This is a genomic window from Salmonella sp. SAL04214 (genome assembly GCF_046550615.1).
In the GTDB taxonomy this organism is placed as follows: Bacteria; Pseudomonadota; Gammaproteobacteria; order Enterobacterales; family Enterobacteriaceae; genus Salmonella; species Salmonella enterica.
Map to the genome: position 1 here is coordinate 115,344 of NZ_JBGDXT010000006.1, position 113,861 is coordinate 229,204.

Sequence of the window (113,861 nt, forward strand, 5' to 3'; positions counted from 1 at the left end):
CGGTGGTGATGGTGATCCTGGCGATTATCTGGGATCGCGCGGCGGGTCGGCAGGTGACCTCCAGCGCTCACTAAAATCGCTGACATATGTGTACACCACGGGGCTTAACGCCCCGTGGTTTTTTATTGTGTTGATAGGTCAGAAATTGATGGAAAGCAATAATAAGCTAAAGCGTGGGCTGAGCACCCGGCACATTCGCTTTATGGCATTAGGTTCGGCAATCGGCACCGGCCTGTTTTACGGCTCGGCGGACGCCATCAAAATGGCGGGGCCGAGCGTGCTGTTGGCCTATATTATTGGCGGGGTCGCGGCATATATCATTATGCGCGCATTGGGGGAAATGTCCGTTCACAACCCTGCCGCCAGCTCATTTTCGCGCTATGCGCAGGAAAACCTCGGCCCGCTTGCGGGCTACATTACCGGCTGGACCTACTGTTTTGAGATCCTGATCGTCGCCATTGCCGACGTGACCGCGTTCGGCATTTACATGGGAGTCTGGTTCCCCGCCGTGCCGCACTGGATTTGGGTACTTAGCGTGGTGCTGATCATTTGCGCCATCAACCTGATGAGCGTCAAGGTGTTCGGCGAGCTGGAGTTTTGGTTCTCCTTCTTCAAAGTCGCCACCATTATTATCATGATTGTCGCGGGTATCGGCATCATTGTGTGGGGAATTGGCAACGGCGGGCAGCCGACCGGCATTCATAACCTGTGGAGCAACGGCGGCTTCTTCAGCAATGGTTGGCTGGGAATGATCATGTCGCTGCAAATGGTGATGTTCGCTTACGGCGGGATTGAGATTATCGGTATCACCGCCGGGGAAGCGAAAGACCCGGAGAAATCCATTCCGCGCGCCATTAACTCAGTACCGATGCGTATCCTGGTATTTTATGTCGGCACGCTGTTCGTCATTATGTCTATCTATCCGTGGAATCAGGTCGGCACAAACGGCAGCCCATTTGTGCTGACGTTCCAGCATATGGGGATTACCTTTGCCGCCAGCATTCTGAACTTTGTGGTATTGACCGCCTCGCTTTCCGCTATCAACTCCGATGTGTTTGGCGTAGGCCGTATGCTGCATGGTATGGCGGAGCAGGGGAGCGCGCCGAAAGTCTTTGCTAAAACGTCACGCCGTGGTATTCCGTGGGTTACTGTGCTGGTGATGACGATTGCGCTGCTGTTTGCGGTTTACCTGAACTACATCATGCCGGAAAACGTCTTCCTGGTGATTGCTTCGCTGGCGACGTTTGCGACGGTATGGGTATGGATTATGATCCTGCTGTCGCAAATCGCCTTCCGTCGTCGTTTACCGCCGGAAGAGGTAAAAGCGCTGAAATTTAAGGTGCCGGGCGGTGTCGTCACGACGATAGCGGGTCTGATTTTCCTGGTCTTCATTATTGCGCTTATCGGCTACCATCCGGATACCCGCATCTCACTGTACGTGGGCTTCGCCTGGATAGTTCTGCTGTTGATTGGCTGGATGTTTAAACGCCGTCGCGACCGTCAATTGGCGCAGGCGTAGTCGTTTTTCTCTGCCTTATCCGGTCTGCAGGCAACGGTAGGCCGGATAAGCGGAGCCGCTTCTCCTCCTGGAGTCTCCTCCCCTAATAAACCCCTGGATGATGAGTTATCCTTTAAATCTCTATGGCAAGGTGGCCCCATTTTCAGTAGAGGGGATACGAGATGTTGAATGCCTGGCACTTACCGGTTGCCCCATTTGTGAAGCAACATAACGACAAATTAACCATTACGCTGTGGCTGAGCGGAGAAAATCCGCCGTCTCGCGTGACGTTGCGCTCAGAATTCGATAATGAAGAAATCTCACTGGCGATGCGCAAACAGCGCCGCCAGCCGCAGCCGGGCGTGACGGCGTGGCGAGCGACGCTCAATATCGCGTTAGGGCAGCCCCGTCGCCGTTACAGCTTTAAATTGCTTTGGCACGACCGCCAGCTTTGGTTTACGCCACAGGGATTTAGCCGTTTTCCGCCTGCGCGTCTGGAACAATTTGCGGTTGATGCGCCGGATAGCGGCCCGCAGTGGGTCGCCGATCAAATTTTTTATCAGATCTTCCCGGATCGTTTTGCCCGCAGCGCGAAGCGTGAAGCCGATCAGGATCGGGTGTACTACCATCATGCCGCGGGTCAGGAGATTGTGCTGCGCGACTGGGACGATCCTTTAACCCCCCAGGCGGGCGGTTCCACCTTTTACGGCGGCTGTCTGAATGGCATTTGTGAGAAGCTGCCGTATCTGAAAAAACTGGGCGTCACAGCGCTATATCTGAATCCGGTATTTACCGCGCCAAGCGTCCATAAGTACGACACGGAAGATTATCGCCATGTCGATCCGCAATTTGGCGGCGATCGGGCGCTGCTACGCCTGCGGCGTGAAACCCAGGCGCAGGGCATGAGGCTGGTGCTGGATGGCGTGTTTAATCATAGCGGCGACTCGCATGCGTGGTTTGACAGGCATAACCGCAGCACTGGCGGCGCGTGTCATCACCCGGACTCGCCGTGGCGCGACTGGTACTCCTTTTCACCACAAGGCGTGGCGCTGGACTGGCTGGGTTATCCGAGCCTGCCGAAACTCGATTATCAATCAGAAACGCTGGTCGATGAGATCTATCGCGGTGAGGACAGTATCGTTCGTCACTGGCTAAAGGCTCCGTGGAATATGGACGGCTGGCGGCTGGATGTCGTACATATGCTGGGCGAGGCGGGCGGGGCGCGCCACAATTTGCAGCACGTCGCCGGCATTACCCGGGCGGCAAAAGAGGCGCAGCCTGAAGCCTATATTGTGGGGGAACATTTCGGCGATGCGCGGCAGTGGCTACAGGCCGATGCGGAAGATGCCGCCATGAATTATCGCGGCTTCACCTTCCCGCTGTGGGGATTTCTCGCCAATACTGATATCGCTTACGAACCACAGCATATTGATGCCCGGACCTGTATCGCGTGGATGGATAACTACCGCGCCGGGCTGTCACATCAGCAACAACTACGCATGTTTAATCAACTCGACAGCCATGATACTGCGCGCTTTAAAACCTTGCTCGGTAAAGACGCGGCGCGCCTGCCGCTGGCGGTGGTCTGGCTGTTTACCTGGCCCGGCGTGCCATGTATTTATTACGGCGATGAAGTCGGCGTGGACGGCGCAAATGACCCCATGTGCCGCAAACCGTTCCCGTGGGATGAACGCAAGCAGGACGGCAACTTGCTGGCGCTGTACCAGCGTATGGCGAAACTGCGTCAGCGCAGTCTGGCGCTGCGTCGTGGCGGATGCCAGGCGCTGTATGCCGAAGGTGACGTAGTGGTATTCGTGCGAGTTTATCAGCAGCAGCGGGCGCTGGTGGCGATTAACCGGGGCGAGGCCTGTGAAGTGGCGCTGGAAGCGTTGCCGTTGCTGAACGTGGCCGGATGGCAATGTAAAACGGGAAGCGGTGACATCCGCGAGGGAAGACTTAGTTTACCCGCGATTTCCGCGACCGTATGGATGAATCGTTGAGGCGAGGTGGTTCGTAACACCGCACGCATAAAAAAGGCTCGCATTCGCGAGCCTTTTATCAATGCACTGACTTACAGGCTGGAAATGTTCTCAGCCAGGTATTTAGCCACGCCGTCCGGAGAGGCGTTCATGCCTTCTTTGCCTTTTTCCCACTGCGCCGGGCAGACATCGCCGTGCTCTTCGTGGAACTGCAGCGCGTCGACCATACGCAGCATTTCGTCGATGTTACGACCCAGCGGCAGATCGTTTACGACCTGGTGGCGAACAATACCGTTAGCGTCAATCAGGAAAGAGCCGCGCAGCGCAACGCCTTCGTCCGGATGTTCGATACCGTAAGCTTTCTGAATTTCACGCTTCACGTCGGCGACCATTGCGTATTTCACCGGGCCAATGCCGCCTTTATCGACAGGGGTGTTACGCCATGCGTTGTGGACGAACTCAGAGTCGAAAGAAACGCCGACTACTTCAACGCCGCGCTTCTGGAATTCTTCATAACGTTTATCGAAGGCGATCAGCTCAGACGGGCAAACAAAAGTGAAGTCCATCGGCCAGAAGAACAGAACGGTCGTTTTACCATTGGTGTGCTGTTTGAAGTTGAATTTATCAACAATCTCACCGCTACCCAGTACCGCCGCAGCGGTGAAATCCGGGGCCTGACGAGTAACCAGTACCATAATAATTCTCCTGCAATATTAAGGGTTTTAGAACGCAACGCGGGCAGTATAGGGAGGGCGAAGCGACAAAACAATGCGGTCTTGACAATCAATGAGACAGCTTTTGCCTATCGATCGGGTCATTATAAATCGTAATGATGACCCCTTTATGACAGCGAACGATCTTTCTGCCAATGGCGGATCTGACGCACGCCCTCGCTATCAGGCCGTCACAGCGCTTTGCGGGCGGCCTGTGCCATCATACGCGGATAAAAATGCCAGAAGCGCTCTTCTAACGCGTCGTAGTGCGCGTCCAGATCGTACCAGGAATCACGCAAGGCATCCAGCCGGGGACGGCGATTCGCCATGCCATTCAGCACGTTTTGAATGAAATCCATATCGCGATACCGCTCTAACCATTTTTCTGACCAAAGATAATCATTCAGGTTGACAAAGCGCGGCGGGGAGTCGGGCAGAATCGTCGCGACCTGCGCATGGGCGTAGCCGACGAACGCCTGAAGTGGAAAATCAGGGGAGATTTGCGTCCAGTGGCGCGATAAAAAATGATCCCACATGACGTCCAGCGTAATGGGCGCCACGCGCCGCGTTTCATGGCGGAACCATTCTCGCGCCTCACGAACTTCCGGCAGGTTGTCGGTCATGACGTCAATACGCCGATGCATATAAATACCCTCTACCACGTCAGGAGGATAATGCGTTGCCGGGTTACCGCGGACAAAATCGGCCAGCAGATTACCGGGAAGCGAGCTGTCGGCAAGGTGCGCCAGATGCAGGTGAGCAAGAAAATTCATTATTGATTCTCTGTCCAAAAAGCGGGTAACGGTTGCAGCGGGAACGCCCCGGCACTAGACTACCCGCCTCTTATTTTAGTCTGAGTCAGAGTCATGCGCGTTACCGATTTTTCCTTTGAACTACCCGAATCCCTGATTGCCCACTACCCACAGCCGGAACGCAGTCGCTGCCGTTTGCTGTCATTAGAGGGGCCGACGGGCGCGCTGACGCACGGTACTTTCACCGATCTGCTCGATAAGCTCAACCCTGGCGATTTGCTGGTCTTCAATAATACCCGCGTGATCCCGGCGCGGCTCTTTGGCCGTAAAGCCAGCGGCGGCAAGATAGAAGTGCTGGTCGAACGTATGCTCGATGATAAACGCATCCTGGCGCATATTCGCGCTTCTAAAGCGCCAAAACCGGGCACGGAACTGCTGCTGGGCGACGACGAAAGTATCCACGCGACCATGACCGCGCGTCACGGCGCTCTGTTTGAAGTTGAGTTTAATGACCCGCGTCCGGTGCTGGATATTCTCAACGCCATCGGCCATATGCCGTTGCCGCCGTACATCGACCGTCCGGACGAGGACGCCGACCGCGAACTGTACCAGACGGTCTACAGTGAAAAACCGGGCGCCGTCGCCGCGCCGACCGCAGGGCTGCACTTTGATGAGCCGCTGCTGGCGGCGCTTCGTGAGAAAGGTGTCGAAATGGCGTTTGTTACGCTACACGTAGGCGCGGGCACTTTCCAGCCGGTGCGTGTCGACACAATCGAAGATCACATCATGCACTCCGAATATGCTGAGGTGCCGCAAGAGGTAGTCGACGCGGTGCTGGCGGCGAAAGCGCGCGGCAACCGGGTTATCGCCGTCGGCACGACCTCGGTACGCTCGCTGGAAAGCGCGGCGCAGGCGGCAAAAAGCGATTTGATAGAGCCGTTCTTCGGCGATACGCAAATCTTTATTTATCCAGGTTATCAATACAAAGTGATTGATGCGCTGATCACCAACTTCCATCTGCCGGAATCGACGTTGATTATGCTGGTTTCCGCATTTGCCGGTTATCAACACACCATGAATGCCTATAAGACTGCGGTAGAACAAAAATATCGCTTTTTTAGCTACGGGGATGCGATGTTTATCACGTACAATCCGCAGGCTATTTCTGAGCGTCCGTAAGAAGGCTATCTCACTTGCCATTTTGACGCCGGGCAGTGCTCACCATCCTCACGTACTGCGTGTACGCTCCGGTGGCTGTGCGCTGGTCGACCCCAAACTGGCTGCGCCGATGACGCCTTCGGGAATTTATTAGCTATGGAATCATTCCGTAGCGAGTCGTTAAACGTCGGACTGTTTTTCTGACGCAGGAGTGATAATGAAATTTGAGTTAGATACCACCGATGGTCGCGCGCGTCGCGGTCGTCTGGTGTTTGATCGTGGCGTAGTGGAAACGCCTGCCTTTATGCCTGTGGGTACTTACGGTACGGTAAAAGGCATGACGCCGGAAGAAGTGGAAGCGACCGGCGCGCAGATTATTCTCGGCAACACTTTCCACCTGTGGCTGCGCCCGGGTCAGGAAATCATGAAGCTGCATGGCGATCTGCACGATTTCATGCAGTGGAAAGGGCCGATTCTCACCGATTCCGGCGGCTTCCAGGTCTTCAGCCTCGGCGATATTCGTAAGATTACCGAGCAAGGCGTGCACTTCCGTAACCCGATCAACGGCGATCCGATTTTCCTCGATCCGGAAAAGTCGATGGAGATCCAGTACGATCTCGGTTCCGATATCGTGATGATCTTTGATGAATGTACGCCGTACCCGGCAGACTGGGACTATGCTAAACGCTCGATGGAGATGTCGTTGCGTTGGGCGAAGCGTAGCCGCGACCGTTTTGATAGCCTTGGCAATAAGAATGCGCTTTTTGGCATCATTCAGGGCAGCGTTTACGAAGATTTACGCGATATCTCGGTGAAAGGTCTGGTAGAGATTGGCTTTGATGGCTACGCTGTCGGCGGTTTGGCTGTCGGAGAGCCGAAAGCAGATATGCACCGCATTCTGGAGCACGTTTGCCCGCAGATCCCGGCTGACAAACCGCGTTACCTGATGGGCGTGGGTAAACCGGAAGATCTGGTGGAAGGGGTGCGTCGCGGTATTGATATGTTTGACTGTGTCATGCCAACGCGAAATGCCCGCAATGGTCATCTGTTTGTGACCGACGGCGTGGTGAAGATTCGTAATGCAAAGCATAAAAGCGACACCAGCCCGCTTGACGCCGAGTGCGATTGCTACACCTGTCGCAATTATTCACGCGCTTACTTGCATCATCTCGACCGTTGCAACGAAATATTAGGTGCGCGTCTCAATACCATTCATAACTTGCGTTACTACCAGCGTTTGATGGCGGGTTTACGCAAGGCTATTGAAGAGGGTAAATTAGAGAGCTTCGTAACCGAGTTTTACCAACGTCAGGGGCGACCCGTTCCACCTTTGAACGTTGATTAATTTTAATAATGAGGGAATTTGAATGAGCTTTTTTATTTCTGATGCGGTAGCGGCAACAGGTGCTCCAGCGCAGGGCAGCCCGATGTCTCTGATTTTAATGCTGGTGGTGTTTGGTCTGATTTTCTATTTCATGATCCTGCGCCCGCAGCAGAAGCGCACCAAAGAGCACAAAAAGCTGATGGACTCCATTGCGAAAGGTGATGAAGTTCTGACGAATGGCGGTCTGGTCGGTCGAGTGACCAAAGTAGCGGAAGCCGGCTACATTGCCATCGCGCTGAATGACACCACGGAAGTGGTTATCAAACGTGACTTCGTAGCTGCCGTTCTGCCGAAAGGCACCATGAAGGCGCTGTAATATTTCGTTTTCCCAAAGGGAACTGCCGTGTTAAACCGTTATCCTTTGTGGAAGTACATCATGCTGGTCGTCGTGATTATCGTCGGCCTGCTTTACGCACTTCCCAACCTGTATGGTGAGGATCCGGCTGTTCAAATCACTGGCGTGCGCGGCGTCGCCGCCAGTGAGCAAACGCTGATCCAGGTCCAGAAAACGTTACAAGAAGAAAAAATTCCCGCTAAGTCTGTGGCACTGGAAGAGGGCGCTATTCTTGCGCGCTTCGACACCACCGATACCCAGCTACGCGCCCGTGAAGCGCTGATGAGCGTGCTGGGGGATAAATATGTCGTGGCGCTTAACCTTGCGCCGGCTACGCCGCGCTGGTTGGCGGCTATTCACGCCGATCCGATGAAGCTCGGTCTTGATCTGCGCGGCGGCGTTCACTTCCTGATGGAAGTGGATATGGATACCGCGTTAGGTAAACTCCAGGAACAAAATATCGATAGCCTGCGCAGCGATCTGCGTGAAAAAGGCATTCCTTATACCACCGTTCGTAAAGAAAATAATTATGGGCTGAGCATCACGTTCCGTGACAGCAAAGCGCGTGATGAGGCGATCGCCTATCTGACGCCGCGTCATCGTGACCTGGTGATTTCCAGCCAGAGCGGTAATCAACTTCGCGCGGTAATGACCGATGCGCGCCTGAGCGAAGCGCGTGAATACGCCGTTCAGCAGAACATTAATATTCTGCGTAACCGTGTTAACCAACTGGGCGTCGCGGAGCCTGTCGTACAACGCCAGGGCGCAGACCGTATTGTGGTTGAGCTGCCGGGTATCCAGGATACCGCTCGCGCGAAAGAAATTCTCGGTGCGACCGCGACGCTGGAATTCCGTCTGGTGAATACCAACGTTGACCAGGCCGCCGCCGCTGCCGGGCGCGTACCGGGCGATTCCGAAGTGAAACAGACCCGCGAAGGCCAGCCGGTGGTATTGTACAAACGCGTGATCCTCACGGGCGACCATATCACCGACTCGACGTCCAGCCAGGATGAATATAACCAACCGCAGGTTAACATCTCGCTGGATAGCGCAGGCGGCAATATCATGTCTAACTTCACTAAGGACAATATCGGCAAACCGATGGCGACCCTGTTTGTGGAGTATAAAGACAGCGGTAAGAAAGACGCTAACGGTCGCGCCGTACTGGTGAAACAGGAAGAGGTGATTAACATTGCCAACATCCAGTCTCGGCTGGGTAACAGCTTCCGTATTACCGGTATCAGCAACCCGAACGAAGCGCGTCAGCTCTCGTTGTTGCTGCGTGCGGGTGCCCTGATTGCGCCGATTCAGATCGTTGAAGAGCGCACCATTGGCCCGACTCTGGGTATGCAGAACATCAAGCAGGGCCTGGAAGCCTGTCTGGCCGGTCTGGTGGTCTCCATCCTGTTCATGATCTTCTTCTATAAGAAGTTTGGTCTGATTGCGACCAGCGCGTTAGTGGCTAACCTGGTGTTGATTGTCGGTATCATGTCGCTGTTGCCGGGGGCAACGCTCAGTATGCCGGGGATTGCGGGTATCGTGTTAACCCTTGCGGTGGCGGTCGACGCCAACGTTCTGATTAACGAACGTATCAAAGAAGAGTTGAGTAATGGCCGCACGGTACAGCAGGCGATAAACGAAGGCTATGCCGGCGCGTTCAGTTCCATCTTCGATGCGAACATCACGACGCTGATTAAAGTCATCATTCTGTATGCCGTTGGTACCGGGGCAATTAAAGGGTTCGCGATTACGACCGGTATCGGTGTGGCGACGTCGATGTTTACCGCGATTATCGGTACGCGTGCTATCGTAAACCTGCTATATGGCGGCAAGCGCGTCACTAAGCTGTCAATCTGAGGAGTGCGATGTGGCACAGGAATACACTGTTGAACAACTAAACCACGGCCGTAAAGTCTATGACTTTATGCGCTGGGACTTCTGGGCATTCGGCATCTCCGGGCTGTTGCTGATCGCGGCCATTGTCATTATGGGCGTACGCGGGTTTAACTGGGGGCTGGATTTCACCGGTGGCACGGTAATTGAAATCACGCTGGAAAAACCGGCTGAAATGGACGTGATGCGCGAAGCGCTGCAAAAAGCGGGCTATGAAGAGCCGCAGTTGCAGAACTTTGGCAGCAGTCACGACATTATGGTGCGTATGCCGCCAACCGAAGGTGAAACCGGCGGTCAGGTACTGGGTAGCAAAGTGGTGACGATCATTAATGAAGCCACCAACCAGAACGCGGCCGTGAAGCGTATTGAATTCGTGGGGCCAAGCGTGGGCGCCGATCTGGCGCAAACCGGCGCCATGGCGCTGCTGGTGGCGTTGATCTCTATCCTCGTTTATGTCGGTTTCCGCTTTGAGTGGCGACTGGCGGCAGGGGTGGTCATCGCGCTGGCGCACGACGTGATCATTACGCTGGGGATACTGTCGCTTTTCCATATCGAGATTGACCTGACCATTGTGGCATCGTTGATGTCGGTGATCGGTTACTCGCTGAACGACAGTATCGTGGTCTCCGACCGTATTCGTGAAAACTTCCGCAAAATCCGTCGCGGGACGCCTTACGAAATCTTTAACGTGTCGCTGACCCAGACGCTACACCGTACGTTGATTACCTCCGGTACGACGTTAGTGGTAATTCTGATGCTGTACCTCTTCGGCGGTCCGGTACTGGAAGGCTTCTCGCTGACGATGCTGATCGGTGTCTCTATTGGTACGGCATCTTCTATCTATGTCGCATCGGCGCTGGCGCTGAAACTCGGTATGAAGCGCGAGCATATGCTGCAGCAGAAAGTCGAAAAAGAAGGGGCGGATCAGCCGTCCATTCTGCCGTAAACACGTATTTAAGTGTTATCTGAATCCCGGTCATGCGATCGGGATTTTTTTTATGTACCATGACGATAAACATTACTGACAGTATGCTGTCAGGAGCCCTGTCATACACTCCTCATGAATTAACCCACACACGCAGGAGGATGTATGAAAAACATTATTAACTGGTTTGAAATTCCAGTTACTGATATGGCGCGTGCAATCGCCTTTTATGAGCAAGTGATGCAGATATCGTTACGTCGGGAAACCATGGATGGGGTGGATCTGGCCGTATTCCCTTATGCTGAACCCGGACCCGGCGGAGCGCTGATAAAGCAGGATGATGTCGCTCCAGTTGCGCAGGGAGTCGTTATTTATCTGCACACCGCCGATTTGTTAGCCTCGATTGAACGTGTCGTCCTTGCTGGTGGTAAGTGTGTTCTGGAACCCATGGTTCCCGGAGATGACATTGGAACCATCGCGTTATTTATTGACAGCGAAGGTAACCGAATAGGTTTACATCAACCTGCGTGATATTTGCTAAATGTAGAGAGTCAATATGACCAGACGCGCTGACCGTTTGTTTCAGATCGTGCAAATTTTGCGGGGTAGACGACTGACGACGGCAGCGCTGTTGGCACAGCGGCTTGCGGTTTCTGAACGGACGATTTATCGCGATATTCGCGATCTGTCGTTATCCGGTGTGCCTGTCGAAGGTGAAGCGGGGAGCGGATACCGTTTAATGGCGGGTTTTGATCTGCCGCCCTTGATGCTTACCCATCGTGAATCGGAAGCACTGATGGTGGCTATACGGTTATTGAAAACCTGGGGCGGTGATTCGCTATCGCGCGAGCTTGAATCCGCCCAGGAAAAAGTGTTGGCTATTTTACCGGAAGAGAGCCGTCGTAAAGCGGAGCAGACACGGATTTACGCTCCGGATTTGGGTACATCTCCACATTCGCGCAGCGCGTTTGATCTTATCCATCAGGCCGTTTCGGCGCAGCAGGTGTTGGCGCTACATTATCGTGATGAAGCGGGGCATCTATCTTCGCGGGATATACAACCGCTGGGATTGTTTTTCTGGGGAGAACACTGGCTACTGGTTGCCTGGTGTGAGAGACGGGAAGACTATCGGTGTTTTCGCCTCGATCGCTGTTTACAAATTACTCCGCTTAACCGGCGATTTCGTGAAACAATCGACCGTTCTTTGCGTGATTTTTTGCGTAAAGTTGAGCACGAAAAAATGCCGTAAGATGTGATAGCGATACTCCAACGCTTGTAAAACGGGTTGATTGGTCATCAGTTTGCCTGAAATAGCCTTCCTTACCTGGATATATAAGTTGCACAGAATCATTGCTAAAAGCCCGGCTTCGCGGGAAACTGCGCATAACTCTTTGTATTATTCAGGTACCTGTTAATTATGGCTATCATCCCCAAAAACTACGCGCGCCTGGAAAGCGGCTATCGTGAAAAAGCGCTGAAGCTGTTTCCGTGGGTGTGCGGACGCTGTTCCCGTGAGTTTGTGTATTCAAATCTGCGTGAGCTGACGGTGCATCATATCGATCATGACCACACCAATAACCCGGAAGACGGCAGCAACTGGGAGCTATTGTGCCTCTACTGCCACGATCACGAGCATTCCAAATATACCGAAGCCGATCAGTACGGTTCGACGGTCATTGCCGGGGAAGATGCGCAAAAAGATGTCGGCGAGGCGACTTATAACCCGTTTGCCGATCTGAAAGCGATGATGAACAAAAAGAAATAAGCAGGCTGCTGACAAAGTTGTTGGTGCTGTTGAATGTTAGGTTACGCTTCGCTCCACCCAACGGAATCCGCAATATAAATGAACTATTGGTTTTCGTAGATCGGATGCAATCCGACATTTTTTCAGCCCCGGAGTTTGTCGCCAGCCCCAAACGTCCTGTAACGCATACATTGTCACTGGAATCCCGATCGCAAGGTTGGGATTTTTTTGTTTTTAAGTCCTGCCGATACTGGCGAGCAGAGTAGAATCAGCGGTAAGCCGGGGCAACCCGGTGAGGCGCAATGTTGCGGGGGCTTGATCCCCGGTGGCCTTGTCGCTGGAAAGAGAAAACCCCCGCACATTGTTCGGTATTCACCGGCAACATTACGGGGGCTAACTTGACCCTAGACAAGTTGAGGATAGCCGCGAACCGTTGCCATTGCAACAAAGGCGGCAATATGACGCTCACAGAGTTGAGCATTACTATCTGGCACGATCTGGCGGCACCAACGCTGGTCGGGATTGCGACAGGTCTGTTTTTAGGCTGGTGGCATCGCCGGAAGTAATGTGAAGTGGGCGCGACTCGCCGCCGCATGGCAGCATGCGCCCGAAACGGGCCAGAGGGCGACCTCTGGCCTTTTTTGCAGGTTTAGAAGTTGTAACCCACGACCAGGTAGCCGCCCCAGCCGGTAGATTTCGCGCTGAAATCGCCGTCGCCCCAGTTCAGTTTTGCGCCATTCTGCCACTGTCCGCCGTTATGGAAGTAACGCGCAACGACCGAGTAGTGCCAGTGATCGTAGTTCAGCGCCAGGATATGGCTGGAAGCGATGGAGTTGCTGGTACGGTTCGGATCGTCGCCTAAATCAGATCCCCAGTCAAAGTTGGTAAAGCCGATATAGCTCAGTTTACCGCCCCACAGATCGGTGATGGGGACGAAGTATTTCACTTTGAAACGGTAGCCGTCCCATTCGTTTTCATTGGAAGCACCGTAGTTTTGCCACTGATATTTCGCATACACGTTCAGCGACAGGCCCATCGGCAGGCCGGTGTCGATATCGGTCCCCAGACCCATATACCACGTGCTCTGGCGGCTGGCTTTGTTATCGCCCATATCGTAGATGTAGTTGTTGGCGAAATACCACTCTTTAAACGGGCCGAAGCTCAGGTCTGCGCCGGTCAGCTTATCAATCGAGAAACGCGGCTCGATTTCCATGAACAGCGGAGAACCGTCGGACCAGATACCTTTATCGTTGCCGTTACCCCAATCAAAGGTTTTGGGAATATCGATATAGCCGTAGAAATCAAACCAGTCTTTTTTGGCAAATGCTTCATATTCCAGATAGACGTCGTTGTTCAATTTCGGCGAGAAACGGGTATGGTAGCTGCCTACCACGTTTACGCTCTGGTGCCACCAGTCGGACAAATACTGCGGCTGATCATTTTCTGCTGCGTTAGCAGTAAAAGATGAGGTGAGCGCCAGCGCTGCGCTGACTGCGAGTAAAGTTTTTTTCATATGTATGCCACTGTTTGAAATCCCTTACGGGAGTGAAAAGAACGCAATTTGCGTTTCTAAATATTTCGTGTTTCTGCGGAGCCTATTATAAAAATCATTGCTCACAAAAATATGTCTTGTTTCACATATCTATCATTTACGTAATCGATTGCGTTCACGTTTGCGCATTTTAGGCGCGGCGACAGTACTATCTTTCATGAATATTACCAATCCATGTCATAAATGACGGAAATGTCAGTAGAGCAACAAAAGTCGCGCGGGGGATGTTGCGGAACGCACAAAACGCTCCGCCAGAACGTTTATTGATTAACAGGCTGAATATCATGGATGCGAATGAAGCCTAACTGCGCCGGTGTGATCCCCTTCAACGGTAACGAAATATTGACATCACTGGGCGCCAGCAAGCTGGCAGGGGCATTTACCAGAAGGCTCTGTGCATTCACCTCCTGATAGTTCTCCGTAGTGCCCTGAAGTTGCCCGTACTCTACGGTAGCGCTGAATGCCGGCAGCGGATCGCGGGACTCGCCCTGAATGTGTAACGTTGCGTGAGCGCCGTCTGCGACAGGCGTAATTTCCAGCAATGTCATACGTAGCGTACCGATCTGGCTCTCCAGCCGGGCAGGCGTATTGGCGCCAGGCAACAAATAGACGCCGCGGGTTGACTCCGCATTCAGCTTATTTTGTTGGGTAATTTTTACCGTTTCCTGATTCAGTTGGGTCATCTCTTTATTCAGGGTGCTAATGCTTTGATGCATCTGGCGAACTTCGCTCTGCGGCGCGCAGGCGGTCAGGCTCAAGAGACTTCCCACCAGGAGAATTCTTAGGTAACGTCTTGTCATGTCGATCATTTCCTTCGTGGTCCGATAGCGTAATGGTAGTGCGCTATACGCACAAAGGCACCGATCCTTTATCTCAAAAGCGCTCCGCCTTTGTTGTCGAGCCAGTTCAGGGTAAAATAGTGTTTTCTAAATCATCTGGTCAGGACGCCGTATGCATTGCCCATTTTGTTTCGCCGTAGATACCAAAGTCATTGACTCTCGTCTTGTAGGCGAGGGCTCGTCCGTGCGCCGCCGTCGGCAGTGCCTGGTGTGTAATGAACGCTTTACGACCTTTGAAGTGGCTGAACTGGTCATGCCGCGCGTGATAAAAAGCAACGATGTGCGCGAACCCTTTAATGAGGATAAGCTGCGTAGCGGCATGTTGAGAGCGCTGGAAAAAAGACCCGTCAGCGCAGATGATGTTGAAATGGCATTGAACCATATTAAGTCACAATTACGTGCCACTGGGGAGCGTGAAGTTCCCAGCAAGATGATTGGCAACCTGGTCATGGAGCAGCTGAAAAAACTCGATAAAGTCGCGTATATTCGCTTTGCCTCCGTCTATCGCAGTTTCGAAGATATCAAAGACTTTGGCGAAGAAATCGCTCGCCTACAGGACTAAGCCATGCAGGATGAGTTTTACATGGCGCGAGCGCTAAAACTGGCGCAGCGTGGACGTTTCACCACTCACCCGAACCCTAATGTCGGCTGTGTCATTGTTAACAATGGCGACATCGTCGGCGAAGGTTATCACCATCGCGCCGGAGAGCCGCACGCCGAGGTCCATGCGCTGCGGATGGCGGGCGCAAAAGCCAAAGGCGCAACCGCCTATGTCACGCTTGAACCCTGTAGCCATCATGGGCGAACGCCGCCATGTTGTGATGCGCTGATTGCGGCCGGCGTCGCGCGCGTGGTCGCCGCGATGCAGGACCCGAACCCACAGGTCGCCGGGCGCGGGCTGTATCGCCTGCAACAGGCGGGTATTGCGGTCAGCCACGGGTTAATGATGAGTGAAGCGGAGGCGCTCAATAAAGGCTTCCTCAAGCGGATGCGTACCGGATTCCCTTATCTTCAGCTTAAACTGGGCGCCTCCGTGGATGGACGGACGGCGATGGCCAGCGGCGAAAGCCAGTGGATCACCTCGCCGCAGGCCCGGCGCGACGTTCAGCGCTTGCGTGCGCAAAGTCACGCTATCTTAACCAGTAGCGCGACGGTATTGGCTGACGATCCGGCCTTGACGGTGCGTTGGGCGGAGTTAGACGCCTCTACGCAGGCGTCTTACCCGCAGGAAAATCTGCGCCAGCCGGTGCGAATTGTTATCGACAGCCAAAACCGGGTAACGCCTGCGCATCGTATTGTGCAGCAGCCTGGCGAAACGTGGATTGCGCGTACCCAGGAAGATAGCCGCGCGTGGCCCGATTCGGTTCGTACTATCAGCGTGCCGGCGCACAACGGACATTTGGATCTGGTTGTGCTGATGATGCAGTTAGGCAGGCAGCAGATTAATAGCATATGGGTTGAAGCCGGACCGGGACTGGCGGGCGCGTTGCTGCAAGCCGGGCTGGTGGATGAACTGATTGTCTATGTCGCGCCTAAATTATTGGGAACCCAGGCGCGGGGATTATGCGAATTGCCGGGGCTTGAGAAGCTCGCCGACGCGCCGCAATTTACCTTCAGCGAAATACGTCATGTCGGCCCGGATGTTTGCCTGCATATGGTGAGCGCATGAGTTCTCCCGTCGAAAGGGGAGCAGCGCTCAAATTATTATGATAAAATCCGCCCCCCTGCGGGGCCAAATGAACCCTGGAAGAGAGAATATGAACATTATTAAAGCTAACGTTGCAGCCCCTGACGCTCGTGTCGCCATCACTATTGCGCGTTTCAATCAGTTTATCAACGACAGTCTGCTGGATGGCGCGGTTGATGCCCTGACGCGTATTGGTCAGGTAAAAGATGATAATATTACCGTAGTGTGGGTGCCTGGCGCCTATGAACTGCCGCTGGCGACCGAAGCGCTGGCGAAAAGCGGTAAATACGACGCCGTGGTTGCGCTGGGAACCGTGATTCGCGGGGGGACTGCGCACTTTGAATATGTGGCAGGCGGCGCCAGTAATGGCCTGGCAAGCGTTGCCCAGGACAGCGGCGTGCCGGTAGCCTTTGGTGTTCTGACCACCGAGAGTATTGAACAAGCCATCGAACGTGCTGGTACAAAAGCCGGTAATAAAGGCGCAGAAGCTGCGCTGACCGCGCTTGAAATGATTAATGTATTGAAAGCCATTAAGGCCTGATTTTTTGTAAGGGGAATTCCGTGAAACCTGCTGCTCGTCGCCGCGCCCGTGAGTGTGCCGTCCAGGCACTTTACTCCTGGCAGTTGTCCCAGAACGACATCGCTGATGTTGAATACCAGTTCCTGGCGGAACAGGACGTAAAAGACGTCGACGTTCTCTATTTCCGTGAACTGCTATCCGGGGTGGCGACTAACAGCGCGTACCTGGATGGTTTAATGAAACCGTATCTGTCCCGCCTGCTTGAAGAGCTGGGACAGGTTGAAAAAGCCGTGCTGCGTATTGCGTTGTTTGAGCTGTCAAAACGCAGCGATGTGCCTTATAAAGTGGCCATCAACGAAGCGATTGAACTGGCGAAAACCTTTGGCGCTGAAGACAGCCACAAATTCGTCAACGGCGTACTGGATAAAGCAGCTCCGGTGATTCGTCCCAACAAAAAGTGATTCACAGGCCGGAAAGATAGCGGGCGATGGATGATACCCGCCGTCTCCGGCCTTTTCTTTTTTTCTGCTGAGGCATAACGTATGGCATGTGGCGAGTTTTCCCTGATTGCCCGTTATTTTGACCGTGTAAGAAGCTCTCGTCTTGATGTTGAAACCGGTATTGGCGACGATTGCGCGCTCCTGAATATTCCTGAAAAGCAGACCCTGGCGATCAGTACCGATACGCTGGTGGCGGGCATCCATTTCTTACCCGATATCGATCCTGCCGATCTGGCGTATAAAGCGCTGGCGGTGAATTTAAGCGATCTGGCGGCGATGGGCGCCGATCCGGCATGGTTAACGCTGGCGCTCACGCTTCCTGACGTCGATGAGGCGTGGCTTGCCGCGTTCAGCGACAGCCTGTTTGAACAACTGGATTACTACGACATGCAGCTCATTGGCGGCGATACCACGCGCGGCCCGCTGTCGATGACGCTCGGTATTCATGGCCTTGTGCCAGCCGGTCGGGCGCTGAAACGTTCTGGCGCAAAACCGGGCGACTGGATTTATGTTACTGGCACGTTGGGCGATAGCGCTGCCGGGCTGGCGATTCTACGGGGTGATTTTCGCGTGGGAAGCTGGGGAGATGCCGACTATCTGGTCAAACGCCATCTGCGCCCGACGCCGCGTATTTTACAAGGGCAGGCGCTACGCGATCTCGCCAGTTCAGCGATCGATCTTTCCGACGGTTTGATCTCCGATCTTGGTCACATTCTTCAAGCCAGCAACTGCGGCGCGCGAATCGATTTGGAGGCGCTGCCTGACTCCGAAGAACTGTGGGGACATGCCAATGATCCCGAACAAAAGCTTCGCTGGATGTTATCCGGCGGCGAAGATTATGAACTGTGCTTTACCGTCCCGGAGCTGAACCGTGGCGCGCTGGATGTCGCGCTTGGTCATCTGGGCGTGCCGTTTACCTGTATCGGGCAAATGACGGCGGATATCGAAGGGATCTCCTTTGTGCGTGACGGAGAACCTGTCACTTTTGACTGGAAAGGATATGACCATTTTGCCACGCCATAAAGATGTTGCGAAAAGCCGCCTGAATTTGCGCAATCCGTGGCATCTGCTCGCTACCGGCTTTGGCAGTGGGCTGAGCCCCGTGGTGCCGGGCACGATGGGCTCGCTGGCGGCGATCCCCTTCTGGTATTTGATGACGTTTCTGCCGTGGCAGCTTTATTCGCTGGTCGTGATGTTTGGGATCTGCATTGGCGTTTATCTTTGCCATCAGACGGCGAAAGATATGGGCGTACACGACCACGGCAGTATTGTCTGGGATGAATTTATCGGTATGTGGATAACGCTAATGGCGTTGCCGACGACGGACTGGCAGTGGGTGGCTGCCGGGTTCGTTATTTTCCGCATTCTGGATATGTGGAAACCCTGGCCGATCCGTTGGTTTGATCGCAACGTGCACGGCGGCATGGGGATTATGATCGATGATATCGTCGCCGGGGTGATATCCGCCGGCATACTGTATTTTATCGGTCATCACTGGCCGCTCGGTATTATTTAAAGGGTTTGCCGGATGGCGGCGTAAACGCCTTATCCGGCCTATCCCCGAACAATATGTCGATTTCGCAGGCCCGATAAGCGCCGCGCCATCGGGCAATGGCGGATTATTTAAATCCCACCACCGGATGCTGTTTGTACGGTGTTTCGAGTTCGGCAATCTGCTCCGGTTTGAGCGTTAAATCAACGGCATTCAGCAACTCATCTAACTGCTCTTCACGCGAAGCGCCGATAATCGGCGCGGCGACGCCTCGTTTACTGAGTAGCCAGGCCAGCGCGACCTGCGCTCGCGTTGCGCCAAGCGCCTCGCTGACGCCAGCCAGCCGTTCCGCTATTTGCGCATCATTTTTATCGCTTTCAGCGTATAAATTTTTGCCCACGTCATCCGAGACCAGCCGGGCCGTGGTTTCTCCCCAGGGGCGAGTTAAGCGCCCGCGCGCCAGCGGACTCCACGGAATCACGGCGACGCCTTCCTGCCAGCACAGTGGTAGCATCTCACGCTCTTCCTCGCGGTAGATCAGGTTATAGTGATCCTGCATGGTGACAAACGGCACCCAGCCGTGTTGTTTTTGTAGCGCCAGTGCCTGGGCAAATTGTGAGGCGTGCATTGAGGAAGCGCCGATATAGCGGGCTTTACCCGCCTTCACCACGTCGTTTAGCGCTTCCAGAGTTTCTTCTATCGGCGTGGTGTAATCCCAGCGGTGGATTTGCAGGATATCGACATACTCCATTCCCAGACGGGTGAGGCTATCGTCAATAGAGCGCAGGATTTGCGCGCGGGACAATCCTTCCGGCAGATCGCCGACGCGATGGAAGACTTTCGTCGCTACCACCACCTCGTCGCGCCGGGCGAAATCACGCAGCGCGCGACCGACAATCTCTTCGCTGCTGCCGTCGGAGTAGCTGTTGGCGGTATCAAAAAAGTTAATGCCGCCCTCAAGGGCGCGCTTGATGATGGGACGGCTGCTCTCTTCGGGAAGCGTCCAGGCGTGATTGCCGCGACTCGGCTCGCCGAATGTCATACAGCCCAGACAAAGGCGGGACACCCGAAGATCTGTATTTCCTAACGTGTTGTATTGCATGACTCCGCTCCTGTTATACCCGTCACTCTTCAAGCATAGCAGGAGCAAAGAGGGGATTATGCCTGCCAGGCCTTGATTTTGGCTTCAATGCCTGCGGCGTCGAGCCCCAGTTCCGCGCGGGCTTCTTCCTGCGTTCCTTGCGGGATAAAGAAATCCGGAAGACCGATATTCAGCACAGGTACAGGTTTACGATGGGCCATTAGCACTTCGTTTACGCCGCTGCCAGCGCCGCCCATAATGGCGTTTTCTTCCAGCGTCACCAGCGCGTCATGCTGCGCGGCCATCTCCAGAATTAACGTGTCGTCCAGCGGCTTAACAAAGCGCATGTCGACCAGCGTGGCGTTCAGCGCTTCGGCGACTTTCGCCGCCTCAGGCATTAAGGTGCCAAAGTTCAGAATCGCCAGTTTTTCGCCATGACGCTTCACAAGGCCTTTACCAATAGGCAGTTTTTCCAGCGGGGTTAGCGCCACGCCCTGCGCATTACCGCGTGGATAACGTACTGCCGTCGGGCCGTCGTTATAGTGATACCCGGTAAATAACATCTGGCGACATTCGTTTTCGTCGCTTGGCGTCATGATCACCATATCCGGGATGCAGCGCAGATAGGAGAGATCGAACGCGCCCTGGTGTGTTTGTCCATCCGCGCCAACGATACCGGCGCGATCGATGGCGAACATGACCGGCAGTTTCTGGATAGCGACGTCATGGATGACCTGATCGTAGGCGCGTTGCAGGAAAGTAGAGTAGATCGCCACGACGGGCTTATAGCCGCCAATCGCCAGACCTGCGGCGAAGGTGACGGCATGCTGCTCGGCGATGGCGACGTCAAAATAGCGATCCGGGAATTTACGTGAAAATTCCACCATGCCGGAACCTTCGCGCATTGCTGGGGTGATCGCCATCAGCTTGCTGTCTTTGGCGGCGGTTTCACACAGCCAGTCACCGAAGATTTTTGAATAACCGGGCAGACCGCCGCTGCTTTTCGGCAAACATCCGCTGGAAGGATCAAATTTAGGCACCGCATGGAAAGTGATCGGATCTTTTTCCGCGGGCTCATAGCCGCGGCCTTTCTTGGTCATGATATGCAGGAACTGCGGGCCTTTCAGGTCGCGCATGTTCTTCAATGTGCTGATAAGCCCCATGACATCGTGACCATCGACCGGCCCGATGTAGTTAAAGCCCAGCTCTTCGAACAGTGTGCCCGGCACAACCATGCCTTTAATATGTTCTTCGGTACGCTTGAGCAGTTCTTTAATTGGCGGTACGCCGGAGAAGACCTTTTTTCCGCCTTCGCGCAGAGAAGAGTAAAGCTTACCGGAAAGTAGCTGCGCCAGATGGTTGTTGAGCGCGCCGACGTTTTCCGAAATCGACATTTCATTGTCGTTCAGAATGACCAGCATGTCGGGCCGGATATCGCCTGCGTGATTCATTGCTTCAAACGCCATACCGGCGGTGATGGCGCCGTCGCCAATCACACAGACGGTGCGGCGATCTTTGCCTTCTTTCTCCGCCGCCACGGCAATACCGATACCGGCGCTGATGGAGGTGGAGGAATGCCCAACGCTCAGCACATCGTATTCACTTTCTCCGCGCCACGGGAACGGATGCAGACCGCCTTTCTGGCGAATGGTGCCGATTTTGTCGCGACGACCGGTAAGGATTTTATGTGGATAAGCCTGGTGTCCAACATCCCAGATTAGCTGGTCAAACGGGGTGTTGTAGACATAATGCAGCGCCACGGTAAGTTCTACCGTGCCCAGCCCGGAAGCGAAGTGCCCGCTGGAACGGCTTACGCTGTCGAGTAAGTAGCGGCGTAGCTCGTCGCAGAGTTTCGGCAGACTCTCTTTCGGTAACAGTCGTAACTCCTGGGTGGAGTCGACCAATGCCAGGGTAGGGTATTTGGCTATATCAAAACTCATCGCAAGCTCATTGGATATGGGGTTTATTTATCACGCTGGATTATGTAGTTCGCTAGCGCTTCCAGTGCCGAGGTGTCCAGTGATTGCGCGGCCAGCTGATGTAACGACTGACGGGCGTCCTCTATCAGGTCCCGGGCTTTATTCCGGGCTTGCTCAAGACCCAGAAGTGCAGGGTAGGTACTTTTGCCAAGCTGCTGGTCTGCGCCCTGACGTTTACCTAACGTTGCAGTATCGCCCACCACATCCAGAATGTCATCCTGAACCTGGAAGGCAAGGCCGATACTCTCTGCATAGCGGTCAAGTATCGGCAGAGTATTCCGTCCTTTATCGCCCGCGCTCAACGCGCCAAGTCTAACGGCGGCGCGAATGAGCGCGCCGGTCTTATGGCGATGAATGCGTTCCAGCGCGTCCAGAGTGATCCGCTGGCCTTCTGCCGCCAGATCCAATGCCTGACCACCGCACATACCGGCGATGCCGCTGGCGTTCGCCAGTTCGGCGATCATCGCGATACGATCGCGATCGGCGACTTCCGGCATCGGCGCGTCGCTGATAATGGCAAACGCCAGCGTTTGCAACGCGTCTCCCGCCAGGATTGCGTTGGCTTCGCCAAATTTAATATGGCAAGTCGGCAGGCCGCGACGCAAATCGTCATCGTCCATTGCTGGCAGGTCGTCATGGATCAGCGAATAGGCATGAATGCATTCGACCGCCGCAGCTGGCGCATCCAGCGTTGCCGTACTGACGCCAAACATTTGACCGGTGGCGTAAACCAGAAATGGCCGCAGGCGTTTACCGCCTAATAATGCGCCATACTGCATGGCTTCGACCACGGGAGTGTTCTGAAAGGGCAGTGGCGCGATAAAACGGCTCAGCGCCTGATTCGCTTGCGTTACGCAAGCCTGTAGCTGCTGCGTAAAGTCCATTTACTCATTATCCGCGATAAAAGGCTCAGGTGAAGCCTCTTCATTATCAGACAGCAAAATTTGCACGCGCTGTTCCGCCTGCTGCAGTTTTGCCTGCCCCTGACGCGCCAGTTGTACGCCGCGCTCGAATTCATTCAGCGCGTCTTCCAGCGGCAAATCGCCGCTTTCCAGGCGGGTAACAATATGTTCCAGCTCGCTCAGCGCAGTTTCAAAGCTGGCGGGCGCCTCATTTTTCTTCGGCATGATGACTGTTTGACTCTCTGTAATGGCAGCACAAGTCTATGGTAACGGACTCACACTGATAAGCAAATAACGCGCAATGGTAAGGGGAAATGCGCAAGATGTCCGTGATAGTGATATACTTCCGCGCCTGGATGCAGCCGTAGGTATGGGCTGCTGTACTATTTCTCCACGACAAGCCTTAGATAGCTTGCTAAAGAACCATTGCCGCCATGAAGTTTATCATTAAATTGTTCCCGGAAATCACTATCAAAAGCCAATCTGTGCGTTTGCGCTTTATAAAAATTTTAACCGGGAACATCCGTAACGTTTTAAAGCACTACGATGAGACCCTCGCGGTTGTCCGTCACTGGGATAACATTGAAGTTCGCGCCAAAGATGAAAACCAGCGTCTGGCGATTCGCGACGCGCTGACCCGCATTCCGGGGATCCACCATATTCTTGAAGTCGAAGATGTGCCGTTCACCGATATGCACGACATTTTCGAGAAAGCGTTGGCGCAGTATCGCGAGCAGCTTGAAGGCAAAACCTTCTGCGTGCGCGTAAAACGTCGCGGTAAGCATGAGTTTAGCTCCATTGAGGTGGAGCGCTATGTTGGCGGCGGATTAAATCAGCATATTGAATCGGCGCGCGTGAAGCTCACTAACCCGGATGTGACGGTGCATCTGGAAGTGGAAGATGATCGCCTGCTGCTGATCAAAGGGCGTTATGAAGGTATTGGCGGTTTCCCGATTGGCACCCAGGAAGATGTGCTGTCGCTGATCTCCGGCGGTTTTGACTCCGGCGTCTCCAGCTATATGCTGATGCGTCGCGGCTGTCGCGTACACTACTGCTTCTTTAACCTTGGCGGCGCGGCGCATGAAATCGGCGTTCGCCAGGTGGCGCATTACCTGTGGAACCGCTTTGGCAGCTCCCATCGCGTGCGTTTTGTGGCGATTAACTTCGAACCGGTGGTCGGCGAGATTCTGGAGAAAGTTGACGACGGCCAGATGGGCGTGGTGCTCAAACGTATGATGGTACGCGCGGCGTCGAAAGTGGCGGAACGTTACGGCGTACAGGCGCTGGTGACCGGCGAAGCGCTGGGCCAGGTGTCCAGCCAGACGCTAACCAACTTGCGCTTGATCGATAACGTGTCTGACACGCTGATCCTGCGCCCGCTGATCTCTTACGATAAAGAGCACATTATCAACCTGGCGCGCCAGATTGGTACGGAAGATTTTGCCCGTACGATGCCGGAATACTGTGGCGTGATTTCAAAAAGTCCGACGGTGAAAGCCATTAAAGCGAAAATTGAAGCCGAAGAAGAAAATTTCGACTTCAGTATTCTCGATAAGGTGGTAGAAGAAGCGAACAACGTCGATATTCGTGAAATCGCCCAGCAGACCCAGCAGGAGGTGGTGGAAGTTGAAACCGTGAGCGGTTTTGGCGCCAACGATGTGATTCTGGATATCCGTTCTGTCGATGAGCAGGATGACAAGCCGCTGAAAGTGGAAGGTGTGGACGTGGTTTCACTGCCTTTCTACAAGCTGAGCACTAAATTTGGCGACCTCGATCAGAGCAAAACCTGGCTGCTATGGTGCGAACGCGGCGTAATGAGTCGCCTGCAGGCGCTCTATCTGCGCGAGCAGGGGTTTGCCAATGTGAAGGTGTATCGTCCGTAATTCCTTTGCCGGGTGGCGGTTATGTCCTACCCGGCCTACCGTTTTATTTCTGCCCCAACCGTTTTGCAATGCGCTCCAGCTTCATCATCAGCAGCAGCGTAATGGCCACCAGCACAATGGTCAGCGCCGCGCCGTCGGCGATATTTCCACGGTCGGTCAGGCTAAAGATAGCCACCGGCAGCGTCGTCCAGCCCGGCGGATAAATCATCATCGTCGCGCCCAACTCCCCCATGGAGAGCGATAAACTCAGCGCCAGCGCTGACATCATCCACGGCATCAATAACGGCAACGTCACGTGACGCAGACGATACCAGGGCGATGCCCCCAGACTCGACGCGACGTTTTCAATATCGGCGGAAATTCGCGCCAGTCCGGTCGACACGTTACTGAAGGTAAAGGCGGAAATCAGCACAAAGTGCGCTGTCAGCACAATCCATAGGGTGCCGTTCATTTGCAATGGCCCCTGGCTGAAAGCAACCAGAATGCCCAGGCCCACGGACACTGACGGAATCGCACTCGGCAGATAGAACACCATACTTAACCATTTCTGCGTTTTCACCCCATATTGACGCAGCGCCAGCGCCGCCCAAACGCCGCAAAGCAGCGCAAACAGGCTGGCGCAAAAGCCAATCGTGAGGCTGGCAAGTAGGGCATCCCATGCCGCACCGTGCAGAGCGTTAACAAAGTGGTTCAGCGTGAAGCCACTCGGCAGAATACCGTTCCACTGCTGGCTAAGGCTGGACATCAGAATCACCGCCAGCGGCAGGAAAAAGAACACGATAAACAGTACGCTAGCCACAACGCCCGCCGCTGCGCGTCCTTTAGGTGACCAAATTAGCATGGCTAGCTCCTTACGCCGGTACGCGATGCCGCCAGGCGATAGAGGGAGAACAGCCCCAGCGACAAGACAATGTTAATCAACGCAATCATGCAGGCGACCGTATAGTCGGACTCCAGAATCGCTTTGCTGTAAACCATCATCGGCAGGGTGTTAACCCCTTTCGCGCCAATAAACAGTACGATGCCAAACTCGTTAGTGGTCAACAGCAGGCACAGGCTGCCACCAGCCATCAGCGCCGGTAGCGCCGCCGGGAAAATCACCTGCCCAATCACCCGTAACGGGTGCGCCCCCAGAATGCTGGCTGCCTCTAGCTGGCTTTTATCAATTTGCCGCAGCGCGGCCATCAGTGGCCGCATCACCAGCGGAGTGAACACCGTGATCTCCGCCAGAATGACGCCCTGCATTGAGTAGAGAAAATCCACCGGCGGTAGCTCAAAGGCAAACAGGCTCATCAGCGTACCGTTGAGCAGACCCGCTGACCCATAAATAAAGGTGAACGCCAGCGTAATCAGGAAGGTCGGCAGCGCAATAAAAGTATCGACGACCCGACCAATCAACTCGCTTCCGGGGAAAGGAATAAACACCAGAATCAGCGACATCACGCTGCCCAGCAGCAGGCAACCGGCGGTGGCGAAAAAGGCGATTTGCAACGTGTTCAGCAACGCGCCGACAAAGCGTTTCGAGTCGACCACCTGGCGGAAGGTCTCGAGCCCGATCTCGCCATTGGCACCGCGTAGCGCCTGTTCAACGATGAGCGACAGAGGCCAGAAAAACAGCGTCGCCAGCACCAGCAACGGGAGCAGCAGCCACAGCAGCGGGCGTAGGTTAAGCGCCGGTTTTTCCAGAGGTAAAATGAGTGACATGGTTATACCTCAATCAGGACCGCATCATCCGGTTCGAACCACAGCGCCAGCTTGTCGCCCACGCGCGGCAGCGGATTGACATGCGTCAACACCATCCGCACCGTTTCGCCAGCAACGTCACACAGCAGATGGGTTAAATCGCCCTGCCAGTGCACCGATTGCAGTGTGGCGTTGAAGCGGTTGCTGTAGGCCGAACGCGGCGTTAGGCTGAGGTGCTGAGGACGAATGCACAGCAGTTTGTTGTAACCGTGGTGGCTGCCCCGGCTGAACGCGCGAATCACCGCACCGCCGCAGCTGACGTCCACCAGCCCCGGAGCCTCCGTTATCCCCAGCGCGATGGCGGAGAGAATATTGGCGCGGCCTAAGAATTCGGCGGCAAAACGATTGGGCGGATGCTGATATAGCGCGCGGGTTTCGCCGTGAGCAATCAGCGAACCATCCTTCATAATGCCGATTTTATCGGCCAGGGTGAGCGCTTCCGTTTGATCGTGGGTGACGTAGAGAATAGTGAGTTCCGGCAGCTCACGGTGAAGACGGGCGATTTCTTCCACCATATTATGACGAATCTGTGCGTCCAGCGCTGACAGTGGTTCATCCAGCAACAGCACGCGCGGGCGCACGGCAATCGCGCGGGCGATGGCCACGCGTTGCTGCTGGCCGCCGGAAAGTTGATGCGGATAACGGGCGGCGTAATCACTCATGCCAACCGTTTTCAGCGCCTGCGTTACACGCTCATTAATTAGCGCCTTTGGCTGCTTCTGCGCACGCAGGCCAAAAGCGACGTTGTCTTCCACTTTCAGATGCGGGAACAAGGCGTAGTTCTGCACCACCATCGCCAACCCGCGTTTATAGGGTGGCAGATGGGTGACGTCCGTATCGCCAATCAGAATACGACCGCCTGCAGGTTGCACAAAGCCCGCAACCGCACGCAGCACCGTCGTTTTTCCAGATCCTGATGGGCCAATCAGCGCCAGCACTTCGCCAGGTTCAATCGTCAAAGAGAGCGGTTTAAGCACCACGTTGCCGTGATACGCAACGCGCAGCGAGTCGAGGACTATCCCCGATGTCCCCTGCGATGCAGGGGCGTGAACGGCGGTCGTTTTCATCAGCATCAGGCTTACTCGCTTTCGGTCACTTTGTGCCAACGGCTAATATCTGCCGACAGCGAAACGGCTACGTCATCCCAATTTGGCTGCCAGCTCTGCACGCCTTCTAACGCGGCAGTGGCGGCCTTATAATGTTCGTCGCTCGGCGTTACGTCGCTGCGTACCGGCATTCCCCAGGAGAGTTCGCTGACGCGAGTCTGCGCTTCTTTACTCAGCAGGAAGTTAATCAGCTTTTTACCATTTTCACTCTGCGGCGCCCCCTGGACCAGGCCAATGACATAAGGGATGGCCAGCGCGCTGCGCTCGCCTTTGTCGTTGGCCGGCCAGAAGATTCTCACGTTCGGGTTACGTTCCATCTGCGCGAGGTTCATTTGCAGGTCGCCGTTAGCGACGTAGATTTCACCTTTATTAACCAGCGCGGTTAGCTTGCCGGTAGAGGCAGATGGCCCGACGTTATTGGCCTGCAGCTTGCCGAGATACGCAAAACCGGCATCTTTACTGCCGAAGCTGTGGAAAGCCTGCAGCATCACCGCCGTGCCGTCAGCGGCCTGACCTGGCGTGGAATACTGGAGTTTATTTTTGAATTTACCGTCAAGCAGATCCTGCCAGTTCGCCGGGGCAGTTTTCAGCAGCTTGCTGTTGTAGATAAAGCTCAGATAGTTCTTTACCAGCGGCGAATAAAGGTTGTTGGCATCGGGGATAGCCGAGGCGGCGTCGGTGTTAAAGTTCGCCAGCAGCTTTTCGGCGGCGGCGCGCTGAATGAATGGCGGCGCGGTTACCAGCACGTCGGCCTGTGGATTCGTGCGCTCTTTTGCCAGACGTTCCACTACCACGCCACCACCGCCTTCAACATAGCGTACTGTAATGCCGGTCGCTTTGGTGAATGCGCCAAACTGCACCTGGTACCAGCTGTTATCGCCATCGTGCAGCCCGTCGATGGAGTACACCGTGACCACCGATTCCGCCCATGACGGGGCGCTGGCGAGAGCGAAGACAGACAGCAGAGCAAGTCGGGAAAGTTTCATCGTAATAGCCTCATAGCGTACGTTGCATTTTCTGGCCTATACCAGGTTTGCTTTTTACGCTAAACGGCTTATATGACAAAACGATGAAAGAGAAATAAATCAGTCCACGCCGGAGGATGCTGCGCTTATCCGGATAGCCGTGAGACGATACGATTGACAGGCCGGATAAGGCCCGCAGCCAACATCCGCGCACCCGCTAGTGGGTATCTACCTCAATACGCAGGCTGTCGTGACGCCAGTATTCGATATCCAGATCCAGCACTCGCCCGTGTTGATCGTAGTTCAGACGGCGCAGCAACAGCGCCGGGCGTCCTTCCATAACTCCCAGCGCCTGTGCGGCCTGCGCAGGCATGGCGGTGGGGTAGAACGACAGATGCATGCTGGTATAGACGAGGTTGTAGTGCGACTCGTATACCTCGGTCAGGCTGCCGTTGAGATCATACTGCAGCAGCTCAGGCACGCGGGCGGGCAAACAATGGTTTTCGCAGTAGCACACGGCGCGGCCATCGGCGTAACGCAGACGGGTCAGCAGATAGATTTGATCAAACGGCTGGAGCTGGAGGGGCTCCATGACCTCGACAGGCACGGTGGTTAACACGCCGCTCAGTAGCGCGGTTTTTGGCTCCCGCCCCTGCTCGCGGCAAAGCTTATGGAAGTTGGTGTTCTGGGTCGGATCCAGCCACAGGCGTTCCGGCGTAACGAACCAACCGCGACGATCGGCGCGCCAGATAAGCCCACTGGACTCCAGCTGCGCCAGGCTTTCGCGAATAGTAATGCGCGTGGTGTTGAAGATCGCGCACAGTTCGCGTTCAGACGGCAGTTTATCACCGCTTTTCAACGCACCGCTCTGAATACGCGCCTGAAGCTGCGCCTTGATCAACAGGTACTGCGGGATATCGCTCGGGATAGATTTCATGCTTACTCGCTTCCGTTTTGCCTGTCGCCATTATACAAGCAGAGATGAATTTTTTGTTGCAGCGCGATTTTCTCTTTGACCCGTCGCGGCAAAGATCGTCATGATAAATGCAATCTGGTATAGACCAAAGGTAAATAACATGACTTCGCGTAACTATCTGCTGCTGACTCCTGGCCCGCTCACCACCTCTCGTACCGTGAAAGAAGCGATGTTGTTCGATAGCTGTACCTGGGATGATGATTACAATATCGGCGTGGTGGAACAGATTCGCCAGCAGCTAACCGCACTGGCAACGGCCTCCGAAGGCTACACCTCCGTACTGCTGCAAGGCAGCGGCAGCTATGCTGTGGAAGCCGTACTGGGCAGCGCATTGGGGCCGCAGGATAAGGTGCTGATCGTCAGCAACGGTGCATACGGCGCACGAATGGTCGAGATGGCCGGCCTTATGGGTATCGCCCATCACGCTTACGACTGCGGCGAAGTTGCGCGCCCGGACGTGCAGGCGATCGACGCGATCCTCAACGCCGACCCGACGATCAGCCATATCGCCATGGTGCATAGCGAAACGACCACCGGGATGCTCAACCCCATTGATGAGGTGGGCACTCTGGCGCATCGCTATGGCAAAACCTACATCGTTGACGCCATGAGTAGCTTCGGCGGCATCCCCATGGATATTGCAGCATTACACATCGACTATCTGATCAGCTCCGCCAATAAATGCATTCAGGGCGTGCCGGGTTTTGCCTTCGTGATTGCCCGCGAGCAAAAACTGGCCGTGTGCAAAGGGCATTCCCGCTCGCTGTCGTTAGATCTCTACGCCCAGTGGCGCTGTATGGAGGATAACCACGGCAAATGGCGTTTTACTTCGCCCACTCATACCGTCCTCGCGTTTGCCCAGGCGCTGAAAGAGCTGGCGAAAGAAGGTGGCGTGGCGGCACGTCATCAACGCTATCAGCAAAATCAGCGCAGCCTGGTGGCCGGAATGCGGGCGCTGGGTTTTAACACGCTGCTGGATGACGAACTTCACTCGCCCATTATCACCGCCTTTTATTCACCGGAAGACCCGCAGTATCGCTTTAGCGAATTTTATCGCCGCCTTAAAGAGCAGGGCTTTGTTATCTATCCAGGCAAAGTGTCGCAAAGCGACTGCTTTCGCATCGGCAACATTGGCGAAGTATATGCCGCCGATATCACGGCCCTGCTGACCGCCATTCGTACCGCCATGTACTGGACGAAATAAGGAACCATGATGAACCGTATTCACGCTGTTATTCTCGACTGGGCGGGCACCACCGTCGATTTTGGCTCCTTCGCGCCGACGCAAATTTTCGTCGAGGCGTTCCGTCAGGCATTTGATGTGGAGATCACCCTCGCCGAAGCACGCGTGCCAATGGGGCTGGGTAAATGGCAACACATTGAAGCGCTGGGAAAATTACCTGCTGTTGACGCGCGCTGGCAGGCAAAGTTTGGCCGCTCCATGAGCGCAGCAGATATTGATGCCATCTACGCCGCTTTCATGCCGTTACAGATTGCTAAAGTTGTCGATTTTTCTTCTCCTATTGCCGGAGTTATCGACACGATCGCGGCGCTACGAGCCGAGGGCATTAAGATAGGCTCCTGTTCCGGTTACCCACGAGCGGTGATGGAGCGCCTGGTCCCTGCCGCCGCTGAGCATGGTTATCGTCCGGATCATTGGGTGGCAACGGACGACCTGGCCGCGGGTGGTCGCCCGGGGCCGTGGATGGCGCTGCAAAACGTGATTGCGCTGGGCATTGATGCGGTCGCGCACTGTGTGAAGGTAGATGATGCCGCGCCGGGCATTAGCGAGGGGCTTAACGCGGGGATGTGGACGGTGGGGTTGGCGGTATCGGGTAACGAATTCGGCGCAACATGGGACGCCTATCAGACAATGTCGAAAGAGGACGTTGCGGTCCGCCGCGAGCACGCGGCCAGCAAGCTGTACGCCGCCGGGGCGCATTACGTGGTGGATTCACTGGCGGATTTACCTGGAGTGATTGCGCATATTAATGCGCGTCTGGCGCAGGGCGAACGCCCGTAAAATAACTGCCGGATGGCGCTGCCGCTTATCCGGCCTACAGACTGTACCGTTTTGTAGGCCGGATAAGGTGTTTACGCCGCCATCCGGCAATCATTCTTATTCGTAGTAGTTATAAATCCCCGCCGCCATCACCAGTTGCGAAGCCACTTCATGCGCTTTTTCACGACCAACCAACAGGTCGATGATTTTCAAGCCAAAATCGATAGCGGTACCCGGTCCCTGGCTGGTTAATAATTTTACCCGCGCATCCCACACCACACGCTTATCCTGCCACTGTTCGGCGGGGATCTTATCTTTCAGCGCCGGAAAACCGGTCATATTGCCGATAGGGAAGATATCGTGCGGCACGAGCACTGTAGCGGCTGCGGCGCAAATGGCTGCGACAATGCGCCCGGAGCGGTGAAACTGTTTTACGGTTTCGACCAGCAGCGGGCTGTCGCGAAAGCACTCGGCGCCTTTAATTCCGCCGGGCAACACGATGATGTCATAATCGCCGTCGGCAACTTCAACCAGCGGCGCATCCGCCAGTAGCTTTACACCGCGCGAGCAGACAATCGTCAGGTTGCCATCGCTGGCGACGCTGGCGGTAGTGACGTGGATTCCGCCGCGAACCAGCAGATCGATAGTGGTGACCGCTTCGGTCTCTTCACTACCAGGGGCGAGGCATACCAGTGCCTGAGCGCTCATACTCACTCTCCTTTCGCTTTACCATTTCAAACAGGCGGCTATTTTCCGGAACGGCGAGACCGTGCACGCGGGCGCGCTTGAGTAAATAACCGGTGATGTAGTCAATTTCGGTATGGCGCATGGCACGCACGTCCTGCAACATGGATGAGATGTTTTCTGCCGTACTGTCAATCACTTGCTCAACATAATAGCGTAAATCGTCTGCCGATGTGTGGTAGCCTTCACGTTCAATCACGGCGGCGACCTCTTCGCAAATCGCGTTGATTTCATCAGTATGATGGCGCAGCTCGCCGTTCGGGCAGTTCCAAAGCGCGGTGAGCGGGTTGATAACACAGTTGACCGCCAGTTTGCGCCACATCTCTGCGCGGATATTGTTATGCCAGGCGACATCGGGCAGTACCCCCTGCAGGATATCGGCGAGATAACTGTAATCGCCGTCTTGCTCGCGTGCCGGGCCAATATGCGTAGTACCGTTAGCGACATGAATAATGATATTACCGTCGCGGCGCGCAGCATGGGTGATAGTCCCCATCAACATCGGCTGTTGGATATTTTGCAGTTCTTCTATGGTTCCCATTCCATTATGAATGAGCAGGATAGGCGACGTCACCGGTAGGGTTGACGCCAGAGTTCGTACTGCGTCGGAAACCTGCCACGCTTTCAGCGTGACTAATAACAGTTCGCTCTTCGCCAAAAAATCCGGATCGTTTGCCGTCAGTGATTCGTTGAAAAAGGAACCATCGGTATCGATCAGATTTACGCTGCAATAAGGTTGTGGCACCCGTAGCCAGCCCTGTACGTCATGTCCGTGTTTGCACAGTGCCGAAAGCCAAAGTTGTCCTAAGGCTCCGCATCCCAGTACAGTAATTTTCATTGTTCCTCCTCACCTGCAACAGCGCCAGGTGTTATGGCGCTAATTATAGCGTCATCAGCTAAGCTTCTCGTTAAGCCTCGTTGCAGGTATTATGCAACGCAACGAAAATGAAGGGAGAAGAAAAGATGCCATCTTTCGATATTGTTTCTGAAGTTGATCTGCAGGAAGCGCGTAACGGCGTGGATAACGCGGTTCGCGAGGTTGAGTCTCGTTTTGACTTCCGTGGCGTAGAGGCGACTATTGAACTGAACGATGCCAATAAAACCATCAAGGTGCTGAGCGAGTCCGATTTCCAGGTCAATCAGTTGCTCGATATTCTGCGCGCCAAGCTGCTTAAACGCGGTATTGAAGGCGCTTCGCTGGATGTACCGGACGAGTTCGTGCATAGCGGTAAAACCTGGTATGTGGAAGCGAAGCTGAAGCAGGGCATTGAAAGCGCCGTGCAGAAGAAAATCGTCAAGCTGATTAAAGACAGCAAACTGAAGGTGCAGGCGCAAATTCAGGGGGAAGAGATTCGCGTGACAGGCAAATCACGTGACGATCTGCAATCGGTAATGGCGCTGGTTCGCGGCGGCGATTTGGGCCAGCCGTTCCAGTTCAAAAACTTCCGCGATTAAGTTGTTATGCCGGATAGAGCCTCGCCGCCATCCGGCAATACAGCATTCATCCTTTGCTGATAAGCTGTTCAACTTCAAAGCGATTGGTCACTTTGCTGTCGATTTTGACGTAAGCGGAATGCTCTTCCGCCACGATCAGCGCTTCGCTTACGCCTTTCATTGCCAACAGTCGCTGTTTTAGTCTGTCGTCAGCAACGATATCCGCTGGAATTTCCACACGCAGGCTGCTGACATAGGGCGGCTCTTTCATGGTACTTGCCACCGCCAGCCATACCATCGCCAGTACGGCCCCGGCAAGGAAAACGGTTTGCCCATCAAACGTGCCGTCTATCCAGCCGCCCAGCGAGCCGCCAAGCGCCACGCCAAGAAACTGACTGGTAGAATAGACGCCCATCGCCGTTCCTTTATACCCCGCGGGCGATTCTTTGCTAATAAGCGAAGGCAGCAGCGCCTCCATCAGATTAAAGGCGAGGAAAAAGAGTTGTACGCCAATCACCAGCTCCCAGAAATGTTGGCCCGCTCCCCACAACACGATTTCTGCGACGACAATGAGCCCCACGCAGAACAGGAATACCTGCTTCATCCGCCGTTTGACTTCAGCATAGATGATAAAAGGCACGACGGCGGCAAAGGCGATCACCATAGTTGCCAGATACACCTTCCAGTGTTCGGCGGCAGGGAAACCGGCATCGGCAAGCTGGCCGGGCAGGGCGACAAAGGTGGACATCAATAAAATATGCAGACACATAATGCCGAAATTGAGCTTGAGCAGCCTCGGCTCCGCCAGCACTTTACTGAAGCTGCCTTTGACCATCCCGGATTCGCGATTCAGCACATGGTTGGTACTGTTGGGAACCACCCAGATCGTCAAAATAATGCCCAGGGTGGCGAGGGCGGCGATCATCCAGAACAACGCGTTCAATCCCAGACTATGGGTAACGATCGGCCCTAATACCATCGCAATCGCGAAGGTGATACCAAAGCTGACGCCGATAAACGCCATCGCTTTGGTACGGTTTTGCTCTCGGGTGAGATCAGACAGGAGCGCCATGACGGCGGCGGCAATAGCGCCGGACCCCTGTAGCGCTCGCCCCAGAATAATGCCCCAGATTGAGTGAGAGAGCGCGGCAATGACGCTGCCCGCGACAAATACCGCCAGTCCGCCGACAATCAGCGGCTTACGGCCAATGCGGTCGGACAGCAGCCCAAAGGGAATTTGAAAGATAGCCTGCGCCAGCCCGTAAATGCCGATCGCAATGCCGATTAATGCTTCGCTGGCGCCCTGTAGCGCCATACCGTATGTGGTCAGTACTGGTAGAACCATAAACATGCCCAGCATACGCAACGAAAAGACGGTCCCTAAACCCCATGTGGCGCGCAGCTCCCCTGGCGTCATTTTATAATCGTTCATTGCCACCTCTGTATAAAAGCTGGGAGTAGTGTAGTGCGGGGAGTGTGTCGGGTAAATAGAGGGTTAATTAGCAAATATTATGTTTTTGAAACAGTTGAGCTAAAAAAGAGATAAATTGTTAACACGATAGGGGCGATCGGGAGAGTCAGCATAGCCTTGTGCTCATTCATATTCCGATCTCCTTGAGCTGTAGTGGCTATCTGAGCCATCTCAGTATAGTGTAGCGGTTAGCCACGGCCTTCAGGCTGTGTGCGCTGTTGCTCCATGTCGCAATAGCAGAACTCGTCAAGCCAGACTGTCAGCGAACCGCGCTGCTGGCCGGTGGGTGACTTTAAACTTTTGCTTTGCCATAGGAAGCCGATTCTGAAACGATGGCAATGATCAGAACCGTCCATCTCCTGAAAATTTGATTTATTCAACAACGCCGAGACTGATAGCAAACTTTCCGCGTGATGGCGCGCGTTTATCAGGCAGAAGGTTCGTCAGCAGTCGCATTTATTATATTATTCAAGGAGTGAATTCGTTATGGAAATTAAATTTTTATCATTATGTATTTTAGCGGGTGTTTTATTTGTTAGCCAGGTGAATGCTTCAGCGAACAACGGTAAAGATGATGTAAAATATGCTGCGCTTACCCAGAAGGATCTTGATGCTTTGCCTGTGGAAAAAAGAGCTTCGGTTCTGGATGAACTGGGGTTTATCCATGAATACGGCCTTAATGTACCGATGAATCGCGAACAGGCGTTGCAGTATTACAAGCAGGCCTGTGAGCTTGGCGGTAACTACGGCTGTTATAATGTGAAGTATGCTTATCAGTATGGCGACGGAGTGGCCAAAGATAGCGCTCAGGCCAATAAGTATGCTAAGAAAATGAATCTGGATAATTTATTGATTGAGCAAGAATATATTGATAAGTTTTCGCAAGAAATTTTCACGGCAAAAGTATTGGCCGATACGGATAAATCGCAGCGACCAGAATTTATTAATGCACTATTTAATTTTCTAAATAATAGGCCAGAGAGCGATGCGCTTTTTTTTAGTCGTATCGGATTTAATCAGGAAAAAACATTTCGGCTGGCTACGTTATGGTCGCAGGATGGCGACCCGCAAATGGATTATCAACTGGGGTTACTCACCCTTAATGATTTCTCTGGTCATTATGTGGATGAGCCTTATAAAGCCAGGCCGGCCTCGTTGAAATGGTTTCGCGCCGCCGCGGAAAAAGGCGTCGTTGAGGCCCAATCTCTCTTGGGGGGTATTTATTCGGGGGGAGAGGGCGATGAGTGGGGGATTAAGCCAGACATTCAGGAAGCGCAGAAATGGTATGGGCAGGCGGCTGAACAGGGTGACAGCGATGCACAGATTGCGCTAGGTAAAATCTATTATTCTGGCGCAACAGGGTGCACTGATTACGCTAAAGCGCTGGCATTATTTACGCAGGTTGAAAATGATGGTACTAATTCGCGCTCAACGATGCCGTTGAGTTGGATGTATTATAACGGTTTAGGTACTGCACCTGATTGTGATAAAGCCTGGTCGTATTACAAGAAAGCATCTCGATATGTAGGTAAGAAAGTTGAGGAAAAAATATTTTTGAGTAAATGCGCAACGGATATTCAGAGTCGAAAAAACAACGCGGATGCTTTACCCAAAGTAACCCTAAAAAAAGAGAGTATTTTCTCTCGCGGGATAACGGCTAAACCGAAAGAATGCGCACTAATTTTTCAGATTGGCACAGATAAAATCCGTAACATGGCGAATTTGCATATTACGCTTGAGCTGAAAAATGATGATGGAGTGGCAACTGAGGAAACGTTAATGATTCCGCCATTCGGTTTGAATACTCTGGGGATAGATATGCAAAATCATGATGTTGATCCTCTCGTTACCCCATACGATCTCCCGCTGTATACGCAAGATTTTTGTCACGGGATCGGCGATATCCATTTTACGCTGAAATCCGCTACGGCAACGATTAACGGTAAGAATGTCGATTTACTGAAAGCTGACAGTGTGCGCTTTTTAGATAAAGAATAAGGGAATGAAAAATGATAAAACGGAAATGGAATCTTTTGCTTCTGCTTGGGCTTTCTTTCGCATCGGTATGCCAGGCAGGTGATGATATTGACGCGTTGTATAGCCGTATTGCGCAGAAAGATATTCAGGCGCTAAATGAGCTAAAAGCGTTAGCCAAAGATAATAATGCTCAAGCGCTGGCGGAGTTGGGGTTTATTTATGAGTACGGTGTTTCAGTATCTGTGGATATTCCGCAAGCAATAAAGTACTACGAGCAGGCTTGTGATTTGGACGGTGATTATGGTTGCTTTAATGCAGCTTATTTCTATGAATATGGCATCGGTACCCAAAAGGACATTACGCAAGCGAAAACATTAGCAAAACAGCTTAGAGAAAAAATTAATCTATCCAATATCAATCTCGATAAAAAGGTGAGTGAACGTATAATTGGGAGTGTTTATAGTAATAAACTTGAGGCATATAGAGACCTTTCATTTCGTCCTCATTTTATTCAAGGCTTAAGTTTCTATTTTTATGCCCCGCAATCAGATGAGCGAAAACTGCTGAGTCGAATAGGTTTTGACTCATCACATCTTGCGCGGATAGCGATACTCTGGGCGAGAGAGGGTGATCCTGAGGTCGCGTATCAGACGGCAAAACTGGTCTCTACTTTGTATTTTAATAATGAAACGAAAACGATAGATATTGCTGAAGCGCTGAAATGGCTCCGAATTTCGGCCGAGAAGGGGGATGCCGACTCACAGACGCTGTTAGGTTTTCTTTATGAACACGCTGGATTGGGATTACAACCAGATGGAGAGAAAGCCAGGAAATGGTATGAAATGGCGGCGCAGCAAGGTAATGGAGAAGCATTGTATACGTTAGGTCGTATGTACTATTCTGGCGTAATGGTTAACGTTGATTACGATAAAGCGCTGTATTTTTTTAAAAAAGCTTATGAGAAAGAATTACAGGCGGCCGCTGATTATTTAGCACAGATGTATTTTAATGGCCAGAGTGTAGATGTCGATTGCCAACAATCCTGGCACTATTACGATAACAGCTATATAAAAAAGATGACACAACGCGATTATCTTGATTATTGTGAAAAAGATCGAAAGCGCCGTAATGATTTTAGTCAGCAACTTCCTGAGCTGACATTAGAAAAATATGCGGGATTATTTGGCAGGATTGATAATATTCCTCTGTGTCAGATTGGATTTGTTGTCAATACGAATAAGTTAATTCATGTTGCGAACTTACGTGTGGAATTGATATTAAAAAATGATGCTGGAGTTAGTGACGAAAGAATGGTCGCTTTTCCTCCTTTGGGTCTCAATACTCTGGGTGCTGAACAGGGTATGGGGGATTCTTTTAAGTCGATGGGATATCTCTTGATGAAAAACGGTGACTTGTGTGATTACCATAAACTTACTTTCACCGTGAAGTCAGCGACGGCAACAATCAATGGTAAAAAAGTTGATTTACTGAAAACGGATAATTTACATATTATTCAGAATCGATAACTCGTGGGGCGTTACTGCCTGATGAAATGGATAAAAAAACCGCCGTTTGTGACACGGCGGTTTTTTCAATAGCAACGCTTGTTACCAGACGTAAGTCAGCAGATTCTGCGAATTCGGCACCATAAAATCAACGGACATCATGATACTCAGCGCGGTAATCGCAATGATAGAGAAGCCGAACAGCTTGCGCGCCCAGACCTTATCATCTTCCACTTTGTAACCGCGTAGCGCCATGCCGAGCCACCAAACGCTGACCGCCGCAGCGACCACCAGGTATTTGTAACCAGCATAACCGCCCAACGTGAGCATTAGCGTTGCAACGGCAAACGCAATGATGTACAGCGTGATGTGGTTTTTAGCGACTGAGATTCCTTTTACCACCGGCAGAACCGGGATATTGGCCGCCTGATAGTCCTTAAAGCGGAAAATGGCGATGGCGTAAGAGTGCGGCATCTGCCAGAGGCTGAAAATAGCCAACAGAATCGCCGCGCCGCTGTCAAAGTCGCCCGTTACGGCGCAGTAGCCAATCACCGGCGGCGCTGCGCCGGAGAGAGAACCAATCAGCGTTCCGTAAACGGAGTGACGCTTCATGTACAAGCTGTACACGCCAACGTAGACCACGAAGCCCATCACCCCCAGCCAGCAGGCCAGAGGATTAGCGCCAAACCACAGCAGCATAAAGCCAGCAATACCCAGCAGGGTGGCGTATACCAGCGAGACGCCAGGAGAAATCAGGCCTTTGACCAGCACCCGATTCTTGGTCCTTTCCATCTTCCTGTCGATATCCCTGTCGATGTAGTTGTTAAATACACAACCCGACGCCACAACCAGTGACACCCCGACCAGCGTATAGATGAACAGGGGATAGTCAATGCTGCCCTTTGAGGCCAGCAGAAATCCCCCGATCACCGAGATCAGGTTGCCAAAGATGATGCCTGGTTTCGTTACTTGCAGGTATTGCTTAAACATCATACTCGCCGCTCTTAGTGCATCATCATGTTGTAGTTGAGGTTCCACATAATCCAGATGGAGCCCACAACCAGGATGGCGATGATCAGCACGGTAAAGATGAAGGCCGTCATGTTCCAGCCTTCATCAGATTTGGTGTTCATGTGCAGGAAACACACCAGATGCACCAAAATCTGCACCACTGCCATTGCCAGGATAGATCCCAGAATAACGGCCGGAGAGGCAGCGCCGGTCATCACCATCCAGAATGGAATAACCGTCAGGATGACCGACAGGATAAAGCCGGTCATGTACGTTTTTACGCTGCCGTGGGATGCGCCGCCGCTCTCGGTAGAATGACTCATTACATCGCCCCCATCAGATAAACAACAGTGAATACGCAAATCCAAATCACATCCAGGAAGTGCCAGAACAGGCTCAGGCACATGATGCGGGTACGGTTAGTGCTGGTCAGACCGCGACGGGCAACTTGCACCATCAGCACCGCCATCCAGATCAAACCGGAAGTGACGTGCAGACCGTGCGTGCCGACCAGCGCGAAGAACGCAGACAGGAAGCCGCTGCGATCCGGGCCCATACCGTTAACAATCAGGTGATGGAATTCATAGAGTTCCATCCCGATAAATCCGGCACCGAACAAGAAGGTCAACGCCAGCCAAGAGATAACCTGGCTCTTGTTGTTCTTGTGCATGGCGATCGCCGCCATGCCGTAGGTAATGGAGCTAAATAACAGCAGGAAGGTTTCAACCAGAACGAACGGCAGTTCGAAAATGTCCTTACCTGTCGGGCCGCCAGCGGTGCCGTTCACCAGAACGGCATAGGTAGCAAACAGAATAGAGAACAGAATGCAGTCGCTCATCAGGTAGACCCAAAATCCGAAGATTTTGTTCTGGCCTGCGTCATGGTGCCCGTGTTCGTGCGCGTGGGCAGTCGCGTGCGTTAAAGTATCAGTTGCCATTTTTCAGCCCTGCCTTAGTAATCTCATCGAAATGCTGGTTTTCCAGTTTTTCGACTTCCGGGACCGGCACGTAGTAATCCACATCTTCATCAAAGCTTTTTACAATCCAGCTGATGATCATGCCTGCGAAACCCACTATCGCCAGCCACCAGATATGCCAGATCATGGCGAAGCCAAATACCGTCGCGAAGGCGGCGATAACAATACCGGCACCGCTATTTTTCGGCATATGAATCTCTTCATACTGTCCAGGCTGTTGGTACGCTTCGCCTTTTTCTTTCATTTCCCAGAAGGCGTCACGTTCGTGAACGTGCGGCACAACGGCAAAGTTATAGAACGGCGGCGGAGACGAGGTTGACCACTCCAGCGTACGGCCACCCCATGGGTCGCCGGTCAGATCGCGGTTCTGATCGCGGTCGCGAATAGAAACGAAGATCTGAATCAGTTGGCACAGGATACCCAGCGCAATCAGCGCGGCACCGGCGGCGGCAACCATCAGCATCGTATGGAACTGCGGATCAATTTGCTGGCTGAGGCGACGGGTCATGCCCATGAAGCCCAGTACGTACAGCGGCATAAAGGCTACAAAGAAACCGATAATCCAGAACCAGAAGGCGCGTTTACCCCAGGTTTCGTTCAGCTTGAAGCCAAACGCCTTCGGCCACCAGTAGGTCATACCCGCGAAGCAGCCAAACACCACGCCGCCGATGATCACGTTATGGAAGTGCGCAATCAGGAACAGACTGTTGTGCAGGACGAAGTCCGCGCCCGGTACCGCCAGCAGCACGCCGGTCATACCGCCGACCGAGAAGGTCACGATAAAGCCGATGGTCCACATCATTGCGGAATGGAAGACGATACGGCCCTGATACATGGTGAACAACCAGTTGAAGATCTTCACCCCAGTCGGGATGGCGATAATCATGGTGGTGATACCGAAGAAGGCGTTAACGTTCGCGCCCGCGCCCATCGTAAAGAAGTGGTGCAGCCAAACGATAAACGACAGTACGGTAATACAGACGGTCGCCCAAACCAGCGAGGTATAGCCGAACAGACGTTTACGCGAGAAGGTCGCTGCGATTTCGGAGAATACCCCGAAGACCGGCAGAATCAGAATGTACACTTCCGGATGGCCCCAGGCCCAAATCAGGTTGATGTACATCATCATGTTGCCGCCCATATCGTTGGTAAAGAAATGGGTGCCCAGATAGCGATCCAGGGTCAGCAACGCGACGGTAACCGTCAGAATCGGGAAAGAGGCGATGATCAGTACGTTGGCGCACAAAGAGGCCCAGGTAAAGACCGGCATCTTGAACATCGTCATACCCGGCGCACGCATCTTCAGGATCGTCACGAAGAAGTTGATACCGGTTAACGTCGTACCAATACCCGAGAGTTGCAACGCCCATATCCAGTAATCGACCCCGACGCTGGGACTGTACTCTATTCCCGATAGCGGCGGATAAGCCAGCCACCCTGTCTGCGCGAATTCACCCACGCCCAGCGAGAGGTTAACCAGGATAACGCCGACAACGGTGAACCAGAAGCTCAGGTTGTTCAGGAAAGGGAACGCAACGTCGCGCGCGCCGATCTGCAGCGGAACCACCAGGTTCATCAGACCGATAACGAAGGGCATCGCCACGAAGAAGATCATGATTACGCCGTGAGCGGTAAAGATCTGATCGTAGTGGTGCGGCGGTAGAAAACCCGCTTCGCCTGCGGAGGCAAGTGCCTGCTGGCTACGCATCATGATGGCATCGGCGAAACCACGTAACAGCATCACAATCGCGACGATGATATACATGATGCCGAGGCGTTTATGGTCAACCGACGTTAACCACTCTTTCCATAGGTAGGTCCACTTACCAAAGTAAGTAATCGCTGCCAGTATCGCCAGTCCCCCGACGATAATTGCAGCGATCGTTACCATGACGATAGGTTCATGGAACGGTACTGCATCCAGTGATAATTTTCCGAACATCTTATCTTCCTCAACCCTTGGAGTTGGCGGATTCCGCGTGGCTCATGTCCATACCTTCCATTCCTTCATGCGAGCTGTGCTCACCTTCAGGTTGGGTCATGTCCATGCTCTTACCGTGGCCCATGAATTTGTTAATAACGTCCTTGAACAAATCTGGTTTCACGCTGGAGAAATATTCCACCTTGTTGTACTCGCTTGGCATAGCCACTTTCTCGAACGCCGCCATATCATTCATGGTGTTCGGAGACTGCTTCGCTTTTGCGACCCATTGGTCGAATTCTGCGCGGTCTTTGGTGGCGATAGCTTTAAACTTCATACCAGAGAAGCCCGGGCCGCTATAGCTGGCGGAGATGCCATCGTAGGTTCCGGGTTCGTTGGCGATCAGATGCAAACGTGTTTGCATACCGGCCATGGCATAAATCTGGCTACCCAGACGCGGGATAAAGAAGGAGTTCATCACGGAGTTGGAGGTCACTTTGAAATAAACCGGCGTGTTCGCCGGGAAGGCGATCTCGTTGACGGTGGCGATACCCTGCTCCGGATAGATGAAGAACCATTTCCAGTCCATGGAAACCACTTCGATGGTGATCGGTTTTTCGTCATGCGCCAGCGGCTTGCTTGGTTCAAGCGCGTGCGTGGTTTTCCAGGTCAGTACGGCAAGGAAAATGATGATTAAGATAGGCACCGTCCAGACCACGGCTTCCACTTTATTGGAGTGTGACCAGTTCGGGCTATACTTCGCATCCTTATTACTCGCACGATACTTCCAGGCGAAACCAACAGCCATCAAGATGGCGGGAATAACGACGATCAACATCAGGCCAAATGCCGTCAGTATCAGCGAACGTTGCTCCAGTCCAATCTGTCCTTTGGGATCCAGCAGCGCAGAATTACAGCCACTGAGTAATGCAGTGCCTGCAATTAATGACAACCATCCCAAACTTTTATTGTATTTCCTGAGTCTCATTTAACGACCTCAATTCCACGGGACCTGGTGGCGTTTAAAGTGTAGGGGCATTTTACGGTAAGGTTACATTACTGTAAACATGATTGGTTCTGTGTTACCAAGTTCTGCCGCGCATGTCACATATGTTGCCAAGTATGTCGAAATAACTTTAAGACACTGTTGAAACTTTGCGTTATAACGGATGAGGTCTGTAAGTGGGATGTTGAGGGATAATTGGTATAACCAATGTAAAAATAAAACAATTACTTAACAATTTATTATCAATAAAAGGACAATCAACGGCAGAAATTTAAATTTAATCGGCTGAATCGTGTAAAGAAAATAGGTAGCGTAGAAATTACCAATAATTTCCAAAATTCTGTTGCGCACAAAAAGACAAATATATTTTTTATCAATTGATGGTTATTTAGCCGTTATAATTCCGGGTCGTTATTACAACGGCAAATAATGTTTTAGAGCAGGCGTGTTTTTCGTAGCGCCAGGTAGTCCAGCAACCCGCCAAAGACAATGCCGCACACGGCAATCGCTACCGCAGTTTCAAGCAATCCGGACAGGAATGAGAAGTTAGTGTAATCCAACGCGTTCATGGTCAGCAGGAGTACCCACACCGCCAGCAAAGCGACGCCCGCGAGCAGGATTGAAAGCGCGAAATTGTAGGCGCCACGGTATTGCGTGCGGGGAATGAAACGCTCGCTCTGCCAGCTATATTCCAGCGTTTGCCGACAGACCAGCAACAGTAACAGCCCGGGAACGGCGGCAACAACCGAGAAGAGGTAGAATGTCGGCCAGCCGTGCGCTTCAACGAACCAGCCCGCTACGGGACCAACATAAACCCGGCCTACTGCGGAGAGGGCCGACAGTAGGGCAAACTGTGTTGCGGAAAACGACTTATTACATAGCGTCATTAATAAGGCGACAAAGGCGGCAGTACCCATCCCGCCGCACAGATTTTCGAAAAAGACCGCCGCGCCCATGCTGAACATGTTTTTATCGGTAATGGAGAGCAACCAGTAACCGGCGTTGGACGCGCCTTGCAAAATGCCGAAAATCAGCAGCGCACGAAACAGCGAAAGACGCTGCATTAATATGCCGCCGTATAACGCGCCGACGATCGTCGCCAACAGGCCCAGCGTTTTATTGACCACGCCGACTTCGCCGGCGTCAAAGCCGACGCCGCGAATCAAAAAGGTGGTGGTCAGGCTCATGGCGAAGGCGTCACCCAGTTTATAAAGCACAATGAGCAGTAAAATCAGCCAGGCGTTGTTACGGCCAAAGAAATCGCGTAGCGGCGCGACGACGGCCTGTTCCAGCGATTTCGGGGACGGGATAGTATCGGTCGGTTCCGGCGCCAGTAAGGTGGCGATAATGCAGGGGATCAGCAATGCCGCCATCAGCCAGTACATGCCCTGCCAGCCGAGCCAGCGATCGGCCAGCCATAGCGCCAGTCCGCCGGAAACCAGCATCCCCAACCGGTAGCCAAGCACGCTGATTGCCGCGCCAGCGCCGCGTTCTTCTGCGGGTAAAACATCGGTTTTCCAGGCGTCGAACACGATATCCTGCGAGGCGGAGCAAAAAGCAATCACCACCGCCAGCGCCGCCATCCAGCGTAGCTGCGTGCCGGGTTCAAGAAAGCCCATCGCCGCAATCGCCGCCAGTAACAACAGTTGGGTGGCGAGTAACCAACCGCGACGACGACCTAAAAAAGGCGGCGTGTAGCGGTCCATCAGCGGGGACCAGAGAAACTTAAACACATAGGCCTGACCAACCAGCGAGAAGAAGCCAATCGTTTTAAGATCGATATTCTCGACGGTCATCCACGCCTGTAGCGTACCGGAGGTGAGCGCCAGCGGGAGGCCGGAGGCAAAACCCAATATCAGCAGAATGGCTGAACGCGGTTGCTGGAAAATACGTAAATATTGACTTGACATAGGCATCTACAGACCCGGCTTCTGCCGGGTCTTGTTGTTGCTATTAACGGGCGTTTTGCTTGATAAAATCGTGAATACTGGTGTCCTGAGACATATCAGCAATGGTATCGGTCAGAACGCTGTTTACCGCGTCGGCAATATTCTGGTTAGAGGCCTGGAACGCCCCTTCAATAGAGTAGTTGGCGCGATAGTTTTTGGTCATCTTGCTGCCATTTGCCGCGGTCGCAATAATCGCGATATCCGCTTTGGTCGCGATGTTGTAGCGCACGCTGCCCTGGGAAACATCAGCATACAGTTGGTTAACAATAATCTGCAGATTAACCGCGCCGTTAGGCCCGATCATATAGCCCCGCGCCGTCATCTGTTTTTCCAGGACTTCTTGTAACAGGAAGCGTAAATCGCGGGAGGCTGTTAACGTTACCAGCTGGTTGTTACGCGTGACTTTCGCTAACGCCTGATCCTGGCGCTGGTCCGCGCCGGTAATGCTAACGGTGACGCCCATCAGGCTCGGGTCCTGCTGTGGCAAGGTGATCTTCGGCGCGACGTCAATGGTCGTCGGCGGTGTGGCGCATCCTGCCAGCATAAACAGAGCGACTAACGGAAAGAGAAGTTTTTTTAACATATTCAGGCTCTCAATGACGCTTAAAACGTGATAGGTAAAAATTCCCGCCATCATAACACCGCTAACGGCGAGGGGAAGTGGTCAACGCAGGTAAATTCGTTGTAATGTCCGATTTGGTATCGATAACGGCGCGAGCGGGGATTTTGAGCGCTAAAAGAATGATTAAGGCAGTAAACTTCATACGTTTGGCTGAAATAATCAGACGAAAGCTAAATTTTTGTTGTCATGCTGTAATGGAAACGGTAAAAGCGGCTAGTATTTAAAGGGATGGGTGACATCACAGCGTTGTCGGAGGAGATTTTCATGATGATACGTGAGCAAATAGAAGAAAAATTAAGGACAGCGTTCGACCCCGTGTTTCTCGAAGTTGTGGATGAAAGCTATCGTCACAATGTTCCTGCAGGATCGGAAAGCCATTTTAAGGTCGTGCTGGTGAGCGATCGCTTTACAGGCGAACGTTTTCTTAATCGTCATCGGATGATTTACGGTACGTTAACGGCGGAACTCTCCACAACCGTACATGCGCTGGCACTGCATACTTATACCCTCAAAGAGTGGGAAGGGTTGCAGGATACTATCTTCGCGTCGCCTCCTTGTCGCGGCGCGGGAAGCATCGCGTAGCAAAACGGATTTGCAACTACCTCCGCTTTTCCAGTATGTTGCTACAGAATTATGTGAAAACGGCCTGCGGGCCGTTTTGTTTTGTCTGAATTTTGAGCGTGTCGTACAGTATTCAGACAAAAATTAGCCGAGAATTGTGAAAACCGCCGCAGCATCGCACAATCACCGTTCTCGACTCACAAAAGTGATGCCGCTATAATGCGCCGTCTTATATATGAACGTCTTCGGGATGATTCTGACGACAGGGAATGTGATTGATTATGAGAACATCCCGGTTCCGCGAAGCAAATAGCACGTGCTTGCGGAGTAGAGTTGACCGAGCACTGTGATTTTTTGAGGTAACAAGATGCAAGTTTCAGTTGAAACCACTCAGGGCCTTGGCCGCCGTGTAACGATTACAATCGCTGCTGACAGCATCGAGACCGCTGTAAAAAGCGAGCTGGTCAACGTAGCGAAAAAAGTACGTATTGACGGCTTCCGTAAAGGCAAAGTACCGATGAATATCGTCGCTCAGCGTTATGGCGCTTCTGTTCGCCAGGACGTGCTGGGCGATCTGATGAGCCGCAACTTCGTTGACGCGATCATCAAAGAAAAAATTAACCCGGCAGGCGCGCCGAACTATGTTCCGGGCGAATACAAAGTGGGTGAAGACTTCACTTACTCCGTCGAGTTTGAAGTCTATCCGGAAGTTGAGCTGACCGGCCTCGAGTCCATCGAAGTTGAAAAGCCGGTTGTTGAAGTCACCGACGCTGACGTTGATGTGATGCTGGACACCCTGCGTAAGCAGCAGGCGACCTGGAAAGAAAAAGACGGCGCTGCTGATGCGGAAGACCGCGTGACCATCGACTTCACCGGCTCTGTAGACGGCGAAGAGTTCGAAGGCGGCAAAGCGACCGATTTCGTTCTGGCGATGGGCCAGGGTCGTATGATTCCGGGCTTTGAAGACGGCGTTAAAGGCCACAAAGCTGGCGAAGAGTTCACTATCGATGTGACCTTCCCGGAAGAGTACCACGCTGAAAACCTGAAAGGTAAAGCGGCTAAGTTCGTTATCAACCTGAAGAAAGTTGAAGAACGCGAACTGCCGGAACTGACCGAAGAATTCATCAAACGTTTCGGCGTTGAAGATGGTTCCGTAGCCGGTCTGCGCGCTGAAGTACGTAAAAACATGGAACGCGAGCTGAAAGGCGCGGTGCGTAACCGCGTTAAGTCTCAGGCGATTGAAGGTCTGGTAAAAGCTAACGACATCGACGTACCGGCTGCGCTGATCGACAGCGAAATCGACGTTCTGCGTCGTCAGGCTGCGCAGCGTTTTGGTGGTAACGAGAAACAGGCTCTGGAGCTGCCGCGCGAACTGTTCGAAGAACAGGCTAAGCGTCGTGTAGTTGTCGGTCTGCTGCTCGGCGAAGTCATTCGTACCAACGAGCTGAAAGCGGACGAAGAACGCGTTAAAGGCCTGATCGAAGAGATGGCGTCTGCTTACGAAGATCCGAAAGAAGTGATTGAGTTCTACAGCAAAAATAAAGAGCTGATGGACAATATGCGTAACGTCGCTCTGGAAGAACAGGCTGTTGAAGCGGTTCTGGCAAAAGCGAAAGTGTCTGAAAAAGCCACTTCCTTCAATGAGCTGATGAACCAGCAGGCGTAATTTTTCGCGTTAAAAGCACGAAATTTGCACAAAAACCCGTCACCTTTCAGTGACGGGTTTTTTTTGTCACGCATTTTGCATGGTAAGGGTGCGAAAACCGCGTTTCAGTGTTAGCGTTAGAGCAAAAGATTGTTATGCTTGAATTATGGCGATGCCGTACCCATTACAGAGGGACTGGCTGATAATCCGTCCATCAGGTTACAATCAGTACAGCAGATTTTTTCAATTTTTATCCAGGAGACGGAAATGTCATACAGCGGAGAACGAGATAATTTGGCCCCTCATATGGCGCTGGTGCCGATGGTCATTGAACAGACCTCACGCGGTGAGCGCTCTTTTGATATCTATTCTCGTCTACTTAAGGAACGCGTCATATTTCTGACCGGCCAGGTCGAAGACCATATGGCTAACCTGATCGTGGCGCAGATGCTGTTCCTGGAAGCGGAAAACCCGGAAAAAGATATCTATCTGTACATTAATTCTCCTGGCGGCGTAATTACTGCGGGGATGTCCATCTATGACACCATGCAGTTTATTAAGCCAGACGTCAGCACCATTTGTATGGGACAGGCGGCCTCTATGGGGGCGTTTCTGCTGACTGCCGGGGCGAAAGGCAAACGTTTCTGCTTGCCGAACTCTCGCGTCATGATCCACCAGCCGCTGGGCGGCTATCAGGGCCAGGCGACGGATATTGAAATTCACGCCCGCGAAATTTTGAAAGTAAAAGGGCGCATGAATGAACTTATGGCGCATCATACGGGTCAATCTCTTGAGCAGATTGAACGTGATACTGAGCGCGATCGCTTCCTCTCCGCGCCTGAAGCGGTAGAGTACGGTTTGGTTGACTCAATTTTGACCCATCGTAATTGATGCCCTGGACGCAAGTGTGCCGCTATACACTTCATCCTTCACTCTACCTCGGTGTTGGTTGCCAGTGCGCCTCCCGGTGACTTACTTATGTAAGCGCCTGCGGAGTCGCCGAGTTGCCGCCTTGATGTAGCTCGAATGATTTTGTGTATATACTAATGAAGGGCGGCACAACGCTGATTAGCGGCTTGCGCCTGAGAATGGCATTTGCGTCGTCGTGTGCGGCACAAAGAACAAAGAAGAGGTTTTGACTCATGACAGATAAACGCAAAGATGGCTCGGGCAAATTGTTGTACTGCTCTTTTTGCGGCAAAAGCCAGCATGAAGTGCGCAAGCTGATTGCCGGTCCATCCGTGTATATCTGCGACGAATGCGTCGATTTATGTAACGACATTATTCGCGAAGAAATTAAAGAAGTTGCTCCGCACCGTGAACGTAGTGCGCTGCCGACGCCGCATGAAATTCGTACTCACCTGGACGATTACGTTATCGGCCAGGAGCAGGCGAAAAAAGTGCTGGCGGTGGCGGTCTATAACCACTACAAGCGTCTGCGTAACGGCGATACCAGCAATGGCGTCGAGTTAGGCAAAAGCAACATTCTGCTGATTGGACCGACCGGTTCCGGTAAAACGCTGCTGGCGGAAACGCTGGCGCGCTTGCTGGATGTGCCGTTCACTATGGCGGATGCAACCACGCTGACCGAAGCGGGTTACGTCGGTGAAGACGTCGAGAATATCATTCAGAAACTGTTGCAGAAATGCGACTACGACGTGCAAAAAGCGCAGCGTGGGATTGTCTACATTGATGAAATCGATAAGATTTCGCGTAAATCAGACAATCCGTCCATTACCCGCGATGTTTCCGGCGAAGGCGTACAGCAGGCGTTGCTGAAACTGATCGAAGGCACCGTCGCCGCGGTTCCACCGCAGGGCGGTCGCAAACATCCGCAGCAGGAGTTCTTACAGGTAGATACCTCTAAGATTCTGTTTATCTGCGGCGGCGCGTTTGCCGGTCTGGATAAAGTGATCGCTAACCGTGTTGAAACCGGCTCCGGCATTGGTTTTGGCGCGACGGTGAAAGCGAAGTCCGACAAAGCCAGCGAAGGCGAGCTGTTGTCGCAGGTTGAACCGGAAGATTTGATCAAATTTGGTCTGATTCCTGAGTTTATCGGTCGTCTGCCAGTGGTGGCGACGCTGAACGAACTCAGCGAAGAAGCGCTGATTCAAATCCTGAAAGAGCCGAAAAATGCGCTGACCAAGCAGTATCAGGCGCTGTTTAACCTGGAAGGCGTCGATCTGGAATTCCGTGACGAAGCGCTGGACGCTATCGCCAGGAAAGCAATGGCGCGTAAAACCGGCGCCCGTGGTCTGCGTTCTATCGTCGAAGCGGCGCTGCTGGATACCATGTACGATTTGCCATCTATGGAAGACGTCGAAAAAGTGGTGATCGACGAGTCCGTTATTGCCGGTCAGAGTAAGCCGTTGCTGATTTACGGCAAACCGGAAGCGCAGGCTTCTGGCGAATAATTAAACATTCATACAATCAGTTAGCCAAAAAAGGGGGGATTTTATCTCCCCTTTCGTTTTTCCTGTAAACACGCCGTTGAATGTGTGGGAAACATCCCCATATACTGACGTACATGTTATAGGTGGTATGGAGCACAGCTATACTATCTGATTACCTGGCGGACACTAAACTAAGAGAGAGCTCTATGAATCCTGAGCGTTCTGAACGCATTGAAATCCCCGTATTGCCCTTGCGCGATGTGGTGGTTTATCCGCACATGGTCATACCCTTATTTGTAGGGCGGGAAAAATCTATCCGTTGTCTGGAAGCGGCTATGGACCATGATAAAAAAATCATGCTGGTCGCCCAGAAGGAAGCATCAACGGATGAGCCGGGTGTAAACGATCTTTTCACCGTCGGGACCGTGGCCTCTATTTTGCAGATGTTGAAACTGCCTGACGGCACCGTAAAAGTGCTGGTCGAGGGGTTACAGCGCGCGCGTATTTCCGCGCTGTCTGACAACGGCGAACATTTCTCCGCGAAGGCGGAGTACCTTGATTCGCCAGCCATTGATGAGCGAGAACAAGAAGTGCTGGTGCGTACCGCTATCAGCCAGTTCGAAGGCTACATCAAGCTGAACAAAAAAATTCCGCCGGAAGTGCTGACGTCACTCAATAGCATTGACGACCCTGCACGTCTGGCTGACACCATCGCCGCGCATATGCCGCTGAAACTGGCGGATAAACAGTCCGTACTGGAGATGTCCGACGTTAACGAACGTCTGGAATATCTGATGGCGATGATGGAATCTGAAATCGATCTGCTGCAGGTTGAGAAACGCATTCGCAACCGCGTGAAAAAGCAGATGGAGAAATCCCAGCGCGAGTACTATCTGAACGAGCAAATGAAAGCGATTCAGAAAGAGCTTGGCGAGATGGACGACGCGCCGGACGAAAACGAAGCGCTGAAGCGTAAGATCGACGCAGCGAAAATGCCGAAAGAGGCGAAAGAGAAAGCGGAAGCGGAACTGCAGAAGCTGAAAATGATGTCTCCGATGTCGGCGGAAGCGACCGTGGTGCGCGGCTACATCGACTGGATGGTGCAAGTGCCGTGGAATGCGCGTAGCAAGGTCAAAAAAGACCTGCGTCAGGCGCAGGAAATCCTCGATACTGACCATTATGGTCTGGAGCGCGTGAAAGACCGCATCCTTGAGTATCTCGCGGTTCAAAGCCGTGTAAATAAAATCAAGGGGCCGATCCTGTGTCTGGTGGGGCCGCCGGGGGTAGGTAAAACCTCGTTGGGCCAGTCCATCGCTAAAGCAACAGGGCGTAAATACATCCGTATGGCGCTGGGCGGCGTGCGTGATGAAGCGGAAATCCGCGGTCATCGCCGGACTTACATTGGCTCTATGCCGGGTAAACTGATCCAAAAAATGGCCAAAGTGGGGGTTAAAAACCCACTGTTCCTGCTCGATGAGATCGACAAAATGTCTTCTGACATGCGCGGCGATCCGGCTTCCGCACTGCTGGAAGTGCTGGATCCAGAGCAGAACGTGGCGTTCAGCGATCATTACCTGGAAGTGGATTACGATCTCAGCGATGTGATGTTTGTCGCCACTTCCAACTCCATGAACATTCCGGCGCCGCTGCTGGATCGTATGGAAGTGATCCGTCTGTCCGGTTATACCGAAGACGAGAAGCTGAATATTGCTAAACGTCACCTGCTGCCGAAGCAGATCGAGCGTAACGCGCTGAAGAAAGGAGAACTGACGGTCGACGATAGCGCGATTATCGGTATTATCCGCTATTACACGCGTGAAGCGGGCGTGCGTAGTCTGGAGCGTGAAATCTCCAAACTGTGCCGCAAAGCGGTTAAACAACTGTTGCTCGATAAGTCGTTAAAACATATCGAAATTAACGGTGATAATCTGCACGACTACCTCGGTGTCCAGCGCTTTGATTATGGCCGCGCGGATAGCGAAAACCGCGTAGGTCAGGTGACGGGCCTGGCGTGGACGGAAGTGGGCGGCGATCTGTTGACCATCGAAACCGCCTGCGTCCCGGGCAAAGGCAAGTTGACCTACACCGGCTCGCTCGGTGAAGTGATGCAGGAATCTATTCAGGCGGCGCTGACCGTGGTGCGCGCGCGCGCGGAAAAACTGGGTATTAATCCGGACTTTTACGAAAAACGCGATATCCACGTTCACGTGCCGGAAGGCGCAACGCCGAAAGACGGTCCAAGCGCCGGTATCGCGATGTGTACCGCGCTGGTTTCCTGCCTGACTGGTAATCCGGTGCGCGCAGATGTGGCAATGACCGGTGAGATCACGCTGCGTGGTCAGGTGTTGCCGATCGGCGGCCTGAAAGAAAAACTGTTGGCGGCGCATCGCGGCGGGATTAAAACGGTCTTAATTCCATTCGAAAATAAACGTGACCTGGAGGAAATTCCGGACAACGTCATTGCCGATCTGGATATTCACCCGGTTAAGCGTATTGAGGAAGTTCTGACGCTTGCTCTGCAAAACGAACCGTCTGGAATGCAGGTTGTAACCGCAAAATAGTGACCTCGCGCAAATAGCGCTAATAAAAACAGGGCTGGCAGGCTATTTCGGACTTGCCAGCCTTTTTTTGTATAGCTAATTTAGATGGTTGATTGGGTCTGCCACCATTAACGGGTGTTGTAAGGGCGTGGCAGGCCTGATATAACTGCTGCGCGGTCGTACTTCGAAGGATTCAGGTGCGATATAAATTATAAAGAGGAAGAGAAGAGTGAATAAATCTCAACTGATCGAAAAAATTGCTGCAGGGGCTGATATCTCTAAGGCTGCGGCTGGACGTGCGTTAGATGCGATTATTGCTTCTGTTACCGAATCTCTGAAAGAAGGGGATGACGTTGCACTGGTAGGCTTTGGTACTTTTGCTGTTAAAGAGCGTGCTGCCCGTACTGGTCGCAACCCGCAAACAGGTAAAGAGATCACCATCGCCGCTGCCAAAGTGCCGAGTTTCCGTGCAGGTAAAGCGCTGAAAGACGCGGTAAACTAAGCGTGATCCCCTCGGGGGATGTGACAAAGTACAAGGGCGCATCAACTGATGTGCCTTTTTTATTGGCGATTCGGGACTTTCTGTGCGTTGCGGGCTGACAATTGCCCTCGTTTCTTGTCACAATAGGCTTTTGTGCGCCGCGTTCAGAAAATGCGATGCGCGTGAAGTCTCTATACGCAAATCATTCAGGTTGCGTCGACGCGGCAACTGAGCGAATCACTCGGTAGCCAGCAGAGAAGCCGCCTGAAAGATAAAGTGTAAAGTCACCTACAGCGGAGTGTGGTTACACCATGATGGACAGCTTACGCACGGCTGCAAACAGTCTCGTGCTCAAGATTATTTTCGTTATCATTATCGTGTCGTTCATTTTGACCGGCGTTAGTGGTTACCTGATTGGCGGAAGCAATAACTACGCCGCAAAAGTGAATGGCCAGGAAATCAGCCGGGCACAGTTTGAGAATGCGTTTAATAACGAACGTAACCGTATGCAGCAGCAGTTGGGCGACAGGTATTCTGAACTGGCGGCCAACGAAGGTTATATGAAAAGCCTGCGCCAGCAGGTGCTGAATCGTCTGATAGATGAAGCGCTGTTGGATCAATATTCCCGCGAACTGAAACTGGGCATCAGCGATGAGCAGGTAAAGCAGGCGATTTTCGCCACTCCCGCTTTTCAGGTGGACGGTAAGTTTGACAACAACCGCTATAACGCGATTGTGAATCAGATGGGAATGACGGCCGATCAGTATGCTCAGGCGCTGCGTAACCAGCTTACCACTCAGCAACTGATCAACGGCGTGGCCGGTACTGATTTTATGCTGAAAGGGGAAACCGACGAACTGGCGGCATTAGTCTCTCAACAGCGCGTGGTGCGTGAAGCCGTTATTGATGTCAACGCGCTGGCGGCGAAGCAGCAGGTGACCGATCAGGAAGTGTCCAGCTACTACGATCAGAATAAAGTCCGCTTTATGACGCCGGAACAGTTCCGCGTAAGCTATATCAAGCTGGATGCCGCGACGATGCAGGCACCGGTCAGCGATGCGGATATTCAGGCCTATTATGACCAGCATGTAGATCAGTTTACTCAGCCGGAGCGCATTCGTTACAGCATTATTCAGACCAAAACGGAAGATGATGCGAAAGCGGTACTGGATGCGCTGAACAAGGGCGAAGATTTCGCCACGCTGGCGAAAGAGAAATCCACCGATATCATCTCTGCGCGTAATGGCGGCGACATGGGCTGGCTGGAAGAGTCTGCCACGGTGCCGGAACTGAAAAACGCCGGATTAAAAGAAAAAGGCCAGATATCTGGCGTGATTAAGTCGTCTGTCGGTTTTCTGGTGGCGCGTCTGGATGATATTCAGCCTGCCAAAGTGAAACCGTTAAGCGAGGTTCGCGACGACATTGCCGCGAAAGTGAAACAAGAAAAAGCGCTGGATGCTTACTATGCGTTGCAGCAGAAGGTGAGCGATGCGGCAAGCAACGACAATGAGTCGTTAGCAGGCGCTGAACAGGTCGCTGGCGTAAAAGCGGTTGAAACCGGCTGGTTTAGCCGTGACACCTTACCGGAAGAGCTGAACTTCAAACCGGTAGCCGATGCTATCTTTAATGGCGGTCTGGTGGGCGAAAACGGTACGCCGGGGCCGAATTCAGACATTATCACCGTGGATGGCGACCGGGCTTTTGTCGTGCGCGTGAGCGAACATAAACCTGAAGCCGTGAAGCCGTTGGCAGAAGTGAAAGAACAGGTCACTGCCCTGGTGAAGCATAACAAAGCGGAACAACAGGCGAAGCTGGATGCGGAAAAACTGCTGGTCGAGCTGAAAGCGGGCAAAGGCGCGGAAGCGATGAAAGCGGCGGGTCTGAGTTTTGGCGAGCCTAAAACGTTAAGTCGTACCAGTCAGGATCCGGTGAGTCAGGCGGCCTTTGCGTTAAGCCTTCCGACGAAAGATAAGCCAGTTTATGGCGTGGCGAACGATATGCAGGGTAACGTCGTTCTGCTGGCGTTTGACGAGGTGAAAGCGGGCGCCATGCCGGAAGCGCAGAAAAAAGCGATGGTGCAGGGCATCACGCAGAACAATGCGCAAATTGTCTTTGAGGCGCTGATGAGCAATCTGCGTAAAGAGGCGAAAATCAAAATCGGCGACGCTCTGGAACAGCAGTAATCGTCGAGGCGCTTCGCAAAAAATTGCAAAACGTTGTATCCCACAAAGGCCGCTTTCGCGGCCTTTTCCATTTCTGAGAATTGCCGTTTGTTCGTTTTTCTCCGCCCCGCTATCGTGGCTGCACTGTTAACAAACAAGGAGAAAACAGTATGAAACACGGAATTAAAGCACTGCTTATTACGCTTTCTTTAACCTGCGCGGGCATGGCCCATAGCGCGCTGGCGGCGACGCCTGTCGCAAAAAATGCAGCGGTGGAAACAAAAGCGGATACGCCTTCTTCATCCTCCGCCAAAGCGGCATTACCTGCTAAAGCCAGCGATGATGAAGGTACCAGGGTGAGCATTAATACCGCGTCTGCGGAGGATCTGGCGCGGGTGATGAACGGCGTTGGGCTGAAAAAAGCGCAGGCTATTGTGAGCTATCGGGAGGAGTATGGTCCTTTTAAAACGGTGGATGATTTAAAGCAGGTGCCGGGAATGGGAAGCGCGCTGGTGGAGCGTAATCTGGCAGTTTTAACATTGTAATCACTTGCACAGTGGCCAAAATTTGCCAGACTGTAGAGGTCATACCAGTTATGACCTCTGTACTTGTCGTTTACTTATAACAACAACGTAAGGTTATTGCGCTATGCAAACACAAATCAAAGTTCGTGGATATCATCTTGATGTTTATCAACATGTTAATAATGCCCGCTATCTGGAGTTTCTGGAAGAGGCCCGTTGGGATGGGCTGGAAAACAGCGACAGCTTTCAGTGGATGACGGCCCGCAATATTGCCTTTGTGGTGGTAAACATCAATATAAATTACCGTCGTCCGGCGGTATTGAGCGATCTACTGACCGTGACCAGCCAGGTACAACAGCTTAACGGTAAAAGCGGCGTATTAAGCCAGACGATTACGCTGGAGCCAGAAGGGCAGGTGGTGGCTGATGCGCTCATCACGTTTGTTTGTATTGATTTAAAAACGCAAAAAGCGCTGCCGCTGGAAGGCGAATTGCGTGAAAAGCTGGAACAGATGGTGCAATAACGCCCCGCTGTCTGATGGCGTTGAACTTGTCCGGCCTGGCGATATTGACCATGGTGCATATCGCCAGGCCGGATAAGGTGCATGCGCCGCCATCCGGCAAAACAATCACCTTAACCCGGTTTTTTGCTTCATTGCCGCCATCACCGCCGCTTTATTCGACAGATAATGATTCAGGCCGTTAGCGCGCAGATTACAGGCTGCGCAATGACCACAGCCATCGCCTTTAATGCCGTTATAGCAGGTCAGCGTCTCTTCGCGAACTAAATCCAGTTGGCCCCAATAATCGGCCAGCGCCCAGGTTTCAGCTTTATCAATCCACATTAGGGGCGTTTCGAAACGGATATCTTTCGCCATGCCCAGATTCACCGCGTGATTCAGCGCTTTGACGAACTCATCGCGACAGTCTGGATAGCCGGAAAAATCGGTCTCGCAAACGCCAGTGATCACCGCTTCGGCTTTGACCTGATAAGCGTAAATCGCCGCCAGCGTCAGAAAGAGAATATTGCGTCCCGGTACGAAAGTATTGGGGATACCGTCAGCGTTCGGTTCATAGTCCGGCACCGGAATGCTATCCCGCGTCAGGCTACTGACCGCCAGTTCGTTCAGCAAAGTGACATCCAGCACTTTATGCGCGCGTGCGCCAAGTTTTAACGCCAGTGCGCGCGCGACATCAATCTCTGCGCGGTGGCGCTGACCATAATCAAACGTGACACAATGCACTTCATCATACTGATGCCGCGCTTGCGCCAGACAAGTGGTGGAGTCCTGACCTCCACTAAATACAACAACGGCGCGTTTCATAGTTATCCTGATCAATGACGAAAACCAATATGGTAACGCGTACGGGTAATCCCGACCAGCTTCTTCACGGCGAAGGCGGCGGAAGCCAGGCTTCGCTAAATTCAAACCAGCCGCGAGGGGTCAGTCGAACGCCGTTAACGCCCGGTGGGGCGCTGATGCGATAGTGATAATTAAACAGCGGCGTAAGTGTGGCGTCATCCATCAGGTTGGCAAAAACTTGTTGTAGCGCGGCGCGGCGATCTTTTTCATTGGGCTGAATTTGCAGAGCGTCAAGCGTAGCCTGCAGATGGGAAAACGCAGGCGCGTCCAGGACATGCGGCCAGATCTGATCGCAACGTAGCCACTGCTCCAGCGTATATTCCGGCGCTTCGCCGATCAGCCTGTCGCCCATCATCAGATCCGCTTGCGCCAACGCAGGGCAGTTATCCCAGTTTTTGGCATTATGAAAAATCAACGTTAACTCACAGCCGAGCGTCGCCAGGTAATGTCGAAGCTGTTCCGCCATCGTATGCAGCTCTACGGGAAGGTGGTACGCCAGGGTAAGTTTTTTCGGCAATGGCGTTTCATCAACGTCCTGCCATTGCGGGATTGTCCAGCCGGGTAGCAGCCCCTGACTTGGCATAATCAAGTTCTCATCTACCGGCAAGGTTTTCAGCAGCGAAGTATGATGGATAATATGTATCAGACGCCGCGCCTGCTGTACGTTGAGCCGTGAGCCCTTTTTGAGGGTTAAATAACAAAAGCCCAGGCTGATACCACTACTTACCTGACTCAGCGTCGCCAGCTCTTCCGGTTTGCCGATGGCAATCTGCACCGGATGGCGGCAACTGGTGCCCAGATCCTGGGCAAACAGTTGCGGGGTGATCCAGAATTCAATCGCTTTCAGCAGCGGATGGCTGAGGTGATAATGGTTATGACTTTCCAGACGCACCAGTTCCGGCGTGAACAACGCCAGGCGAAAAGGACCGGTGCCGATAAGCGGCAGGTCAGGATGCGCCAGACCGCTACAATAGCTCGCCAGACGATGCGCCAGCCAGTAATCAGGTCGGTGAAGGAGAAAGGTCAGGCACTGAGGATGCGTTACTTCGATCCGTGCGACGCTAATAAACAATTTGCTTAGCGCGGGTAGGGTAAGCAGCCTTTCCAGGCGTTCGTGTAGCTGCGCGGTATCCACCGCATCGCCATTATGCCAGTGCAGCGTGGAGCGAATATAAAAATCCCAGCGTAAACCGTCGGCGGAAACCTTCCAGTGATGCGCCAAATCCCCGCAAGGATATTGGCTATCGCGGTCGAAGCGCGTTAACCCGGAAAAAACTTGCCCTGCGAGATGCTGTTCCGCGCGTCCTGGCAGAAAACCCGGCTGCAGCGGATCAAGCGGACGATAGTAGGGAATACGCAATGTCGGCGTATCGTTTTGCCATTGGCCGCCCATAAAAGGCTGGAGCATCGCCCGTAACTCGCCCGGCGCCAGCTGCGCCAGTTCCAGTACGTTGAGCTGCTGCCCTTTTTCCAGCGCCTGTTCCATCATGGCGGTGCGGAGCGATTCCGGCGTGACCAGAAACTGGAGCCGTCCACGTTTCCCGCGTCCGGACTGCGCCTCCCATCTTAGCCAACCCGCCTGCTGGGCCTGACGCAGCAGCGTTCGCAGATGGCGCTCGCTACAAAAACAGCGTTCGGCCAGTTCGCTAACGGTGACATGTTGCGTTTCCCCGGCGGAAGGCTGCCAGAGGCGTTGATATTGATTAAGCCGATTCAGTAGCCTCATAGAAACCCGGAACACTTCCTTTTATCTGTTCACTATTACTTCCGTATATCTCAGGTAATACTGAACAACAAGTTAACCGCGTCACAGTGTGGAGAAAGAGATGGCCCGTCTGGCAGCATTTGATATGGATGGCACGTTATTAATGCCCGATCACCATTTGGGTAGAGAAACGATCGCCACGCTGGCGCGTCTGCGCGAACGCGATATCACCCTGACATTCGCTACGGGTCGTCACGTGCTGGAGATGCGGCATATTCTGGGGACGCTTTCACTGGATGCTTATCTTATTACCGGTAACGGGACGCGAATTCACTCGCTGGAAGGCGACGTGCTGCATCGTCAGGATCTCGATCCTCAGGTTGCCGATACGGTGATGCACCATGCCTGGGATACCCGAGCCAGTATGCATGTGTTTAATGACAACGGCTGGTTTACAGGCCAGGAGATCCCCGCGCTACTCCAGGCGCACGTCTACAGCGGCTTTCGTTATCAGGTTATCGATATAAAAAGCATTCCGGCCCATCAGGTGACGAAGATCTGTTTTTGCGGCGATCATGACGATCTGATCCGTTTGCGCATTCAGCTCAATGAGGCGCTGGAAGAACGCGCGCACCTCTGTTTCTCTGCCGTCGACTGCCTGGAAGTGCTACCGCTGGGGTGCAATAAAGGATCGGCGCTGGCGGTATTGAGCAACCATTTAGGGCTTTCACTGGCAGATTGCATGGCGTTTGGCGACGCGATGAACGATCGGGAAATGCTGGGCAGCGTCGGGCGGGGGCTCATTATGGGCAATGCCATGCCGCAGCTTATCGCCGCGCTGCCACACCTTTCGGTTATCGGACATTGTGGTAATCAAGCGGTATCACACTTTTTGACGCATTGGCTGGACAATCCGCATCTACCTTATTCCCCCGAATGAGAGATCTCTTCCAGCAAGCCAGACATTCAGTCTGGCTTTTTTTTGGTTTCTAGTCGCCGGTAAGTAATTTTGCGATGGCCGCTGACCACGGCGTCAAATCGCCGATATGGTCGCTAACCCAGGACGGATGGTAATAGGTATCCAGATAGCGATCGCCGCTATCGCACAATAACGTCACGATAGCGCCGGTTTCTCCAGCCTCGCGCATCCGGGCCGCAAGCTGCAGCGCTCCCCACATATTCGTGCCGGTAGAGGCGCCGACTTTACGGCCTAGCTGCGTTTCCAGCCAGTGTGCGGTGGCAACGCTGGCGGCGTCCGGCACGCGCAGCATCTCATCCACGACATCCGGAATAAAAGAAGGCTCTACTCGCGGACGACCAATTCCTTCAATTTTACTGCTCACCGGGCTGCGTAATGAAGCGTCGCGATCCTGCCAGTAAGGTAAAAAGACGGAATTTTCCGGATCCACCACCATGAGCTGAGTATCATAGCCCTGGCAGCGAATATAGCGCCCAATCGTCGCAGAGGTTCCGCCCGTTCCGGCGCTCATGACGATAAATCGCGGTACCGGATGGGGTTCGTTGCGCATCTGGCGGAAAATACTGTCGGCAATATTATTGTTGCCCCGCCAGTCGGTAGCTCGTTCTGCGTAGGTAAACTGGTCCATATAGTGACCGTTCAGTTCATGCGCCAGCCGCTCGGAGGCGGCATAAATTTCGCAGGCGCTCTCCACAAAATGACAGTGGCCGCCGTAAAATTGAATCTGTTCGATTTTACGTTTTGCGGTACAGGCGGGCATGACGGCGATGAACGGCAGTCCCAGTAAACGCGCGAACCAGGCTTCGGAAATCGCCGTTGAGCCTGATGACGCTTCAATAATCGGAGTGCCTTCTTTAATCCAGCCATTGCACAGCCCATAAAGGAACAGCGAGCGCGCCAGGCGATGCTTGAGGCTACCGGTGGGATGCGTGCTTTCATCTTTCAGGTAAAGCTGGATACCTGGAAATGCCGACAGGGGCAAACGAATAAGATGCGTATCCGCCGAGCGCTGGTGGTCAGCGTTAATTTCATTAATGGCATTTTTAACCCAATTGCTACTCATCATTAATACCCATTTATCATTTTGTGCCAAGAGTAGCGAAAAGTACGGAAAAAATTGTTGCTATTTGACCTTTAAATTACAATGTAAGGAGAAAAATATTCTCTATGGAGTGGGTATGTTAGATAAAATTGACCGTAAACTGCTTTGCTTATTGCAGCAGGATTGTACCCTCTCTTTGCAGGCGCTGGCGGATGCCGTTAATCTGACGACAACGCCTTGCTGGAAGCGGCTTAAACGCCTGGAAGATGACGGTATCCTGCTTGGCAGGGTCGCGCTGCTGGACCCGGAAAAACTGGGTCTGGGATTAACCGCTTTTGTGTTGATAAAAACGCAGCACCACAGCAGTGAATGGTACTGTCGGTTCGTGACCGTCGTCTCTGAGATGCCGGAAGTGCTTGGCTTCTGGCGGATGGCGGGGGAATACGACTATCTGATGCGAGTTCAGGTGGCCGACATGAAGCGGTATGACGACTTCTATAAACGTCTGGTCAATAGCGTCCCTGGACTGTCAGACGTCACCTCCAGTTTTGCGATGGAACAGATTAAGTACACCACCTCTCTGCCCATTGAATAATTCTCCCGGTATTGCCGGAAATCATATCAGGAAATAACGCGTGCGATTATTTGCTCAATTAAGCTGGTACTTTCGCCGGGAATGGCGTCGCTATCTTGGCGCGGTGGCCCTGCTTATGCTTATTGCGATGCTTCAGCTGATCCCGCCCAAAGTGGTGGGGATTGTCGTGGATGGCGTAACCGCACAGCATTTTACTCCAGGCCGAATAGCGATGTGGATTGGCACCATTGCCCTGATCGCCGTAGTGGTCTATTTGTTGCGCTATGTCTGGCGCGTGCTGCTATTTGGCGCCTCTTATCAATTAGCCGTTGAACTGCGTGAAGATTATTATCGCCAGCTGAGTCGTCAGCATCCTGAATTTTATCAGCGCCATCGGACGGGCGATCTGATAGCGCGTGCGACGAATGATGTGGATCGCGTCGTATTTGCAGCGGGCGAGGGCGTTCTGACGCTGGTTGACTCGCTGGTAATGGGCTGCGCGGTACTGATTGTCATGTCGACGCAAATTAGCTGGCAGCTAACGCTATTAGCGCTGTTGCCGATGCCGATTATGGCGCTGATGATCAAACGTTACGGCGATCGGCTGCATGATTATTTCAAACTGGCGCAGGCTGCCTTTTCCAGCCTGAACGACCGCACGCAGGAGAGTCTGACCAGCATCCGCATGATCAAAGCGTTTGGTCTGGAGGACCGCCAGTCTTCGCTGTTTGCGGCGGATGCCGAAGATACCGGCAAGAAAAATATGCGCGTGGCGCGTATTGACGCGCGTTTTGATCCAACCATTTACATCGCCATTGGCATGGCGAACCTGCTCGCGATTAGCGGCGGAAGCTGGATGGTGGTTAACGGCAGCCTGACGCTGGGCGAACTCACCAGCTTTATGATGTATCTGGGGTTGATGATTTGGCCGATGCTGGCGCTGGCCTGGATGTTTAATATCGTGGAGCGGGGTAGCGCCGCTTACAGCCGCATCCGCGCCATGCTGGCGGAAGCGCCGGTAGTTAAGGATGGCGAAGAGCCGGTCCCGGCGGGGCGTGGCGAACTGACGGCGGCCATTCGTGAGTTTTGCTATCCGCAAACGACGCATCCGGCGCTGGAGAATGTGAACTTTCGTCTTAAACCGGGTCAGATGCTGGGGATATGCGGTCCGACCGGCGCGGGGAAAAGCACAATATTGTCGCTTATCCAGCGCCATTTTGATGTGACGCAGGGAGAGATCCGATTCCATGACATGCCGTTGACGCATCTGCAGCTGGATAGCTGGCGTAGCCGACTGGCGGTCGTCAGCCAGACGCCGTTTTTGTTCTCGGACTCTATTGCCAATAATATTGCGCTCGGACGCCCGGAGGCGACTCAGGAGGAGATTGAACAGGTGGCGCGTTTAGCCAGCGTACATGAGGATATTCTCCGTTTGCCTCAGGGCTACGACACGCAGGTAGGTGAACGTGGCGTCATGTTATCGGGAGGGCAAAAACAGCGTATCTCGATTGCCAGAGCGCTGCTGTTAAATGCGGAAATTCTGCTTCTCGATGATGCGCTTTCAGCAGTAGATGGTCGTACGGAGCATCAGATTTTGCATAATTTGCGCCAGTGGGGCGAAGGGCGTACGGTCATCATCAGCGCGCATCGTTTATCCGCGCTGACCGACGCCAATGAAATTATCGTTATGCAACATGGTCATGTTGTTCAGCGCGGCGATCACGATCAACTGGCGCAGCAGATTGGCTGGTATCGCGATATGTATCGCTATCAGCAACTGGAGGCCGCTCTGGATGACGCGCCGGAACGCGGCGAGGAGGCGGTGAATGCGTAGTTTTGGACAGCTATGGCCGACGCTGAAACGGTTGCTGGCGTATGGCTCGCCATGGCGAAAACCGCTCTCTGTCGCGGTGATGATGCTGTGGATTGCGGCGGCGGCGGAGGTTAGCGGTCCGCTGCTGATCAGCTATTTCATTGATAACATGGTGGCCCGCCACCATTTACCGTTGGGCAAGGTCGCGGGGCTGGCGGCCGCCTATGTGGGGCTACAGTTTCTGGCGGCGGGTCTCCATTACGCCCAGTCTTTATTATTTAACCGGGCGGCCGTTGGCGTGGTTCAGTCTTTGCGCACGGACGTCATGGATGCCGCCTTGCGCCAGCCGCTAAGCGCCTTCGACACGCAGCCTGTCGGACAATTAATTTCACGCGTGACCAACGATACGGAAGTCATCCGCGATCTGTACGTCACGGTCGTCGCAACGGTATTACGTAGCGCGGCGTTGATCGGCGCCATGCTGGTCGCTATGTTCAGCCTTGACTGGCGGATGGCGCTGGTGGCGATTTTGATTTTTCCGGCGGTATTGACCGTGATGGTCATTTATCAGCGCTACAGCACGCCGATTGTACGCCGCGTGCGGGCATACCTGGCGGATATTAACGACGGCTTTAACGAAATCATCAACGGGATGAGCGTAATCCAGCAGTTTCGCCAGCAGGCGCGCTTCGGCGAACGCATGGGCGAGGCCAGCCGCTCGCACTACATGGCGCGGATGCAGACACTACGCTTAGACGGCTTTTTATTGCGTCCGCTGCTTAGCCTCTTTTCTGCGCTCATTTTGTGCGGTCTGTTGATGCTTTTCAGCTTTACGTCTGCCGGCACGATTGAGGTCGGGGTGCTGTATGCGTTCATTAGCTATTTGTCACGTCTGAACGAGCCGCTCATTGAACTGACCACCCAGCAATCCATGCTACAGCAGGCGGTTGTGGCGGGAGAGCGTGTTTTTGAACTGATGGATCGCCCGCGCCAGCGCTATGGCAGCGACGACAGGCCGTTACAAAGCGGGGCGATTGATATTGATCATCTGTCGTTTGCTTACCGCGACGATAATCTTGTTTTACAGGACATTACGCTATCAGTACCGTCCCGTAGCTTTGTGGCGCTGGTGGGGCACACCGGCAGCGGGAAGAGCACGCTCGCCAGCTTATTAATGGGGTATTACCCCCTGACACAAGGCGAAATTCGGCTGGATGGGCGAGAAATCGCCTCTCTTAATCATCGCGTTTTACGCCAGGGCGTGGCGATGGTTCAACAGGACCCGGTAGTGATGGCGGATACCTTTCTGGCTAATGTGACGCTGGGGCGCGATGTCTCCGAGGCGCAGGTGTGGCAGGCGCTGGAAACGGTACAACTGGCGGAACTGGCGCGCGGCCTGAGCGACGGGCTGCATACGCATCTCGGCGAGCAGGGAAATACGCTGTCCGTCGGGCAAAAACAGCTATTGGCGCTGGCGCGCGTGCTGGTTGACGCCCCGCAAATATTAATTCTTGATGAAGCGACGGCCAGCATCGATTCCGGCACTGAGCAGGCGATACAGCAGGCGCTGGCGGCGATTCGCGAGCGCACCACGCTGGTGGTTATTGCCCATCGGCTATCGACAATCGTGGAGGCGGATACCATTCTGGTTCTCCATCGCGGCCAGGCGGTGGAGCGCGGGACGCATCAACAATTGCTGGCGGCGCAAGGGCGCTACTGGCAAATGTATCAATTACAGTTAGTTGGCGAGGAGTTAGCCGCCAGCGTACACGAAGAACCCGGCCCTGCGGCGTAAGGTTTGGCGCCACAGGGCAAAACCTCGCCCATCATGCACCGTCGTGGTGCGCTTTTCTTTCCCTGTTTCGATTTTGGGGCGCGTCAATATAAAGACGCGCCGCTAACCGCGCTTTTCATCGCTCGCCAGCTTCTGGCACATCCTTTGCAATATCCATTCTGAAGAGTCCATGCGCGGCGGCAGCCGTTACCTAATTCTGACTGGAGGGTTCTATGAAGCTGGTTACCGTGATTATCAAACCGTTCAAGCTGGAGGACGTGCGGGAGGCGCTTTCTTCCATTGGCATTCAGGGACTGACCGTCACCGAAGTGAAAGGGTTTGGCCGTCAGAAAGGACACGCCGAACTGTATCGCGGCGCGGAGTACAGCGTGAATTTCCTGCCGAAGGTCAAAATTGATGTGGCTATCGCCGACGACCAACTGGAAGAGGTGATCGATATCATCAGTAAAGCGGCTTACACCGGAAAAATTGGCGACGGCAAAATTTTCGTCGCGGAGCTCATGCGCGTTATTCGGATTCGTACCGGCGAAGCTGACGAAGCAGCGCTGTAAGACCCGCCACACAGCAACAGGAAATGAAAAAATGAAGATAGCGATGATAAAAACCACACTGGCTTCACTGGCGCTGCTGCCTGGGCTAACGATAGCCGCGCCAGCGGTTGCCGATAAAGCGGATAGTGCTTTTATGATGATTTGCACCGCGCTGGTGCTGTTCATGACGATACCGGGTATCGCGCTGTTTTACGGCGGATTAATTCGCGCCAAGAACGTGCTGTCAATGTTAACGCAAGTGACCGTCACCTTTGCGCTGGTCTGTATTTTATGGGTGGTGTACGGCTATTCGCTGGCTTTTGGCGAAGGGAATCATTTCTTCGGTAATGCCGATGGGGCGATGTTGAAGAATATCGCGTTGACGGCGGTAACGGGTACGATTTATCAGTATATTCATGTCGCGTTTCAGGGATCTTTCGCCTGTATTACCGTCGGGCTGATTGTCGGCGCGCTGGCGGAGCGTATTCGTTTTTCGGCGGTACTGATTTTTGTCGTGGTGTGGTTCACGCTCTCTTATATTCCGATTGCGCACATGGTGTGGGGCGGCGGCCTGCTGGCTGCTCACGGCGCGCTGGATTTTGCCGGTGGTACGGTGGTGCATATTAACGCCGCTATCGCCGGGCTGGTGGGGGCTTACTTAATTGGCAAACGCGTCGGCTTTGGGAAAGAAGCATTTAAACCCCATAACCTGCCGATGGTCTTTACCGGTACTGCGATTCTGTATATCGGCTGGTTTGGATTTAACGCGGGTTCTGCTGGTAGCGCAAACGAGATAGCAGCGCTGGCCTTTGTGAACACCGTGGTGGCGACCGCCGCCGCGATTCTGGGGTGGATTATCGGCGAGTGGACGCTACGCGGTAAGCCTTCCCTGCTGGGAGCGTGTTCCGGCGCGATTGCCGGTCTGGTCGGCGTGACGCCAGCCTGTGGCTATGTTGGCGTTGGCGGCGCGCTGGTTATCGGCGTTATTGCGGGGCTGGCGGGATTGTGGGGAGTCACCATGCTTAAACGTCTGTTACGGGTAGATGATCCGTGCGACGTATTTGGCGTTCACGGCGTTTGCGGAATAATCGGCTGTATCCTGACCGGCGTTTTTGCCGCCAGTTCGCTGGGCGGCGTTGGCTTTGTCGACGGCGTTACGATGGGACATCAGGTGATGGTACAGCTGGAAAGTATTGCTATTACGGTCGTCTGGTCCGGCGTTGTCGCGTTTGTTGGTTACAAACTGGCGGATATCCTTGTTGGACTGCGTGTACCGGAAGAGCAGGAGCGCGAGGGGCTGGATGTGAACAGTCACGGCGAGAATGCGTATAACGCGTGATTGCGCAACATGCCTGATGGCGCTGCGCTTATCCAGTTTACCGTAGGCCGGATAAGCGCAGCGTCATCAGGCCATTAACGCCGCATAGCGGCATGTTTTTTAATTGTGATTACGCATTACCCCTTCCTGCACGGTTGAAGCGACCAGCGCGCCATCCTGAGTATAAAACTCGCCGCGAACAAAGCCCCGGGCGCTGGAGGCGGAAGTGCTCTCCACGCTATAAAGTAGCCATTCATTAAAATTGAACGGGCGATGGAACCACATAGAGTGATCGATAGTGGCGATCTGAATGCCCTTTTCCAGAAAACCGATGCCGTGAGGCTGAAGCGCGACGGGAAGGAAATTCAGATCCGAGGCATATCCCAGTAAATATTGATGGACGCGAATGTCATCCGGAACGGTGCCGTTGGCGCGAATCCATACCTGACGCACAGGCGCGGCGACGTGACCTTTCAACGGATTGTGAAATTCGACGGGACGAATTTCCAGCGGGCGATCGCAGAGAAACTTTTCTTTCAGAATCGGCGGCAGTAAATGCGCCAGCGATTGCGCGATTTCCGTTTCTGACGGTAGTCCTTCCGGCCCGACTGCCGTCGGCATGGTTTTTTGATGTTCAAAACCCGGTTCCGGCGCCTGGAATGAGGCGGTCATATAAAAGATGGGTTTCCCGTTCTGAATAGCGGCAACGCGGCGGGCGCTGAAGCTGTTCCCATCGCGCAGCACTTCTACGTCATAGATAATGGGTTTTTGGCTGTCGCCTGGCCGCAGAAAATAACTGTGGAATGAATGCACCAGTCGCGCTTCCGGCACCGTTTCTTTGGCGGCATAGAGTGCCTGGCCCACCACCTGACCGCCAAATACCTGGCGCAGCCCTAAGTCTTCACTTTGGCCCCGAAAGAGTCCTTCTTCAATTTTTTCCAGATTCAATAATGTCAGCAAATTATTCAGTGTCTGACTCATACATACTCTCCAGGTGACAACGATGCCGAAGCGAGGTAGGGCAGAGTATAACGCAATTTTGCAAGTGGTCCGATGGGTACAAAAGTCTGAATAACAGACCAATTCCAGGCAAAAATGAGTGACATGTGCCACACTTAATCACGTTATGTTTCTGTTAACCACTCTTCCGGCGGGGGGAAAGGCCTGCTGGTGCATTGATGATAAGGAGAATTGAATGAAACTCGTGCACATCGTAAGTGGTTTAGCGGTTGCGATATCTCTGGCGGCCTGCGCTGATAAAAGCGCTGATATCCAGACGCCTGCGCCAAACCCTAACATGTCGATTACAGCTAACCAGTCTACTATTCAGCAACCCAATGTTTCCGGTACCGTCTGGATCCGCCAGAAGGTCGCTCTGCCGCCAGATGCGGTGCTGACCGTGACGCTTTCAGATGCTTCGCTGGCTGATGCGCCGTCTAAGGTGCTGTCGCAAAAAGCGGTACGTACCGAAGGTAAACAGGCGCCTTTCAGTTTTGTGTTGCCGTTTAACCCATCAGATATTCAACCTAACGCGCGTATTCTCCTGAGCGCGGCCATCACCGTTGACAATAAGCTGGTATTTATTACCGATAGCGTGAAACCGGTGATTAACAATGGCGGCACTAAAGCGGATCTGACGCTGGTACCGGTACAGCAAACGGCGGTGCCTGTGCAGGCCGGCGGTGGTGCGACGACGACGGTTCCATCGACTTCGCCGACCCAGGTCAATCCGTCTTCTGCCGTTCCTGCGCCTACCCAGTATTAATCCTGCGCCAACCCTCTCCGTTACGGAGAGGGTTAATACACCCAGCGATAGCGTTGTAAATCGATTTGTCCGCTTCCCGACACCACCACGCCTTCCGCCAGTAATGCCTGACGTTGCCGCTGTAGATCCGGCCCGGTAAGTGATATTGCGCCGTGGCGGTTCACCACCCGATGCCATGGTAAAGTGCTGCCTTCCGGCAGACGTTTTAAAACTCCGCCGACCTGACGCGCTGCCCGAGGCGAACCGGCAAGCCGGGCGACATCGCCGTAGGTCGTGACAAACCCTTCCGGGATCGAAGCGACGATTTGCCAGACGCGTTGAGGAAAAGTGTCCTGAATATCCATAATAGAATCCTGCGTTAATGCTTCAGGATAATCTGGAATAAGGGGGGAGGAAAGCCCGGATGCGCAAGAAACCAGCATCCGATGCCTGATGGGTTGCAATTGCACGATATAGCAGTGATAATGCGCCTGCGCGTTGGTTCACAACGCTCTCAATGGGGGCTCTGTTGGTTCTCCCGCAACGCTACTCTGTTTACCAGGTCAGGTCCGGAAGGAAGCAGCCAAGGCAGATGACGCGTGTGCCGGGATGTAGCTGGCAGGGCCCCCACCCATTTGTGCCTCTCCACACTGTTCTTTTCTGCTGTGCGACGTTATAGCCGCTGTTCCGCCCAAAGAATAAATGCCGTAGCGGGTAGGGGCTTACTGTATAACCAGCCCTGACCATAATGTACGCCATGCTGGCGTAGCCACTGTTCTTGCCTGGTCGTTTCGATGCCTTCTGCGACCATCTTGAGTTTGAGCGTTTTCGCCATTTCAATAATATGCGGCGTGACGTTTTTATATTCCAGCGCATCGACAAAAGATTTATCAATTTTAAGGACATCCACATCCAGATTTTGTAAGTAGCTGAGGCTGGAATAGCCGGTGCCAAAGTCATCAATATAAATGGAATGTCCCGCGTTACGGTATCTGGCGACAATGGGCGCGCTGGTTTTCGGATCGGCGAACTCGCGTTCCGTTAACTCAAGCGCGATTTGCGACGGAGAAATTTGGCTACGGTTCAGCAGCGTGCTTAACAGCGTCGGCAACGTTTCCGACGCCAGATCGGATGCCTCAAGATTGATTGAAATATGTTGTTCGGGATGGGACTTTAACCAACTCCCCATGTCTTCAAAAACGGTGTCGATGATTAGCCGGGTTAGCGGCTCCGTGAGCCCGGTTTGTTCAGCCAGCGCGATAAAAATTTCCGGCGAAAGGAAAGTGCCGTCCGCCTGTTGCCAGCGAGCTAAGGCTTCGGCACCGACAATTTTTCCGCTGCTCAGGGAGACAATAGGCTGATAGTGTACGTTAATTTCGCGATTGTCTATCGCATCCTGGAGACGGTGGCGGGGCGACTGTAGCCGACGCAAAATACGCAGAATAAAGGCCGCAGCCAGCAGACCCGTTACGATGCCCGCCGGTAGCCAGATAAACGCTTGTCGATACCAGCTCCTTTCCAGCGGAGCGGTCGGTGCCCAGCTTACGATAGTTATACCCATTTCCGGAAAGGGGTGGATAGCATACTGAATGCCTCGGTTTTCCAGCCGCAGGGGCGTCTCATGGTGAATGAGCGGAAGAATAGCGGGGTCAAGGTTACCGCTGCTGGCAACCACAGTATTGCGTTCCCGGCCAATAATAGCGACGTCAATCGGCCATGCGCCAAACGGAATCACATCGATAAAGGACGCCGGGTCGATCATCACGATATAGCTGTCGCTCCCGAGTGCCGCCATATAGCGTTTTATACCCAGATCGTTTTGCGCCGTAAACCAGGCGCGATAACCGTCGCGAGTGATTTTCATAGGCGGAGGGAAAGCGGGAATATGGCTCTCTTTTTCAAGTGAGGAGCAAACGGGAATCGAATTTTTAAGATACAGAACTTCCTGGACATACCGAAAGCTATAAGACACGCGGCGCATGGCGAGTAAATGGGCGCTGCTGCAGGGCTCGCCTTTAAAGGAGGCAATATGCGTTAACGCGGCTTTTGCCTGGTCACTGACCCTTTCTGTACGTAGCGCCACCCGGGACGAGAAGATATCCAGCTCTTCATTAAACCTTTTTTCAACTTGACGGTGCGCCAGCCACAGGCTCAATCCTATCGGGAAAAGGACAGACAGGATAAGCACTCCCGTTACCAGGCTGACCAGATGTCGTGTTGTCACAGTGATGTCCTTATAAACACAGCGTAGAGAAAGTATATCCGATCGTAAATCGCGCCCTTGAATGATAAAGCTATTTTATCGATTTTACAGATACAGGGGCCAGACTAACGCGTTACGCCACGTTGCTTTTGCCGCCAGGAAGAGATCGTGAATGTTTACCGGTTGAAAAAGGAGCGTTGATAGCGTATTTTATTGTTATGTTATAACATAATTGAGGGAGCGCAATGAAACCTGATATTCATCCTGTATACCGCACCGTCGTATTTCACGACACCAGCGCAAATGAATATGTGAAAGTGGGATCAACTATCAAAACTGAACGTGAAATCGAACTGGACGGCGTGACATATCCGTATGTCACTATTGATGTGTCATCAAAATCGCATCCTTTTTATACCGGTAGACAGAAAACGTTTGATAGCGAAAGTAGCGCCGCACGCTTCCAGAAACGTTTCGGTCATTTTATCGGCGCTAAACGGGGGTAAATGAAATGCAGGTGTTAAACTCACTTCGCAATGCAAAACAACGGCATCCGGACTGCCAGATAGTCAAACGCAAAGGACGCTTATACGTGATTTGTAAAACAAATCCGCGTTTTAAGGCGGTTCAGGGGCGTAAAAAAAGACGTTAAAAAACCAACAGTTCAGGGGAAGCAGTGCGTACCAGGGAGGGTGCGCACTTTTTTATTACCGGCTGGCTTCTGCGCGGGCCAGCGTAAAAATATCGTAGAAGGAAAGTTCGCCCTTACGGGCAACCATTTTTTGCAGCTGGACTTTATGTTCATTATCCACCTGTGGAGACTGAAGAATCGTCTCAATGAGCGTGGGGGGAACAAAGCGGGTGTTGTACCATTCGCCGTTGTAACAGACCCGGAGGTCCAGCACATCGATGTCGTTATAGTGATAACGCGGGGCGATGTCGAAAAAGAAGAAGCCATTAAATGCGATAAATAACACCACTAACAGCCACACTGACCCCACCAGCGTTTCTGATTGCAGCATGACCGCCAGCGTCGCAAACCAGGCTGCATACATCGCGATAAATAACCCAGGATGCTTGCGGATAAAACTGATACTAAAACGCGGCCTGTTATCGCGTTTTTCACGGACGTTTAAGTCATCAATAGTTTCGCTAAGCAGGCGCTGTATCTCTGTCATCTTTTGCCTTCATGATTTCTGCGACATAGGGTAATAACAGCCCATTTTAAAGGGAGGTGTAACGTGAAAAAAGTAACAGATTAACCACGAATTAGCATAACAGTTATCATTTTAACTACAATTTTTTAATGATTCGCGCCGGGTTTCCGCCTACCACGACGTCTGGCGGTACGTTTTTTGTCACCACAGCGCCTGAAGCGACGACGACGTTATCGCCGATGGTTACGCCAGGATTAACGACGGCTCGTCCGCCTATCCAGACGTTATTTCCGATAGTGACGGGTTTACCTAATTCTCTGCCGCTGTTGCGTTCGACGGCGTCCAGCGGGTGCGTGGCGGTATAGATATGTACCCCTGGCGCGAGCATACAATTATCGCCAATATGAATTGGGCAAACATCAAGCATGACGCAGTCGAAGTTAGCGTAAAAGGAGTGACCAAGAAAAATATTATAGCCGTAGTCGCAACGGAAGGAAGGTTCAATATAGGCGTCTTCGCATCGACCCAACAGGTCGCGTAAAATCGCCTGACGCTTATTTATTTCATCAGGCGTAGTATAATTGTATTGATGGATGAGTTGACGCGCCCGCAGTCGATCCTGGCATAAAGTTTCATCGGTCGGGCAATACAGTGCCCCAGCGATCATTTTTTGTTTTTCGTCACTCATCGCGCGCTCCCCTTGGTGGATATTATCGCAATAGAAGCAATAATAAAGTATTAGAGGGAACGTTCCCTGCTATTGGTATGTGATCTATATCACTGTTCTATAATAGCCCGTTGTGTTATTAGCCAGAACGAGGAGGCAGATAACACCTGCGTGTTCTCTAAAAAGTAATGTAGCGTGATTAACGAATGAATTTCCATACTGAAGAGGGGATCTTGTCGTAGAGTTTGTTCATCGTCAATTCTGCAAGACGGTGATCCGCAGCTGAGTAAAATACAGCCAGCTCATTGTCGGACAATTCATATTTATTTTTCTCAATGACGCGCTCCAGAGTGTCAATTGTCTGACAGCGCCGTAAACGCATCAAATAATCAGTTTTAGTTAATGGTTTATCAGACATAAATTCTACCTATGATTGTAATAATTTTTAACAAGACAAACTAACAGGATTAGCCCTGGTGGCGTTGACGAAACAACGGAACAGGCGGTTGCCCGATTTACGCCATTTTTGCAAATCCTGCGTATTAATACCATAGCTGCTGAACAACATAAAGGTGTCGTCCAGGTATTCATCTATCTGCGCAATCAATTTATTGTCTTCATTGTACTTAATTTTATAATTAAGCGCGAAAGTTGCAATATGCTCTATCAGCTCATTGAGCTGCAGGTTGACTGCTGAGGTCGGGTCATTAACCCAGCCATGGTTGCTTTCTTCAAGGTTTGCAAGACAGTCATGATACAGGGTTTCGCAAAGAAATTTAAGCTGTGCTATATCATGTCTTTTGGGTGAGTATTCGTCCATAATGCATCCCCTTTTTAGTGGCTTAAACTAACCGAACACCTTCGGGATGGATACAACTAACTAACCTGGTACTTCCCACGTCACCTTATGATTTAACTATAATCTACTCTAAAAAACTTTTCATCGTCATATTACGAAAAATTACAATTGCGTGAAAGCCGCGTGTTGCCATACTTTTTCGAATTTTAACAGTGATCGTCGGTCGCCTAAAAAGGAACCAGTTTTATTGTTTGTGTAATCATTGGGTTAACGTTTTTTAGCTTTTCAGGCTAAAACAATAGACTCTGACAGGAGAAAATAGCCAGGAATATTCTTAATATTTCTTAATTAATGGCTGAATTAAGAAATGGCCAACTTTCCTAAGAAAAGCCTTTAACGCAGTAAGGATTATACCTTTTATTAATATGGCAAAAAATAATCAATCTAACAATAAGCGTATTTTATGATTTTTGCGTAAAAAAGGCCGCTTGCGCGGCCTTATCAACAGTGAGCAAATCAGCGATGTTCTGTCGAATGACTATGCTCAATATCTTCGCTTTTACGGCTAAAGCGGCGGCGTACCACCACAAAGAAGACCGGTACGAAGAAAATAGCCAGTACGGTTGCCGTTACCATCCCGCCCAGTACGCCAGTACCTACCGCATTCTGCGCGCCGGAACCCGCGCCGGAACTGATAACCAGCGGCATAACCCCCAGCATGAACGCTAACGAGGTCATCAGAATCGGGCGCAAACGCATCCGAACGGCCTCCAGCGTCGCTTCTACCAGACCTTTCCCTTCTTTATCCATTAAGTCTTTGGCGAATTCGACGATTAGTATCGCGTTCTTCGCCGACAACCCAATGGTTGTGAGCAGGCCCACCTGGAAGTAAACGTCGTTAGTCAGTCCGCGGAAGGTCGCGGCCAGCAGCGCGCCGATAACCCCAAGCGGAACAACCAGCATTACGGAGAACGGGATAGACCAGCTCTCATACAATGCCGCCAGACACAGGAAGACGACGATCAGCGAGATAGCATACAGGGCAGGGGCCTGGTTGCCGGACAACCGCTCCTGGTAGGACATCCCGGTCCAGTCATACCCAATGCCTGACGGCAGCTTGCTGGCCAGTTCTTCCATCATCGCCATCGCTTCACCAGTACTCTTGCCTGGCGCCGCCTGACCCAGAATTTCCATCGAAGGCAGACCGTTATAGCGTTCCAGACGCGGCGAACCATATTCCCAGCGGGAAGAGGAGAATGCGGAGAACGGCACCATCTGACCATCGCTACCACGAACGTACCAGTCGTTAATATCATCCGGCAACATGCGGTATTTCGCTTCGGACATCACGTAAACTTTCTTCACTCGACCGCGATCGATAAAGTCGTTTACATAGCTACCGCCCCATGCTGCGCCCAGCGTGGTATTAATGTCGCTAATAGACACGCCCAGCGCCTGAGCTTTTTCCTGGTCGATGTCGATTTTAAACTGCGGCGTATCTTCCAGGCCGTTAGGTCGAACGCCGACCAGCAGATCAGGATATTTCGCCACCTCGCCGAACAACTGATTACGTGCCTGGGTGAGTTTTTCATGACCAAGTCCCGCCTGGTCAATCAACTCGAAGTCAAACCCGGTTGCGGTGCCCAGTTCAACAATCGCCGGTAGGTTAAAGGCGAAGACCATCGCATCTTTAATTTGTGAAAACGCTGCGGTTGCCCGCTGGGTAATCGCTTCAACCTTGTTTTTTTCGCCTGGACGATCGGCCCAGTCTTTCAACGACACGAATGCAATACCGGTATTCTGACCGCGCCCTGCAAAACCGAAGCCGTTGACGGCGAATACCGATTCAACGTTGGCTTTCTCTTTGTTCAGATAGTAATCCGTGACCTCATCCAGCACTTTTTGCGTGCGCTCTTGCGTCGCGCCGGCGGGGAGCTGGACCATTGTCAGGAATACGCCCTGGTCTTCATCCGGCAAGAAAGAGCTTGGCAGACGAACGAACAGATAAGCCATACCGACGACAATAATGAGATAGAGCAGCAGGTAACGCCCGGTGCTGCGCAGAATATTGCCTACGCTATCGGTGTAGTGATGCGTGCTCTTATCAAACAGGCGGTTAAACCAGCCGAAAAAGCCTTTTTTCCCTTCGCCATGATCGCCTTTGGCGACGGGTTTGAGCATCGTCGCGCACAGCGCGGGCGTCAGGATCAGCGCGACCAGCACCGACAGCGCCATCGCCGATACGATGGTGATAGAGAACTGACGATAAATTGCCCCGGTTGAGCCGCCAAAGAAGGCCATCGGAATAAATACCGCCGACAGTACCATCGCGATACCCACCAATGCGCCCTGAATCTGGCCCATGGATTTGCGCGTCGCTTCCTTCGGCGGAAGGCCTTCTTCCGTCATAACACGTTCGACGTTCTCGACCACCACGATGGCGTCATCCACCAGCAAGCCGATGGCGAGCACCATCCCGAACATCGTCAGCGTGTTTATCGAGAAACCGAATGCCGCAAGTACGGCAAAGGTTCCCAACAACACCACCGGAACCGCAATAGTCGGAATCAACGTTGCGCGGAAGTTCTGCAGGAACAGGTACATCACCAGGAACACGAGGATAATCGCTTCGACCAGCGTTTTTACCACTTCATGAATAGAGATCTTCACGAACGGCGTGGTGTCATACGGGTAGACGATTTTCATCCCTGGCGGGAAGAACGGTTCCATTTTTTTCAGTTCGGCGCGAATAGCGGTAGCGGTATCCAGCGCGTTGGCGCCGGTAGCCAGTTTGATGCCAAGACCTGACGCTGGCTGACCGTTAAATTTCGCGATGACGTCGTAGTTTTCGCCGCCAAGCTCAATTTTCGCTACATCCCGCAGACGAACCTGAGAGCCATCCTGATTCACCTTCAGCAGGATTTTGCCAAACTCATCCGTTGAGGTCAGACGCGTTTGGGCAATAATCGATGCGTTAAGCTGCTGGCCTTTTACCGGCGGCGTACCACCGAGCTGACCTGCCGCGACCTGGGCGTTCTGCGCTTTGATCGCGTTAATCACGTCGACCGGCGTCAGTTGGTATTTGGTCAGCTCTGTCGGATTCATCCAGATACGCATCGCATACTGCGAACCAAACAGCTGGACGTCGCCCACCCCAGAGGTACGGCTGATCGGATCTTTCATATTGGCGGCAACGTAATCCGAAATATCCTCCTGGGTCATGGTGCCGTCGGTGTTAATGACGCCCACTACCATCAGGAAGCTACTTGAGGACTTCTCAACGCTCACGCCCTGTTGCTGTACTTCTTGGGGAAGTAACGGCATTGCCAGTTGCAACTTGTTCTGAACCTGAACCTGCGCGATATCCGCATCGGTGCCGGATTCAAAGGTCAGAGTGATCTGCACGGTCCCCGTGGAGTCACTGTTGGAGGACATATACATCAGGTTATCGATACCGTTCATATTCTGTTCGATAACCTGCGTGACGGTATCCTGTACCGTTTTCGCATCAGCGCCAGGGTAGGTTGCGGAGATCGTCACTGCTGGTGGCGCAATCGTCGGATATTGCGCTACCGGCAATTTGAGGATCGCGAGCCCCCCTGCCAACATGATGATGATGGCGATCACCCACGCAAATATAGGGCGATCGATAAAGAAATTAGGCATGTCTTAACGGCTCCTGTTTAAGTTAAGACCTGGGCTGAGCAGGTTGATCACCGCTTGCGGCTTGCTGTTTGTTATCCGCGGTAATTTCCTGCACTTTAACCTGTGCGCCAGGACGTACTTTTTGCAGCCCGCTGACGACTACGCGGTCGCCCGCTTTCAACCCGTCAGTCACCAGCCACTTATCGCCGATCGCCTGGCTTGCGACGATTTGGCGGGTTTCCACTTTGTTATCAGCGCCAACCACCAGCACCGTGGCATCGCCGCGTGGAGTACGGGTAACGCCCTGTTGTGGAACCAGTAATGCCGTCGGTTTTGTCCCTTCCTGCAGACGTGCGCGAACGAACATTCCTGGCAATAAGGTGTGATCCGGGTTAGGGAAGATGGCGCGCAAAGTAATAGACCCGGTGCTTTGGTCAACGGTCACGTCGGAGAACTCAAGCGTACCGGACTGCGGGAATTTGATACCGTCGCTGGTCACCAGATCGACCTTCGCTTTGCCGTTTTCCTGCTTCAGCGAACCATTTGCCAGCTCCTGCTTCAGGCGCAGGAAGTCATTGCTGGACTGGGTCACATCGACATAAATAGGGTCCAACTGCTGCACTGTCGCCAGCGCCGACGCCTGACCGTTCTGTACCAGCGCGCCTTCCGTTACGGACGACTTACCAATACGACCGCTAATCGGCGAGGTGACTTTGGTATACGCCAGGTTGATACGTGCGGTTTCAACGGCGGCTTTTGCTGCGACAACGGCGGCAGTCGCTTGTTGCGCGTCAGCCAGCGCCTGATCGTATTCCTGCTTACTGATGTACTGCGTACCCAGCAGCTTTTGATAACGCTTCACCGTCAGTTCAGCGATATTCGCGGCGGCCTGCGCTTTTGCCAGATCGCCCTTAGCGCTGTCGTAAGTCGCCTGGTAGGTCGCAGGATCAATCTGATAGAGAGAGACTCCCGCTTCAATATCACTTCCCTCAACGAAATTACGCTTCAGGATAATGCCGCTTACCTGCGGGCGAACTTCGGCGATACGGTAAGCAACGGTACGACCCGGAAGTTCAGTTGTGATTTGCAGTGGTTCCGTTTTTAGTGTGACAACCCCAACTTCTGGCATCTGCTGGCCGCCTTGCTGGTCCTGTTTGTCGTCACATCCTGTTAGCGCTAAGCTGCCTGAGAGCATCAGAACGACCGCCAGAGGCGTTAACCCTCTGTTTTTGTTCATATGTAAACCTCGAGTGTCCGATTTCAAATTGGTCAATGGTCAAAGGTCCTTAAACCCATTGCTGCGTTTATATTATCGTCGTGCTATGGTACATACATCCATAAATGTATGTAAATCTAACGCCTGTAAATTCACCGACATATGGCACGAAAAACCAAACAACAAGCGCTGGAGACACGACAACACATCCTGGATGTGGCCCTGCGTTTGTTCTCGCAGCAAGGCGTATCAGCAACCTCGCTGGCGGAGATTGCGAACGCTGCTGGCGTGACGCGCGGCGCAATCTATTGGCATTTCAAAAATAAGTCGGATTTATTCAGTGAGATCTGGGAGCTATCAGAATCCAATATTGGTGAGCTTGAGATTGAGTATCAGGCAAAATTCCCCGACGATCCACTATCTGTATTAAGAGAAATTTTAGTTCATATTCTTGAAGCTACTGTAACAGAAGAACGACGCCGCTTATTGATGGAGATTATATTCCATAAATGTGAGTTTGTCGGAGAAATGGTTGTGGTTCAACAGGCGCAACGTAGCCTTTGTCTGGAAAGTTACGATCGGATTGAACAAACGTTAAAACATTGTATTAATGCTAAAATGCTGCCTGAAAATCTGCTGACTCGTCGTGCGGCGATACTGATGCGCAGCTTTATTTCAGGGCTCATGGAAAACTGGTTATTTGCTCCGCAATCGTTTGATTTAAAAAAAGAAGCTCGCGCCTACGTCACGATCCTGCTGGAGATGTATCAATTGTGTCCGACGCTGCGCGCGTCGACGGTCAACGGCTCCCCCTGATAATATTCCAGGAAAACTCCTGGACATTTTCTGTGTCGCTATTCTGTTTGTTACAGGCGTGATATTCTTGCGACTCAATTATTTCCGGTCTGCTTGCCGGTTCAGACACTTCATTCTCATGACTATGTTGCAGCTTTATAAACGTTCACAGCATTTTGTTTTTATTACAATTAGCGTCCTTATTATCCTGCTGTCCTGTCAGTCTCTGGCTTTTGCCCGGGGGCAAACGAATGGCGACCTGCCGTCAAAAGCGGATGTGCAAAACCAGCTGGATACGCTGAATAAGCAAAAAGATCTCTCCGCCCAGGATAAGCTCGTCCAGCAGGACCTTATTGATACGTTAGCTACGCTGGAGAAAATCGAGCGGGTAAAAGAGGAGACCGTACAGCTACGGCAGAAGGTGGCGCAGGCGCCTGAAAAAATGCGTCAGGCGACGGCTGCGTTGAATGCGCTGAGCGACGTCGATAATGATGATGAAATGCGAAAAACGCTGAGTGCGCTTTCGCTACGTCAGCTTGAGCTGCGCGTGGCGCAGGTACTGGATGATTTGCAAAATTCGCAAAACGATCTTGCCGCTTATAACAGCCAGCTTGTTTCGCTACAGACCCAGCCTGAGCGCGTGCAAAACGCCATGTATACCGCCTCACAGCAAATACAGCAAATCCGTAACCGTCTGGACGGCAATAACGTCGGCGAAGCCGCGCTTCGCCCCAGCCAACAGGTGTTATTACAGGCACAACAGGCGCTGCTTAATGCGCAGATCGACCAGCAACGTAAGAGTCTTGAAGGGAATACCGTTTTGCAGGACACCCTGCAAAAACAGCGGGATTACGTGACGGCCAACAGTAATCGCCTTGAACATCAGCTTCAACTTTTACAGGAGGCGGTCAACAGTAAACGACTTACGCTAACGGAAAAAACGGCCCAAGAGGCCATTTCGCCGGACGAAACGGCGCGTATCCAGGCAAACCCACTGGTAAAACAGGAACTGGATATTAACCATCAACTCAGCCAGCGTCTGATTGTCGCGACCGAAAACGGCAATATGTTGATGCAGCAAAACATTAAAGTAAAAAACTGGCTCGATCGCGCGCTGCAGTCGGAAAGAAATATCAAAGAACAGATTGCCGTCTTAAAAGGCAGCCTGTTGCTGTCGCGTATTCTTTATCAACAGCAGCAAACTCTGCCCTCCGCCGACGAACTCGAAGATATGACCAACCGCATTGCGGATTTGCGTCTGGAGCAGTTTGAAATCAACCAGCAGCGTGATGCCTTATTCCAAAGCGATGCCTTTGTCGACAAGCTGGAGGAGGGGCATACCAGCGAGGTGAATGATGAAGTTCATGATGCGTTGCTTCAGGTGGTGGAGATGCGCCGTGAGCTATTGGATCAGCTAAATAAACAGTTGGGTAACCAGCTGATGATGGCGATTAACCTGCAAGTTAACCAGCAGCAGTTGATGAGCGTATCGAAAAATCTGAAAGCCATTCTGACGCAGCAGATTTTTTGGGTGAACAGTAACCGCCCTATGGACTGGGACTGGCTTAAAGCGTTCCCCCAAACGTTAAAAGAGCAATTCAGCGCCATGAAAATCACGGTGAACTGGCAAAAAGCCTGGCCCGCGGTATTTATTGCTTTTTTGGCCGGGTTGCCGCTCTTGCTCATCGCCGGTTTAATCCGCTGGCGTCTGAAATGGTTAAAAGCGTATCAACAGAAGCTGGCCGCCGCCGTGGGATCGCTGCGTAACGATAGTCAGCTCAATACGCCAAAAGCTATTCTGATCGATCTGATCCGCGCGCTGCCGGTGTGCCTGATTATCCTCGCGCTTGGACTGATCCTGCTGACCATGCAGCTAAATATCAGCGATCTGCTCTGGGCCTTTAGTAAAAAGCTCGCGATGTTCTGGCTGGTCTTTGGGCTGTGCTGGAAGGTGCTGGAAAAAGAGGGCGTGGCAATACGCCATTTCGGTATGCCAGCGCAGTTGACCAGCCACTGGCGTCGCCAGATTGTACGCATTAGCCTCGCATTGCTGCCGCTGCACTTTTGGTCTGTGGTGGCGGAGTTGTCGCCGCTGAATCTGATGGATGACGTGCTGGGGCAGGCGGTTATTTTCTTCAATCTGCTGGTCATAACATTGCTGGTGTGGCCACTGTGCCGGGAAAGCTGGCGCGATAAAGAATCTCACGGCATTCGACTGGTGACCGTGACGATTCTTTCCATTATTCCGGTGGCGTTAATGGTATTAACGGCGACCGGCTATTTCTATACCACCCTGCGCCTGGCGGGGCGCTGGATTGAAACCGTCTATCTGGTCATTATCTGGAACCTGCTTTATCAAACGGTGCTGCGCGGGTTAAGCGTAGCGGCGCGCCGGATTGCCTGGCGACGCGCGCTGGCTCGTCGTCAGAATCTGGTAAAAGAGGGAGCGGAAGGCGCGGAGCCACAGGAAGAACCCGCCATCGCGTTGGAGCAGATTAACCAGCAAACATTACGTATCACGATGCTGCTAATGCTTGCCCTGTTCGGCGTTATGTTCTGGGCGATTTGGTCCGATTTGATCACCGTATTCAGCTACCTTGATAGCATCACGCTGTGGCACTACAACGGCTCCGAAGCTGGCGCTGCGGTGGTGAAAAGCGTGACGATGGGCAGCTTGCTATTCGCCATTATTGCCGCGATGGTGGCCTGGGCGCTCATCCGCAACTTACCCGGCCTGTTGGAAGTGCTGGTGCTTTCACGCCTGAATATGCGCCAGGGGGCTTCGTATGCGATCACCACGATCCTTAACTACGTCATTATCGCTGTTGGCGCGATGACAGTATTCGGATCGCTCGGCGTCTCGTGGGATAAACTCCAGTGGCTGGCGGCGGCGTTGTCGGTAGGTCTCGGTTTTGGGCTACAGGAGATCTTCGGTAACTTTGTTTCGGGTTTAATCATCCTCTTCGAACGTCCGGTACGCATTGGCGATACGGTAACGATCGGCACCTATTCCGGTACGGTCAGTAAGATTCGTATTCGCGCCACCACTATTACCGATTTTGATCGTAAAGAAGTGATCATTCCGAACAAAGCATTCGTAACGGAGCGGCTGATTAACTGGTCCCTCTCCGATACCACGACACGTCTGGTGATCCGGCTTGGCGTGGCTTATGGCTCGGATCTGGAGAAAGTGAAAAGAGTCCTGCTACAGGCGGCGATGGAGCATCCGAAGGTGATGCACGATCCGGAACCTGCCGTATTCTTCACCACCTTTGGCGCCAGCACGCTGGATCATGAACTGCGTCTGTACGTGCGTGAATTGCGCGATCGTAGCCATACGGTGGATGAACTGAACCGCGCGATCGATCGACTATGCCGTGAAAATGATATCAATATCGCCTTTAACCAGCTTGAGGTGCATCTGCATAACGCGAAGGGTGACGAAGTCACTGAAGTGAAGCGCGATCTCAACGGCGGCGATCTGGCGCCTACGGCAAGCTAAAAGGCGGTGGGCTGCGCGCTTTATGAGTGCGCGCGGCGCCGCTAATGCGAAAGCGTAGAAAGCTCTTCCGGCGTAATGCCGGTGACGCTGGCGATGAGCCCAGGTTCCAGCCCGTTGGCAAGCATTTTGCGGGCAATAGCGCGCGCTTCGGCCTCTCGGCCTTGTGCTAACCCTTGCTCAAGGCCTTTTTGCAGGCCCTTTTGCAACCCTTCCGTTCGGCCTTTTTCTTCCAGCCATTCCGCTATTGTCATCAGTTGTTCCTTATACTGCGGCGCGCCCTGCGCCAGTTGACGAATCAGCGCTCCGGGTTCTGCGGCGTTTCCTGCTTTCAACATATAGTTGATTAGTACACTGAGCTGCGTGTCCGTCAAATGATCCTGCGTTAAAAGCGTGATAAGGGGGTCGAGCAGTTCGCTTAAATCGCGTTGACGAATATGTTTTTGCAGGAGCTCTAACATCGCTATCCGCCGATGCTGCAAAAGCTGATTATCCGGCATTGTCGTCAGGTCGACCAGCGCAAATTCATGACTGTATAAGGCCTTCGCCATATCCGGTTTCACAAACATATTATGCCAGTTAAGGCTATAGGGCCACGGGCTTTCCGGACCGTGATAAAAGAGGATTGGCACCACCAGCGGCAAGGTATCATGACCGGCATCCAGATGACGCTGCATGGCGGCAATGGCGTACCGCATCAGGCGAAAAGCCATCAGCCGGTCTGATTTGCTCTGATGTTCAATGAGCGCGTAAACATACCCGAGGCCGTGTTGGGTATGCAGAGAGTAGAGAATATCTGAATAGCGGCTGCGTAAATTGTCTTCAACAAAACTCCCTGACTCCAGCTTCAGTGAATCCAGATCGCAGATTGCAAGAAAGGCTTCTGGCAAGTGGATAGCCAGAAAGTCGCGGGCGACCTCTTTTTGCATCAGCATTTGTCGAAATACCGCATCGTGCGGCGTGGTGGGTAGACGTTCCATGACCCATCCCTTGTTGCCTGACTGTAGCGACCACTCTGTCAGCGACAACGAGGACAAACCAGAGGGCAATTACTCTGTTTGCGAGTCGTCTTCCGTACTTTTTAACTTGTTTTCATAATCTCGCATAACTATTTCCAGCGCGCGTAGCACCGTTCGTGCCGGTAAGCGATTCTCTTCAAGCAGCACAATTAAATCCACGGCCAGTTTGACTTCATCAGGGGCATTTTCAAGCGACATACTTTCTCCAGGATTAACGGGTTAAACGCGCCAGTACGTTTTCTATTTTCTCCAGCGCATGTCGGCAACGCGCCAGCCGTCCTTCATAGATCTCGACTTCCTTTTGCAGCGTTTGTTGTTCGACAAGGCCGGTCGCCTGCGCCAGACGAATTTTGCGCTCCTGTGTCATCGCCAGTAGTCGACGTTCAAACTCCTGATGCTGTATTCGTCTGCGCTGCCAACGGCCAAGCCCTGGTGCGGCGGTGTCCCACTGGCGCAGCGACCAGGCGGCGGTTTCACGCGATATCGCCTCCAGTTGCGAAGCCAGATGTTCCGCCAGCCAGGCGACTTGCGGCAGCTGCTCATGTTTTACCGCCTGACGCAACGCGGCGAGATTGGCGTCAGCCTCTTCCAGATATCCCTGCAACAGAGTACTGCGGGTACGGAAAAGGTGTCGGTCAAAGCGCGCGCTTAACGTCGCATGTTGCGCCAGCGGCGCGCAGCGTTGGCGTAGCGTCGCCAGCCTCTCTTCCAGCGTCTGTAACAGCATAGCGGTTTTCAATTCAACACCCCGATGAAAATAAGACAGGCTGTGCTACAGTAGCCTTCTGTTTGATAACGATTCGCATTATGCAACGTACTATTTTAATCATCATTGGCTGGCTGGCGGTAGTATTAGGGACACTGGGCGTGGTTTTGCCCCTGTTGCCGACTACGCCGTTCATTTTACTGGCGGCCTGGTGTTTCGCCCGCTCGTCGCCGCGTTTCCATGCCTGGTTGTTATACCGCTCATGGTTTGGCGGTTATCTGCGCCACTGGCAGCGCTATCGGGCCATGCCGCCGGGAGCGAAACCGCGAGCGATCGCGTTGATATTGCTGACCTTTGGTATTTCGCTGTGGCTGGTGAATATGATGTGGGTGCGGGTGCTGCTGTTGGTTATTTTGGCCTGTCTGCTGATTTTTATGTGGCGGATACCGGTGATTGATGAAAAGCAACAAAAGCGCTGAAGCACACGAATCGCTGTTGCAATTGTCGTTCACAGCCAGTAAATTCGACCGTTTTCGAGCACAGGCGCAGGCGGTCAAAGAGTAACCGAGCGTTACCCCTGACCGAAAAGTATTGCGCCGTGAGTAACACCGTACTTAGCAGGCATATATCCATGACCGCGACTGCACAGCAGCTTGAGTTTCTCAAAAACAGCATCAAAAGCATTCAGGATTACCCGAAACCGGGCATTCTTTTCCGTGATGTCACCAGCTTACTGGAAGACCCGAAAGCCTACGCGCTCAGTATTGAACTGTTGGTTGAGCGTTATAAAAATGCGGGTATCACCAAAGTGGTCGGCACCGAAGCGCGTGGCTTCCTGTTTGGCGCGCCGGTTGCGCTTGGGCTGGGCGTTGGTTTTGTTCCGGTACGTAAACCGCGCAAATTACCGCGTGAAACTATTGCCGAGACCTATGAATTAGAGTACGGCACCGATCAGCTGGAAATTCATGTCGACGCGATTAAACCTGGCGACAACGTGCTGGTCGTGGACGATCTGCTGGCGACTGGCGGCACCATTGAGGCGACCGTGAAGCTGATCCGTCGTCTGGGCGGGAAAGTCACCGATGCGGCGTTCATCATTAATTTGTTCGATCTGGGCGGCGAGCAGCGTCTGGAAAAGCAGGGGATTACCTGTTATAGCCTGGTGCCGTTTCCAGGGCATTGATTCAGGCTATCCGCACTGCTATTTTAGCCAGAGAGACAACCTCGCTGTATCGGCGAGGTTGTGTTAGCATTACCCTTCTATGAATCCACCTTCCAGCGTTTCAGAGCCTGCCAATGAGTTATCAGGTCTTAGCCAGAAAATGGCGCCCACAAACCTTTGCTGACGTCGTCGGCCAGGAACATGTGCTGACCGCACTGGCGAACGGCTTGTCGTTAGGGCGCATTCATCACGCATATCTTTTTTCCGGCACGCGCGGCGTCGGTAAAACCTCTATCGCCCGACTGCTGGCGAAGGGGCTGAACTGCGAAACCGGTATTACCGCGACGCCGTGCGGCGTTTGCGATAACTGTCGGGAAATTGAGCAGGGGCGTTTTGTCGATCTCATTGAGATTGACGCCGCATCGCGTACCAAAGTCGAAGACACCCGCGACCTGCTGGATAACGTCCAGTACGCGCCTGCGCGCGGTCGCTTTAAAGTCTATCTGATCGATGAAGTCCACATGCTGTCGCGCCACAGCTTTAATGCGCTACTTAAAACGCTTGAAGAGCCGCCAGCGCATGTGAAATTTTTACTGGCGACCACCGATCCGCAGAAGCTGCCGGTGACCATTTTGTCGCGCTGCCTACAGTTTCATCTCAAAGCGCTGGATGTTGAACAGATTCGCCATCAGCTTGAGCATATTCTCAATGAGGAACATATCGCTCACGAACCCCGCGCGTTGCAGTTGTTATCGCGTGCGGCTGACGGCAGCCTGCGCGATGCATTAAGTCTGACTGACCAGGCGATCGCCAGCGGCGACGGGCAGGTTTCGACGCAGGCGGTAAGCGCCATGCTCGGTACGCTGGACGACGACCAGGCTTTGTCATTAGTCGAGGCGGTGGTTGACGCTAACGGCGAACGCGTCATGTCGCTTATCAACGAGGCGGCGGCGCGCGGTATTGAATGGGAAGCGCTGCTGGTCGAAATGCTTAACCTGCTGCACCGTATTGCGATGGTGCAACTTTCGCCTGCCGCGTTAGGCAGCGATATGGCGGCTATCGAGCAACGGATGCGCGAACTTGCCCGGACGGTGCCTCCCGGCGATCTTCAGCTCTATTATCAGACGTTGTTGATTGGTCGCAAAGAATTGCCCTGGGCGCCGGACCGGCGGATGGGCGTTGAAATGACGTTACTGCGTGCGCTGGCGTTTCACCCGCGTATGCCCTTGCCGGAGCCTGAAACGCCGCGGCAGTCTTTTGCGCCCGTGGCCCCAACGGCGGTAATGACGCCGCCGCAGGTGCAGCAGCCGTCGGCGCCCGCGCCGCAGACATCGCCAGCGCCGCTGCCGGCGTCTACCAGTCAGGTGCTGGCGGCGCGCAATCAGCTACAGCGCGCGCAGGGAGTAACCAAAACAAAAAAGAGTGAACCGGCAGCCGCATCCCGCGTGCGGCCGGTGAATAACTCTGCGCTGGAGCGGCTGGCCTCGGTTTCGGAGCGCGTACAGGCGCGCCCGGCGCCGTCTGCGCTGGAAACGGCGCCAGTAAAGAAAGAGGCTTATCGCTGGAAGGCCACCACGCCGGTAGTACAAACCAAAGAAGTGGTGGCTACGCCAAAAGCGCTTAAGAAAGCTCTGGAGCATGAAAAAACGCCGGAGCTGGCGGCTAAACTGGCGGCGGAAGCGATTGAGCGCGATCCGTGGGCGGCGCAGGTAAGCCAGCTTTCTTTGCCTAAGCTGGTGGAGCAGGTGGCGCTCAATGCCTGGAAGGAGCAGAACGGCAACGCGGTTTGTCTGCATCTGCGCTCGACGCAGCGGCACCTCAATTCCAGCGGCGCGCAGCAAAAGCTGGCGCAAGCGCTCAGCGATCTGACGGGAACGACGGTTGAACTGACCATCGTTGAAGATGATAATCCCGCGGTGCGTACGCCGCTGGAATGGCGTCAGGCCATTTATGAAGAGAAACTCGCGCAAGCGCGTGAGTCAATTATTGCGGATAATAACATTCAGACGCTGCGTCGATTCTTCGACGCCGAGCTGGATGAAGAGAGTATCCGCCCCATTTGATCGTAAGCCTGGCTTGCGATTGTGAACCATCAAGAGAGAGAGCTTATGTTTGGAAAAGGCGGTCTGGGCAATCTGATGAAGCAGGCCCAGCAGATGCAGGAAAAAATGCAGAAAATGCAGGAAGAGATTGCGCAGCTGGAAGTGACCGGCGAATCCGGCGCGGGTCTGGTGAAGGTTACCATCAACGGCGCGCATAACTGCCGCCGCGTGGAAATTGACCCAAGCCTGCTGGAAGATGACAAAGAGATGCTGGAAGATCTGGTCGCTGCGGCCTTCAACGATGCGGCGCGCCGCATTGAAGAGACGCAAAAAGAGAAGATGGCTTCCGTCTCTTCCGGTATGCAACTGCCGCCAGGCTTTAAGATGCCATTCTGATGCAAACCAGTCCGCTGTTAACTCAGCTTATGGAAGCGTTGCGCTGCCTTCCGGGCGTCGGCCCTAAGTCGGCGCAGCGGATGGCGTTTACCCTGTTGCAGCGCGATCGCAGCGGCGGAATGCGCCTGGCGCAGGCGCTGACCCGGGCGATGTCGGAAATCGGCCACTGCGCCGACTGCCGCACCTTTACCGAGCAGGATGTCTGTAATATCTGCTCGAACCCGCGGCGTCAGGAAAACGGCCAGATTTGCGTGGTGGAGAGTCCTGCGGATATCTACGCCATTGAGCAGACCGGGCAATTTTCCGGGCGGTATTTCGTGCTGATGGGCCACCTGTCGCCGCTGGACGGCATCGGGCCGGATGATATCGGTCTCGATCGTCTGGAACAGCGGCTGGCGTCAGAAAAAATCAGTGAGCTGATCCTCGCGACCAACCCGACGGTTGAAGGGGAGGCTACCGCGAACTATATTGCCGAGCTGTGCGCGGAGGCCGGCGTCGAAGCCAGTCGTATCGCCCACGGCGTGCCGGTTGGCGGCGAACTGGAGATGGTCGACGGTACGACGCTGTCCCACTCGCTGGCGGGACGCCATAAGATTATTTTCTGAACAAACGGAGGCGGCATTCGCGGCCTCCGCTTGAAATCACACCCGATTGTCCCCATCTCACCCTCAACGTATTTTTACCATTAAAAATGGCATTGTTGAGGTCTATCCACATGAAAGGACAAGAAACGCGTGGTTTTCAGTCAGAAGTTAAACAGCTTCTGCATCTGATGATCCATTCTCTTTATTCCAATAAAGAAATCTTCCTGCGTGAACTCATCTCTAACGCCTCAGATGCGGCGGACAAGCTGCGTTTCCGCGCTCTGTCAAACCCGGACCTGTATGAAGGAGATGGCGAGCTGCGTGTGCGCGTCTCTTTCGATAAAGATAAGCGTACGTTGACCATTGCCGATAACGGCGTGGGGATGAATCGTGATGAGGTGATTGACCACTTAGGCACCATTGCCAAGTCCGGCACCAAATCTTTCCTCGAATCAATGGGGTCCGATCAGGCGAAAGATAGCCAGCTCATTGGTCAGTTTGGCGTAGGCTTCTACTCCGCGTTTATTGTGGCCGATAAAGTGACCGTACGTACTCGTGCGGCAGGCGACAAGCCGGAAAATGGCGTGTTCTGGGAATCGGCAGGTGAAGGCGAATACACCGTTGCCGATATCACCAAAAATGACCGTGGTACGGAAATCACCTTACACCTGCGTGAAGGCGAAGATGAATTCCTCGATGACTGGCGCGTACGCTCGATTATCAGTAAATATTCCGATCACATCGCATTGCCGGTAGAGATTGAAAAACGGGAAGAAAAAGACGGCGAAACCGTGATTTCCTGGGAGAAAATCAACAAGGCTCAGGCGTTGTGGACCCGCAACAAGTCGGAAATTAAAGACGACGAGTACAACGAGTTTTACAAGCACATCGCGCATGATTTCACCGATCCGCTGACCTGGAGCCACAACCGCGTGGAAGGTAAGCAGGAGTACACCAGCCTGCTGTATATCCCGTCGCAGGCACCGTGGGATCTGTGGAACCGCGATCACAAACATGGTCTGAAGTTGTACGTACAGCGCGTGTTCATTATGGACGATGCCGAGCAGTTCATGCCGAACTATCTGCGTTTCGTGCGCGGCCTGATTGATTCTAATGACCTGCCGTTGAACGTCTCCCGTGAAATCCTGCAGGACAGCACGGTAACGCGTAATCTGCGTAGCGCTCTGACCAAACGCGTCCTGCAAATGCTGGAAAAACTGGCGAAAGACGACGCGGAAAAATACCAAACTTTCTGGAAACAGTTCGGTCTGGTGCTGAAAGAAGGTCCGGCGGAAGATCACGCCAACCAGGAAGCGATCGCTAAACTGTTGCGCTTTGCCTCCACCCATACCGACTCTTCCGCCCAGACCGTGTCGCTGGAAGATTACGTCTCCCGGATGAAAGAAGGGCAGGAAAAAATCTACTACATCACCGCAGACAGCTATGCGGCGGCGAAAAACAGCCCGCACCTGGAGCTGCTGCGTAAGAAAGGCATCGAAGTGCTGCTGCTCTCCGATCGCATCGATGAGTGGATGATGAACTACCTGACCGAGTTTGACGGTAAAGCATTCCAGTCGGTCGCTAAAGCCGATGAGTCCATCGAAAAACTGGCGGATGAAGTCGACGAAAACGCGAAAGAAGCGGAAAAGGCGCTTGAGCCGTTCGTGGAGCGTGTCAAAACCCTGCTGGGCGATCGCGTGAAAGAGGTGCGTCTGACGCACCGTTTAACCGATACGCCGGCGATTGTCACCACCGATGCGGATGAAATGAGCACCCAGATGGCGAAACTGTTCGCCGCGGCCGGTCAGTCCGTGCCGGAAGTGAAATACATCTTTGAGCTCAACCCGGATCATGTGCTGGTTAAACGCACTGCCGATACCGAGGATGAAGCGCAGTTTAAAGAGTGGGTCGAGCTGCTGCTGGATCAGGCGCTGTTCGCTGAACGCGGTACGCTGGAAGATCCGAACCAGTTTATCCGCCGTATGAACCAGTTGCTGGTGTCCTGATAACGCTCATCTGATTGCCGGATAGCGACGCGAAGCATCTTATCCGGCCTACGGACGGGTACTGTTTGTAGGCCGGATAAGCGCCAGCGCCATCCGGCATTTTTTATAATACCTTCTCTTTTCTGGATTTCTCTTCGTTAACCGTTTCAGCATCAGGCGGCTTCCTTGAGCGAAATGCGTGATGGTGGTATCGTTTAGCGCTTTTTAAAAAATATCGACAACCTTTGAGGGGATTTTCGTAATGCGTATTATTCTGCTTGGCGCTCCGGGCGCGGGTAAAGGAACTCAGGCTCAGTTCATCATGGAGAAATATGGTATTCCGCAAATCTCCACTGGCGATATGCTGCGCGCCGCAGTGAAATCAGGCTCCGAGTTGGGCAAACAGGCGAAAGATATCATGGACGCCGGTAAACTGGTGACCGATGAACTGGTGATTGCGCTGGTTAAAGAGCGTATCGCCCAGGAAGACTGCCGTAACGGTTTTCTGCTGGACGGTTTCCCGCGCACGATCCCGCAGGCTGACGCGATGAAAGAAGCGGGTATTGTCGTGGATTACGTGCTGGAATTCGACGTACCGGACGAACTGATCGTTGACCGTATTGTGGGTCGTCGCGTACACGCCGCCTCTGGCCGCGTTTACCACGTAAAGTTTAATCCGCCGAAAGTGGAAGGCAAAGATGACGTCACCGGCGAAGATCTGACCACCCGTAAAGACGATCAGGAAGAGACCGTTCGCAAACGTCTGGTGGAATATCATCAGATGACCGCGCCGCTGATTGGCTACTACCAGAAAGAAGCGGAAGCGGGCAACACCAAATACGCTAAAGTTGACGGTACGCAGGCCGTTGCCGACGTGCGCGCAGCGCTGGAAAAAATCCTCGGTTAATTTTTTCGCGTAGTGAAGCACTTATCAGGCCTGCTGTTATCCCGCAAGCCTGATAAGCTAACGCCATCAGGCAATCGGTGCCGGATGGCGGCCTGAACGCCTTATCCGGCCTACTGGCATCGTTAGCGCCATTCGGCAAATTCTCGTCTTACCTCTCGCAGCAATTAGTTCTTCTTTATCACTTTTCCGCTACAATTATCAACAATTTGAATAGATAAGAGGCGGCAATGCGTCAGACGAAAACCGGTATCCTGCTGGCTAACCTTGGCACGCCAGATGCCCCAACTCCCGAAGCGGTAAAGCGCTACCTGAAACAATTTTTAAGCGACAGACGCGTGGTGGATACTCCTCGTCTGCTGTGGTGGCCGCTGCTGCGTGGCGTTATTTTACCGCTGCGTTCGCCGCGCGTCGCGAAACTTTATCAATCTATCTGGATGGATGGCGGTTCGCCGCTCATGGTATATAGCCGCGAACAGCAACAGGCGCTGGCCGCGCGGTTGCCAGACACGCCCGTCGCGCTGGGGATGAGCTACGGCTCGCCCTCGCTGGAAAGCGCTGTCGATGAACTGTTAGCAAGCGACGTCGACCATATCGTCGTGCTGCCGTTGTACCCGCAATACTCTTGCTCAACGGTGGGCGCAGTCTGGGACGAACTGGGGCGGATACTGGCGCGTAAACGTCGTATTCCCGGTATCTCATTTATTCGCGATTACGCGGATGACGGCGCTTATATCGATGCGCTGGCGAAAAGCGCGCGTGAGTCGTTCGCCAGACACGGCGAGCCGGATGTGCTTCTGCTCTCTTATCACGGCATTCCACAACGTTATGCGGATGAAGGCGATGACTACCCGCAGCGCTGTCGCGATACCACGCGCGAACTGGTTTCCGCATTGGGACTGCCGCCGGAAAAGGTAATGATGACGTTCCAGTCGCGCTTTGGCCGTGAACCGTGGCTGACGCCGTACACCGATGAAACGCTAAAAATGTTGGGTGAAAAGGGGACGGGCCATATTCAGGTCATGTGTCCGGGGTTTGCCGCGGATTGTCTGGAGACGCTGGAAGAGATAGCGGAACAGAATCGCGAGATTTTCCTTGAAGCGGGCGGTAAAAAATATGCGTACATTCCGGCGCTGAACGCGACGCCGGAACATATTGATATGATGCTGAAACTCACGGCGCCGTACCGTTAACGCGGCGTCTTCATCCTCGCCATAAAGAAGCGTGCGCCGTCCTGCAAGGCATCGTCGGCGATTGTCATCATTCGCGAATAGTGCAGAAAGGCGTGCAGCGTGCCGGGATACATTTTGTATTCGCAGGGCTGCTGGTGCGCCTGTAATGTCTGGTGCAGCAAGCGGCTGTCATCAATGAGCGGATCAAACTCCGCGCTGGCAATAAAGCAGGGCGGCACATCGCGCGTGAGATCGTTATTAAACAGACAATACCAGGGCGATTCCCGATCTTCATCGTTACGCAGATAGGCCTTTTCGTACATGTCCAGATCTTCACGCGTCAGGCCGTCCCACGCGCCGCCGAACAGACGGCGGCTTACCGAATCTTGCAACCCATACAGCCCATACCACAACAGAATCGCGATAACGTTACCGCAGCGAATGTGCTTATCACGTAGCCAGAGCGCGCTGGCAAGCGCCAGCATGGCGCCTGCGGAATCTCCGGCGAAACCGATTTTCTCCACGTTGAGCGAGTATTCATCGGCATGTTGAGAGAAGTAGCTGCATACCGCGACGGTTTCTTCAATGGCCTGCGGATAACGCGCTTGCGGCGACAGCGAATAATCAATACCGATCACGGTGCAGCCGGTATAACGCGCCAGCAGACGCATTATCCGGTCATGCGTATCCAGATTACCGAGGATAAATCCGCCGCCGTGCAGATAGTATAAGGTGGCCTGACTGGTCGGCTGCGGCGAGTAGAGCCGGGTTGTTACATCGCCATAAGGCGTAGGGACGACGCAGGTGCGGGTGGTCATGGACGGCGCGTCGGCATTCCAGAAACGGCGCTCAAGAAGATAATATTGACGCTGGGTCTCAATATCGCCATCGGCAGGCCAGGGGGGAAGGCCTGGTTGCTGGAAGTTTACGACGGCTTTCATTTCGTCAGACAGTCGGGTGAGTACGGGAATTTTATTTTCCAGCTTCATAAAACGCTCCTTGTGAAAGTGAACCATTGTAAAAAACGCGGCTGGAGAAACTGCGATCTCGTCGTCCGATATTGAAACGCCATCGTCCGTCGCGCGCAGCAGGGGGAATGTGCTACCATGCAGCGCTCCGTTATTCATCCGTAAGCACAATCATGAAATTTCCCGGTAAACGTAAATCCAAACACTATTTTCCCGTCAATGCGCGTGACCCGTTGTTGCAACAAATTCAGCCAGAACAGGAAACCAACGCCTCCTGGGTCGTCGGTATCGACCAGACGTTGGTGGATATTGAGGCGAAAGTGGATGACGATTTTATTACACGCTATGGATTAAGCGCCGGGCATTCTCTGGTGATAGAAGACGAGGTGGCGGAGAAGCTGTATCAGGAACTGACGCGGGAAAATCTGATCACCCATCAGTTTGCTGGCGGCACCATAGGCAATACGATGCACAATTACTCGGTACTGGCGGATGACCGTTCGGTGTTACTGGGCGTGATGTGCAGCAACATTGAGATTGGCAGCTACGCTTATCGTTACCTGTGTAATACTTCCAGCCGTACCGACCTGAATTATCTGCAAGCGGTAGATGGCCCGATTGGCCGCTGTTTCACGCTAATTGGCGAATCCGGCGAGCGTACCTTCGCTATCAGCCCCGGCCATATGAATCAGTTACGGGCGGAAAGTATTCCGGAAGCGGTGATCGCTGGCGCTTCCGCGCTGGTGTTGACCTCATATCTGGTGCGCTGTAAGCCTGGCGAACCGATGCCTGACGCGACGATGAAAGCGATCGAATACGCGAAAAAGCATAACGTGCCGGTTGTCATGACGCTGGGCACCAAATTTGTGATCGCCGATAATCCGCAGTGGTGGCAGGCGTTTCTCAAAGAGAATGTCTCGATTCTGGCAATGAACGAAGAAGAAGCGGAAGCGCTGACCGGCGAAAACGACCCGCTGCTGGCGGCGGATAAGGCGCTGGACTGGGTCGACCTGGTGTTATGCACCGCCGGGCCGATAGGGTTATATATGGCGGGCTTCACCGAAGAGGAAGCAAAACGTAAAACCCAGCATCCGCTGCTGCCGGGGGCTATTGCTGAATTTAACCAGTATGAATTTAGCCGGGCAATGCGCCATAAAGATTGTACTAATCCGCTGCGCGTTTATTCGCATATTGCGCCGTATATGGGCGGGCCGGAAAAAATCATGAACACCAACGGCGCGGGCGATGGCGCGCTGGCGGCGCTGCTGCACGATATTACGGCGAACAGTTACCATCGTAGCAACGTACCGAACTCCAGTAAGCACAAATTCACCTGGCTGACCTATTCGTCGCTGGCGCAGGTGTGTAAATATGCTAACCGTGTCAGTTATCAGGTACTGAACCAGCATTCTCCGCGTCTGACACGCGGGCTGCCGGAACGTGAGGACAGCCTGGAAGAGTCGTACTGGGATCGCTAATCTGGCTTGCCCGATGGCGCTGCGCGCATCGGGCCGTCCGGCAAACCCTTAACTGGCGACGACTTCACCCGCGGGCGGCGTTTCAAGCAGTTCCAGCATCGCCCGGGCAATTTCTCGCTCGCCCATCACTACCTGATTAGCTCCCCGCTCGGTAATATATTTCACTTCATCATCATAGTGCGCGCGGGCGATTATCTCGATATCAGGACTTTTTTCCCGCGCTGAGGCGACAATCTCACCGGCTTCGTAACCGTTGGGGATGGTCAATAACAGCCAGCGGGCGCAGTCCAGATGCGCCAGATTCATGATTTCTTCGTTAGCGGCGTTGCCCAGCACGGCGCGAATCCCGCGTTCGCGCAGTTCATCCACGCGGGTACGGGACGTTTCGATAACCACCAGCGGAATCCCCGCCGCCAGTAATTTTTCTCCCAGCAGACTGCCTACGCGGCCAAAACCCACCAGCAGGGCATGATTACAGATATCCACCGGAATTTGCTTCTCTTCTTCGATAGCCTCTTCCAGAGTTTGCTCTTCCAGCGTTTCGGTTTTCGCCAGATACTTCTCCAGCAGGGTAAACAGTACGGGATTAAGCATAATCGACAAAATAGCGCCTGCCAGCACCAGGTTCTGTCCCGCCTGCGGCAGCAGGTTGAGCGCCATGCCGAGTCCGGCGAGAATAAAGGCGAACTCGCCGATTTGCGCCAGGCTGGCGGCAATGGTCAGCGCGGTTCGCGGCGAGTGGCCGAACATACGCACCAGGAAAAACGCAGCGATCGATTTACCAAAGACGATAATGGCAAGCGTCGCCAGCACCGCCAGCGGCTGTTGGATCAAGACTAACGGATCGAACAACATGCCGACGGAAACAAAAAACAGGACGGCAAAGGCGTCGCGCAGCGGCAACGTATCGTGCGCCGCCCGGTGACTCAGTTCCGACTCATTAAGCACCATTCCAGCGAAGAACGCGCCCAGCGCAAAAGAGACGTCAAACAGTTCTACCGCGCCAAACGCAATGCCTAACGCCAGCGCCAGTACGGAAAGGGTAAATAATTCGCGCGAGCCGGTGGCAGCGCTGCGGGCCATAATCCACGGCACCAGGCGGCGTCCTACCAGCATCATGATGGCGATAAACGCCACCACTTTACCAATGGTTATCCCCATATCGACTGTCAGCGAGGCTATGCCGACATCGCCTTTTTCCACCATGCCGGCAACGGCGGGCAGCAAGACCAGCGTCAGCACCATCACCAGATCTTCGACAATCAGCCAGCCGATGGCGATTTGCCCGCGCTGGCTATCAAGGAGTTGTCGCTCCTCAAGCGCGCGCAGCAGGACGACGGTACTGGCGGTAGACAGACAGAGCCCAAAAACGATGCCGGTCATTAATGACCATCCCAGCACGGCGGAAAGCGCCATACCCAGCAGCGTCGCCACCGCTATCTGAGCGACAGCGCCGGGAATGGCGATAGACTTTACCGCCATCAAATCCTTCAGCGAAAAATGCAGCCCGACGCCGAACATCAATAGAATCACGCCGAGCTCCGCCAGCTCCGGCGCCAGTTTGGTATCCGCAACAAAACCCGGGGTAAAAGGTCCCGCCAGAACGCCCGCTAACAGATATCCCACCAGTGGAGAAATACGCAATTTGTTGGCAATCATGCCGAGAATAAAAGCGAGCACAAGGCCGCCGACAATGGTGGTGATAAGCGGGGTAGCGTGATGCATTCCGTCTCCTTTGGTTGCTGGACTCCAAAACTCCGGGTAATAGTTTATGACAATTTCAATCAGGATGTTTATAAAAAATGGTTGTGTTTTATAAAAAGATACGATCTGAAGGCAAAAAGAGCACGGAACGTAAAAGTGATAAGTATGGGATGGACAAAGCATGATGGCATCGGGATGTACAGGCGGTTAAAGCGTACCTTTAACCGCCATAAAATCACGATTTATGTCGATTATCAGGTAAGAATATGGTCAGTATCCCCAGAAGCGGCAGGAAAGCACAGATTTTATAAACTAAATAGATACTGGTATGGTCGGCAATCAGCCCCAGCACCGCTGCGCCCAGGCCTCCCATCCCGAAGGCAAACCCGAAAAACAGGCCGGAAACCATACCGATGCGTCCTGGCAGCAACTCCTGGGCATACACCAGAATGGCGGAAAACGCCGACGCGAGAATAAAGCCGATAATCACCGTTAAAATCCCCGTCCAGTACAGCGTGGCGTAGGGTAAAACAAGGGTAAACGGCGCGACGCCGAGAATAGAGCCCCAAATCACATATTTCCTGCCGATTTTATCGCCCACCGGCCCGCCGATTACCGTCCCGGCAGCCACCGCAAACAGGAAGGCAAACAGATGGAGCTGCGCGTTTTGTATTGATAATCCGAATTTTTGCATCAGATAAAAGGTGTAGTAGCTACTGATGCTCGCCATATAGAAATATTTCGAGAAAATGAGTAGCAATAATACGCTGACCGCCAGCACGACTTTATTGCGCGGCAGCGGGTTAGCGATTATCGCTTTTGGCTTGCCTTTCGCTATCCGGTGCTGGGCTGCATACCAGCGGCTGATCTGCGCCAGCACCACGATCGCCAGCAGCGCAGCCAGCACAAACCAGGCGACATTCCCTTTGCCATAGGGCGCGATAATCACGGCGGCCAGCAGCGGGCCCAATGAACTGCCGAAGTTACCGCCGACCTGGAAGATAGACTGCGCCAGACCATGACGTCCGCCGGAGGCCATGCGCGCCACGCGGGACGATTCCGGGTGAAAAACGGACGAGCCGGTACCCACCAGCGCCGCAGCGAGCAATACGCCGCCAAAACTTCCCGCCATTGCCAGCAGTACCAGCCCGCTCAGGGTAAAACACATGCCGACAGGCAGCGACCACGGCATGGGATATTTATCCGTCCAGTAGCCGACGACCGGTTGCAGTAGCGATGAGGCGAGCTGGAACGTCAGGGTGATCAAACCTATCTGGACGAAAGTCAGCGAAAACTCCGCCTGCAACAGGGGATAAATGGCTAAGATTAGCGACTGGATCATATCGTTCAGCAGATGGGAAAGACTGATCGCGCCCAAAATACCAAACGAAGTACGTGCTTTAGCGGCCGCTGCGGGCGCGCCGGCTAACGGCTGGGTTGGTTCACTCATGGCCATAGAAAGTCACTTAAATTTTATGCGATGTTGGAGATAGTAGGATGTGTAATTATTACTTGCCTAACATACCTGTGAAATGTGTTTGAAGGAAGTCTCAATTCTGAAAACATATTTGTCTATTATTGCAAGGAAAGGTAATTTCTGCGGTTGATATTGAGTCAGGGAGAGAAAGATGAAATTTTTGAAACGGGGTGTGGCGCTGGCGTTACTGGCGGCGTTCGCGCTGACGACTCAGCCTGCACAGGCTTACGAAAAAGATAAAACCTATAAAATTACTATCCTGCATACCAACGATCACCACGGTCACTTCTGGCGCAGCGAATATGGCGAATATGGTCTGGCGGCGCAAAAAACGCTGGTGGACAGTATCCGTAAAGAGGTGGCGCAAGAGGGGGGAAGCGTCCTGTTGTTATCCGGCGGCGACATTAATACCGGGGTGCCGGAATCCGATCTCCAGGATGCGGAGCCTGATTTCCGCGGGATGAATCTGATTGGCTACGACGCTATGGCCGTTGGTAATCATGAATTTGATAACCCGCTCACCGTATTGCGCCAGCAGGAAAAGTGGGCGAAGTTTCCCTTTCTTTCCGCCAATATTTATCAAAAAAGTACCGGCGAGCGTCTGTTTAAGCCGTGGGCTATTTTTACACGCCAGGATATAAAAATCGCGGTAATCGGCTTAACCACCGATGACACGGCGAAAATAGGCAACCCGGAATATTTCACCGATATTGAGTTTCGTAAACCTGCTGAAGAAGCAAAGGTGGTGATTCAGGAACTTAATATGAATGAAAAACCGGACGTGATTATCGCGACCACGCATATGGGACATTATGACAACGGCGATCACGGTTCGAATGCGCCGGGCGACGTTGAGATGGCGCGTAGCCTGCCTGCCGGTTCGCTGGCGATGATTGTGGGCGGTCACTCACAAGACCCGGTATGCATGGCGTCGGAAAATAAAAAACAGGTGAATTACGTACCGGGAACTCCCTGCGCGCCGGATAAGCAAAATGGCATCTGGATCGTGCAGGCGCATGAGTGGGGTAAATATGTGGGCCGCGCGGATTTCGAATTCCGTAACGGCGAGATGAAAATGGTTAACTACCAGCTTATTCCGGTAAATCTCAAGAAAAAAGTGACCTGGGATAACGGGAAAAGCGAGCGTGTACTTTACACGCCGGAAATCGCCGAAAATCCGCAAATGCTCTCGTTATTAACGCCGTTCCAGAATAAAGGTAAAGCGCAACTGGAGGTGAAAATTGGTAGCGTGAATGGCCTTCTTGAAGGCGATCGCAGTAAGGTCAGATTTGTCCAGACCAATATGGGACGGGTGATTCTGGCTGCGCAGATCGCGCGCACCGGCGCCGATTTTGGCGTGATGAGCGGCGGCGGTATTCGCGACTCGATTGAGGCGGGAGATATTACCTATAAAAGCGTGCTCAAGGTACAGCCGTTCGGCAACATTGTGGTGTATGCCGATATGAGCGGCAAAGAGGTAGTTGATTATCTCACCGCCGTAGCACAGATGAAACCGGACTCCGGCGCCTATCCACAGTTCGCCAATGTGAGCTTTGTCGCCAAAGAGGGCAAGCTCACCGATCTGAAAATCAAAGGCGAGCCTGTTGATCCGGCCAAAACCTACCGCATGGCGACGCTGAGTTTCAACGCCACGGGCGGCGATGGTTATCCGCGCATCGATAACAAACCGGGATACGTGAATACCGGGTTTATTGATGCGGAAGTGCTGAAAGAGTTTATTCAGCAAAATTCACCGCTGGATGCGGCGGCGTTTACGCCAAAAGGCGAGGTGAGCTGGTTGTAGCGGTACGGATAGCCATCACTGCCTGATGGCGCGCAGCCTTAAGGCCTACGGATTATGTCTGCTGTAGGCCGGATAAGGCGTTTGCGCCGCTATCCGGCAATGTATTTTACGCAGGCTTAATCCCGACGCGCGATATCAGCGAATTTAGCCCCCAGTATGGCGGCCAAATCGTCAGCCGCCAGTTCAATATCCAGCCCGCGTTTACCACCGGAAACATAAATAGTGGCAAACGTGCGGGCTGGCGCGTCAATCAGCGTAGGCAGCCGTTTCTTCTGTCCCAGCGGACTGATCCCGCCGACCAGATATCCCGTGGTGCGTTGCGCCACCATCGGGTCGGCCATATCGACCTTTTTCGCGCCCAGAGCTTTGGCGACTTTTTTCAAATCCAGCTGTCCGGCTACAGGCGTCACGGCGACGGCCAGTTGCTTCATATCGCCATTCACGGCAACCAAAAGCGTTTTATACACCTGATCGGCGTTTAGCCCGAGCTTACGCACCACTTCATCGCCAAAGTTAGTTTCATTCGGATCGTGATCGTAGGTGTGAATGTTAAACGGAATCTTGTTTTTTTCGAGTAACTTAACTGCGGGTGTCATAACGTTCCTTCTTACTACAGACGTGATTTGCCATCAGCATACGCCCGAAAGCGGACTAAAAAATAGTATAATCTTGTGCATTAGGTCTTGGCAGTTGCGGCAACTTTGAGCGACAATCTGAAGATCCGAAGCGAAAGCGTCGGGATAATAATAACGATGAAATTCCTCTTTGACGGGCCAATAGCGATATTGGCCATTTTTTTATTTCAATATTTGCGGTAGGTTGCCTTCGCCGTACAGATGTAGCGCCCCTACGGCTACCACGTAGCGCCCCGGCGGCAGTGCCAGCAGCGCGTCGCGCCAGGCTTCATTGCGTTTTACCATCAGTACATCATACAGCGGTTGGCTAAACGTTCTGGGGAGCGAAGCGCCGACGCTGGTCGGCGGCTGTTCAAGCCACCAGCCGATCATCACCTGCAAAAGCCGTGCGTTGGTGTGCCAGTGCGTCAGCGTGTCGTCGAGCAGCGCCATCCCGCCATCGGGCAGATCGCAGAGTAGTTCGAGCTGGTGTTTCGCCCCTTCCAGCTCTTGCACCGGCAGCGACATTTCGCGGGCAGCCTGTAATAGCTGATAATCAATGCCATAGTCCGGGCGCAATCCCAGCCGTTGCGCCTGCGTGGCCTGTAGCACCATAGCTATCTGCCATAAAGGTTGATTATCAAAATGGATCAGCGGCATACCCAACTCGCTGACCCGTTTTTCCAGTGCGCTTAGCTGCCCGGCGCTGAGACGTTCGACCAACGGCGGGCATTTGGGGAGATTACTGAATGGCGTTTCGTTACCGGAAATATCCGCTTCAACGACCAGCGCGTCGGCCTGGCGTAGCTTTTTCACCAGCTTTGCTGGAAGAGGAGCCATATCGCGTGTCCCCATATGAATACTGCCAACCAGATGCAGATGACGACCGCCGGGCAGGGAGAGATCGATAGCAGGCCAACTATTTGGGGTACCACGCAGCGCGCGCCATAAACGTTTAAGTTGATTTAATAACTCCATACGCGCTCCCTTTGAAAAAGCTCATGCTAGCGCGTTGGAGAAAAGGGCGCAATGCGCCCTGACGGGACGTCAACGAACGGTCGGGTTATTCGCTGCCGTCGAGATAGGCCGTTCTGGCGATGGTCATTTCAAGCTGGCATTTATAAATACTGATGCGCTTCTCAGCAGGTATGGCCTCGGATTTTGCATCGCTAAGTTTGCCGCACTGCTGCTCTTTTTTGGTCACCCAGACTCGCTGTTCTTGTTTTAATGCCGTTCGGGCAGAGGCGGGTAGCGATTTCCAGACCTGATTAAGCTCGCGATCTCTACTCTCAAATTTCTTTGCTGCGATTTCAATCAGTGAGTTATTTTTTTTCTTTATAATGCTATCACCAGATACCGTTATTCTTGCCATTACATAAATAGATCGCGCCAATTTATCGGTTTTTTGCACAGAGGTGACAACAATATCTTTGTTGTTGTCTGCTAGCTGAATATTGTAGTTAACCTGTTTCCAGGTCACCGTATTGTTTATTACCTGTCCATCCCCTTGTGAAATATAGAATAGAGTATTTGGTAAGTCTTTCATTAATTTAAATAATGGCTGAGGAATACCCATGGCGACGGTAGCCGAGCAAGTTCGTAGGTTGGCATTTTCTGGTTGAGGGTTCTGCGTGATTACATCACTGAATTGAACAGGAATAGCCCGGAGTTGTTGCTCGTATTGAGTCTGGGGGATATCGAAGAAAAGCGTGGAGGGCTCTTTAATATAGTCTTGCTGTAAACGACCTAATGCTTCATTGTAAATCCATTCTTTTGCCGCCGTGACTGCATTATCGTTGCCACATTTTAACTCTGGAGTGGAATCAAATAACCCTGCATAACTGACGGCGGGAGAAAGCAGGAAAAGAAGCGTAACTGCTTTTCTAAACATAAATAACACATCCTTATGATTCAAAAAAACATTATAAAATGTTGATTTTTATTTTTCTACAGGATGTGCGGTTAAATTTTTATATATTGATACGGTAAATTACTGATGACTTAATAATATATCAGGCAGCTGATGCTGCCTGATAGGACTTTTTACGCTTTCGGTTTAAAGCGCAATAGCCGGTTGGCATTGCTGACGACGGTAATGGAAGACAGCGCCATTGCCGCGCCCGCTACTACCGGGTTTAACAAGGTACCGGTAAACGGCCACAGAATACCGGCGGCCACCGGGATACCAATGCTGTTGTAGATAAATGCGCCAAGCAGGTTTTGCTTCATATTGCGCAACGTCGCGCGCGAAATGGCCAGCGCATCCGCCACGCCCATTAGACTATGGCGCATCAGCGTAATCGCCGCAGTTTCAATCGCCACATCGCTGCCGCCGCCCATCGCGATACCGACGTCCGCCTGCGCCAGCGCGGGCGCATCGTTGATACCATCGCCGACCATCGCAACCTGACGACCCTGGCTTTGCAGACGTTTAATCGCATCGGCTTTGCCATCCGGCAGAACGCCCGCAATGACTTCGTCAATACCCGCTTCTTTGGCAATCGCGTTAGCCGTCGTTGGGTTATCCCCGGTGAGCATTACCAGACGGTATCCGGCGTTGTGCAGGCGTTCAAGCGCGGCAATACTATCGCTGCGCAATGGATCGCGTACCGCCAGTAACGCCGCCGCTTTACCGTCAATCGCCAGCAGGACCGGAGTCGAGCCTTGCGAGGCCTGCGCGGTGATTTCCGCCGTCATATCATCCGTGGCGACGTGCTGTTCGTTCAGCAACGCCTGGTTCCCCAGAAGCAGTTGATGGCCTTCCGCTTCACCGCTGACGCCCAGTCCGCGCAGAGTTCTGAAACCGTTCACCTGCGGCAGTTTATCGTCGCCGGCTTTTTCCAGAATCGCATGGGCCAGCGGGTGGCTGGAGCCTTGTTCGAGCGCGGCTGCCAGACGTAATGCCTGAGCTTCATCAACGCCGTTAAAGGTTTTTACCGCCACCACTTGCGGCTTGCCTTCCGTCAGCGTCCCGGTTTTATCAAAAACGAGGGTATCCAGCGTACTGGCGCGTTGCAGGGCATCGGCGTCGCGTACCAGCACGCCGAATTCGGCAGCGCGGCCTACGCCGGAAATAATCGACATTGGCGTCGCCAGGCCTAATGCGCAAGGGCAGGCGATAATCAGTACGGTGGTGGCGATGACCAGCGTATAAACAATTTGCGGCGCCGGCCCGAAGAAATACCAGATAGCGGCGCTGAACAGCGCAATGGCCACGACGACGGGAACGAATACCGCGGAGATTTTATCGGCCAGTTGGCCAATTTCCGGTTTACTGCTTTGCGCCTGGCGTACCATGCGAATAATGCGTGACAGCGTGGTATGGCTGCCCACCGCGCTGGCGCGGAACAGGACGCTGCCGTCCTGGACGACGGTGCCGGCATGAACGCTGTCGCCTTCGCCTTTTTGCTGCGGAATAGGTTCGCCGGTCAGCATGGCTTCATCAAGCCACGCTTCGCCCTGGGTAATTTCGCCATCCACCGGCACGCGATCGCCGGTAGTGAGCCGCAGCAGCATCCCTGGCTGAACGTCCGCCAGCGGGACGCTTTTTTCGCCGTCTTCTGTCACGACGCGTGCGGTGGGCGGGGTGAGATCGAGTAATTTTTCCAGCGCTTTTGAGGAACGCTGACGGGCGCGCGCTTCCAGCATGTGTCCGAGATTAATCAGACCGATAATCATCGCGCTGGCTTCGTAATAGAGGTGCCGCGCTTCCATCGGGAACCACTGCGGCCACAGGTTGACGCTCATGGAGTAGAGCCAGGCGACCCCGGTGCCGAGCGCCACCAGCGTATCCATCGTCGCCGTGCCGTTCAGCAGGCTTTTCCACGCGTTACGGTAAAAGTGACCGCCCGCAAAGACCATCACCGCAAGCGTGATCAGGCCAATAGCCAGCCACAGGCTGCGGTTGTCGCCGGTCACCATCATGTTATCGCCGATCATCCCCCAGACCATGACCGGTATACCGACCGCCAGGGCGACGATGGCCTGCCAGCGAAAACGTTTCATAGTGGCGATGGCGGTTTCCTGCTGGCGCTCGCGGCGTTTGATGTCATCTTCAATCGCCTCTGCGCCGTAGCCAGCTTTTTCCACCGCCTGCACTAAATCAGCGGCGGACGCGCTGCCCATCACCAGCGCAGTGCGTTCCGCCAGGTTTACCCGTGCCTGCGTGACGCCCGGTACGCTTTGTAGCGCATGTTGTACGCGGGTGACACAACTGGCGCAGCTCATGCCGCTTAACAGCAACTGTTGGCTTTCTTCATCGGCCGTCGCTACCGGAAGCTCATGAGGAACCGCTGCCAGTGCTTCCGACGGGATTGATGACTCCGTCAGCGGTTTAGCCTTTGGGTGGCTTAACGTCGCGCCATACCCGGCTTGTTTGATGGTTTCAATTAACGCGTCCGCACTGGCGGTACCGGTAACGTGCGCTTCGGTTACGGTGACGTCCGCCAGCTCAACATCCGGACGTTGTTCAAGACTTTCTTTCACGCGTTTAACGCAATGACCGCAGGACAAACCGTCCAGGGTCAGGTCGATAGTTTGAGACATAGTAAAAACTCCTTTATGATTGGTCATCAATTCATTGACCTTAGTAATCGTAGTGACTCACTGTGATAAAGGTTAAACCTTCCAGCAAGGTTAAGGTCAAGGGGGAAATATGAATATTAGCGATGTGGCGAAAAAAACCGGTTTAACCAGCAAAGCCATTAGGTTTTATGAAGAGAAAGGTCTGGTGACGCCGCCATTACGTAGCGAAAATGGTTATCGCACCTACACGCAGAAGCATTTAAACGAGCTGACGTTGCTGCGACAGGCGAGGCAGGTGGGGTTTAATCTGGAAGAGTGTGGCGAACTGGTCAATCTGTTTAACGATCCGCGACGCCATAGCGCAGATGTGAAAAAGCGGACGCTGGAAAAGGTCACGGAGATCGAGCGCCATATCAGCGAGCTGCAATCAATGCGCGATCAACTGCTGGCGCTGGCGGAGAGTTGTCCCGGCGATGACAGCGCCGACTGCCCGATTATTGATAATCTTTCCGGCTGCTGTCATCACAAGGCGCAAAAGCCACGTTGATTAAACGGCACGAATGCGTAAGGTGATGCCTTCCACGGCGATCACTTCGACATGCGTACCTGCGCGCAGGTCTTCGTCAGCGCATACCGGCCACGAGCTGTCGCCGACACGCATATGACCCCGTCCGTTCACTAACGCGGCATCAAGCATAAACCGGCGGCCTACCAGTTGTTGTCCGCGTTGGTTAAGGCGGCTGTCGGTCGGCTTCTGTTCCCGCACGCGACGCGCCAGCCAGCGCCACCAAAGCCAGGCCGCCAGCAACGTTAAGGCCGCAAACAGCACGCCCTGCCATTCCCAGCCGAGCGGTAAGAGCCAGACGGTTAAGCCGGTAATCACTGCCGCCACGCCGCTCCACAGCAAATAGCCGTTACCGCCGAGCATTTCCGCAGCCAACAACAGGCCGCCGAGGCTAAGCCAGAAGATATGCGGATGCACCAGAATCATCGCTATCATGCTTTTTTCCGTTCGCTGGCGCTGTCCTTAACCAGCTCGCTGATCCCGGCGATAGCGCCCATCAGACTGCTGGCATCCAGCGGCATCATGACCACTTTGCTGTTATTCGCCGAGCCGATTTGCTGTAACGCTTCGGTGTATTTCTGCGCCACAAAGTAGTTTATCGCCTGAATATCCCCGGCGGCGATGGCTTCAGACACCATCTGCGTAGCGCGGGCTTCCGCTTCGGCGGAACGTTCGCGCGCTTCCGCCTGCAGGAAAGCGGACTGACGTTCGCCTTCGGCTTTCAGAATCTGCGACTGTTTTTCCCCCTCGGCTTTCAGGATTTCCGCCTGACGTACCCCTTCGGCCTCAAGGATATAGGCGCGTTTGGTACGTTCCGCTTTCATCTGGGCGTTCATCGAGGAGATCAATTCCGCGGGCGGGCGGACATCGCGAATTTCGATACGGGTAACTTTAATTCCCCACGGGTTGGTGGCTTCATCGACAATATGCAGCAGCCGCGTGTTGATGCTGTCGCGCTGGGAGAGCATTTCATCCAGCTCCATCGAACCGAGCACCGTACGGATATTGGTCATGGTCAGGTTAATGATCGCCAGTTCCAGGTTGCTGACTTCATAGGCGGCGCGCGGCGCATCGATAACCTGAATAAAACAGACCGCATCGATAGTGACGTTGGCGTTATCTTTTGAGATAACCTCCTGCGACGGAATATCCAGCACTTGCTCCATCATATTGATCTTGCGGCCAATTCTGTCCATAAACGGTACAACAAGGCTTAATCCCGGCTGCAGGGTTTTGGTGTAACGTCCAAAGCGCTCCACCGTCCACTGGTATCCCTGCGGAACGATTTTGACGCCCGCGCCGACGATCACCAGCGCGACGAAAATGAGAATAGGGATAAGAATGAGCATAGCTAAACCTCCTGTTGCGTTGTCCATAAACCGATTTTGCTGACGAATTAAGCGAATTATACCTGATTCAGTAAAGCATGTTCCCCCCTTATTAATTACAGGGATACACTATCGCTATAAAAATATGAACAACGGATGCGCAATAAATGACAGAACGTAGCATGTTGCTTGAGTTAAAGCAGGTCGGTTACCGGACTGCGACGACAAAAATAGTGAATAACATCAGTTTTACGCTGCAACGCGGCGAATTTAAGTTAATTACCGGTCCTTCTGGCTGCGGAAAAAGTACGTTGTTGAAAATGGTGGCCTCGTTAATAAGCCCTGATATCGGCATGATTCTTTTTGAGGGGCAGGATATTACTACTCTGAGTCCGGAAGCCTATCGCCAGCAGGTTTCTTATTGCGCTCAGACGCCAGCGCTATTTGGCGATACGGTTTACGATAACCTGATTTTTCCCTGGCAAATTCGCCATCAGCGCCCGCAGCCGACAGCCTTCGCAGACGATCTGGCGCGTTTTGAACTGCCGGAGACGATTCTGCAAAAACCGATTGCCGCGCTTTCCGGCGGGGAAAAACAGCGTATTGCTCTAATTCGTAATCTACAGTTTCTGCCGAAAATACTGTTACTCGACGAAATAACCAGCGCGCTGGATGAACATAACAAACGGAATGTGAATGATATTATTCATCGCTATGTTCGCGATAAGCAGGTCGCTGTCTTGTGGGTAACGCATGATAAAGATGAAATTCAACACGCGGATAAGGTGATAACGTTAACGCCATCTGCCGGAGAGATGCAGGAGGCGCGTTATGAACGAGCATAATATTACCAATACCTCGCTGGCGTTATCGATGCTGCTGGTGGTGGTCGCGATGCTCATCAGTCACAAGGAAAAGCTGGCGCTGGAAAAAGATATTCTGTGGAGCGTATGCCGGGCGGTGATACAGCTCATTATTGTCGGCTATGTACTGAAATACATCTTTGGCGTTAATCATGCCGCCCTGACGCTACTGATGGTGCTGTTCATCTGTTTTAACGCCGCATGGAACGCGCAAAAGCGCAGTAAATATATCGATAAGGCATTTCTCTCCTCGTTTATCGCCATCACCGTCGGTGCCGGGCTAACGCTGACGGTACTGGTGCTTACCGGTTCGATTGAATTTGCGCCGATGCAGGTGATTCCCATCGCTGGCATGGTCGCCGGCAATGCGATGGTGGCGGTAGGGCTGTGCTACAACCAACTGGGGCTGCGTTTTCACAGCGAGCAGCAGCAAATCCAGGAAAAGTTAAGTTTGGGCGCAACGCCGAAAATGGCCTCCGCCGGGCTTATCCGCGATAGTATCCGCGCATCGCTTATCCCGACGATCGACTCGGCAAAGACCGTTGGGCTGGTGAGCCTGCCGGGGATGATGTCCGGGCTGATTTTTGCCGGGATCGATCCGGTAAAAGCGATTAAATATCAAATTATGGTAACGTTTATGCTGTTGTCGACAGCCAGCCTGTCTACCATCATTGCCTGCTATTTAACCTACCGGAAGTTCTATAATTCGCGTCATCAGTTGGTAGTGATGCCGCTCAAGAAATCATGATAGTTGCCGGATGATGGCGCAAGCGCCTTATCCGGCCTGAGGACGACAGGTAGGCCAGATAAGCGCGCCATCAGGCAAGAGAGGATTAATACAGTAGCGCGTACAACTGGCGGCGGTATTTCGACGCCAGCGCGTCGCCGGTGCCGAGCGCGGCAAGGATCTCCTGGAAGGTTTTGCGCGTCTGTCCCTCGGCGGCGGCAAGATCTTTTCTCAGATGGCTGAACAGCAATTCCAGCGCTTCTTCATTACGTCCGACCTGGTGCAACTGCAACGCCAGTTGCGTTGCCAAAGCCGCATCCTGCGGATTCTCCGCGACTTGCTGCTGAAGTTGCTGAATTTCCGGCGTATCCGCCGCCTGTTTAAGCAGTTCGATCTGCGCAACCAGCCCCTGATAACGGGTATCCTGATCCTGTAGCGGGATAGTTTTTAACACCGCTTCGGCCTCTTCAGAACGGTTCAGCGCAATTTGCGCTTCCGCCAGTAACAGGCCAATCTCACTGTTCTGCGAAGAGAGCTGCCAGGCGTCTTTGAGCAACGGCAGAGCGTCAATGTAGTTGCCCTCCTGCATTAACTGCATCGCTTGTTGCGCCTTTAGCTCTTCTTCGCGCGGCAGTACTTTATCCAGCAGAGCGCGGATCGCCTCTTCCGGCTGCGGTCCCTGGAAACCATCGACCGGTTGGCCATTCTGGAACAGATAGACTGTCGGGATGGCGCGCAGCCCAAACTGAGCGGCGATCATCTGTTCGGCGTCGCAGTCCAGCTTTGCCAGAATAAACTGACCGTGGTACTGGGCAGCCAGACTTTCCAGCACTGGCGTTAATTGCAGACAGTGTTGGCTGCGTTCAGACCAGAAATAGAACAGTACCGGCGTGGTCATGGACTGCTCTAAGGTCTGCTGCAGGTTGGATTCATTAATATTGACAATGTTCTGTACGGACATGGCGTCGCTCTCTTTTGTCTGTGTCACGTTTACATGGGGGCTGACTGGCACGCTTCAACTCAGCTTTGTAAAATTTTATCCAGCATCCGGCCCGGCAATAGGCGTTTCAGCGCCATCACCGCCCAGGTGACCAGCGTAACGGGATAGCGCAGCCTGGGTTTATCGCTTGCAAAAGCATGACGGACTTTCGCTACTACCGCGTCAGGATCGCGGGTGAAACGTGCGGCGATGCCGGGATTTTCTACCGGTTTATCACGCTGCGTCTGGTTAACGTTATCCGTAAAACGGGTACGAATCGGCCCCGGTTCTATCAGGCTCACTTTAATGCCTGTGTGCCGTAGCTCCATACGTAGCGCGTCAGACCAGGCTTCGAGCGCGTATTTGCTGGCGGCATAAGCGCCGCGCCCTGGGGTGGAAATCAGCCCCATCACCGATGAGGTCATCACAATGCGTCCTTCGCCATGCGGCAACATGGCGGGAAGTAAGCGCATGGTAAGCTGATGCGCGCCGAAAAAATTACTGGAAAACTGTTGCTCCATCTGCTCACGGCTGATGGTAGAAAGGGGGCCATACACGCCGTAGCCGGCATTGTTAAAGATCCCATACAGACGATTATCGGTCAGGGCGATCACTTCATCGGCGGCACGATCCACGCTTTCAGGGGAGTCGAGATCGATCAACACGCCGGTAAATCCCATACTGTTCATCCGGGCGACATCATCAGGTTTGCGGCAGCCCGCCAGGATTTGAAAGCCCTGGCGTTTAAGCTCAAGCGCGCTGTCCAGACCGATTCCGCTGGAACATCCTGTTATTAAGACCGATTTTTGCATAACTTTACCTGTCAGGATCTCCGTTGATTTAAGAGTCGTGGTTAACTATATCCGTCATACTTCAAGTTGCCTGTGCGTTCGTTTACTCCAGTCACATAGGTATCTATGCTCCTGGAAATTCTCTTACGTGCCGCCTTCATGCAACTCGAATTATTCAGGAGAGAAAAGGGGTCAACTGCTTCGCCATCCAGTCGGCAATAAACGGCTGGGCGTCGCGGTTGGGATGAATGCCGTCATCCTGCATCCACTGCGGTTTCAGATATACCTCTTCCATAAAAAACGGTAACAGAGGAATATCGAACTCTTTGGCGAGCTTAGGATAAATGGCGCTAAAGGATTCATTATAACGGCGACCGTAGTTAGCGGGCAGATGAATTTGCATCAGTAACGGTTGGGCATCGGCGGCTTTCACCGTCTGAATGATTTTACGTAGCGTCTGTTCGGTTTGCGCAGGCGCAAAACCGCGTAGGCCATCGTTGCCGCCAAGTTCCACCACTACCCAGCGCGGGTGATGCTGTTGCAACAGCGCCGGCAAACGCGCCAGTCCCTGCTGCGAGGTATCACCGCTTATACTGGCATTAACGACCGACGTTTTGTTTTGCCATTTATCATTAAGGAGCGACGGCCATGCTGCGCTGGCGGCCATACGGTAACCGGCGCTGAGGCTATCGCCCAGAATTAATAAGGTGTCTGCGGCGGCGGCACGGAAAGTTAACAGGATCAAAAACAGGAAGGGCAAATGCCAGCGGAAAACAGTGTTGAAGTTCATCGTCTCAGGAAGTCCGTCGGTCAGGGTGAGCATGAGCTTTCCATCCTTACCGGAGTTGAACTGGTTGTCAAACGCGGCGAAACCATTGCGCTGATTGGCGAATCAGGATCGGGAAAATCTACGCTGCTGGCGATTCTCGCCGGACTGGATGACGGCAGTAGCGGAGAGGTCAGTCTGGTCGGGAAACCGCTTCACCAGATGGACGAAGAGGCGCGGGCGCAGCTTCGCGCTCAGCATGTCGGTTTTGTTTTTCAATCCTTCATGCTTATTCCTACGCTTAACGCGCTGGAAAACGTTGAGCTACCGGCCCTGCTACGCGGTGAAAACAGCGGTCAGAGTAAGGCGGGGGCGAAAGTGTTGCTCGAACAACTGGGACTGGGAAAACGGCTTGACCACCTTCCGGCACAGCTTTCCGGCGGCGAACAGCAGCGCGTAGCGCTGGCGCGCGCGTTTAACGGGCGTCCTGATGTGCTGTTTGCCGATGAGCCGACGGGCAACCTTGACCGTCAGACCGGAGATAAAATCGCCGACCTGCTATTTTCGCTTAACCGCGAACACGGCACCACGCTGATTCTGGTGACGCACGACCCGGCGCTGGCGGCGCGCTGCGACCGGCGGCTGCGGTTGGTCAACGGTCAGTTACAGGAGGAGGCATGATAGCTCGCTGGTTCTGGCGCGAATGGCGCTCGCCGTCGCTGATTATTGTCTGGCTGGCGTTGAGTCTGGCGGTGGCCTGCGTACTGGCGCTTGGCAGTATCAGCGACCGGATGGAAAAAGGGTTAAGTCAGCAAAGCCGCGAGTTTATGGCAGGCGATCGGACGCTGCAAAGTTCGCGGGAGGTACCGAAAGCCTGGCTTGAAGAGGCGCGTAAACGCGGCCTCAACGTGGGCGAGCAGTTAACCTTTGCGACCATGACGTTTGCCGGCGATACGCCGCAACTGGCCAGCGTGAAGGCGGTAGATAGCGTTTATCCGATGTACGGCGAATTGCAAACCCGTCCAGGCAGAGTGAAACCGCAGCCGGGTAGCGTACTGCTGGCGCCGCGTCTGATGGCGCTGCTTAATTTGAAAACGGGCGATACCATTGATGTCGGCGACGTGACCTTGCGTATTGCCGGTGAAGTGGTGCAGGAGCCGGATTCCGGATTTAACCCTTTTCAGATGGCGCCGCGTCTGATGATGAATATGGCCGATGTGGCAAAAACCGGTGCGATACAGCCGGGGAGCCGCGTGATGTGGCGGTATAAATTCGGCGGAACGCCGCAACAGCTTGCTGGCTATGAAAGCTGGCTGTTACCGCAGCTTAAACCGGAACATCGCTGGTACGGACTGGAGCAGGATGACGGGGCATTGGGGAAATCGCTCGAACGTTCGCAGCAGTTTTTGCTGCTTTCGGCGTTATTAACGCTACTGCTGGCGGTAGCTGCCGTCGCGGTGGCGATGAGCCATTACTGTCGTAGTCGCTACGATCTGGTGGCGATTTTAAAAACGCTGGGCGCGGGCCGGGCCCAGTTGCGTAAACTTATCATCGGACAGTGGTTGATGGTGCTGGGGCTTTCCGCCGTCACGGGAGGCGCGATTGGGTTACTGTTTGAAAACATATTGCTGGTGCTGCTAAAACCGGTACTGCCCGCCGATTTGCCGCCCGCCAGCCTGTGGCCCTGGCTGTGGGCGCTGGGCGCGATGACGGTCATCTCTTTGCTGGTCGGTTTACGGCCTTATCGATTGTTGCTGGCGACCCAGCCGCTACGGGTGCTGCGCCGCGATGTTGTTGCTCGCGTCTGGCCGTTAAAAATTTATTTGCCTGTTGCCTGCGCCGTCGTGGTGGCGCTGCTCGCCGGATTGATGGGCGGAAGTATGCTGTTGTGGGCGGTTCTGGCGGGCGCCGTGATACTGGCGCTGCTGTG

109 protein-coding genes, 1 other RNA gene, 2 pseudogenes and 1 other annotated feature (2 of these 113 cut by a window edge) are annotated in these 113,861 nt (G+C 53.3%); of the genes and pseudogenes, 61 read left to right on the forward strand and 51 right to left on the reverse strand.

All coding sequences use genetic code 11. From position 1 onward, the window contains the following. The 3 genes from brnQ to malZ all read left to right on the forward strand — a co-directional run. A protein-coding gene (gene brnQ, locus ACLJQD_RS12365) for a branched-chain amino acid transporter carrier protein BrnQ (RefSeq protein WP_000149625.1) crosses the window boundary here: on the forward strand, nt 1-74 show its 3' end. The gene continues 1,246 nt to the left of window position 1, outside the view; the window shows 74 of its 1,320 coding nt (coding positions 1,247-1,320); its start codon lies off the left edge, out of view; its stop codon occupies nt 72-74. A gap of 74 nt (nt 75-148) precedes the next feature. Beyond that, nucleotides 149-1,519 (forward strand): proline-specific permease ProY, encoded by a 1,371-nt coding sequence (proY, locus tag ACLJQD_RS12370; RefSeq protein ID WP_001537837.1) that lies wholly within the window; start codon nt 149-151, stop codon nt 1,517-1,519. A 161-nt stretch (nt 1,520-1,680) separates the two neighbouring features. Next, on the forward strand, nt 1,681-3,498 hold the full coding sequence (gene malZ / locus ACLJQD_RS12375; protein WP_017441691.1) for a maltodextrin glucosidase: 1,818 nt from the start codon (nt 1,681-1,683) through the stop codon (nt 3,496-3,498). A 71-nt stretch (nt 3,499-3,569) separates the two neighbouring features. On the opposite strand, the gene ACLJQD_RS12380 is transcribed toward malZ, so the two are convergent. After that, a complete protein-coding gene (locus tag ACLJQD_RS12380) occupies nt 3,570-4,172 on the reverse strand; it encodes a peroxiredoxin (RefSeq protein ID WP_000244731.1) in 603 nt (200 codons plus the stop codon). A 209-nt stretch (nt 4,173-4,381) separates the two neighbouring features. Further along, entirely contained in the window at nt 4,382-4,963 is a 582-nt protein-coding gene (gene acpH / locus ACLJQD_RS12385) for an ACP phosphodiesterase (protein ID WP_017441692.1), read from the reverse strand. A gap of 93 nt (nt 4,964-5,056) precedes the next feature. Between acpH and queA the strand changes: the two genes are divergently transcribed. The 9 genes from queA to ACLJQD_RS12430 all read left to right on the forward strand — a co-directional run bounded on the left by queA (nt 5,057) and on the right by ACLJQD_RS12430 (nt 12,946). Further along, complete coding sequence (queA, locus tag ACLJQD_RS12390; protein ID WP_001266530.1) at nt 5,057-6,121, forward strand: tRNA preQ1(34) S-adenosylmethionine ribosyltransferase-isomerase QueA; 1,065 nt, start codon at nt 5,057-5,059, stop codon at nt 6,119-6,121. 196 nt (nt 6,122-6,317) lie between these two features. Then, on the forward strand, nt 6,318-7,445 hold the full coding sequence (gene tgt, locus ACLJQD_RS12395) for a tRNA guanosine(34) transglycosylase Tgt (protein ID WP_000667305.1): 1,128 nt from the start codon (nt 6,318-6,320) through the stop codon (nt 7,443-7,445). 22 nt (nt 7,446-7,467) lie between these two features. Beyond that, a complete protein-coding gene (gene yajC / locus ACLJQD_RS12400) occupies nt 7,468-7,800 on the forward strand; it encodes a preprotein translocase subunit YajC (RefSeq protein WP_000007628.1) in 333 nt (110 codons plus the stop codon). Between the two features lie 27 nt (nt 7,801-7,827). Further along, nucleotides 7,828-9,675, forward strand: coding sequence for a protein translocase subunit SecD (gene secD / locus ACLJQD_RS12405; protein WP_000934811.1), 1,848 nt, complete (start codon nt 7,828-7,830; stop codon nt 9,673-9,675). 10 nt (nt 9,676-9,685) lie between these two features. Then, nucleotides 9,686-10,657, forward strand: coding sequence for a protein translocase subunit SecF (secF, locus tag ACLJQD_RS12410; RefSeq protein WP_000046629.1), 972 nt, complete (start codon nt 9,686-9,688; stop codon nt 10,655-10,657). Nucleotides 10,658-10,801: 144 nt separating this feature from the next. Then, the gene (locus ACLJQD_RS12415) at nt 10,802-11,167 is read left to right on the forward strand and encodes a VOC family protein (RefSeq protein WP_017441693.1); all 366 of its coding nucleotides are present in this window, start codon (nt 10,802-10,804) and stop codon (nt 11,165-11,167) included. A 25-nt stretch (nt 11,168-11,192) separates the two neighbouring features. Beyond that, nucleotides 11,193-11,885: a helix-turn-helix transcriptional regulator gene (locus ACLJQD_RS12420; RefSeq protein WP_000198318.1), complete on the forward strand. Its 693-nt coding sequence runs from the start codon at nt 11,193-11,195 to the stop codon at nt 11,883-11,885. 168 nt (nt 11,886-12,053) lie between these two features. Continuing rightward, a complete protein-coding gene (gene yajD / locus ACLJQD_RS12425) occupies nt 12,054-12,401 on the forward strand; it encodes an HNH nuclease YajD (protein WP_000974818.1) in 348 nt (115 codons plus the stop codon). Nucleotides 12,402-12,838: 437 nt separating this feature from the next. Continuing rightward, nucleotides 12,839-12,946, forward strand: a complete 108-nt coding sequence (locus ACLJQD_RS12430; RefSeq protein WP_000176312.1) for a type I toxin-antitoxin system toxin Ldr family protein — start codon at nt 12,839-12,841, stop codon at nt 12,944-12,946. Nucleotides 12,947-13,029: 83 nt separating this feature from the next. Here ACLJQD_RS12430 and ACLJQD_RS12435 read toward each other — a convergent pair whose 3' ends face one another. Together ACLJQD_RS12435 and ACLJQD_RS12440 are read right to left on the reverse strand one after the other, a co-directional pair. Further along, nucleotides 13,030-13,893 (reverse strand): nucleoside-specific channel-forming protein Tsx, encoded by an 864-nt coding sequence (locus ACLJQD_RS12435; RefSeq protein WP_000752021.1) that lies wholly within the window; start codon nt 13,891-13,893, stop codon nt 13,030-13,032. Nucleotides 13,894-14,192: 299 nt separating this feature from the next. Continuing rightward, nucleotides 14,193-14,732 carry a DUF3251 domain-containing protein gene (locus ACLJQD_RS12440; RefSeq protein ID WP_000198484.1) on the reverse strand — a complete coding sequence of 180 codons (540 nt, stop codon included), beginning with the start codon at nt 14,730-14,732 and terminating at the stop codon, nt 14,193-14,195. Between the two features lie 151 nt (nt 14,733-14,883). Between ACLJQD_RS12440 and nrdR the strand changes: the two genes are divergently transcribed. From nrdR to pgpA, 6 genes are all read left to right on the forward strand, one after another. Beyond that, nucleotides 14,884-15,333: a transcriptional regulator NrdR gene (gene nrdR / locus ACLJQD_RS12445; RefSeq protein WP_000543533.1), complete on the forward strand. Its 450-nt coding sequence runs from the start codon at nt 14,884-14,886 to the stop codon at nt 15,331-15,333. A gap of 3 nt (nt 15,334-15,336) precedes the next feature. After that, nucleotides 15,337-16,440, forward strand: a complete 1,104-nt coding sequence (gene ribD, locus ACLJQD_RS12450) for a bifunctional diaminohydroxyphosphoribosylaminopyrimidine deaminase/5-amino-6-(5-phosphoribosylamino)uracil reductase RibD (protein ID WP_001150218.1) — start codon at nt 15,337-15,339, stop codon at nt 16,438-16,440. An 88-nt stretch (nt 16,441-16,528) separates the two neighbouring features. After that, entirely contained in the window at nt 16,529-16,999 is a 471-nt protein-coding gene (gene ribE, locus ACLJQD_RS12455) for a 6,7-dimethyl-8-ribityllumazine synthase (protein ID WP_001021372.1), read from the forward strand. A 20-nt stretch (nt 17,000-17,019) separates the two neighbouring features. Then, complete coding sequence (gene nusB / locus ACLJQD_RS12460) at nt 17,020-17,439, forward strand: transcription antitermination factor NusB (RefSeq protein WP_000801129.1); 420 nt, start codon at nt 17,020-17,022, stop codon at nt 17,437-17,439. Nucleotides 17,440-17,520: 81 nt separating this feature from the next. Next, complete coding sequence (gene thiL, locus ACLJQD_RS12465) at nt 17,521-18,501, forward strand: thiamine-phosphate kinase (protein WP_017441695.1); 981 nt, start codon at nt 17,521-17,523, stop codon at nt 18,499-18,501. Next, nucleotides 18,479-18,994, forward strand: coding sequence for a phosphatidylglycerophosphatase A (pgpA, locus tag ACLJQD_RS12470; RefSeq protein WP_000154063.1), 516 nt, complete (start codon nt 18,479-18,481; stop codon nt 18,992-18,994). Before thiL ends, pgpA begins: the two co-directional genes overlap by 23 nt. Before the next feature lie 4 nt (nt 18,995-18,998). Here the strand turns inward: pgpA and ACLJQD_RS12475 are convergent. The 5 genes and pseudogenes from ACLJQD_RS12475 to xseB all read right to left on the reverse strand — a co-directional run. Continuing rightward, nucleotides 18,999-19,090, reverse strand: a pseudogene (locus tag ACLJQD_RS12475) (hypothetical protein); the annotation flags it as partial. 7 nt (nt 19,091-19,097) lie between these two features. Then, nucleotides 19,098-20,072 (reverse strand): aldo/keto reductase, encoded by a 975-nt coding sequence (locus ACLJQD_RS12480; RefSeq protein WP_017441696.1) that lies wholly within the window; start codon nt 20,070-20,072, stop codon nt 19,098-19,100. Nucleotides 20,073-20,128: 56 nt separating this feature from the next. Beyond that, nucleotides 20,129-21,991, reverse strand: a complete 1,863-nt coding sequence (dxs, locus tag ACLJQD_RS12485) for a 1-deoxy-D-xylulose-5-phosphate synthase (RefSeq protein WP_000006778.1) — start codon at nt 21,989-21,991, stop codon at nt 20,129-20,131. A 23-nt stretch (nt 21,992-22,014) separates the two neighbouring features. Then, nucleotides 22,015-22,914, reverse strand: a complete 900-nt coding sequence (ispA, locus tag ACLJQD_RS12490; RefSeq protein ID WP_000348074.1) for a (2E,6E)-farnesyl diphosphate synthase — start codon at nt 22,912-22,914, stop codon at nt 22,015-22,017. Beyond that, on the reverse strand, nt 22,915-23,157 hold the full coding sequence (gene xseB / locus ACLJQD_RS12495; protein WP_001124944.1) for an exodeoxyribonuclease VII small subunit: 243 nt from the start codon (nt 23,155-23,157) through the stop codon (nt 22,915-22,917). Between the two features lie 209 nt (nt 23,158-23,366). Between xseB and thiI the strand changes: the two genes are divergently transcribed. After that, on the forward strand, nt 23,367-24,815 hold the full coding sequence (thiI, locus tag ACLJQD_RS12500) for a tRNA uracil 4-sulfurtransferase ThiI (RefSeq protein WP_000668648.1): 1,449 nt from the start codon (nt 23,367-23,369) through the stop codon (nt 24,813-24,815). Between the two features lie 43 nt (nt 24,816-24,858). Here thiI and phnV read toward each other — a convergent pair whose 3' ends face one another. The 5 genes from phnV to phnR form a co-directional block, all read right to left on the reverse strand. After that, on the reverse strand, nt 24,859-25,656 hold the full coding sequence (phnV, locus tag ACLJQD_RS12505; protein ID WP_000909791.1) for a 2-aminoethylphosphonate ABC transport system, membrane component PhnV: 798 nt from the start codon (nt 25,654-25,656) through the stop codon (nt 24,859-24,861). A gap of 2 nt (nt 25,657-25,658) precedes the next feature. Beyond that, a complete protein-coding gene (gene phnU / locus ACLJQD_RS12510) occupies nt 25,659-26,519 on the reverse strand; it encodes a 2-aminoethylphosphonate ABC transporter permease subunit (RefSeq protein ID WP_000052716.1) in 861 nt (286 codons plus the stop codon). A gap of 2 nt (nt 26,520-26,521) precedes the next feature. Continuing rightward, nucleotides 26,522-27,631, reverse strand: coding sequence for a 2-aminoethylphosphonate ABC transport system ATP-binding subunit PhnT (gene phnT, locus ACLJQD_RS12515; protein WP_000928787.1), 1,110 nt, complete (start codon nt 27,629-27,631; stop codon nt 26,522-26,524). Between the two features lie 5 nt (nt 27,632-27,636). Next, entirely contained in the window at nt 27,637-28,650 is a 1,014-nt protein-coding gene (gene phnS, locus ACLJQD_RS12520) for a 2-aminoethylphosphonate ABC transporter substrate-binding protein (protein WP_017441698.1), read from the reverse strand. Between the two features lie 196 nt (nt 28,651-28,846). Continuing rightward, nucleotides 28,847-29,566: a phosphonate utilization transcriptional regulator PhnR gene (phnR, locus tag ACLJQD_RS12525; protein WP_017441699.1), complete on the reverse strand. Its 720-nt coding sequence runs from the start codon at nt 29,564-29,566 to the stop codon at nt 28,847-28,849. A gap of 139 nt (nt 29,567-29,705) precedes the next feature. On the opposite strand from phnR, the gene phnW reads away from it, so the two are divergent. The 3 genes and pseudogenes from phnW to ACLJQD_RS12540 form a co-directional block, all read left to right on the forward strand. Continuing rightward, a complete protein-coding gene (gene phnW / locus ACLJQD_RS12530; protein WP_017441700.1) occupies nt 29,706-30,809 on the forward strand; it encodes a 2-aminoethylphosphonate--pyruvate transaminase in 1,104 nt (367 codons plus the stop codon). 9 nt (nt 30,810-30,818) lie between these two features. Beyond that, entirely contained in the window at nt 30,819-31,628 is an 810-nt protein-coding gene (gene phnX, locus ACLJQD_RS12535; protein ID WP_001530701.1) for a phosphonoacetaldehyde hydrolase, read from the forward strand. Between the two features lie 5 nt (nt 31,629-31,633). Further along, nucleotides 31,634-31,716: pseudogene (locus ACLJQD_RS12540) on the forward strand (hypothetical protein); the annotation flags it as partial. An 8-nt stretch (nt 31,717-31,724) separates the two neighbouring features. Here ACLJQD_RS12540 and yajL read toward each other — a convergent pair. After that, nucleotides 31,725-32,315 carry a protein deglycase YajL gene (yajL, locus tag ACLJQD_RS12545; RefSeq protein ID WP_001275809.1) on the reverse strand — a complete coding sequence of 197 codons (591 nt, stop codon included), beginning with the start codon at nt 32,313-32,315 and terminating at the stop codon, nt 31,725-31,727. Then, nucleotides 32,278-33,189: a 2-dehydropantoate 2-reductase gene (gene panE / locus ACLJQD_RS12550; RefSeq protein WP_000705816.1), complete on the reverse strand. Its 912-nt coding sequence runs from the start codon at nt 33,187-33,189 to the stop codon at nt 32,278-32,280. The genes yajL and panE overlap by 38 nt, the downstream gene beginning before the upstream one ends. Before the next feature lie 125 nt (nt 33,190-33,314). Between panE and ACLJQD_RS12555 the strand changes: the two genes are divergently transcribed. Beyond that, on the forward strand, nt 33,315-33,806 hold the full coding sequence (locus ACLJQD_RS12555; RefSeq protein WP_001138913.1) for a YajQ family cyclic di-GMP-binding protein: 492 nt from the start codon (nt 33,315-33,317) through the stop codon (nt 33,804-33,806). A 46-nt stretch (nt 33,807-33,852) separates the two neighbouring features. Here ACLJQD_RS12555 and ACLJQD_RS12560 read toward each other — a convergent pair whose 3' ends face one another. After that, nucleotides 33,853-35,217, reverse strand: coding sequence for an MFS transporter (locus ACLJQD_RS12560; protein ID WP_001000928.1), 1,365 nt, complete (start codon nt 35,215-35,217; stop codon nt 33,853-33,855). A 525-nt stretch (nt 35,218-35,742) separates the two neighbouring features. Between ACLJQD_RS12560 and ACLJQD_RS12565 the strand changes: the two genes are divergently transcribed. Both ACLJQD_RS12565 and ACLJQD_RS12570 read left to right on the forward strand, forming a co-directional pair. Beyond that, entirely contained in the window at nt 35,743-37,254 is a 1,512-nt protein-coding gene (locus tag ACLJQD_RS12565) for an SEL1-like repeat protein (RefSeq protein WP_017441701.1), read from the forward strand. Between the two features lie 11 nt (nt 37,255-37,265). Further along, nucleotides 37,266-38,759, forward strand: a complete 1,494-nt coding sequence (locus ACLJQD_RS12570; RefSeq protein ID WP_017441702.1) for a tetratricopeptide repeat protein — start codon at nt 37,266-37,268, stop codon at nt 38,757-38,759. A gap of 81 nt (nt 38,760-38,840) precedes the next feature. Here the strand turns inward: ACLJQD_RS12570 and cyoE are convergent, their stop codons facing one another. The 7 genes from cyoE to ACLJQD_RS12605 all read right to left on the reverse strand — a co-directional run bounded on the left by cyoE (nt 38,841) and on the right by ACLJQD_RS12605 (nt 46,184). Next, complete coding sequence (cyoE, locus tag ACLJQD_RS12575) at nt 38,841-39,731, reverse strand: heme o synthase (protein WP_000971352.1); 891 nt, start codon at nt 39,729-39,731, stop codon at nt 38,841-38,843. 11 nt (nt 39,732-39,742) lie between these two features. Then, nucleotides 39,743-40,072 carry a cytochrome o ubiquinol oxidase subunit IV gene (locus ACLJQD_RS12580; RefSeq protein ID WP_000019878.1) on the reverse strand — a complete coding sequence of 110 codons (330 nt, stop codon included), beginning with the start codon at nt 40,070-40,072 and terminating at the stop codon, nt 39,743-39,745. Then, nucleotides 40,072-40,686: a cytochrome o ubiquinol oxidase subunit III gene (locus tag ACLJQD_RS12585; protein ID WP_000179833.1), complete on the reverse strand. Its 615-nt coding sequence runs from the start codon at nt 40,684-40,686 to the stop codon at nt 40,072-40,074. The genes ACLJQD_RS12580 and ACLJQD_RS12585 overlap by 1 nt, the downstream gene beginning before the upstream one ends. Then, nucleotides 40,676-42,667 (reverse strand): cytochrome o ubiquinol oxidase subunit I, encoded by a 1,992-nt coding sequence (cyoB, locus tag ACLJQD_RS12590; protein ID WP_000467158.1) that lies wholly within the window; start codon nt 42,665-42,667, stop codon nt 40,676-40,678. The genes ACLJQD_RS12585 and cyoB overlap by 11 nt, the downstream gene beginning before the upstream one ends. A gap of 10 nt (nt 42,668-42,677) precedes the next feature. Then, nucleotides 42,678-43,634, reverse strand: coding sequence for a cytochrome o ubiquinol oxidase subunit II (gene cyoA, locus ACLJQD_RS12595; RefSeq protein ID WP_001239449.1), 957 nt, complete (start codon nt 43,632-43,634; stop codon nt 42,678-42,680). A gap of 452 nt (nt 43,635-44,086) precedes the next feature. Then, nucleotides 44,087-45,562, reverse strand: coding sequence for a muropeptide MFS transporter AmpG (ampG, locus tag ACLJQD_RS12600; RefSeq protein ID WP_000098478.1), 1,476 nt, complete (start codon nt 45,560-45,562; stop codon nt 44,087-44,089). A 43-nt stretch (nt 45,563-45,605) separates the two neighbouring features. Continuing rightward, nucleotides 45,606-46,184, reverse strand: coding sequence for a lipoprotein (locus ACLJQD_RS12605; RefSeq protein ID WP_001537832.1), 579 nt, complete (start codon nt 46,182-46,184; stop codon nt 45,606-45,608). 303 nt (nt 46,185-46,487) lie between these two features. Between ACLJQD_RS12605 and bolA the strand changes: the two genes are divergently transcribed. From bolA to fadM, 9 genes are all read left to right on the forward strand, one after another. Beyond that, nucleotides 46,488-46,805, forward strand: coding sequence for a transcriptional regulator BolA (gene bolA, locus ACLJQD_RS12610; protein ID WP_000973433.1), 318 nt, complete (start codon nt 46,488-46,490; stop codon nt 46,803-46,805). Nucleotides 46,806-47,151: 346 nt separating this feature from the next. Continuing rightward, nucleotides 47,152-48,450, forward strand: a complete 1,299-nt coding sequence (gene tig / locus ACLJQD_RS12615; protein ID WP_001198403.1) for a trigger factor — start codon at nt 47,152-47,154, stop codon at nt 48,448-48,450. A 246-nt stretch (nt 48,451-48,696) separates the two neighbouring features. After that, complete coding sequence (clpP, locus tag ACLJQD_RS12620) at nt 48,697-49,320, forward strand: ATP-dependent Clp endopeptidase proteolytic subunit ClpP (protein ID WP_000122257.1); 624 nt, start codon at nt 48,697-48,699, stop codon at nt 49,318-49,320. Between the two features lie 251 nt (nt 49,321-49,571). Further along, a complete protein-coding gene (gene clpX, locus ACLJQD_RS12625) occupies nt 49,572-50,843 on the forward strand; it encodes an ATP-dependent protease ATP-binding subunit ClpX (protein WP_000130314.1) in 1,272 nt (423 codons plus the stop codon). 185 nt (nt 50,844-51,028) lie between these two features. Next, nucleotides 51,029-53,383 (forward strand): endopeptidase La, encoded by a 2,355-nt coding sequence (gene lon / locus ACLJQD_RS12630; protein WP_001067723.1) that lies wholly within the window; start codon nt 51,029-51,031, stop codon nt 53,381-53,383. A gap of 190 nt (nt 53,384-53,573) precedes the next feature. Then, a complete protein-coding gene (gene hupB / locus ACLJQD_RS12635) occupies nt 53,574-53,864 on the forward strand; it encodes a nucleoid-associated protein HU-beta (protein WP_254888479.1) in 291 nt (96 codons plus the stop codon). Nucleotides 53,865-54,154: 290 nt separating this feature from the next. Further along, nucleotides 54,155-56,026 (forward strand): peptidylprolyl isomerase, encoded by a 1,872-nt coding sequence (ppiD, locus tag ACLJQD_RS12640; protein ID WP_000969434.1) that lies wholly within the window; start codon nt 54,155-54,157, stop codon nt 56,024-56,026. Between the two features lie 149 nt (nt 56,027-56,175). Next, nucleotides 56,176-56,550 carry a helix-hairpin-helix domain-containing protein gene (locus ACLJQD_RS12645; protein WP_000680322.1) on the forward strand — a complete coding sequence of 125 codons (375 nt, stop codon included), beginning with the start codon at nt 56,176-56,178 and terminating at the stop codon, nt 56,548-56,550. Nucleotides 56,551-56,653: 103 nt separating this feature from the next. Then, nucleotides 56,654-57,052, forward strand: coding sequence for a long-chain acyl-CoA thioesterase FadM (gene fadM / locus ACLJQD_RS12650; RefSeq protein WP_001194543.1), 399 nt, complete (start codon nt 56,654-56,656; stop codon nt 57,050-57,052). Between the two features lie 105 nt (nt 57,053-57,157). Here fadM and queC read toward each other — a convergent pair whose 3' ends face one another. After that, the gene (gene queC / locus ACLJQD_RS12655) at nt 57,158-57,853 is read right to left on the reverse strand and encodes a 7-cyano-7-deazaguanine synthase QueC (RefSeq protein ID WP_000817201.1); all 696 of its coding nucleotides are present in this window, start codon (nt 57,851-57,853) and stop codon (nt 57,158-57,160) included. A 64-nt stretch (nt 57,854-57,917) separates the two neighbouring features. Then, complete coding sequence (locus ACLJQD_RS12660) at nt 57,918-59,618, reverse strand: SgrR family transcriptional regulator (RefSeq protein ID WP_017441703.1); 1,701 nt, start codon at nt 59,616-59,618, stop codon at nt 57,918-57,920. A 100-nt stretch (nt 59,619-59,718) separates the two neighbouring features. On the opposite strand from ACLJQD_RS12660, the gene cof reads away from it, so the two are divergent. Next, nucleotides 59,719-60,537, forward strand: a complete 819-nt coding sequence (gene cof, locus ACLJQD_RS12665) for an HMP-PP phosphatase (protein ID WP_000113030.1) — start codon at nt 59,719-59,721, stop codon at nt 60,535-60,537. A 49-nt stretch (nt 60,538-60,586) separates the two neighbouring features. Here the strand turns inward: cof and cdsH are convergent, their stop codons facing one another. Further along, entirely contained in the window at nt 60,587-61,642 is a 1,056-nt protein-coding gene (cdsH, locus tag ACLJQD_RS12670) for a cysteine desulfhydrase (RefSeq protein ID WP_017441704.1), read from the reverse strand. Between the two features lie 112 nt (nt 61,643-61,754). Between cdsH and decR the strand changes: the two genes are divergently transcribed. The 5 genes from decR (at nt 61,755) to amtB (ending at nt 67,669) form a co-directional block, all read left to right on the forward strand. Next, nucleotides 61,755-62,213 carry a DNA-binding transcriptional regulator DecR gene (gene decR, locus ACLJQD_RS12675; RefSeq protein WP_000884593.1) on the forward strand — a complete coding sequence of 153 codons (459 nt, stop codon included), beginning with the start codon at nt 61,755-61,757 and terminating at the stop codon, nt 62,211-62,213. Between the two features lie 40 nt (nt 62,214-62,253). After that, complete coding sequence (locus ACLJQD_RS12680) at nt 62,254-64,026, forward strand: SmdA family multidrug ABC transporter permease/ATP-binding protein (protein WP_001235560.1); 1,773 nt, start codon at nt 62,254-62,256, stop codon at nt 64,024-64,026. Next, nucleotides 64,019-65,800 (forward strand): SmdB family multidrug efflux ABC transporter permease/ATP-binding protein, encoded by a 1,782-nt coding sequence (locus ACLJQD_RS12685; RefSeq protein ID WP_017441705.1) that lies wholly within the window; start codon nt 64,019-64,021, stop codon nt 65,798-65,800. The genes ACLJQD_RS12680 and ACLJQD_RS12685 overlap by 8 nt, the downstream gene beginning before the upstream one ends. Before the next feature lie 212 nt (nt 65,801-66,012). Further along, nucleotides 66,013-66,351 (forward strand): P-II family nitrogen regulator, encoded by a 339-nt coding sequence (glnK, locus tag ACLJQD_RS12690; RefSeq protein ID WP_000780341.1) that lies wholly within the window; start codon nt 66,013-66,015, stop codon nt 66,349-66,351. A gap of 31 nt (nt 66,352-66,382) precedes the next feature. Next, nucleotides 66,383-67,669, forward strand: a complete 1,287-nt coding sequence (gene amtB / locus ACLJQD_RS12695) for an ammonium transporter AmtB (RefSeq protein ID WP_000684911.1) — start codon at nt 66,383-66,385, stop codon at nt 67,667-67,669. A 99-nt stretch (nt 67,670-67,768) separates the two neighbouring features. On the opposite strand, the gene tesB is transcribed toward amtB, so the two are convergent. Then, nucleotides 67,769-68,629 carry an acyl-CoA thioesterase II gene (gene tesB, locus ACLJQD_RS12700; protein WP_000084176.1) on the reverse strand — a complete coding sequence of 287 codons (861 nt, stop codon included), beginning with the start codon at nt 68,627-68,629 and terminating at the stop codon, nt 67,769-67,771. Nucleotides 68,630-68,843: 214 nt separating this feature from the next. Here tesB and ACLJQD_RS12705 point away from each other — a divergent pair, with 214 nt between their 5' ends. Next, complete coding sequence (locus ACLJQD_RS12705) at nt 68,844-69,413, forward strand: YbaY family lipoprotein (protein WP_000779801.1); 570 nt, start codon at nt 68,844-68,846, stop codon at nt 69,411-69,413. A gap of 32 nt (nt 69,414-69,445) precedes the next feature. Here the strand turns inward: ACLJQD_RS12705 and ACLJQD_RS12710 are convergent, their stop codons facing one another. Next, nucleotides 69,446-69,835 carry an MGMT family protein gene (locus ACLJQD_RS12710; protein ID WP_000961285.1) on the reverse strand — a complete coding sequence of 130 codons (390 nt, stop codon included), beginning with the start codon at nt 69,833-69,835 and terminating at the stop codon, nt 69,446-69,448. 84 nt (nt 69,836-69,919) lie between these two features. On the opposite strand from ACLJQD_RS12710, the gene ffs reads away from it, so the two are divergent. Beyond that, nucleotides 69,920-70,016: signal recognition particle sRNA small type (ffs, locus tag ACLJQD_RS12715), an RNA gene on the forward strand. Nucleotides 70,017-70,065: 49 nt separating this feature from the next. Here the strand turns inward: ffs and ACLJQD_RS12720 are convergent. Further along, entirely contained in the window at nt 70,066-71,616 is a 1,551-nt protein-coding gene (locus ACLJQD_RS12720; RefSeq protein WP_000213140.1) for an EAL domain-containing protein, read from the reverse strand. A gap of 224 nt (nt 71,617-71,840) precedes the next feature. On the opposite strand from ACLJQD_RS12720, the gene ACLJQD_RS12725 reads away from it, so the two are divergent. Further along, complete coding sequence (locus ACLJQD_RS12725; RefSeq protein ID WP_000801415.1) at nt 71,841-72,101, forward strand: type B 50S ribosomal protein L31; 261 nt, start codon at nt 71,841-71,843, stop codon at nt 72,099-72,101. 5 nt (nt 72,102-72,106) lie between these two features. Next, nucleotides 72,107-72,247 (forward strand): type B 50S ribosomal protein L36, encoded by a 141-nt coding sequence (gene ykgO, locus ACLJQD_RS12730; protein WP_001197749.1) that lies wholly within the window; start codon nt 72,107-72,109, stop codon nt 72,245-72,247. A gap of 55 nt (nt 72,248-72,302) precedes the next feature. Here the strand turns inward: ykgO and ACLJQD_RS12735 are convergent, their stop codons facing one another. From ACLJQD_RS12735 to acrA, 6 genes are all read right to left on the reverse strand, one after another. Then, on the reverse strand, nt 72,303-72,773 hold the full coding sequence (locus ACLJQD_RS12735; protein WP_000136183.1) for a YlaC family protein: 471 nt from the start codon (nt 72,771-72,773) through the stop codon (nt 72,303-72,305). Nucleotides 72,774-72,888: 115 nt separating this feature from the next. Continuing rightward, complete coding sequence (gene maa, locus ACLJQD_RS12740; RefSeq protein WP_001278793.1) at nt 72,889-73,440, reverse strand: maltose O-acetyltransferase; 552 nt, start codon at nt 73,438-73,440, stop codon at nt 72,889-72,891. A gap of 178 nt (nt 73,441-73,618) precedes the next feature. Further along, entirely contained in the window at nt 73,619-73,837 is a 219-nt protein-coding gene (locus tag ACLJQD_RS12745) for an HHA domain-containing protein (protein WP_001280991.1), read from the reverse strand. A gap of 27 nt (nt 73,838-73,864) precedes the next feature. Beyond that, nucleotides 73,865-74,239: an Hha toxicity modulator TomB gene (gene tomB / locus ACLJQD_RS12750; protein WP_000344807.1), complete on the reverse strand. Its 375-nt coding sequence runs from the start codon at nt 74,237-74,239 to the stop codon at nt 73,865-73,867. Between the two features lie 495 nt (nt 74,240-74,734). Then, a complete protein-coding gene (acrB, locus tag ACLJQD_RS12755) occupies nt 74,735-77,884 on the reverse strand; it encodes an efflux RND transporter permease AcrB (RefSeq protein WP_001132508.1) in 3,150 nt (1,049 codons plus the stop codon). Nucleotides 77,885-77,906: 22 nt separating this feature from the next. Further along, nucleotides 77,907-79,100, reverse strand: coding sequence for a multidrug efflux RND transporter periplasmic adaptor subunit AcrA (gene acrA, locus ACLJQD_RS12760; RefSeq protein ID WP_001039199.1), 1,194 nt, complete (start codon nt 79,098-79,100; stop codon nt 77,907-77,909). A 141-nt stretch (nt 79,101-79,241) separates the two neighbouring features. On the opposite strand from acrA, the gene acrR reads away from it, so the two are divergent. Further along, a complete protein-coding gene (gene acrR, locus ACLJQD_RS12765; RefSeq protein ID WP_000101755.1) occupies nt 79,242-79,895 on the forward strand; it encodes a multidrug efflux transporter transcriptional repressor AcrR in 654 nt (217 codons plus the stop codon). A 118-nt stretch (nt 79,896-80,013) separates the two neighbouring features. After that, nucleotides 80,014-83,376, forward strand: coding sequence for a mechanosensitive channel MscK (gene mscK, locus ACLJQD_RS12770; RefSeq protein WP_017441706.1), 3,363 nt, complete (start codon nt 80,014-80,016; stop codon nt 83,374-83,376). A 41-nt stretch (nt 83,377-83,417) separates the two neighbouring features. On the opposite strand, the gene ACLJQD_RS12775 is transcribed toward mscK, so the two are convergent. The 3 genes from ACLJQD_RS12775 to priC form a co-directional block, all read right to left on the reverse strand. Continuing rightward, nucleotides 83,418-84,353: an Rpn family recombination-promoting nuclease/putative transposase gene (locus tag ACLJQD_RS12775; RefSeq protein WP_017441707.1), complete on the reverse strand. Its 936-nt coding sequence runs from the start codon at nt 84,351-84,353 to the stop codon at nt 83,418-83,420. 69 nt (nt 84,354-84,422) lie between these two features. Further along, nucleotides 84,423-84,590 (reverse strand): pleiotropic regulatory protein RsmS, encoded by a 168-nt coding sequence (rsmS, locus tag ACLJQD_RS12780; protein WP_000051161.1) that lies wholly within the window; start codon nt 84,588-84,590, stop codon nt 84,423-84,425. Nucleotides 84,591-84,603: 13 nt separating this feature from the next. After that, complete coding sequence (gene priC / locus ACLJQD_RS12785; protein WP_001519637.1) at nt 84,604-85,131, reverse strand: primosomal replication protein N''; 528 nt, start codon at nt 85,129-85,131, stop codon at nt 84,604-84,606. A gap of 68 nt (nt 85,132-85,199) precedes the next feature. Here priC and ACLJQD_RS12790 point away from each other — a divergent pair, with 68 nt between their 5' ends. The 8 genes from ACLJQD_RS12790 to hemH all read left to right on the forward strand — a co-directional run bounded on the left by ACLJQD_RS12790 (nt 85,200) and on the right by hemH (nt 93,364). After that, entirely contained in the window at nt 85,200-85,577 is a 378-nt protein-coding gene (locus tag ACLJQD_RS12790) for a DUF454 family protein (protein ID WP_001189860.1), read from the forward strand. A gap of 152 nt (nt 85,578-85,729) precedes the next feature. Next, nucleotides 85,730-86,281 (forward strand): adenine phosphoribosyltransferase, encoded by a 552-nt coding sequence (gene apt / locus ACLJQD_RS12795; RefSeq protein ID WP_000127350.1) that lies wholly within the window; start codon nt 85,730-85,732, stop codon nt 86,279-86,281. Between the two features lie 113 nt (nt 86,282-86,394). Then, the gene (dnaX, locus tag ACLJQD_RS12800) at nt 86,395-88,323 is read left to right on the forward strand and encodes a DNA polymerase III subunit gamma/tau (RefSeq protein ID WP_017441708.1); all 1,929 of its coding nucleotides are present in this window, start codon (nt 86,395-86,397) and stop codon (nt 88,321-88,323) included. Beyond that, nucleotides 87,656-87,720, forward strand: a sequence feature (DnaX frameshifting element). It overlaps the preceding gene by 65 nt. 45 nt (nt 88,324-88,368) lie before the next feature. Further along, nucleotides 88,369-88,698: a YbaB/EbfC family nucleoid-associated protein gene (locus ACLJQD_RS12805; RefSeq protein WP_000467098.1), complete on the forward strand. Its 330-nt coding sequence runs from the start codon at nt 88,369-88,371 to the stop codon at nt 88,696-88,698. Further along, entirely contained in the window at nt 88,698-89,303 is a 606-nt protein-coding gene (recR, locus tag ACLJQD_RS12810) for a recombination mediator RecR (RefSeq protein WP_001195023.1), read from the forward strand. The genes ACLJQD_RS12805 and recR overlap by 1 nt, the downstream gene beginning before the upstream one ends. Before the next feature lie 110 nt (nt 89,304-89,413). Further along, nucleotides 89,414-91,288, forward strand: a complete 1,875-nt coding sequence (gene htpG / locus ACLJQD_RS12815; RefSeq protein WP_001523272.1) for a molecular chaperone HtpG — start codon at nt 89,414-89,416, stop codon at nt 91,286-91,288. A gap of 241 nt (nt 91,289-91,529) precedes the next feature. Then, a complete protein-coding gene (adk, locus tag ACLJQD_RS12820) occupies nt 91,530-92,174 on the forward strand; it encodes an adenylate kinase (protein ID WP_001220237.1) in 645 nt (214 codons plus the stop codon). A 227-nt stretch (nt 92,175-92,401) separates the two neighbouring features. After that, nucleotides 92,402-93,364, forward strand: a complete 963-nt coding sequence (gene hemH / locus ACLJQD_RS12825) for a ferrochelatase (RefSeq protein WP_001250078.1) — start codon at nt 92,402-92,404, stop codon at nt 93,362-93,364. Here the strand turns inward: hemH and aes are convergent. After that, entirely contained in the window at nt 93,361-94,332 is a 972-nt protein-coding gene (gene aes / locus ACLJQD_RS12830) for an acetyl esterase (protein WP_017441709.1), read from the reverse strand. The two genes, hemH and aes, sit on opposite strands and share 4 nt — an antisense overlap. A gap of 152 nt (nt 94,333-94,484) precedes the next feature. On the opposite strand from aes, the gene gsk reads away from it, so the two are divergent. Then, complete coding sequence (gene gsk, locus ACLJQD_RS12835; RefSeq protein WP_000671593.1) at nt 94,485-95,789, forward strand: inosine/guanosine kinase; 1,305 nt, start codon at nt 94,485-94,487, stop codon at nt 95,787-95,789. Between the two features lie 48 nt (nt 95,790-95,837). On the opposite strand, the gene ybaL is transcribed toward gsk, so the two are convergent. Both ybaL and ACLJQD_RS12845 read right to left on the reverse strand, forming a co-directional pair. Further along, nucleotides 95,838-97,514 carry a YbaL family putative K(+) efflux transporter gene (ybaL, locus tag ACLJQD_RS12840; RefSeq protein WP_000546209.1) on the reverse strand — a complete coding sequence of 559 codons (1,677 nt, stop codon included), beginning with the start codon at nt 97,512-97,514 and terminating at the stop codon, nt 95,838-95,840. A 214-nt stretch (nt 97,515-97,728) separates the two neighbouring features. Then, the gene (locus ACLJQD_RS12845) at nt 97,729-98,949 is read right to left on the reverse strand and encodes an MFS transporter (RefSeq protein ID WP_001251594.1); all 1,221 of its coding nucleotides are present in this window, start codon (nt 98,947-98,949) and stop codon (nt 97,729-97,731) included. Nucleotides 98,950-99,121: 172 nt separating this feature from the next. Here ACLJQD_RS12845 and ushA point away from each other — a divergent pair, with 172 nt between their 5' ends. Next, nucleotides 99,122-100,774 (forward strand): bifunctional UDP-sugar hydrolase/5'-nucleotidase UshA, encoded by a 1,653-nt coding sequence (gene ushA / locus ACLJQD_RS12850; protein WP_000670398.1) that lies wholly within the window; start codon nt 99,122-99,124, stop codon nt 100,772-100,774. A gap of 116 nt (nt 100,775-100,890) precedes the next feature. Here the strand turns inward: ushA and ybaK are convergent, their stop codons facing one another. From ybaK to copA, 4 genes are all read right to left on the reverse strand, one after another. Further along, the gene (ybaK, locus tag ACLJQD_RS12855) at nt 100,891-101,370 is read right to left on the reverse strand and encodes a Cys-tRNA(Pro)/Cys-tRNA(Cys) deacylase YbaK (RefSeq protein WP_000186618.1); all 480 of its coding nucleotides are present in this window, start codon (nt 101,368-101,370) and stop codon (nt 100,891-100,893) included. A gap of 201 nt (nt 101,371-101,571) precedes the next feature. Continuing rightward, a complete protein-coding gene (locus tag ACLJQD_RS12860; RefSeq protein ID WP_000421861.1) occupies nt 101,572-102,366 on the reverse strand; it encodes a TraB/GumN family protein in 795 nt (264 codons plus the stop codon). Between the two features lie 85 nt (nt 102,367-102,451). Next, nucleotides 102,452-103,279 carry a lysozyme inhibitor LprI family protein gene (locus ACLJQD_RS12865; protein WP_017441710.1) on the reverse strand — a complete coding sequence of 276 codons (828 nt, stop codon included), beginning with the start codon at nt 103,277-103,279 and terminating at the stop codon, nt 102,452-102,454. Between the two features lie 152 nt (nt 103,280-103,431). Further along, complete coding sequence (gene copA / locus ACLJQD_RS12870; RefSeq protein ID WP_000083910.1) at nt 103,432-105,933, reverse strand: copper-exporting P-type ATPase CopA; 2,502 nt, start codon at nt 105,931-105,933, stop codon at nt 103,432-103,434. Between the two features lie 109 nt (nt 105,934-106,042). On the opposite strand from copA, the gene cueR reads away from it, so the two are divergent. Next, nucleotides 106,043-106,459 (forward strand): Cu(I)-responsive transcriptional regulator, encoded by a 417-nt coding sequence (gene cueR / locus ACLJQD_RS12875; protein ID WP_017441711.1) that lies wholly within the window; start codon nt 106,043-106,045, stop codon nt 106,457-106,459. On the opposite strand, the gene ACLJQD_RS12880 is transcribed toward cueR, so the two are convergent. Both ACLJQD_RS12880 and ACLJQD_RS12885 read right to left on the reverse strand, forming a co-directional pair. Further along, nucleotides 106,460-106,912, reverse strand: a complete 453-nt coding sequence (locus tag ACLJQD_RS12880; protein WP_000561177.1) for an NfeD family protein — start codon at nt 106,910-106,912, stop codon at nt 106,460-106,462. After that, entirely contained in the window at nt 106,909-107,826 is a 918-nt protein-coding gene (locus ACLJQD_RS12885; protein ID WP_000906146.1) for an SPFH domain-containing protein, read from the reverse strand. The genes ACLJQD_RS12880 and ACLJQD_RS12885 overlap by 4 nt, the downstream gene beginning before the upstream one ends. Nucleotides 107,827-107,972: 146 nt before the next feature. Here ACLJQD_RS12885 and fetA point away from each other — a divergent pair, with 146 nt between their 5' ends. Both fetA and fetB read left to right on the forward strand, forming a co-directional pair. After that, nucleotides 107,973-108,650 (forward strand): iron efflux ABC transporter ATP-binding subunit FetA, encoded by a 678-nt coding sequence (fetA, locus tag ACLJQD_RS12890; protein WP_000140186.1) that lies wholly within the window; start codon nt 107,973-107,975, stop codon nt 108,648-108,650. Further along, the gene (gene fetB / locus ACLJQD_RS12895; protein ID WP_001002130.1) at nt 108,637-109,416 is read left to right on the forward strand and encodes an iron efflux ABC transporter permease subunit FetB; all 780 of its coding nucleotides are present in this window, start codon (nt 108,637-108,639) and stop codon (nt 109,414-109,416) included. Before fetA ends, fetB begins: the two co-directional genes overlap by 14 nt. 85 nt (nt 109,417-109,501) lie before the next feature. On the opposite strand, the gene cnoX is transcribed toward fetB, so the two are convergent. From cnoX to tesA, 3 genes are all read right to left on the reverse strand, one after another. Then, nucleotides 109,502-110,356 carry a chaperedoxin gene (gene cnoX, locus ACLJQD_RS12900; protein WP_000116060.1) on the reverse strand — a complete coding sequence of 285 codons (855 nt, stop codon included), beginning with the start codon at nt 110,354-110,356 and terminating at the stop codon, nt 109,502-109,504. A 59-nt stretch (nt 110,357-110,415) separates the two neighbouring features. Continuing rightward, complete coding sequence (locus ACLJQD_RS12905; protein ID WP_001172804.1) at nt 110,416-111,186, reverse strand: SDR family oxidoreductase; 771 nt, start codon at nt 111,184-111,186, stop codon at nt 110,416-110,418. A gap of 154 nt (nt 111,187-111,340) precedes the next feature. Beyond that, nucleotides 111,341-111,955: a multifunctional acyl-CoA thioesterase I/protease I/lysophospholipase L1 gene (gene tesA, locus ACLJQD_RS12910; protein ID WP_001010574.1), complete on the reverse strand. Its 615-nt coding sequence runs from the start codon at nt 111,953-111,955 to the stop codon at nt 111,341-111,343. On the opposite strand from tesA, the gene ybbA reads away from it, so the two are divergent. After that, nucleotides 111,926-112,612 (forward strand): putative ABC transporter ATP-binding protein YbbA, encoded by a 687-nt coding sequence (gene ybbA, locus ACLJQD_RS12915; RefSeq protein ID WP_017441712.1) that lies wholly within the window; start codon nt 111,926-111,928, stop codon nt 112,610-112,612. The two genes, tesA and ybbA, sit on opposite strands and share 30 nt — an antisense overlap. After that, nucleotides 112,609-113,861: the 5' portion of a putative ABC transporter permease subunit YbbP gene (ybbP, locus tag ACLJQD_RS12920; protein WP_017441713.1), read on the forward strand. 1,162 nt of this gene lie beyond the right edge of the window; only the first 1,253 of its 2,415 coding nucleotides appear in the window; the start codon lies at nt 112,609-112,611; its stop codon lies off the right edge, out of view. Before ybbA ends, ybbP begins: the two co-directional genes overlap by 4 nt.

What these genes read in the sequence shown, in the direction of transcription:
- proY (WP_001537837.1), top strand. Translation starts at nt 149, where the DNA reads ATGGAAAGCAATAATAAGCTAAAGCGTGGGCTGAGCACCCGGCACATT.
- malZ (WP_017441691.1), top strand. Translation starts at nt 1,681, where the DNA reads ATGTTGAATGCCTGGCACTTACCGGTTGCCCCATTTGTGAAGCAACAT.
- ACLJQD_RS12380 (WP_000244731.1), bottom strand. Translation starts at nt 4,172, where the DNA reads ATGGTACTGGTTACTCGTCAGGCCCCGGATTTCACCGCTGCGGCGGTA.
- acpH (WP_017441692.1), bottom strand. Translation starts at nt 4,963, where the DNA reads ATGAATTTTCTTGCTCACCTGCATCTGGCGCACCTTGCCGACAGCTCG.
- queA (WP_001266530.1), top strand. Translation starts at nt 5,057, where the DNA reads ATGCGCGTTACCGATTTTTCCTTTGAACTACCCGAATCCCTGATTGCC.
- tgt (WP_000667305.1), top strand. Translation starts at nt 6,318, where the DNA reads ATGAAATTTGAGTTAGATACCACCGATGGTCGCGCGCGTCGCGGTCGT.
- yajC (WP_000007628.1), top strand. Translation starts at nt 7,468, where the DNA reads ATGAGCTTTTTTATTTCTGATGCGGTAGCGGCAACAGGTGCTCCAGCG.
- ACLJQD_RS12415 (WP_017441693.1), top strand. Translation starts at nt 10,802, where the DNA reads ATGAAAAACATTATTAACTGGTTTGAAATTCCAGTTACTGATATGGCG.
- ACLJQD_RS12420 (WP_000198318.1), top strand. Translation starts at nt 11,193, where the DNA reads ATGACCAGACGCGCTGACCGTTTGTTTCAGATCGTGCAAATTTTGCGG.
- yajD (WP_000974818.1), top strand. Translation starts at nt 12,054, where the DNA reads ATGGCTATCATCCCCAAAAACTACGCGCGCCTGGAAAGCGGCTATCGT.
- ACLJQD_RS12430 (WP_000176312.1), top strand. Translation starts at nt 12,839, where the DNA reads ATGACGCTCACAGAGTTGAGCATTACTATCTGGCACGATCTGGCGGCA.
- ACLJQD_RS12435 (WP_000752021.1), bottom strand. Translation starts at nt 13,893, where the DNA reads ATGAAAAAAACTTTACTCGCAGTCAGCGCAGCGCTGGCGCTCACCTCA.
- ACLJQD_RS12440 (WP_000198484.1), bottom strand. Translation starts at nt 14,732, where the DNA reads ATGACAAGACGTTACCTAAGAATTCTCCTGGTGGGAAGTCTCTTGAGC.
- nrdR (WP_000543533.1), top strand. Translation starts at nt 14,884, where the DNA reads ATGCATTGCCCATTTTGTTTCGCCGTAGATACCAAAGTCATTGACTCT.
- ribD (WP_001150218.1), top strand. Translation starts at nt 15,337, where the DNA reads ATGCAGGATGAGTTTTACATGGCGCGAGCGCTAAAACTGGCGCAGCGT.
- ribE (WP_001021372.1), top strand. Translation starts at nt 16,529, where the DNA reads ATGAACATTATTAAAGCTAACGTTGCAGCCCCTGACGCTCGTGTCGCC.
- thiL (WP_017441695.1), top strand. Translation starts at nt 17,521, where the DNA reads ATGGCATGTGGCGAGTTTTCCCTGATTGCCCGTTATTTTGACCGTGTA.
- pgpA (WP_000154063.1), top strand. Translation starts at nt 18,479, where the DNA reads ATGACCATTTTGCCACGCCATAAAGATGTTGCGAAAAGCCGCCTGAAT.
- ACLJQD_RS12480 (WP_017441696.1), bottom strand. Translation starts at nt 20,072, where the DNA reads ATGCAATACAACACGTTAGGAAATACAGATCTTCGGGTGTCCCGCCTT.
- dxs (WP_000006778.1), bottom strand. Translation starts at nt 21,991, where the DNA reads ATGAGTTTTGATATAGCCAAATACCCTACCCTGGCATTGGTCGACTCC.
- ispA (WP_000348074.1), bottom strand. Translation starts at nt 22,914, where the DNA reads ATGGACTTTACGCAGCAGCTACAGGCTTGCGTAACGCAAGCGAATCAG.
- xseB (WP_001124944.1), bottom strand. Translation starts at nt 23,157, where the DNA reads ATGCCGAAGAAAAATGAGGCGCCCGCCAGCTTTGAAACTGCGCTGAGC.
- thiI (WP_000668648.1), top strand. Translation starts at nt 23,367, where the DNA reads ATGAAGTTTATCATTAAATTGTTCCCGGAAATCACTATCAAAAGCCAA.
- phnV (WP_000909791.1), bottom strand. Translation starts at nt 25,656, where the DNA reads ATGCTAATTTGGTCACCTAAAGGACGCGCAGCGGCGGGCGTTGTGGCT.
- phnU (WP_000052716.1), bottom strand. Translation starts at nt 26,519, where the DNA reads ATGTCACTCATTTTACCTCTGGAAAAACCGGCGCTTAACCTACGCCCG.
- phnT (WP_000928787.1), bottom strand. Translation starts at nt 27,631, where the DNA reads ATGCTGATGAAAACGACCGCCGTTCACGCCCCTGCATCGCAGGGGACA.
- phnS (WP_017441698.1), bottom strand. Translation starts at nt 28,650, where the DNA reads ATGAAACTTTCCCGACTTGCTCTGCTGTCTGTCTTCGCTCTCGCCAGC.
- phnR (WP_017441699.1), bottom strand. Translation starts at nt 29,566, where the DNA reads ATGAAATCTATCCCGAGCGATATCCCGCAGTACCTGTTGATCAAGGCG.
- phnW (WP_017441700.1), top strand. Translation starts at nt 29,706, where the DNA reads ATGACTTCGCGTAACTATCTGCTGCTGACTCCTGGCCCGCTCACCACC.
- phnX (WP_001530701.1), top strand. Translation starts at nt 30,819, where the DNA reads ATGAACCGTATTCACGCTGTTATTCTCGACTGGGCGGGCACCACCGTC.
- yajL (WP_001275809.1), bottom strand. Translation starts at nt 32,315, where the DNA reads ATGAGCGCTCAGGCACTGGTATGCCTCGCCCCTGGTAGTGAAGAGACC.
- panE (WP_000705816.1), bottom strand. Translation starts at nt 33,189, where the DNA reads ATGAAAATTACTGTACTGGGATGCGGAGCCTTAGGACAACTTTGGCTT.
- ACLJQD_RS12555 (WP_001138913.1), top strand. Translation starts at nt 33,315, where the DNA reads ATGCCATCTTTCGATATTGTTTCTGAAGTTGATCTGCAGGAAGCGCGT.
- ACLJQD_RS12560 (WP_001000928.1), bottom strand. Translation starts at nt 35,217, where the DNA reads ATGAACGATTATAAAATGACGCCAGGGGAGCTGCGCGCCACATGGGGT.
- ACLJQD_RS12565 (WP_017441701.1), top strand. Translation starts at nt 35,743, where the DNA reads ATGGAAATTAAATTTTTATCATTATGTATTTTAGCGGGTGTTTTATTT.
- ACLJQD_RS12570 (WP_017441702.1), top strand. Translation starts at nt 37,266, where the DNA reads ATGATAAAACGGAAATGGAATCTTTTGCTTCTGCTTGGGCTTTCTTTC.
- cyoE (WP_000971352.1), bottom strand. Translation starts at nt 39,731, where the DNA reads ATGATGTTTAAGCAATACCTGCAAGTAACGAAACCAGGCATCATCTTT.
- ACLJQD_RS12580 (WP_000019878.1), bottom strand. Translation starts at nt 40,072, where the DNA reads ATGAGTCATTCTACCGAGAGCGGCGGCGCATCCCACGGCAGCGTAAAA.
- ACLJQD_RS12585 (WP_000179833.1), bottom strand. Translation starts at nt 40,686, where the DNA reads ATGGCAACTGATACTTTAACGCACGCGACTGCCCACGCGCACGAACAC.
- cyoB (WP_000467158.1), bottom strand. Translation starts at nt 42,667, where the DNA reads ATGTTCGGAAAATTATCACTGGATGCAGTACCGTTCCATGAACCTATC.
- cyoA (WP_001239449.1), bottom strand. Translation starts at nt 43,634, where the DNA reads ATGAGACTCAGGAAATACAATAAAAGTTTGGGATGGTTGTCATTAATT.
- ampG (WP_000098478.1), bottom strand. Translation starts at nt 45,562, where the DNA reads ATGTCAAGTCAATATTTACGTATTTTCCAGCAACCGCGTTCAGCCATT.
- ACLJQD_RS12605 (WP_001537832.1), bottom strand. Translation starts at nt 46,184, where the DNA reads ATGTTAAAAAAACTTCTCTTTCCGTTAGTCGCTCTGTTTATGCTGGCA.
- bolA (WP_000973433.1), top strand. Translation starts at nt 46,488, where the DNA reads ATGATGATACGTGAGCAAATAGAAGAAAAATTAAGGACAGCGTTCGAC.
- tig (WP_001198403.1), top strand. Translation starts at nt 47,152, where the DNA reads ATGCAAGTTTCAGTTGAAACCACTCAGGGCCTTGGCCGCCGTGTAACG.
- clpP (WP_000122257.1), top strand. Translation starts at nt 48,697, where the DNA reads ATGTCATACAGCGGAGAACGAGATAATTTGGCCCCTCATATGGCGCTG.
- clpX (WP_000130314.1), top strand. Translation starts at nt 49,572, where the DNA reads ATGACAGATAAACGCAAAGATGGCTCGGGCAAATTGTTGTACTGCTCT.
- lon (WP_001067723.1), top strand. Translation starts at nt 51,029, where the DNA reads ATGAATCCTGAGCGTTCTGAACGCATTGAAATCCCCGTATTGCCCTTG.
- ppiD (WP_000969434.1), top strand. Translation starts at nt 54,155, where the DNA reads ATGATGGACAGCTTACGCACGGCTGCAAACAGTCTCGTGCTCAAGATT.
- ACLJQD_RS12645 (WP_000680322.1), top strand. Translation starts at nt 56,176, where the DNA reads ATGAAACACGGAATTAAAGCACTGCTTATTACGCTTTCTTTAACCTGC.
- fadM (WP_001194543.1), top strand. Translation starts at nt 56,654, where the DNA reads ATGCAAACACAAATCAAAGTTCGTGGATATCATCTTGATGTTTATCAA.
- queC (WP_000817201.1), bottom strand. Translation starts at nt 57,853, where the DNA reads ATGAAACGCGCCGTTGTTGTATTTAGTGGAGGTCAGGACTCCACCACT.
- ACLJQD_RS12660 (WP_017441703.1), bottom strand. Translation starts at nt 59,618, where the DNA reads ATGAGGCTACTGAATCGGCTTAATCAATATCAACGCCTCTGGCAGCCT.
- cof (WP_000113030.1), top strand. Translation starts at nt 59,719, where the DNA reads ATGGCCCGTCTGGCAGCATTTGATATGGATGGCACGTTATTAATGCCC.
- cdsH (WP_017441704.1), bottom strand. Translation starts at nt 61,642, where the DNA reads ATGATGAGTAGCAATTGGGTTAAAAATGCCATTAATGAAATTAACGCT.
- decR (WP_000884593.1), top strand. Translation starts at nt 61,755, where the DNA reads ATGTTAGATAAAATTGACCGTAAACTGCTTTGCTTATTGCAGCAGGAT.
- ACLJQD_RS12685 (WP_017441705.1), top strand. Translation starts at nt 64,019, where the DNA reads ATGCGTAGTTTTGGACAGCTATGGCCGACGCTGAAACGGTTGCTGGCG.
- glnK (WP_000780341.1), top strand. Translation starts at nt 66,013, where the DNA reads ATGAAGCTGGTTACCGTGATTATCAAACCGTTCAAGCTGGAGGACGTG.
- amtB (WP_000684911.1), top strand. Translation starts at nt 66,383, where the DNA reads ATGAAGATAGCGATGATAAAAACCACACTGGCTTCACTGGCGCTGCTG.
- tesB (WP_000084176.1), bottom strand. Translation starts at nt 68,629, where the DNA reads ATGAGTCAGACACTGAATAATTTGCTGACATTATTGAATCTGGAAAAA.
- ACLJQD_RS12705 (WP_000779801.1), top strand. Translation starts at nt 68,844, where the DNA reads ATGAAACTCGTGCACATCGTAAGTGGTTTAGCGGTTGCGATATCTCTG.
- ACLJQD_RS12710 (WP_000961285.1), bottom strand. Translation starts at nt 69,835, where the DNA reads ATGCTGGTTTCTTGCGCATCCGGGCTTTCCTCCCCCCTTATTCCAGAT.
- ACLJQD_RS12725 (WP_000801415.1), top strand. Translation starts at nt 71,841, where the DNA reads ATGAAACCTGATATTCATCCTGTATACCGCACCGTCGTATTTCACGAC.
- ykgO (WP_001197749.1), top strand. Translation starts at nt 72,107, where the DNA reads ATGCAGGTGTTAAACTCACTTCGCAATGCAAAACAACGGCATCCGGAC.
- ACLJQD_RS12735 (WP_000136183.1), bottom strand. Translation starts at nt 72,773, where the DNA reads ATGACAGAGATACAGCGCCTGCTTAGCGAAACTATTGATGACTTAAAC.
- maa (WP_001278793.1), bottom strand. Translation starts at nt 73,440, where the DNA reads ATGAGTGACGAAAAACAAAAAATGATCGCTGGGGCACTGTATTGCCCG.
- ACLJQD_RS12745 (WP_001280991.1), bottom strand. Translation starts at nt 73,837, where the DNA reads ATGTCTGATAAACCATTAACTAAAACTGATTATTTGATGCGTTTACGG.
- tomB (WP_000344807.1), bottom strand. Translation starts at nt 74,239, where the DNA reads ATGGACGAATACTCACCCAAAAGACATGATATAGCACAGCTTAAATTT.
- acrB (WP_001132508.1), bottom strand. Translation starts at nt 77,884, where the DNA reads ATGCCTAATTTCTTTATCGATCGCCCTATATTTGCGTGGGTGATCGCC.
- acrA (WP_001039199.1), bottom strand. Translation starts at nt 79,100, where the DNA reads ATGAACAAAAACAGAGGGTTAACGCCTCTGGCGGTCGTTCTGATGCTC.
- acrR (WP_000101755.1), top strand. Translation starts at nt 79,242, where the DNA reads ATGGCACGAAAAACCAAACAACAAGCGCTGGAGACACGACAACACATC.
- mscK (WP_017441706.1), top strand. Translation starts at nt 80,014, where the DNA reads ATGACTATGTTGCAGCTTTATAAACGTTCACAGCATTTTGTTTTTATT.
- ACLJQD_RS12775 (WP_017441707.1), bottom strand. Translation starts at nt 84,353, where the DNA reads ATGGAACGTCTACCCACCACGCCGCACGATGCGGTATTTCGACAAATG.
- rsmS (WP_000051161.1), bottom strand. Translation starts at nt 84,590, where the DNA reads ATGTCGCTTGAAAATGCCCCTGATGAAGTCAAACTGGCCGTGGATTTA.
- ACLJQD_RS12790 (WP_001189860.1), top strand. Translation starts at nt 85,200, where the DNA reads ATGCAACGTACTATTTTAATCATCATTGGCTGGCTGGCGGTAGTATTA.
- apt (WP_000127350.1), top strand. Translation starts at nt 85,730, where the DNA reads ATGACCGCGACTGCACAGCAGCTTGAGTTTCTCAAAAACAGCATCAAA.
- dnaX (WP_017441708.1), top strand. Translation starts at nt 86,395, where the DNA reads ATGAGTTATCAGGTCTTAGCCAGAAAATGGCGCCCACAAACCTTTGCT.
- ACLJQD_RS12805 (WP_000467098.1), top strand. Translation starts at nt 88,369, where the DNA reads ATGTTTGGAAAAGGCGGTCTGGGCAATCTGATGAAGCAGGCCCAGCAG.
- recR (WP_001195023.1), top strand. Translation starts at nt 88,698, where the DNA reads ATGCAAACCAGTCCGCTGTTAACTCAGCTTATGGAAGCGTTGCGCTGC.
- htpG (WP_001523272.1), top strand. Translation starts at nt 89,414, where the DNA reads ATGAAAGGACAAGAAACGCGTGGTTTTCAGTCAGAAGTTAAACAGCTT.
- adk (WP_001220237.1), top strand. Translation starts at nt 91,530, where the DNA reads ATGCGTATTATTCTGCTTGGCGCTCCGGGCGCGGGTAAAGGAACTCAG.
- hemH (WP_001250078.1), top strand. Translation starts at nt 92,402, where the DNA reads ATGCGTCAGACGAAAACCGGTATCCTGCTGGCTAACCTTGGCACGCCA.
- aes (WP_017441709.1), bottom strand. Translation starts at nt 94,332, where the DNA reads ATGAAGCTGGAAAATAAAATTCCCGTACTCACCCGACTGTCTGACGAA.
- gsk (WP_000671593.1), top strand. Translation starts at nt 94,485, where the DNA reads ATGAAATTTCCCGGTAAACGTAAATCCAAACACTATTTTCCCGTCAAT.
- ybaL (WP_000546209.1), bottom strand. Translation starts at nt 97,514, where the DNA reads ATGCATCACGCTACCCCGCTTATCACCACCATTGTCGGCGGCCTTGTG.
- ACLJQD_RS12845 (WP_001251594.1), bottom strand. Translation starts at nt 98,949, where the DNA reads ATGGCCATGAGTGAACCAACCCAGCCGTTAGCCGGCGCGCCCGCAGCG.
- ushA (WP_000670398.1), top strand. Translation starts at nt 99,122, where the DNA reads ATGAAATTTTTGAAACGGGGTGTGGCGCTGGCGTTACTGGCGGCGTTC.
- ybaK (WP_000186618.1), bottom strand. Translation starts at nt 101,370, where the DNA reads ATGACACCCGCAGTTAAGTTACTCGAAAAAAACAAGATTCCGTTTAAC.
- ACLJQD_RS12860 (WP_000421861.1), bottom strand. Translation starts at nt 102,366, where the DNA reads ATGGAGTTATTAAATCAACTTAAACGTTTATGGCGCGCGCTGCGTGGT.
- ACLJQD_RS12865 (WP_017441710.1), bottom strand. Translation starts at nt 103,279, where the DNA reads ATGTTTAGAAAAGCAGTTACGCTTCTTTTCCTGCTTTCTCCCGCCGTC.
- copA (WP_000083910.1), bottom strand. Translation starts at nt 105,933, where the DNA reads ATGTCTCAAACTATCGACCTGACCCTGGACGGTTTGTCCTGCGGTCAT.
- cueR (WP_017441711.1), top strand. Translation starts at nt 106,043, where the DNA reads ATGAATATTAGCGATGTGGCGAAAAAAACCGGTTTAACCAGCAAAGCC.
- ACLJQD_RS12880 (WP_000561177.1), bottom strand. Translation starts at nt 106,912, where the DNA reads ATGATAGCGATGATTCTGGTGCATCCGCATATCTTCTGGCTTAGCCTC.
- ACLJQD_RS12885 (WP_000906146.1), bottom strand. Translation starts at nt 107,826, where the DNA reads ATGCTCATTCTTATCCCTATTCTCATTTTCGTCGCGCTGGTGATCGTC.
- fetA (WP_000140186.1), top strand. Translation starts at nt 107,973, where the DNA reads ATGACAGAACGTAGCATGTTGCTTGAGTTAAAGCAGGTCGGTTACCGG.
- fetB (WP_001002130.1), top strand. Translation starts at nt 108,637, where the DNA reads ATGAACGAGCATAATATTACCAATACCTCGCTGGCGTTATCGATGCTG.
- cnoX (WP_000116060.1), bottom strand. Translation starts at nt 110,356, where the DNA reads ATGTCCGTACAGAACATTGTCAATATTAATGAATCCAACCTGCAGCAG.
- ACLJQD_RS12905 (WP_001172804.1), bottom strand. Translation starts at nt 111,186, where the DNA reads ATGCAAAAATCGGTCTTAATAACAGGATGTTCCAGCGGAATCGGTCTG.
- ybbA (WP_017441712.1), top strand. Translation starts at nt 111,926, where the DNA reads ATGCCAGCGGAAAACAGTGTTGAAGTTCATCGTCTCAGGAAGTCCGTC.
- tesA (WP_001010574.1), bottom strand. Translation starts at nt 111,955, where the DNA reads ATGAACTTCAACACTGTTTTCCGCTGGCATTTGCCCTTCCTGTTTTTG.